This window comes from Pedobacter indicus, assembly GCF_003449035.1.
Classification (GTDB): domain Bacteria; phylum Bacteroidota; class Bacteroidia; order Sphingobacteriales; family Sphingobacteriaceae; genus Albibacterium; species Albibacterium indicum.
Genome location: NZ_QRGB01000001.1, coordinates 1,152,586 through 1,267,928, shown reverse-complemented (window position 1 = coordinate 1,267,928; position 115,343 = coordinate 1,152,586). Strand labels below are relative to the sequence as shown.

Annotated in this window: 94 protein-coding genes and 6 tRNA genes (2 of these 100 only partly in view); 45 read left to right on the top strand and 55 right to left on the bottom strand. The window is 40.4% G+C overall.

What is annotated here, in order from left to right; genetic code table 11:
• Positions 1–272, bottom strand: partial view of a type I glyceraldehyde-3-phosphate dehydrogenase gene (gap, locus tag D3P12_RS05760; protein WP_118194091.1) — the 5' portion only. Its footprint begins 727 nt before the window's first position; the window shows 272 of its 999 coding nt (coding positions 1–272); its start codon is at positions 270–272; its stop codon lies off the left edge, out of view.
• A gap of 9 nt (positions 273–281) precedes the next feature.
• Positions 282–1,103: an alpha/beta fold hydrolase gene (locus tag D3P12_RS05755; protein ID WP_118194090.1), complete on the bottom strand. Its 822-nt coding sequence runs from the start codon at positions 1,101–1,103 to the stop codon at positions 282–284.
• A 172-nt stretch (positions 1,104–1,275) separates the two neighbouring features.
• Between D3P12_RS05755 and D3P12_RS05750 the strand changes: the two genes are divergently transcribed.
• The 3 genes from D3P12_RS05750 to obgE all read left to right on the top strand — a co-directional run bounded on the left by D3P12_RS05750 (position 1,276) and on the right by obgE (position 3,031).
• A tRNA-Arg gene (locus D3P12_RS05750) sits at positions 1,276–1,349 on the top strand.
• A 61-nt stretch (positions 1,350–1,410) separates the two neighbouring features.
• Entirely contained in the window at positions 1,411–1,986 is a 576-nt protein-coding gene (locus D3P12_RS05745) for an adenylate kinase (protein WP_118194089.1), read from the top strand.
• A 28-nt stretch (positions 1,987–2,014) separates the two neighbouring features.
• Positions 2,015–3,031 carry a GTPase ObgE gene (gene obgE / locus D3P12_RS05740; RefSeq protein ID WP_118194088.1) on the top strand — a complete coding sequence of 339 codons (1,017 nt, stop codon included), beginning with the start codon at positions 2,015–2,017 and terminating at the stop codon, positions 3,029–3,031.
• Here the strand turns inward: obgE and smpB are convergent.
• Entirely contained in the window at positions 3,028–3,483 is a 456-nt protein-coding gene (smpB, locus tag D3P12_RS05735) for an SsrA-binding protein SmpB (protein ID WP_118194087.1), read from the bottom strand. The two genes, obgE and smpB, sit on opposite strands and share 4 nt — an antisense overlap.
• Positions 3,484–3,486: 3 nt before the next feature.
• On the bottom strand, positions 3,487–4,143 hold the full coding sequence (locus D3P12_RS05730) for a metal-dependent transcriptional regulator (RefSeq protein WP_118194086.1): 657 nt from the start codon (positions 4,141–4,143) through the stop codon (positions 3,487–3,489).
• 46 nt (positions 4,144–4,189) lie between these two features.
• Between D3P12_RS05730 and panB the strand changes: the two genes are divergently transcribed.
• Positions 4,190–5,005 (top strand): 3-methyl-2-oxobutanoate hydroxymethyltransferase, encoded by an 816-nt coding sequence (gene panB, locus D3P12_RS05725; RefSeq protein WP_118194085.1) that lies wholly within the window; start codon positions 4,190–4,192, stop codon positions 5,003–5,005.
• 4 nt (positions 5,006–5,009) lie between these two features.
• On the opposite strand, the gene D3P12_RS05720 is transcribed toward panB, so the two are convergent.
• The 3 genes from D3P12_RS05720 to D3P12_RS05710 all read right to left on the bottom strand — a co-directional run bounded on the left by D3P12_RS05720 (position 5,010) and on the right by D3P12_RS05710 (position 8,568).
• Positions 5,010–5,666, bottom strand: coding sequence for a protein-L-isoaspartate(D-aspartate) O-methyltransferase (locus D3P12_RS05720; protein WP_118194084.1), 657 nt, complete (start codon positions 5,664–5,666; stop codon positions 5,010–5,012).
• A gap of 67 nt (positions 5,667–5,733) precedes the next feature.
• On the bottom strand, positions 5,734–8,184 hold the full coding sequence (priA, locus tag D3P12_RS05715; RefSeq protein ID WP_245977398.1) for a replication restart helicase PriA: 2,451 nt from the start codon (positions 8,182–8,184) through the stop codon (positions 5,734–5,736).
• Positions 8,185–8,568, bottom strand: coding sequence for a DUF423 domain-containing protein (locus D3P12_RS05710; protein WP_118194083.1), 384 nt, complete (start codon positions 8,566–8,568; stop codon positions 8,185–8,187).
• A 132-nt stretch (positions 8,569–8,700) separates the two neighbouring features.
• Between D3P12_RS05710 and D3P12_RS05705 the strand changes: the two genes are divergently transcribed.
• Both D3P12_RS05705 and D3P12_RS05700 read left to right on the top strand, forming a co-directional pair.
• On the top strand, positions 8,701–10,266 hold the full coding sequence (locus D3P12_RS05705) for a hypothetical protein (protein ID WP_118194082.1): 1,566 nt from the start codon (positions 8,701–8,703) through the stop codon (positions 10,264–10,266).
• 265 nt (positions 10,267–10,531) lie between these two features.
• Positions 10,532–13,087: an adenosylcobalamin-dependent ribonucleoside-diphosphate reductase gene (locus D3P12_RS05700; RefSeq protein WP_118196985.1), complete on the top strand. Its 2,556-nt coding sequence runs from the start codon at positions 10,532–10,534 to the stop codon at positions 13,085–13,087.
• Between the two features lie 88 nt (positions 13,088–13,175).
• On the opposite strand, the gene D3P12_RS05695 is transcribed toward D3P12_RS05700, so the two are convergent.
• From D3P12_RS05695 to D3P12_RS05685, 3 genes are all read right to left on the bottom strand, one after another.
• Entirely contained in the window at positions 13,176–13,874 is a 699-nt protein-coding gene (locus D3P12_RS05695; RefSeq protein ID WP_118194081.1) for a 3-keto-disaccharide hydrolase, read from the bottom strand.
• Positions 13,875–13,909: 35 nt separating this feature from the next.
• Positions 13,910–15,382, bottom strand: a complete 1,473-nt coding sequence (locus D3P12_RS05690) for a Gfo/Idh/MocA family protein (RefSeq protein WP_118194080.1) — start codon at positions 15,380–15,382, stop codon at positions 13,910–13,912.
• 170 nt (positions 15,383–15,552) lie between these two features.
• Positions 15,553–17,676 carry a M3 family metallopeptidase gene (locus D3P12_RS05685; RefSeq protein ID WP_118194079.1) on the bottom strand — a complete coding sequence of 708 codons (2,124 nt, stop codon included), beginning with the start codon at positions 17,674–17,676 and terminating at the stop codon, positions 15,553–15,555.
• 190 nt (positions 17,677–17,866) lie between these two features.
• On the opposite strand from D3P12_RS05685, the gene D3P12_RS05680 reads away from it, so the two are divergent.
• Positions 17,867–18,844, top strand: coding sequence for a sterol desaturase family protein (locus tag D3P12_RS05680; RefSeq protein ID WP_118194078.1), 978 nt, complete (start codon positions 17,867–17,869; stop codon positions 18,842–18,844).
• A 23-nt stretch (positions 18,845–18,867) separates the two neighbouring features.
• On the opposite strand, the gene D3P12_RS05675 is transcribed toward D3P12_RS05680, so the two are convergent.
• From D3P12_RS05675 to D3P12_RS05655, 5 genes are all read right to left on the bottom strand, one after another.
• Entirely contained in the window at positions 18,868–19,053 is a 186-nt protein-coding gene (locus D3P12_RS05675; protein ID WP_118194077.1) for a hypothetical protein, read from the bottom strand.
• Positions 19,054–19,181: 128 nt separating this feature from the next.
• Positions 19,182–19,255: transfer RNA gene (locus tag D3P12_RS05670), tRNA-Ala, on the bottom strand.
• 44 nt (positions 19,256–19,299) lie between these two features.
• Positions 19,300–20,826 (bottom strand): malate:quinone oxidoreductase, encoded by a 1,527-nt coding sequence (locus tag D3P12_RS05665; RefSeq protein ID WP_118194076.1) that lies wholly within the window; start codon positions 20,824–20,826, stop codon positions 19,300–19,302.
• Between the two features lie 78 nt (positions 20,827–20,904).
• Positions 20,905–21,711 carry a TerC family protein gene (locus tag D3P12_RS05660; protein WP_118194075.1) on the bottom strand — a complete coding sequence of 269 codons (807 nt, stop codon included), beginning with the start codon at positions 21,709–21,711 and terminating at the stop codon, positions 20,905–20,907.
• Between the two features lie 104 nt (positions 21,712–21,815).
• Positions 21,816–22,970 (bottom strand): acyl-CoA dehydrogenase family protein, encoded by a 1,155-nt coding sequence (locus D3P12_RS05655; RefSeq protein WP_157970261.1) that lies wholly within the window; start codon positions 22,968–22,970, stop codon positions 21,816–21,818.
• Positions 22,971–23,046: 76 nt separating this feature from the next.
• Here D3P12_RS05655 and D3P12_RS05650 point away from each other — a divergent pair, with 76 nt between their 5' ends.
• Entirely contained in the window at positions 23,047–23,940 is an 894-nt protein-coding gene (locus tag D3P12_RS05650) for a DUF6263 family protein (RefSeq protein ID WP_118194074.1), read from the top strand.
• Positions 23,941–23,959: 19 nt separating this feature from the next.
• Here D3P12_RS05650 and D3P12_RS05645 read toward each other — a convergent pair whose 3' ends face one another.
• From D3P12_RS05645 to D3P12_RS05630, 4 genes are all read right to left on the bottom strand, one after another.
• Positions 23,960–24,493, bottom strand: a complete 534-nt coding sequence (locus D3P12_RS05645; RefSeq protein ID WP_394341514.1) for an adenine phosphoribosyltransferase — start codon at positions 24,491–24,493, stop codon at positions 23,960–23,962.
• On the bottom strand, positions 24,453–25,433 hold the full coding sequence (locus tag D3P12_RS05640) for a helix-hairpin-helix domain-containing protein (protein WP_118194073.1): 981 nt from the start codon (positions 25,431–25,433) through the stop codon (positions 24,453–24,455). The genes D3P12_RS05645 and D3P12_RS05640 overlap by 41 nt, the downstream gene beginning before the upstream one ends.
• Before the next feature lie 123 nt (positions 25,434–25,556).
• A complete protein-coding gene (locus D3P12_RS05635; protein ID WP_118194072.1) occupies positions 25,557–28,364 on the bottom strand; it encodes a TonB-dependent receptor in 2,808 nt (935 codons plus the stop codon).
• A gap of 84 nt (positions 28,365–28,448) precedes the next feature.
• Entirely contained in the window at positions 28,449–29,669 is a 1,221-nt protein-coding gene (locus D3P12_RS05630; protein ID WP_118196982.1) for a hypothetical protein, read from the bottom strand.
• Positions 29,670–30,066: 397 nt separating this feature from the next.
• Here D3P12_RS05630 and D3P12_RS05625 point away from each other — a divergent pair, with 397 nt between their 5' ends.
• The 3 genes from D3P12_RS05625 to D3P12_RS05615 all read left to right on the top strand — a co-directional run bounded on the left by D3P12_RS05625 (position 30,067) and on the right by D3P12_RS05615 (position 33,147).
• Complete coding sequence (locus D3P12_RS05625; RefSeq protein WP_118196981.1) at positions 30,067–32,331, top strand: aconitate hydratase; 2,265 nt, start codon at positions 30,067–30,069, stop codon at positions 32,329–32,331.
• Between the two features lie 145 nt (positions 32,332–32,476).
• Entirely contained in the window at positions 32,477–32,689 is a 213-nt protein-coding gene (locus D3P12_RS05620) for a hypothetical protein (protein WP_157970260.1), read from the top strand.
• Positions 32,690–32,817: 128 nt separating this feature from the next.
• The gene (locus tag D3P12_RS05615; RefSeq protein WP_118194070.1) at positions 32,818–33,147 is read left to right on the top strand and encodes a DUF3276 family protein; all 330 of its coding nucleotides are present in this window, start codon (positions 32,818–32,820) and stop codon (positions 33,145–33,147) included.
• A 64-nt stretch (positions 33,148–33,211) separates the two neighbouring features.
• On the opposite strand, the gene D3P12_RS15725 is transcribed toward D3P12_RS05615, so the two are convergent.
• Positions 33,212–33,376 (bottom strand): DUF5670 family protein, encoded by a 165-nt coding sequence (locus D3P12_RS15725; RefSeq protein ID WP_394341513.1) that lies wholly within the window; start codon positions 33,374–33,376, stop codon positions 33,212–33,214.
• 45 nt (positions 33,377–33,421) lie between these two features.
• Positions 33,422–35,077 carry a dipeptidyl-peptidase 3 family protein gene (locus tag D3P12_RS05610; protein ID WP_245977397.1) on the bottom strand — a complete coding sequence of 552 codons (1,656 nt, stop codon included), beginning with the start codon at positions 35,075–35,077 and terminating at the stop codon, positions 33,422–33,424.
• Between the two features lie 100 nt (positions 35,078–35,177).
• Here D3P12_RS05610 and pyrR point away from each other — a divergent pair, with 100 nt between their 5' ends.
• From pyrR to D3P12_RS05565, 9 genes are all read left to right on the top strand, one after another.
• The gene (gene pyrR / locus D3P12_RS05605) at positions 35,178–35,729 is read left to right on the top strand and encodes a bifunctional pyr operon transcriptional regulator/uracil phosphoribosyltransferase PyrR (RefSeq protein WP_118194068.1); all 552 of its coding nucleotides are present in this window, start codon (positions 35,178–35,180) and stop codon (positions 35,727–35,729) included.
• 21 nt (positions 35,730–35,750) lie between these two features.
• Positions 35,751–36,692, top strand: coding sequence for an aspartate carbamoyltransferase catalytic subunit (locus D3P12_RS05600; protein WP_118194067.1), 942 nt, complete (start codon positions 35,751–35,753; stop codon positions 36,690–36,692).
• A 161-nt stretch (positions 36,693–36,853) separates the two neighbouring features.
• The gene (locus D3P12_RS05595) at positions 36,854–39,883 is read left to right on the top strand and encodes a tetratricopeptide repeat protein (protein WP_118194066.1); all 3,030 of its coding nucleotides are present in this window, start codon (positions 36,854–36,856) and stop codon (positions 39,881–39,883) included.
• A gap of 3 nt (positions 39,884–39,886) precedes the next feature.
• The gene (locus D3P12_RS05590; protein ID WP_118194065.1) at positions 39,887–41,599 is read left to right on the top strand and encodes a TonB-dependent receptor; all 1,713 of its coding nucleotides are present in this window, start codon (positions 39,887–39,889) and stop codon (positions 41,597–41,599) included.
• Between the two features lie 23 nt (positions 41,600–41,622).
• Positions 41,623–42,708, top strand: a complete 1,086-nt coding sequence (locus D3P12_RS05585; protein WP_118194064.1) for an SPOR domain-containing protein — start codon at positions 41,623–41,625, stop codon at positions 42,706–42,708.
• 15 nt (positions 42,709–42,723) lie between these two features.
• Entirely contained in the window at positions 42,724–43,419 is a 696-nt protein-coding gene (locus D3P12_RS05580) for a MotA/TolQ/ExbB proton channel family protein (RefSeq protein ID WP_118194063.1), read from the top strand.
• A gap of 52 nt (positions 43,420–43,471) precedes the next feature.
• Positions 43,472–43,879: an ExbD/TolR family protein gene (locus D3P12_RS05575; RefSeq protein ID WP_118194062.1), complete on the top strand. Its 408-nt coding sequence runs from the start codon at positions 43,472–43,474 to the stop codon at positions 43,877–43,879.
• 12 nt (positions 43,880–43,891) lie between these two features.
• Positions 43,892–44,710 carry an energy transducer TonB gene (locus D3P12_RS05570; protein WP_118194061.1) on the top strand — a complete coding sequence of 273 codons (819 nt, stop codon included), beginning with the start codon at positions 43,892–43,894 and terminating at the stop codon, positions 44,708–44,710.
• 18 nt (positions 44,711–44,728) lie between these two features.
• A complete protein-coding gene (locus D3P12_RS05565; RefSeq protein ID WP_118194060.1) occupies positions 44,729–46,057 on the top strand; it encodes a bifunctional folylpolyglutamate synthase/dihydrofolate synthase in 1,329 nt (442 codons plus the stop codon).
• Here D3P12_RS05565 and D3P12_RS05560 read toward each other — a convergent pair.
• The 7 genes from D3P12_RS05560 to D3P12_RS05530 all read right to left on the bottom strand — a co-directional run bounded on the left by D3P12_RS05560 (position 46,041) and on the right by D3P12_RS05530 (position 51,486).
• Complete coding sequence (locus D3P12_RS05560) at positions 46,041–46,754, bottom strand: hypothetical protein (RefSeq protein WP_157970259.1); 714 nt, start codon at positions 46,752–46,754, stop codon at positions 46,041–46,043. The two genes, D3P12_RS05565 and D3P12_RS05560, sit on opposite strands and share 17 nt — an antisense overlap.
• Before the next feature lie 57 nt (positions 46,755–46,811).
• On the bottom strand, positions 46,812–48,749 hold the full coding sequence (locus tag D3P12_RS05555) for a M1 family metallopeptidase (protein ID WP_118194058.1): 1,938 nt from the start codon (positions 48,747–48,749) through the stop codon (positions 46,812–46,814).
• Between the two features lie 19 nt (positions 48,750–48,768).
• Positions 48,769–49,116 (bottom strand): ArsC family reductase, encoded by a 348-nt coding sequence (locus tag D3P12_RS05550; protein WP_118194057.1) that lies wholly within the window; start codon positions 49,114–49,116, stop codon positions 48,769–48,771.
• A 12-nt stretch (positions 49,117–49,128) separates the two neighbouring features.
• Positions 49,129–49,689 carry an aminoacyl-tRNA hydrolase gene (pth, locus tag D3P12_RS05545; protein WP_118194056.1) on the bottom strand — a complete coding sequence of 187 codons (561 nt, stop codon included), beginning with the start codon at positions 49,687–49,689 and terminating at the stop codon, positions 49,129–49,131.
• Between the two features lie 108 nt (positions 49,690–49,797).
• Positions 49,798–50,382, bottom strand: coding sequence for a 50S ribosomal protein L25/general stress protein Ctc (locus D3P12_RS05540; RefSeq protein ID WP_118194055.1), 585 nt, complete (start codon positions 50,380–50,382; stop codon positions 49,798–49,800).
• 23 nt (positions 50,383–50,405) lie between these two features.
• On the bottom strand, positions 50,406–51,350 hold the full coding sequence (locus D3P12_RS05535; RefSeq protein ID WP_118194054.1) for a ribose-phosphate pyrophosphokinase: 945 nt from the start codon (positions 51,348–51,350) through the stop codon (positions 50,406–50,408).
• A gap of 65 nt (positions 51,351–51,415) precedes the next feature.
• Positions 51,416–51,486: transfer RNA gene (locus tag D3P12_RS05530), tRNA-Gln, on the bottom strand.
• Between the two features lie 180 nt (positions 51,487–51,666).
• Between D3P12_RS05530 and D3P12_RS05525 the strand changes: the two genes are divergently transcribed.
• Positions 51,667–54,690, top strand: a complete 3,024-nt coding sequence (locus tag D3P12_RS05525) for a protein O-mannosyl-transferase family (RefSeq protein ID WP_118194053.1) — start codon at positions 51,667–51,669, stop codon at positions 54,688–54,690.
• An 86-nt stretch (positions 54,691–54,776) separates the two neighbouring features.
• Here the strand turns inward: D3P12_RS05525 and D3P12_RS05520 are convergent, their stop codons facing one another.
• Complete coding sequence (locus tag D3P12_RS05520; RefSeq protein WP_118194052.1) at positions 54,777–55,733, bottom strand: acetyl-CoA carboxylase carboxyltransferase subunit alpha; 957 nt, start codon at positions 55,731–55,733, stop codon at positions 54,777–54,779.
• Positions 55,734–56,168: 435 nt separating this feature from the next.
• Between D3P12_RS05520 and D3P12_RS05510 the strand changes: the two genes are divergently transcribed.
• The 12 genes from D3P12_RS05510 (at position 56,169) to D3P12_RS05455 (ending at position 66,693) form a co-directional block, all read left to right on the top strand.
• Positions 56,169–56,242: transfer RNA gene (locus D3P12_RS05510), tRNA-Asn, on the top strand.
• An 80-nt stretch (positions 56,243–56,322) separates the two neighbouring features.
• Positions 56,323–56,396: transfer RNA gene (locus D3P12_RS05505), tRNA-Asn, on the top strand.
• An 80-nt stretch (positions 56,397–56,476) separates the two neighbouring features.
• A tRNA-Asn gene (locus D3P12_RS05500) sits at positions 56,477–56,550 on the top strand.
• A 187-nt stretch (positions 56,551–56,737) separates the two neighbouring features.
• A complete protein-coding gene (locus D3P12_RS05495; RefSeq protein WP_165438719.1) occupies positions 56,738–58,018 on the top strand; it encodes a phage integrase SAM-like domain-containing protein in 1,281 nt (426 codons plus the stop codon).
• 234 nt (positions 58,019–58,252) lie between these two features.
• Positions 58,253–58,705 carry a MarR family winged helix-turn-helix transcriptional regulator gene (locus tag D3P12_RS05490; protein ID WP_099371737.1) on the top strand — a complete coding sequence of 151 codons (453 nt, stop codon included), beginning with the start codon at positions 58,253–58,255 and terminating at the stop codon, positions 58,703–58,705.
• A gap of 52 nt (positions 58,706–58,757) precedes the next feature.
• The gene (locus D3P12_RS05485) at positions 58,758–60,065 is read left to right on the top strand and encodes a TolC family protein (RefSeq protein WP_214649548.1); all 1,308 of its coding nucleotides are present in this window, start codon (positions 58,758–58,760) and stop codon (positions 60,063–60,065) included.
• A 78-nt stretch (positions 60,066–60,143) separates the two neighbouring features.
• A complete protein-coding gene (locus tag D3P12_RS05480; protein WP_099371736.1) occupies positions 60,144–61,301 on the top strand; it encodes an HlyD family secretion protein in 1,158 nt (385 codons plus the stop codon).
• 59 nt (positions 61,302–61,360) lie between these two features.
• Positions 61,361–62,902, top strand: coding sequence for an MFS transporter (locus D3P12_RS05475; protein WP_099371735.1), 1,542 nt, complete (start codon positions 61,361–61,363; stop codon positions 62,900–62,902).
• Positions 62,903–62,922: 20 nt separating this feature from the next.
• Positions 62,923–63,777: a universal stress protein gene (locus D3P12_RS05470; RefSeq protein WP_118194050.1), complete on the top strand. Its 855-nt coding sequence runs from the start codon at positions 62,923–62,925 to the stop codon at positions 63,775–63,777.
• Between the two features lie 64 nt (positions 63,778–63,841).
• Complete coding sequence (locus tag D3P12_RS05465) at positions 63,842–64,486, top strand: HdeD family acid-resistance protein (RefSeq protein ID WP_099371733.1); 645 nt, start codon at positions 63,842–63,844, stop codon at positions 64,484–64,486.
• A gap of 63 nt (positions 64,487–64,549) precedes the next feature.
• Entirely contained in the window at positions 64,550–64,762 is a 213-nt protein-coding gene (locus D3P12_RS05460; protein WP_118194049.1) for a hypothetical protein, read from the top strand.
• A 1,010-nt stretch (positions 64,763–65,772) separates the two neighbouring features.
• Complete coding sequence (locus tag D3P12_RS05455) at positions 65,773–66,693, top strand: PfkB family carbohydrate kinase (protein WP_118194048.1); 921 nt, start codon at positions 65,773–65,775, stop codon at positions 66,691–66,693.
• 237 nt (positions 66,694–66,930) lie between these two features.
• Here the strand turns inward: D3P12_RS05455 and D3P12_RS05450 are convergent, their stop codons facing one another.
• Positions 66,931–67,473 carry an RNA polymerase sigma factor gene (locus D3P12_RS05450; protein ID WP_118194047.1) on the bottom strand — a complete coding sequence of 181 codons (543 nt, stop codon included), beginning with the start codon at positions 67,471–67,473 and terminating at the stop codon, positions 66,931–66,933.
• A 159-nt stretch (positions 67,474–67,632) separates the two neighbouring features.
• On the bottom strand, positions 67,633–68,652 hold the full coding sequence (gene murB / locus D3P12_RS05445; protein ID WP_118194046.1) for a UDP-N-acetylmuramate dehydrogenase: 1,020 nt from the start codon (positions 68,650–68,652) through the stop codon (positions 67,633–67,635).
• A 271-nt stretch (positions 68,653–68,923) separates the two neighbouring features.
• Between murB and D3P12_RS05440 the strand changes: the two genes are divergently transcribed.
• The 5 genes from D3P12_RS05440 to D3P12_RS05420 all read left to right on the top strand — a co-directional run bounded on the left by D3P12_RS05440 (position 68,924) and on the right by D3P12_RS05420 (position 75,524).
• On the top strand, positions 68,924–69,280 hold the full coding sequence (locus D3P12_RS05440; RefSeq protein ID WP_245977396.1) for a RagB/SusD family nutrient uptake outer membrane protein: 357 nt from the start codon (positions 68,924–68,926) through the stop codon (positions 69,278–69,280).
• Between the two features lie 185 nt (positions 69,281–69,465).
• Complete coding sequence (locus tag D3P12_RS05435) at positions 69,466–70,824, top strand: TolC family protein (RefSeq protein ID WP_118194045.1); 1,359 nt, start codon at positions 69,466–69,468, stop codon at positions 70,822–70,824.
• A complete protein-coding gene (locus D3P12_RS05430; RefSeq protein WP_118194044.1) occupies positions 70,824–71,885 on the top strand; it encodes an efflux RND transporter periplasmic adaptor subunit in 1,062 nt (353 codons plus the stop codon). Before D3P12_RS05435 ends, D3P12_RS05430 begins: the two co-directional genes overlap by 1 nt.
• Before the next feature lie 40 nt (positions 71,886–71,925).
• Positions 71,926–75,087 (top strand): efflux RND transporter permease subunit, encoded by a 3,162-nt coding sequence (locus D3P12_RS05425; protein ID WP_118194043.1) that lies wholly within the window; start codon positions 71,926–71,928, stop codon positions 75,085–75,087.
• Positions 75,088–75,191: 104 nt separating this feature from the next.
• The gene (locus D3P12_RS05420) at positions 75,192–75,524 is read left to right on the top strand and encodes a DUF3817 domain-containing protein (protein WP_118194042.1); all 333 of its coding nucleotides are present in this window, start codon (positions 75,192–75,194) and stop codon (positions 75,522–75,524) included.
• Here D3P12_RS05420 and D3P12_RS05415 read toward each other — a convergent pair.
• The 9 genes from D3P12_RS05415 to D3P12_RS05375 all read right to left on the bottom strand — a co-directional run bounded on the left by D3P12_RS05415 (position 75,510) and on the right by D3P12_RS05375 (position 87,697).
• Positions 75,510–77,438, bottom strand: coding sequence for an LTA synthase family protein (locus tag D3P12_RS05415; protein ID WP_118194041.1), 1,929 nt, complete (start codon positions 77,436–77,438; stop codon positions 75,510–75,512). The two genes, D3P12_RS05420 and D3P12_RS05415, sit on opposite strands and share 15 nt — an antisense overlap.
• Positions 77,439–77,528: 90 nt before the next feature.
• The gene (locus D3P12_RS05410) at positions 77,529–77,906 is read right to left on the bottom strand and encodes an acyl-CoA thioesterase (protein WP_118194040.1); all 378 of its coding nucleotides are present in this window, start codon (positions 77,904–77,906) and stop codon (positions 77,529–77,531) included.
• 43 nt (positions 77,907–77,949) lie between these two features.
• Positions 77,950–79,353, bottom strand: a complete 1,404-nt coding sequence (gene lpdA, locus D3P12_RS05405; RefSeq protein ID WP_118194039.1) for a dihydrolipoyl dehydrogenase — start codon at positions 79,351–79,353, stop codon at positions 77,950–77,952.
• Between the two features lie 109 nt (positions 79,354–79,462).
• Entirely contained in the window at positions 79,463–79,984 is a 522-nt protein-coding gene (locus D3P12_RS05400; protein WP_118194038.1) for a plastocyanin/azurin family copper-binding protein, read from the bottom strand.
• A 112-nt stretch (positions 79,985–80,096) separates the two neighbouring features.
• Positions 80,097–81,260 carry a hypothetical protein gene (locus D3P12_RS05395; protein ID WP_118194037.1) on the bottom strand — a complete coding sequence of 388 codons (1,164 nt, stop codon included), beginning with the start codon at positions 81,258–81,260 and terminating at the stop codon, positions 80,097–80,099.
• A gap of 9 nt (positions 81,261–81,269) precedes the next feature.
• Positions 81,270–82,283 (bottom strand): hypothetical protein, encoded by a 1,014-nt coding sequence (locus tag D3P12_RS05390; protein ID WP_157970258.1) that lies wholly within the window; start codon positions 82,281–82,283, stop codon positions 81,270–81,272.
• Positions 82,284–82,353: 70 nt separating this feature from the next.
• The gene (odhB, locus tag D3P12_RS05385; RefSeq protein ID WP_118194035.1) at positions 82,354–83,619 is read right to left on the bottom strand and encodes a 2-oxoglutarate dehydrogenase complex dihydrolipoyllysine-residue succinyltransferase; all 1,266 of its coding nucleotides are present in this window, start codon (positions 83,617–83,619) and stop codon (positions 82,354–82,356) included.
• 15 nt (positions 83,620–83,634) lie between these two features.
• Positions 83,635–86,430, bottom strand: a complete 2,796-nt coding sequence (locus D3P12_RS05380; protein ID WP_118194034.1) for a 2-oxoglutarate dehydrogenase E1 component — start codon at positions 86,428–86,430, stop codon at positions 83,635–83,637.
• 70 nt (positions 86,431–86,500) lie between these two features.
• On the bottom strand, positions 86,501–87,697 hold the full coding sequence (locus tag D3P12_RS05375; RefSeq protein ID WP_118194033.1) for a deoxyribodipyrimidine photo-lyase: 1,197 nt from the start codon (positions 87,695–87,697) through the stop codon (positions 86,501–86,503).
• Between the two features lie 177 nt (positions 87,698–87,874).
• Between D3P12_RS05375 and D3P12_RS05370 the strand changes: the two genes are divergently transcribed.
• Positions 87,875–88,741, top strand: coding sequence for a Rossmann-fold NAD(P)-binding domain-containing protein (locus D3P12_RS05370; protein WP_118194032.1), 867 nt, complete (start codon positions 87,875–87,877; stop codon positions 88,739–88,741).
• Positions 88,742–88,759: 18 nt separating this feature from the next.
• Here D3P12_RS05370 and D3P12_RS05365 read toward each other — a convergent pair whose 3' ends face one another.
• The 6 genes from D3P12_RS05365 to D3P12_RS05340 form a co-directional block, all read right to left on the bottom strand.
• A complete protein-coding gene (locus D3P12_RS05365; protein ID WP_157970257.1) occupies positions 88,760–89,668 on the bottom strand; it encodes an FKBP-type peptidyl-prolyl cis-trans isomerase in 909 nt (302 codons plus the stop codon).
• Positions 89,669–89,741: 73 nt separating this feature from the next.
• On the bottom strand, positions 89,742–90,362 hold the full coding sequence (locus D3P12_RS05360; protein WP_157970256.1) for an FKBP-type peptidyl-prolyl cis-trans isomerase: 621 nt from the start codon (positions 90,360–90,362) through the stop codon (positions 89,742–89,744).
• A 161-nt stretch (positions 90,363–90,523) separates the two neighbouring features.
• Positions 90,524–92,302 carry an acyl-CoA dehydrogenase family protein gene (locus D3P12_RS05355; RefSeq protein WP_118196980.1) on the bottom strand — a complete coding sequence of 593 codons (1,779 nt, stop codon included), beginning with the start codon at positions 92,300–92,302 and terminating at the stop codon, positions 90,524–90,526.
• 40 nt (positions 92,303–92,342) lie between these two features.
• Positions 92,343–93,518, bottom strand: a complete 1,176-nt coding sequence (locus tag D3P12_RS05350; protein WP_118194029.1) for an acetyl-CoA C-acyltransferase — start codon at positions 93,516–93,518, stop codon at positions 92,343–92,345.
• Position 93,519: 1 nt separating this feature from the next.
• Positions 93,520–95,943, bottom strand: coding sequence for a 3-hydroxyacyl-CoA dehydrogenase/enoyl-CoA hydratase family protein (locus D3P12_RS05345; RefSeq protein WP_118194028.1), 2,424 nt, complete (start codon positions 95,941–95,943; stop codon positions 93,520–93,522).
• Between the two features lie 2 nt (positions 95,944–95,945).
• Positions 95,946–96,392, bottom strand: a complete 447-nt coding sequence (locus D3P12_RS05340) for a MarR family winged helix-turn-helix transcriptional regulator (RefSeq protein ID WP_118194027.1) — start codon at positions 96,390–96,392, stop codon at positions 95,946–95,948.
• Positions 96,393–96,535: 143 nt separating this feature from the next.
• On the opposite strand from D3P12_RS05340, the gene D3P12_RS05335 reads away from it, so the two are divergent.
• From D3P12_RS05335 to D3P12_RS05325, 3 genes are all read left to right on the top strand, one after another.
• The gene (locus D3P12_RS05335) at positions 96,536–97,408 is read left to right on the top strand and encodes a cupin-like domain-containing protein (RefSeq protein WP_118194026.1); all 873 of its coding nucleotides are present in this window, start codon (positions 96,536–96,538) and stop codon (positions 97,406–97,408) included.
• Between the two features lie 111 nt (positions 97,409–97,519).
• On the top strand, positions 97,520–99,301 hold the full coding sequence (locus tag D3P12_RS05330) for a TrkH family potassium uptake protein (RefSeq protein ID WP_118194025.1): 1,782 nt from the start codon (positions 97,520–97,522) through the stop codon (positions 99,299–99,301).
• Positions 99,302–99,320: 19 nt separating this feature from the next.
• Entirely contained in the window at positions 99,321–100,001 is a 681-nt protein-coding gene (locus D3P12_RS05325; RefSeq protein WP_118194024.1) for a potassium channel family protein, read from the top strand.
• Between the two features lie 13 nt (positions 100,002–100,014).
• On the opposite strand, the gene D3P12_RS05320 is transcribed toward D3P12_RS05325, so the two are convergent.
• Positions 100,015–101,778, bottom strand: coding sequence for an AMP-dependent synthetase/ligase (locus tag D3P12_RS05320; RefSeq protein WP_118194023.1), 1,764 nt, complete (start codon positions 101,776–101,778; stop codon positions 100,015–100,017).
• Positions 101,779–101,943: 165 nt separating this feature from the next.
• Here D3P12_RS05320 and D3P12_RS05315 point away from each other — a divergent pair, with 165 nt between their 5' ends.
• Positions 101,944–102,438, top strand: a complete 495-nt coding sequence (locus D3P12_RS05315) for a hypothetical protein (protein WP_118194022.1) — start codon at positions 101,944–101,946, stop codon at positions 102,436–102,438.
• Positions 102,439–102,519: 81 nt separating this feature from the next.
• On the opposite strand, the gene D3P12_RS05310 is transcribed toward D3P12_RS05315, so the two are convergent.
• Positions 102,520–104,307, bottom strand: a complete 1,788-nt coding sequence (locus D3P12_RS05310; protein ID WP_118194021.1) for a M61 family metallopeptidase — start codon at positions 104,305–104,307, stop codon at positions 102,520–102,522.
• Between the two features lie 105 nt (positions 104,308–104,412).
• On the opposite strand from D3P12_RS05310, the gene D3P12_RS05305 reads away from it, so the two are divergent.
• A complete protein-coding gene (locus D3P12_RS05305) occupies positions 104,413–105,285 on the top strand; it encodes an N-acetylglucosamine kinase (RefSeq protein WP_118194020.1) in 873 nt (290 codons plus the stop codon).
• An 18-nt stretch (positions 105,286–105,303) separates the two neighbouring features.
• Positions 105,304–105,816, top strand: a complete 513-nt coding sequence (locus D3P12_RS05300; RefSeq protein ID WP_118194019.1) for a glutathione peroxidase — start codon at positions 105,304–105,306, stop codon at positions 105,814–105,816.
• Between the two features lie 181 nt (positions 105,817–105,997).
• On the opposite strand, the gene D3P12_RS05295 is transcribed toward D3P12_RS05300, so the two are convergent.
• The 7 genes in view from D3P12_RS05295 to D3P12_RS05265 are tightly spaced (at most 41 nt apart) and all read right to left on the bottom strand, a layout consistent with a single transcriptional unit that may run on beyond the window.
• The gene (locus tag D3P12_RS05295; protein WP_118194018.1) at positions 105,998–107,251 is read right to left on the bottom strand and encodes an MFS transporter; all 1,254 of its coding nucleotides are present in this window, start codon (positions 107,249–107,251) and stop codon (positions 105,998–106,000) included.
• Positions 107,252–107,286: 35 nt separating this feature from the next.
• Positions 107,287–108,288 (bottom strand): galactose oxidase, encoded by a 1,002-nt coding sequence (locus tag D3P12_RS05290; protein WP_245977395.1) that lies wholly within the window; start codon positions 108,286–108,288, stop codon positions 107,287–107,289.
• Positions 108,289–108,327: 39 nt separating this feature from the next.
• The gene (locus tag D3P12_RS05285) at positions 108,328–109,260 is read right to left on the bottom strand and encodes a dihydrodipicolinate synthase family protein (RefSeq protein WP_118194016.1); all 933 of its coding nucleotides are present in this window, start codon (positions 109,258–109,260) and stop codon (positions 108,328–108,330) included.
• 30 nt (positions 109,261–109,290) lie between these two features.
• Positions 109,291–110,937, bottom strand: a complete 1,647-nt coding sequence (locus D3P12_RS05280) for a sialidase family protein (RefSeq protein WP_245977394.1) — start codon at positions 110,935–110,937, stop codon at positions 109,291–109,293.
• A 41-nt stretch (positions 110,938–110,978) separates the two neighbouring features.
• The gene (locus D3P12_RS05275) at positions 110,979–112,166 is read right to left on the bottom strand and encodes a sialidase family protein (RefSeq protein WP_118194015.1); all 1,188 of its coding nucleotides are present in this window, start codon (positions 112,164–112,166) and stop codon (positions 110,979–110,981) included.
• A gap of 13 nt (positions 112,167–112,179) precedes the next feature.
• Entirely contained in the window at positions 112,180–113,616 is a 1,437-nt protein-coding gene (locus D3P12_RS05270) for a RagB/SusD family nutrient uptake outer membrane protein (RefSeq protein ID WP_118194014.1), read from the bottom strand.
• An 18-nt stretch (positions 113,617–113,634) separates the two neighbouring features.
• Positions 113,635–115,343 carry the 3' portion of a SusC/RagA family TonB-linked outer membrane protein gene (locus D3P12_RS05265; protein ID WP_118194013.1) on the bottom strand. 1,522 nt of this gene lie beyond the right edge of the window, so only the last 1,709 of its 3,231 coding nucleotides appear in the window; its start codon lies beyond the right edge, outside the window; the stop codon is at positions 113,635–113,637.

The following is a 115,343-nucleotide window of genomic DNA, read 5'->3' as shown; positions in this document are numbered from 1 at the left end:
TCGACATCCAGATCCCTCCAAGGCAAATTCGATGGCTCTCGTTCATTTAAAATCAGGATTTCCTTTGTGTTGATCGTAATTTTGTTGTTTCCACTAGTAACTTCACCCTGAAAAGGGCCATGAACGGAGTCATATTTAAATAGATGTGCTAAGGTAGCACTGTCGGTTAAGTCGTTAATGGCTACAACCTGAATATCCTCATTTCGATAAATGAGCGTTCGCAAGGTATTTCTACCAATGCGCCCAAAACCATTGATGGCAACTCGAAGCATAAAGCGTTATTACATTATTTTACTGATAAAAAAGTTACGGATTTCTCCGTTGAAACGGGTGTCATTCTCGAGATTGGGAAGGTGGCCACAACCCGGAAACTCCAGATATCGGACATCAGGAATCATCTTTTCCATTTTATTCATCTGCTCTTTCGAAACAATCTGATCCTCTTCACCCCGCAAAAGCAAGACCGGCACACGGATATGACTTAGCGTATGCGTTGTATCTGTCCGAGAGGCAAGAGCCAAAAGCGTTGCGCAGATGTTGCGCTCATTGTTTCGTCGAATCGAGCTTTTTATCAAATCGACAACTTCTTTTTTATTTGTCCGGGTTTTCTCGGACAACACATTTTTTGCGAAGCCAATTGCAAATGTTCTTTTACCATTTTTCAAAACCGATTCGATCGTCGCAAAACGCTTGATCCTCCCCTCGTTTGGATCATCAAAAGAATGGGTGTCACAGAGGATGAGGCCCCTAAACTTTTCCGGATCCATTTCATGAGCACGCAAAGCGATATAACCACCCATCGACACGCCGCAAACGACAACAGGGCCAGCATCTAGCCATTCGATAAACGCCAGCAGGTCTTTAGCAAATACATCCAAATTAAAATAGCCGTGGCCGGTTGTGCTGTTTCCATGCCCCCTAACATCATAAGCTATCCCTCGCACCTGATCTGGCAGATCCTGTAATTGGGGCACCCAAGTGTTTTTATTGAAAGGAAAACCATGGATAAATATGATGGTAGCTTCCGCTTCGTCAGAATCGCTCAGCAAATATGATATGCTAATATCCCTTAGTCTCACTTTTTTACGCTTAATCTCGCTCATGTTCCTTCGTGTTTTTTTGTTCTGACTACCCTTTATGATAGAACGATAAAATTAACAAAAAAGCATCAGGATCATCCAATTATATAGCGAGAATAAAAAATAATACGATATTTTATGAAAAAAATTTCTTCATATAGAAATTGAATTATATCTTTGCGTTCCGATTCAGGACGCACTTGTAGCTTAACTGGATAGAGCACCTGACTACGGATCAGGAGGTTAGGGGTTCGACTCCCTTCAAGTGCACATAATTACATTTCAAAAGCCTAATCTAACAACTGATTAGGCTTTTTAACTTTAAACCACTATGCTAAATTTAGTCTTATTTGGCCCTCCAGGTGCCGGCAAGGGTACCCAATCACAAAAACTGATCGACAAGTACAACTTAGTGCACTTATCAACAGGAGATTTGCTACGCAACGAGATTACCAACGGTACAGCATTGGGCCTGGAAGCGAAAAAATTAATGGACGATGGGAAGCTGGTACCTGATGAGGTGGTCATCGGAATGATCCATAATAAATTAAAAGAAAACCCAGAAGCGAAAGGTTTTATCTTTGATGGCTTTCCGAGAACGGTGGCTCAGGCAGAAGCATTGGACAAACTTTTAACATCTGTTGATTCTCAAATTTCCGGGATGATTGCCTTGGAAGTGGAAGAGGTGGAATTAGAGAAGCGACTATTGCTGAGAGGGAAAGATTCAGGACGCCCGGATGATGCTAATCCAGAAGTGATCCGCAAACGAATCAATGAATACAAGTCCAAAACTGCGCCAGTCGCCAACTATTATAATGGTCAAGGTAAATTGACCGCCATTAACGGTATCGGCTCGATCGAAGATATTTTTCAGAAAATTTCCGAGCAGGTTGATCGTTTAAAATAAACTGATTCACTTTCCTCATTGCTACAAAATGTCTCAAGGCTCAAACTTTGTTGATTATGTTAAGATCTGCTGTCGTTCGGGACGCGGGGGTGCAGGTTCTGCGCATTTGCATCGGGACAAAAAAACTGCGAAGGGCGGCCCGGATGGTGGTGACGGAGGACGCGGCGGCCATATTATACTCAAAGGCAATGCTCAGCTGTGGACACTCCTGCATCTAAAATTCCGAAAACATGTCATCGCTAAAAATGGCGAGCCTGGTGGGCTGTCTCTTCGTACGGGAAAGGATGGAGATGACGAGATATTGGAAGTACCGTTAGGCACGGTGGCCAAGGATGCCGAAACAGGTGAGATTCTTTTTGAAATCACAGAAGATGGAGAAACCAAGATTTTGACCCCTGGTGGGCGCGGAGGTTTAGGAAACTGGCATTTTAAGAGTGCTACCCGACAAACACCACGATTTGCTCAACCCGGAGAAGCAGGTCAGGAGCGCTGGATGGTTTTGGAGCTGAAAATATTAGCTGACGTTGGACTGGTAGGCTTCCCTAATGCAGGAAAGTCAACCCTTCTATCGGTTGTTTCAGCAGCCAAACCTGAGATAGCTGATTACCCCTTTACAACATTGGTTCCAAACCTCGGAATTGTACAATACCGCGATAATAAATCGTTTATCATGGCCGATATTCCAGGGATTATTGAAGGTGCCTCGAAAGGTAAAGGTTTAGGTTATCGTTTTCTGCGCCACATTGAGAGAAACTCCGTTCTGTTGTTCACAATTCCTGCTGATACTACGCGAAGCGTTTCTGAGGAATATGATATATTGCTAAAAGAGCTAACGGAATACAATCCAGAATTAATTGATAAACCACGTGTTTTGGCGATAACAAAATCTGACTTACTTGATGATGAGCTGCAAGCAGAAATGAGAGCTGGCCTCCCAGCACAAATCCCTTCTATTTTCATTTCGTCTGTTGCTCAAAAGAATATTACGGAATTAAAAGATCTTATTTGGTCATCAATTCATGACGGAGACAACAGCTACGATTAACGTTTCATAGCGCGATTGAGCTCCCTCTTCGTTTCCCTTTCTTTAATTGAATCACGCTTATCAAAATCCTTTTTCCCCTGTGCTAATGCAATTTCAACCTTCGCGAACCCTCGGTCACTGATAAACATTCTAAGCGGAACAATCGTATATCCGCGTTCTTCCCCTTTTACGCGAAGTTTTTTCAATTCCTTCTTTGTCAACAGCAGTTTGCGGTCGCGCTTAGCTTCATGATTATAGAAAGACCCATGCGAATACTCAGATATGTGCATATTACGGATGTAGAGCCCATCTTTCAGGAATGAGCAGAAAGAATCATTAATATTGGCTTTTCCGGCGCGGATCGATTTAATTTCGGTTCCCAACAGCGAGATTCCGGCCACGTAACGATCCAAAATATGATATTCGAACGTAGCTTTCTTGTTCTTAATATTGATTTCTGAAGACAGCTTCATGTTTTAACTGATGTAAATATTTTCCGCCACTTTCCGTGATACGTTTACGTTTCCATCGTTTACTTTCAATGAAAGAGTACCATCAAAAGCAAAACGACTGATTATTTCCACCTTGCTATTGATACCAATACCTAGTGCATCAACGTGTTGCAAAAAATCCGTGTCGTTATCTCTGACAGAAATAACTTCACAGGTAGTACCTGGTAAGCAATCGGCCAGTGTTTTTTTTTCCTTTATCTGGTAAGAGCCATTTTTTGAAGGAATTTCGTCACCATGCGGATCAAAGCGAGGGTAGTCGAGAAACTTGTCTAATTTCTCGATCAGCTTTTCCGACTGGATATGTTCAAGCTGCTCAGCAACCTCATGAACCTCGTCCCAAGAAAAATCAAGTTTCGTAAATAAAAAGGTCTCCCAAAGGCGGTGTTTTCTGATAATCTGAACGGCGAGGTTTCTACCTTGCTCAGTCAGGTTAATCTTCCCGTAACGCTCATAGTCAACTAGTTGTTTATCTCTCAATTTTTTCACCATGTTATTAACAGTAGCAGGGCGCACACTCAAACGATCGGCCAATTGGTTGATCCCTACGCCGACATAATCCTTTTCGTGGGAGGACAGATGCAATAGAGCCTTTAAATAATTCTCTTCTGTTATTGTTAACATATTAAGCAAAGGTAAAAAAACGAAATGATTTATTTACATTTGTGATATGTCAGTACACAAGGAAACGAAACGCATTACGACTGCTGTCATCGCGGAGATGAAGCTGTCAGGTGAAAAAATAACCATGTTAACGGGCTATGATTATTCTACTGCCCGGATCTTGGACCAAGCCGGTATTGAAATGATCTTGGTTGGTGATTCAGCAGCTAATGTTTTTGCAGGTTATGAAACCACGCTTCCCATTACACTCGATCAAATGATCTACCATGCGTCAGCGGTAGTCCGCGCAGTGAAAAGAGCGATGGTAATTGTCGACCTGCCTTTTGGTAGCTACCAAGGCGATGCCAACAAGGCATTGGACTCAGCAGTTCGGGTAATGAAAGAATCGGGAGCCCACGGAATTAAATTAGAAGGTGGTGTGGAAATCAAAGAGGCTGTCGAAAAAATCACTCAAGCTGGCATTCCAGTCGTAGGGCACCTGGGGTTGACACCACAGTCGATCAATCAGTTTGGCAATTTCGGCCTTCGGGCAAGCGATGAAGGTGAAGCACATGTATTGCATCACAATTATGCAGCCCTAATTGAAGCAGGTTGCTTCGCTGTCGTTCTTGAAAAAATACCGGCTAAACTGGCACAAGAACTCACGAACCATTCCAGAATTCCAACGATCGGCATTGGTGCTGGCGCTGGTTGTGATGGACAGGTATTGGTTGTGAACGACATGCTTGGATTAACTGAAAATTTTAAGCCCAAGTTTTTACGTCAATACCTAAATTTGCACAACGAAATTACCAACGCGGTGCGCCAGTACATTATGGACGTTAAGGACAATAGCTTTCCGAGCGAGAACGAACAATACTAGGGTTTCACCAAGCTTCATCACCCAGTAGCGGTACAAATCGGAAGGTATCTAGCTCTATCCGCTCGTAATCATCTTCTGCGACGCGGAGAATGGTCATCATTTTTTGTTCTTTCTCAGTGCCTACAGGAATGACAAGGATCCCCCCTATCTTCAACTGTTTTAGCATTATTTCAGGAACCATGGGCGCCCCTGCTGTGACAATGATTTTGTCATAAGGTGCATATTTTTCAATCCCTTTAGAACCGTCCCCAAAGAAAAAGTGTGGACGGTAGCCCATATAAGGAAGAACCTGGATGGTTCTTTCGTATAGGTTTCTTTGTCGCTCAATCGTATAGACTTCGGCGCCTAACTCCATTAGAATACAAGTCTGATAACCCGATCCGGTGCCAATTTCAAGCACCTTATCCCCTCGCTTTATATGCAACAACTCCGTTTGATAAGCGACGGTATAAGGTTGCGATATGGTTTGACCGTCCCCAATGGGGAAAGCAATATCTTCATAGGCTTTCCCCCAGAATGTTTCGTCAAAAAAATAATGCCGGGGAACCTTCCCAATCGCATTGAGCACATTTTTATCTTCAATACCCCGCTTTTCGAGTAACTTAACAAGCCTTTTTCGTGCCCCCTTTTCACGGTAATTATCAATGAACTTGTACGCCATACCTTCAAAATTACTCAAAAAAAGGCTTAACTATTAAAGAAAATACAGAACATTGATTATAAAAGCGTTAATAAGGGTCTACATCAACAGTCAGTCGTGAACCCTTGTTGAGTTTATCCAGTTGATAGCTTTGAATCGTCTGTTTTAAAACTTCCTTCACCTTTGCTATACTAACATTTGCCCTGCTGAACTTCAGAAGAATGCTGTTAATATAATAGGTTCGGATTCGCCCGACCAATGGGGGTTCTGGACCCAAAACCTGCTCACCAAAATGAGCTCGCAACATGGTCGCTAAACGTTGGGCGCAGTCGACCGCTAAATGCTGATCCTTATGCTTCACATCAACCCGAATCAGTCTGAAAAAAGGTGGATATAAAAACTTTTTCCGTTCCACTATTTCCGTTTGAAACATTTCTTCATAATCATGTTTAACCACTTGGTCGAGGATTCTGTGGGTAGTTGCATAAGCCTGGATAATTACCTTCCCTTGCGCATCTCTTCGCCCTGCCCTTCCCGCAACCTGAGCCAACATGGAAAAGCTTCTTTCAAAAGCCCGAAAATCTGGGTAGTTAATGATGCTATCGGCGTTTACAATACCAATCAAACTTACCTTTCCAAAATCCAGTCCCTTCGTGACCATTTGGGTACCTATCAGGATATCAAACCGATGTTCATCAAAATCATCTAAAATTCGCTCAAAGCTATTTTTGGCACGCGTGGTATCCAGATCTAGCCGCCCGATTTTCGCTTCAGGAAGAAGCACTGATAATTCCTCCTCTACACGCTGTGTACCAAAGCCTTTGCTTTCAATATGTGTCGAACCGCAAGCCGGACAAAACTCAATTAGGTTTTCCTTAAATCCACAATAATGACAATGGAGCTGACCGCTACTTTTATGGTAAGTCAGGCTCACATCGCAATGAATACAACGAGGTGAGTAGCCACATGTCGCACAAAGCAATAAAGGAGTATGCCCTCTGCGGTTCTGGAATAAGATCACCTGTCCTTTTTTGTCCAGAGCTGCCTGTATGCCCTTTAATAAAGCAGGGGTAAAATACGGACTTGGACTATGCTGTCCCTGAATGTCCTTGAGGCTGACAATCTCAATATCAGGCAATTGGGCATTACCGTAACGCTGATCCAGCTTAATCAGAGCATATTTACCGGCCTTTGCATTGTAATAACTTTCTAAAGACGGAGTTGCCGATCCTAACAAGACATCAGCTCCATATAAACTTGCCAAATAAACGGCCGTGTCCCGGGCTTGATAACGCGGTGCCGGATCAAATTGTTTATAAGAAATTTCATGCTCCTCGTCGACTACCACCAGTCCGAGGTCCTGAAACGGCAAAAACACGGATGAACGTGCCCCTAAGATAACGCGAACCTCACCGTCAAGTACTTTCTTCCACATTTCAGCCCGTTCATTTTCATTTAAACGGGAGTGATAGGTGCCTATTACCGGCCCGAAATGAAGCCGGAGACGTTCAACAATCTGCGTAGTTAGAGCAATCTCCGGTAAAAGGTAAAGTGCCGTCTGGTTACGCTTGAGTACCTCCTGAATCAGCTTGATATAGATTTCTGTTTTTCCTGAAGCGGTTACTCCATTCAGCAAACAGATGCCTTGTTCGGCGAAACCAGTCTTGATCTCTCCAAAAGCCTGCTGCTGATTGGCATTCAAATTTACTTCGGATGAAAAACCTTCACTTGAAACCGAAAACCTGCTAATAACTTTCTCTTCGATCACGAAGATTTCCTTTTTTACTAAGGCAGCAAAAGCCGATGCGCCACAACCCGAGCGCTCAAGAAGTTCTGCTTTCGATACCTCCTTTTGTGTTTTAACAAGCTGCAAATAAGCTAATACTGCATCAGATTGTTTTGGAGCTCGCTCTAAACCATCCAGCAGTTCTTTTTTTGCGCTCTGCGAGTCGAAAATAGTATTTAGCTGTACAAAAGCTTTTTTCTTTGGTTTGTAGCGATCGACAACCTCTTCAGATATCCGAATAAAATTCTTTTCCAAAAGTGACTTTAGGATAGGGAGGACGGTCTTTTGTCCCAAAACCTTCATCACATCGCTAACGCGCAATTCAGGAACCATATCCAATGCATCCATGACAAGGAACTCCCGATCTGTTAACTGCGAACGGTCTCGATCTTGCTGATTATTAGCGATAATTTTGGTCTCACTGGCCAATTTCAGTACAGAAGGTAAAGCTGCTTGCATGACCTCGCCTACCTGACACAGATAATATGTCGAGATCCAGCCCCACAGGGCTAACTGTTTTTCGGTAGCTACCGGACGGTCATCCAATATATCGAGTAAATATTTTGCTTCGTACTTTTCAGGTGGAACTTCGTGAATTTGGGAAATAATGGCTGAGTACACCCTCGTCTTGCCAAACTGGACAACAACTCGCTTCCCAATAGCCAGTTCACTGTTCATTTCCTGCGGGGCACGGTAGGTATAGGTTCCTGCTATCGCTAAAGGGAGTATGACGTCTACAAAATAGGTTCTCAATTACTTATGCCTTATCGTTGCAATGAATAAACTTATCCACCCCAATATAAACATGAGCCCTCCAATTGGGGTTATCGGACCAAGAAATGACGCTTTTAGACTGGTTATTTCGCGTGTGGACAGTAAATAAAGTGATCCTGAAAATAACAGAATACCAAGAGTGAAGGTCAAGAAAGCGAAATTAATAAGTCCATTTTTTGCTCTAGAAAATGTCGCCAGGTATAGGATAGCAAACGTATGATAAAACTGATAACTTACGGCAGTTTTCCAATTATCCAAACTATCTTCGCTAATCTTATTCTCTAACCCATGAGCACCAAATGCACCTAAAATGACCGCAATCAATCCAAAAAGTGCACCGGTAAGTATGATTCGTTTGTTCATGTTTCTAATTTCCGTTAAATTTAATAAACCTTTTAGATTTTCGTTCTCTCATTGTTAAATTTTTAACTTTGTGAGAAAGTTATGGGTTAACTTATCGAGAGTCAGCACTCGTTTTCACAACAAAAGATCCTGATGAAAAGAACAATCATTCTCACCGTCTTCCTGTTCATAGTGATGATCATCGTGTCCATCCTCTATTTTTCTCAGCTGAAACAAACACAGAATATCAATAGCCGGTCAATTTCATCTATTCCGGCAGACGCTGCGTTGTTGATAACATTGAATAACGACTCAAGCTTTTTCGATCTCTTTAAAGACTATGAAGGTTTTCGTTTGGTGATGGGATCTGATGAAATGGATGATTTAAAAACCCTACAGCAATTCGTACTTCAAAACACGATGCTGAAAATGGCAAGCATGAACCAACCACTCTATTTTTCCTTTCATCCGGAAAACGAGCAAATTGAATGGCTGTTAAGTATCCCTTTAAAGGAGAACATGGATATAGAAGCTGTCAAAAATGGCTTAGATTCTACCTTAAACCTAACGGTTAATGGTGTTGGTGATACAAGTTTTATTGAACTGGAAATACCTGATATTGAGCGAAAAATATACACATCAATTTTACCAGACCGAGCGATCTTGAGTTTTTCGAAACCATTAATGGAGCGAGCTTTAAATAACTCGGAGGATCATTTGTCAGAGCTTTTTCTGGAGAAATTCAAAACAAACTTTTCAGCTAACGCACCTCTACAAGCATATGTAAATCATGAAAAACTACCCGAGCTGCTTTCGCTGATCGCATCGAAAACAACCAGCCCGCTAGCTTTATTTGAAAACTTAAACGGAATCTCTGCATTTGATCTGAATTATAAATCAGATGTGCTTATGTTCAGTGGAACGATGTCAATCGTACCGACCGACTCATCCTATCTAAGTTTATTTATGAACCAGGAGCCTGTTTCATACCAGTTAAAAAATTGGATTCCTGATCATACCGCTTTGGTGGAGATTTTCGGAGTATCCGATTATGAACAATTTCATGACGGGATTAGAACTTTATTGGAAAACAGAGCGGAAATCGACCAGCTCCAGGAGCAATTCAGGTATATCAAATCAAAGGAAAATGTGGTGATTGATGATGAACTGCTCCGGATTTGGGGAAATGAGTTTGCCAAGCTGACCCTGCGCTCTGGCGAAGAAATCGGCATCATCGCCATCCGGGACTCACTGGAATATGCACAAATCGCCGAAAAGATCAGCACACCAAATGCCGATAGTACCGTCTGGCATTTCGACAACTCAAATTTACTCTATTACTCCCTGGGCGATCCTTTCAAAAATTTTAAAAGACCTTACTTTACCTATACACATGGCTATATGATACTGGCTAACCGTCCGAGTAATATAAGTAACTATTTGGATGACATCGAAGCTGGCAATTTATTAATTGAAGAGGAAGAATATCAGGCCTACGAAAATCTGCAATCCACTACGGCTAACTATTCGCTTTTCATCCATCGTGAAAATGCGGATCGAACTATCAGGAATAATCTGAATAGACAGATGCGGCAAAACTACCAAGACTCTGACAATTACGGTTTTGAAGATTTTTATGCATTTTCTTTTCAACTCTCTGGTAATGATGACCGATTTATTACTAACTTGTACGGTCAGTTCAAACTCTCAGAAAAATAATATTTCTTGACGTTTTGTTACAACAAGTTATTAAAAAAAGATAACTATAAAAAACTTTCCACAATTCAAATTGCTGCAAAACAACTAGTTACACATAAATGTTTGTAAACTTTTAAGATTTATTTTTATTCTAAGTTTCAAAAAGTTTTATTCTAAGTTTTTAAAAAAGTATCTTTGTGTATACTTTTCGATACCCTATTTAAGAACTATCACGTTCGTTCAACTGGAATTCAAATTATTAGTATACATAACGTAAAAAATGGATATGGAATTAACTAAACCTACAGAAAAGCCAAAGACGTATTCATTAGATGAAGCTTATGAAGCTTCTCTGAAATACTTCAAAGGCGATGAACTCGCCGCCCGTGTTTGGGTGAACAAATATGCGCTGAAAGATTCTTTCGGAACCTTGTTTGAAAAAACCCCCGATGATATGCATCGAAGAATTGCAAAGGAAATAGCAAGAATCGAAGCTACCTACCCCAACCCGTTAAGTGAAGATGAGGTGTTTGATTTAATCAAAGGTTTCAAATACATCATTCCACAAGGGAGCCCCATGACGGGTATTGGAAACCCTTTTCAAATTGCATCTTTATCAAATTGTTTTGTAATTGGCTCAGATGGTCCTTCTGATTCTTACGGAGGAATTATGAAGACCGATCAGGAACAAGTTCAGTTAATGAAAAGAAGAGGTGGCGTAGGCCATGACCTTTCTCATATCCGACCGAAAAGCTCTCCTGTTAAAAACTCGGCTTTAACCTCTACAGGTCTGGTTCCTTTTATGGAGCGGTATTCCAACTCTACTCGTGAAGTTGCTCAAGACGGTAGGCGTGGTGCTTTAATGCTTTCAGTTGCCATCAAACACCCGGATGCTGAGAGTTTTATCGACGCAAAAATGACACAAGGGAAGGTTACAGGAGCGAATGTTTCGGTAAGGATCGACGATGCTTTTATGAAAGCGGTTGAAAACAATACCCCTTATGTACAGCAATATCCGATTGATAGCAAAAAGCCGATGGTTAAAAAAGAAGCAGACGCCCAGGCTATCTGGAAAAAAATTGTTCATAATGCATGGAAGTCCGCTGAACCAGGTATCCTATTCTGGGATACGATTATCGGAGAATCGCTGCCAGACTGCTATGCTGATTTAGGATACAAAACCATTTCAACGAACCCTTGTGGTGAAATTCCTCTTTGCCCTTATGACTCATGTCGTCTTTTGGCGATCAATTTATTTTCTTATGTAGAAAAACCTTTCACTAAAGAAGCTTCCTTTAATTGGGATTTATTCAAAAAGCATGTGCAACACGCACAAAGAATCATGGATGACATCATTGATCTCGAACTTGAAAAGATCGATGCTATCCTACAAAAAATTGAGCAAGACCCTGAAGACATGTCGATTAAAGGGATTGAACATAATCTATGGCTTGCTATCAGAAAAAAGGCTGAAGAAGGAAGAAGAACGGGAATTGGAATTACAGCGGAAGGAGATATGCTTGCTGCCTTGGGCTTGCGTTATGGTAGTGATGAAGGCGTTGATTTTTCTGTAAAAATTCATAAAACACTGGCGTTGGAAGCATATCGTGGTTCAGTATTAACAGCAAAAGAACGAGGTGCATTCGCTATTTATGATGCTGAGCGCGAGAAAGACAACCCATTTATGCTACGCATAAAAGATGCAGACCCAGAGCTCTACTATCAAATGACTGAATACGGTCGCAGAAACATTGCTTTATTAACAATTGCACCTACAGGGACGACAAGTTTGATGTCGCAAACCTCTTCAGGAATTGAACCAGTATTTCTTCCTGTTTATAAAAGAAGAAGAAAAGTAAACCCGAATGACAAGGATGTGCGTGTTGATTTCGTCGATGAAGTGGGTGACTCGTGGGAAGAATACGTCGTATTCCATCACCGGTTTAAAGAATGGATGGAAATAAACGGATACGACACAACAAAGAATTATTCACAAGAAGAGCTTGACAAGTTCATTGAGCTTTCACCTTACTACAAAGCGACTTCGAATGATGTTGACTATCTAAAAAAGGTGCAGATGCAGGGTGCTATCCAAAAATGGGTAGATCACTCAATCAGTGTGACCATTAATATGCCTAACAATGTTTCTGAAGAACTAGTTGGCGAACTTTATATGGAGGCCTGGAAAGCAGGGTGTAAAGGAGTTACCGTTTATCGTGATGGATCACGTGCGGGTGTCCTGATCTCAAACGATGAGAAAAAAAAGGAAGAAACCACAGCCCCGGCAGCTTCAACCTTCCCTACAACGCGCCCAACTATACTCGATGCTGACATTGTTCGGTTCCAGAATAATAAAGAGAAATGGATTGCATTTATTGGTCTGATTGATGAGCGACCTTACGAGATCTTTACCGGTTTGGCAGATGATGAAGATGGTATCACGCTTCCTCGTTGGCTAAACAAAGGACTAATCATAAAAAGCAGGAACGCTGAAGGCGTTTCCCGCTATGACTTCCAATATGAGAATAAAAGGGGTTATAAGACCACGATTGAGGGTCTGTCACACAAATTCAACCCGGAATACTGGAATTATGCGAAACTGATCTCAAGCACGCTCCGCCATGGGATGCCTATTGAAAAGGTCGTTGACTTAATTAGCAGTCTACAACTAGACGAGGCTATCAATACCTGGAAGAATGGTGTTGCCAGAGCTCTGAAGCACTATGTTCCGGACGGAACTGAAGCTACTAAGCAGAAGTGTCAAAATTGCAACTCGACGAACCTGCATTATCAGGAAGGTTGTCTGACTTGTAAAGATTGTGGATCATCCAAATGTGGTTAATAGTTTAAGGTTAAATAAATGGAAAAGCCCCGATGCTCTTTATGAACATCGGGGCTTTCCTTTTATTTATGTTGAGTTATAAAAAACTTTATAACTCTTTAATCTTGATATTTCTATACCAAACCGGATCATTGTGATCTTGCAAAGCAATTTTACCTTTACGGTAGGTACCGAAGCCTGGCCAGTCAGCAAACTTGCTTCCTGCGATCAACTCTTTCCAGCTATCATCCCACATCGTAGTTTTCACAACGGAAACGCCATTTAAAATAAACTCCAACTCGCCTTGGTTGCTGATGATCTCAGCCTGATTCCATTCACCTACTGGCTTCATCGGCTCTGAGCTTGAAGCAATCAGGTCATATAGATCACCTGTGCGGTGTTTATGTATCTTCCCGTCAGCATGCTTATCATTATCAAGCACCTGCATTTCCGGTCCAGTACTATAAGTAGCTCCGTATTTATCTTTGTCTTCATGTACATTGAAGATAATACCGCTGTTACCACCTTCAGATATTTTCCATTCCAGCTTCAAGTGGTAATTCTCATATTCTTTATCCGTTACCAGGTCACCACGGTCTTCTTTGCTCTTGCCTTCTACATTCAGATACAGACTGCCGTCTACCACTTCCCAAGCAGCGCCAGCTTCTTCCTTTCCGTAAGTATGCCAGCCATTGGTAGTCTCTCCATCAAAAAGATCTACCCACCCATCATCACCAGAGATCTTATTAGCAGAACTACAAGACACCAAAGCAATCATGGATACAATTGATAATATTTTAAATTTCATTTTTTCTGTTTGTTATATTATGATTCGTTATTAATTTATACACTTAGTGTCCAACCTTTGCGGTATTCTCTCTTCACAAACTGATTGACTGCATCGAAGTTAGTTATGCGCATCTGGCTGTCGTCCCAAACTAATTTCTTGTAACGACCTGGGTAATTATAACCTTTACCATCAGCTCTTTCCTCACGGATATCAAATCCACGAATTGCCAAGTTTGCCATCAGTAAGCTCTCGGTTAGTGGACACGACACTTCAAATGGTGCACTTACCTCTTTGTTCCCCAATCCGGCAATACAAGCCTCTACCCATTGTGCATAGTGGCCATTTTCTTGATCAGGAACACGTTCGTATTTAGGTTTCACCTTGTTTAAAGCACGTTCAGTTCTGGAAGTTGGAAGCAACTGAGGATTTTTACCATAGGTGCCACACATCACTTTTCCTTTTGTGCCGATCATCAATACGCCGTTTCCTCCATCACCAAATACCTCGTCCGGCCCAAGTTCTTCGGGACGTGTCGGTTGAATACCACCATCCATCCAATGCAAGGTTACTTCCCCTTTGGTTTTCTTAGTTTTTGGATAGGTTAGCGTTACGTGACTTGACGGCGGACAGCTCTCAGGGAAATATCCACGTTGGAATTCATCAACATAAACACTACCTACGCTACATTGAACGTCTTTCGGTGCACCTAATTCAAGTGCTCTAAAAGGAACTTCAACTAAGTGGCAGCCCATATCGCCTAATGCACCGGTTCCATATTCCCACCATCCACGCCAGTTGAATGGAACCAATTTATCGATATAATCTGTATACGGAGCAGTTCCTAGCCAAAGATCCCAGTCCAACTCTTTCGGCACGTCCGCTTTGCCTTTTGGCCATGGAATCCCTTGCGGCCAAACGGGCCGATCTGTCCAGCAGTAAACCGTATGAACATCACCGATTTCACCAGCCTCGTACCACTCGCTGATCAGACGGGTACCGTCATTGGAAGCACCTTGATTACCCATCTGTGTTACTACTTTATAGCGCTTTGCAGCTTCATGTAACATCCGGGATTCATATAAATCGTGCGTCAACGGTTTTTGAACATACACATGTTTTCCTAATTGCATAGCTGCTAAGGTCGTGATCGCATGATTATGATCTGGTGTGGATACTGAAACGGCATCAAAATTCTTAGACTCCTTATCCAGTAACTCTCTCCAATCTTTATAATATTTTGCTTTCGGAAATTTCTTACGTGTGCCTGCTGCTCGTCTATCATCTACGTCGCAAAGGAATGCAATTTCAGCCTTCCCACTTGCATGAAAACTAGCAATATCAGAAGCACCCTTTCCTCCTGCTCCGACACCGGCGATCAATAGCTTATCACTTGGCGCAAGGAAGCCCTTACCTCCCAATACGTGGCGGGGCACAATCATAAAGCTTGCAGCAGCCAAAGCACTGTTTCGAATAAATCCTCTTCTGGATGAATTGAAGACTGATTTCTTCTCTGTTTTTTGAGTCATCTTATTTTAAGTTGGTTAAAAATTTCAGTTAATTATTTTCTTGGTCATCTTTCATTGTACATCATAGTAATCGATTTCTGAGTAAAAGAAAGGATTACAAAAAACGACATGTCAATATAGTGATTTTAAAAATACTTTATCAACACAATTCCTTCTTATTTGCCAAAAAACTACTGCAAGCCTCTATTTTTTAATAAATACTTTACTTCTGGTTCCCTTCCTCTGAAATTTTTATAAAGCTCCATTGGTTCAGCTGTACCACCTTTTTCGAGAACTGTCTTTCTAAATTTAGTTGCTATATCCCGATCAAAAATATCTCCGCTTTCCTTGTAAGTGGCAAAAGCGTCACTATCGAGAACTTCAGACCAGATATAGCTATAGTAACCAGCAGAATAGCCACCAGCGAAAATATGTTGAAAATACGTACTTCTGTAGCGTGGCGCGATCTGGTTGATCAAACCTATTTTATCCATCGCTTGCTTTTCAAATTCCGGCACATTCACTTTTGAGCCAGCTGGCAAGGTATGGTACGCCATATCTAACAACGAAGCTGCAAGATATTCGACGGTCTGAAAACCCTGGTTAAATTTTGAAGCTTCGTCCAACTTCGTTACAAGCTCGGTCGGGATAACTTCACCCGTTTCATAATGTTTAGCATAAAGCGCTAACATCTCTGGCTCAAACGCCCAATGCTCCATAATTTGCGAAGGAAGCTCCACAAAATCTCGTGGAACAGATGTTCCTGAGAGTGTCCTATATTGAACATCGGACAACAATCCATGAAGAGCGTGACCAAATTCATGGAAAAAGGTTGTTACTTCGTCAGGAGTCAGCAACACAGGATCGTTACCAACGGGAGCTGGAAAGTTACAAACGATCGACACGATGGGTGCTATTCTTTTACCCTCTTTAATCGATTGCTTGCGATATGAGGTCATCCACGCTCCACCGCGCTTCGACTCACGCGAGAAAAAATCCATATACATAACGCCAACCAGTCTCCCGTCCGCCTCTTTAACTTCAAAGGCTTTGGCATCTCGATGATACGTAGGAACATCCGGCACCTCCGTAAATGATAGACCATAAAGTTTGTCAACCAATGTAAAAATTCCTTCCCGAACATTTTCTAACTGGAAATACGGCTTGACATCTTCGGCCATAAAGTTGTACTTTTCCATTTTGACTTTATTGGCATAATAGAACCAATCCCAAGCCTCTAATTTTTCGCCGTTCCCTTCCTTGTCCATTAGTTTCTGCATCTCATCTGCCTCTGACTTAGCCACAGGTAAAGCGGCTGCCCAAAGTTGATCCAACAGTTCGTAGACGCGGTCGGGGTTTTTCGCCATACTTTCTTCTAGTACGTAGTGAGCATGACTCTCATAACCTAAGAGACCGGCTTTCTCTGCCCTCAAAACAGCTATTTTAGCTGCGAGTTCTTTATTATCAAATTCATTGTCATGATTAGCTCGATTAATGTAGCCTTTATACATTTTCTCGCGAAGTGAACGATTATGGGCATACTGTAGAAAAGGCATTACACTTGCATTATGCAGAGTGAAGCGCCAAGCATTTTCTTTTCCAGAATTTTCTGCTGATTGCTTCGCCGCGGTTTTTAAAGACTCTGGCAAACCTGAAAGTTCCACATCATCAGTCACAATCAGCTCAAAGCTATTTGTCTCTGAAAGGAGGTTCTGACCAAATGCTAGGGTAGATAATGAAAGTTCACTATTGATTTTCCTCATCCGTTGCTGATCCTGCTCACTTAGGTTAGCCCCACTTCTCAAAAAAGCCTTATAAGTTTTTTCCAATAAACGCTCTTGCTCGCCATTTAAGTTAGCCTGACTACGCTGATCATATACTTGTTTTACACGTTGGAACAACAGTTTATTTAAATAAATATCATCAGAATGCTGTGATAGTTTCGGTGCTATGCTCTTTGCAATTTCTTTAATCTCGTCATTAGTATTTGCTGAATTTAAATTAAAGAAGACCGTACTTACCTTATTCAAGATTTTACCACTATTTTCCATCGCTTCTATTGTATTCTGAAAAGTGGGGGTTGACCGTTGCCGATAAATCGCTGATATTTCCGCTGCTTGCTCCTTCATACCCACTTCAAAAGCTGGCATAAAATGCTCATTTTTGATCTGGTCAAAAGGAGGAACCTCAAAAGAGCTATTGTATTCTGCCAGAAAGGGGTTTTCTAAACTTGTTTGTGCTTTTACCTTACTTTCGTCGGTACTTAGAATCGAAAAAATCAACAAAGTTGATGTTACAGTATGTTTTAGTTCCATATAAAAAATAATATCTCTAGTATGTGCTTAAAAAGTGCACTGAAGCAAACTTAGCGAAAAATAATTAGCGGCTTTGTCAAATTTAAATGACAAATAATAGGATTTTCTTTGCCAACAATAGTGGATTAACGTTGTTTATCCTTAAATTACCCGTTAACATATACACGAAACATAAAAATCTACATCATTTATGACTTTACTCCAATCTTTTTTCGGAGCACCGAAAATTCCCTATGAAGATCTGACTAATATAACGAAGGACGCTCCAGAGGTTATTGTTTATGCAATACCGGCCATGGCATTTTTTACACTTCTTGAAATAGGCTATAATTGGTATCATAAACACGGGAATTACCGAACGAAAGAAAGCATCGGATCTACACTGGTGGGCTTAGGAAATGTATTAATCAATTTCTTGCTCAAAGTAGCACTTTTATATGGAGTTGTTTTCGTCTACAACTTAGTGCCTTGGAGAATGCAAATGAGCTGGTGGACCTTCTTGCCTTGTTATATCATCTTTGATTTCTGCAGTTATTGGGCTCACAGAATCTCACATCAGAAGCGTTTTTTCTGGACTACCCATTGCGTACATCATTCAGCAGAAAATTATAACCTCACAGTTTCTTTTCGCTTAAGCTGGATTCAAAATTTCAAGATCATATTTTTCTTACCCGCGGCCTTATGTGGCTTCCACCCAATTGTATTCTTCGTCGTTAGCCAAGTAGCTGTGCTTTTTCAATTTTGGGTTCATACAGAATATATTGGTCGTCTTCATCCATGGATTGAGTATATCTTTGCAACGCCATCCAATCATCGTGTACATCATGGAAGTCAAGACAAATATTTGGATAAAAACTACGCCGCTACCTTCATTATATGGGATAGAATGTTTGGTACTTATCAACCCGAGGAAGAACGTCCAATTTACGGACTCACCACTAAAATCGGCGACCGAATGGATCCGATCTTTTTGAACTTTCATGAATTCGGAGATATGGTAAACGATGTAAAGAAAGCCAAAGGCTTGAAAAAAAAGCTATTCTATATTTTCGGTAGTCCAACCGCCGTATATAATGAGAAATTGAAGGAAATGGACTTAAAGAAAGCGAATATGAAGAATGGAGAAATAGAGGCAGGTCTGGTTACTGAAAAAGAGGTCGGATCCTAACCTCTTTTTCAACTCTTTTTAACTTAATCGCGTCGTCTTCGTCCTATTCGACTTAGCAGCCAAATAATCAAAGCTACGACAACAACTACGAGAATTATACCGAAGTACATACCTCCTTTAAAAATACCGACGATCAGATCGCACGAACTGAGCATAGTTACAAGGGAAATTGCTACTATGGAATAGATTAATTGTAGTTTATTATTCATCGTTTTATTTTTTATTAAATAACCAAACAATAAAAGAAAAGTTTGGTAAAACGAAATATATAAGGGTAATAGGTTGTACAATAAAAAAGCACCTACCGGAAATGCCCTGCAAGTGCTTGATTATGAAGTGGAGATTACCGGAGTCGAACCGGTGACCTCTTGCCTGCCAGGCAAGCGCTCTAGCCAGCTGAGCTAAACCCCCAAAAGCGACCGCAAATCTAATTAAAGATTTAATATCTACAAAACCTATTTCACCTTGACCATTGGCTCTGATTCATTCAGTCCTAATATCTTTGCGCTACGCACTCTCATTTCGTTGGTCAGTTCCTCGTTTTCCGCCAAAGAATAACCAAACGATGGAATCATTTCCTGAAGTCGCTTTTTCCATGAAACTTCTTTCATTTGATTAGGGAAACACCGTGCTAGTACATCTAGCATAATGGATACGGCTGTTGACGCGCCTGGAGAAGCACCTAGCAAAGCAGAAAGAGAACCATCGGCGCTGGTGACGATTTCCGTACCAAATTCCAATTTACCACCATGTTCAGCATCTTTTTTGATTACCTGGACGCGTTGTCCTGCAATTTCTAACTCCCAATCCTCTTGTTTGGCTTCGGGCATGTATTGACGCAATGCTTTAATACGATCTTCAGGAGATTGCATTACTTCACTGATCAGATATTTAGTAAGAGGTATGTTATCCCATCCCGCTGCTAATAAAGGGCGAATATTACCTATCTTTATTGATGTTGCTAGGTCAAAATAGGACCCGTTTTTCAGAAACTTTGTAGAAAACCCTGCATATGGGCCAAATAATAAAGCTTTCTTACCATCGATGAAACGTGTGTCCAAATGAGGAACAGACATGGGCGGAGCACCGACCGCAGCCTTACCATATACTTTTGCATGATGTCTTTCGATAATTTCAGAATTGACACACTTAAGCCATTGGCCGCTAACCGGGAAACCTCCGAACCCTTTCGCTTCAGGTATACCAGATTTCTCTAATAATAGTAGTGAACCGCCTCCTGCACCGATAAATACAAATTTGGCAGAAATAACTGCTTTGCGTTTCGTAGTGAGATTTTTCACTTCGACATTCCATCGGTTATCGTTACCTCTTTCGATGTCCTGCACTTCATGAGCAAGTTTTAGCTTTACGCCTTTTTGTCGCCACAGGTATTGTAGCATCGCATGCGTGAGTGCCCCAAAGTTTACATCCGTTCCAATTTCCATGCGAGTGGCTGCAACCGAGTCCTTTGGATCACGCCCCTCCATCACCAGTGGAATCCATTCCTTCAACATTTCCTTGTCTTCACTATAAACCATCCCCTTAAAGAGATGACTTTGCTGCATAGCCTCGTAACGCGCCTTTAAAAAAGCAACATTCTTTTCACCAATAACAAAGCTCATATGTGGAATCGAGCGAATAAACTGATCTGGCATGGAAACCAAATCCTCTTCCACCAACGTCGACCAAAATTGCTTTGATACTTCAAACGATTCAGCAATTTTAGTAGCTTTATCAATCTTGATGGAGCCATCAGGTTGTTCCGGCGTATAGTTTAATTCACATAGAGCAGAATGGCCGGTTCCAGCATTATTCCAAGCATCGGAGCTCTCTGCTGCTACCTCATCGAGACGTTCTAAAATCTGTATGGTAGCGTCTGGCATCAGTTGTTTTAGGAGCATGCCCAGAGTGGCACTCATGATACCAGCACCGATTAAAACGATATCCGCTTCAACAGCGTTTTTTTTATGTTTTTTAGTCATTTTTCAAAGAAATCGTTACAAAAGTACAACGATTTATGGAAAATTAAAAAAGTGAAGAGAGTCTCGGTTAAAAGATTTCTAGCTTTTTTCTTCCTTACCTCCAGCCTTTGGAAGATTTTCCATTGCCTGTTTTGGTGCAATCGTGCGTGTTTTCTTCGCTTTTAGATTGAGTACTTCAACAAGAACGGAGAATGCCATCGCAAAGTAAATATATCCTTTTGGTATGTGTTGCTCAAAAGCTTCAGCAGTGAGTGACACGCCGATCAAAAGCAAAAAGGCTAAAGCAAGCATTTTTACAGATGGATGTTTATTCACAAAACCACTGATGGATTCTGCAGACACCATCATCACTCCGACAGCGATAACGACAGCTGCAATCATAACACCAATTTCATTAGCCATCCCGACAGCCGTAATAACGGAATCTAGCGAAAATACGATATCGAGCACTAGGATTTGAGCAATAACACTACCGAACGTAATCTTTTTTGTGGATACGATTTCCTCATGTTCCTCACCCTCCATGCGACCATGAATCTCAACCGTACTTTTATAAATTAGAAACAAGCCACCCAGTAAGAGGATGATATCCCGACCAGAGAAATCAAGTTTTTCAAATAAATACCCTTCTGTTTGACCAAAAAATTCAGCCAGATTAATGATAGGCTTGGTCAGTGACATGATCCAGCTGATTGAAAGAAGTAGGAGTACACGAGTGATCATCGCCAGAGCCAACCCAATTCGCCTAGCCCTTTTCTGTTGACTTTCAGGAAGTTTATTACTTAATATTGAAATAAAAACAATATTGTCGATTCCTAATACTATTTCCAGTACTGTTAGGGTGGTAAGAGAAATCCAGATTTCTGGATTAGTAATCCATTCCATAGGTTATTTTCTTGCAAAACTATGTAAAAATAACTTTTCTTGACAGGAATTGTTTCTAAATTATATTAGATTTTATGATTTTTTACAGATTAAGTTAGCTACCGCTAAGTACTTTTAAGTACTTCCCTAGAGATAACAAGTTTTTGAATTTCCGAGGTACCCTCTCCAATAGTGCATAGCTTGGCATCCCGATAGAATTTTTCGACAGGAAAATCTTTCATATAACCATATCCACCAAAAATCTGTACAGCTTCTGTAGCACAACGCACTGCAACTTCAGATGCAAAATACTTTGCCATCGCTGAATGCTTTGTCACAGGCTCCCCTGCATCTTTCAAATCGGCCGCCTTACGGATTAAAAGCTCTGCAGCCTCTACCTCTGTTGCCATATCTGCTAACTTAAATGAGATACCTTGAAAACTAGCAATCGGCTTCCCAAACTGATGCCGTTCTTTCGAATAAGCAACCGCTGCTTTCAGCGCACCTTTGGCAATCCCCAGTCCTAACGCGGCGATGGATATACGACCTCCATCTAAAACCTTCATTGCTTGCTTAAACCCTTCTCCTTCTTGCCCAAGCAGATTTTCTTTTGGAACACGACATTGATCAAAAATCAACTCTGTTGTCTCTGAGGCGCGCATTCCTAGCTTATTTTCTTTCTTGCCATGAGTGAAGCCAGAAGTACCTTTTTCTACTACGAGAGCTGAAATACCATTAGATGCATTTTTTTCACCAGTTCGAACCATTACAACTGCAATATCACCGCTCTTACCATGAGTGATCCAGTTCTTAGATCCGTTGACAATATATTCGCTACCATCCAAAACAGCGGTCGTATTCATTCTCATCGAGTCAGAACCTGTATTGGCTTCCGTCAGTGCCCAAGCACCGATCCATTCTGCTGATGCTAATTTAGGCAACCAACGCTTTTTCTGTTCTTCGGTGCCAAAGGTCATAATATGCCCTGTGCACAAGGAATTGTGTGCAGCTAATGACAGTCCAACCGCTCCACAAACACTCGCAATTTCTGATATTACAGTTACATATTCCTGATAACCAAATCCGGATCCACCATACTCTTCCGGCACCAAAATACCCATTAAGCCTAGCCCTCCCATCTTCTTAAAAATATCTATTGGAAATGTTTGACTTTCATCCCATTCCATTACGTGCGGCCGAATATATTTATCTGCGAAGTTTTTCGCCATTTCTTTAACCATGGCATTATTTTCGCTATCGTTGTGCGTTGACTGTGACATAATAACTGGTTTTCGTTAAGTTAGGAAACTTAATTATATACAAATATACTTAGATAGCACTCAAAATACATTATATATGCGACTATTTATTACTTTTTCACTCCTTTTCTTTGGTTTTCATGTAAATATCTGGGCACAGACTGAACAAGACTCGGTGAATATTACCGGAAATTTGTCGCAATCAGATGCTAAAATTGATCTGCATCTCAACCTGTCTACTGGCGATCAGTATCGCTACACAACAGATTACAATCAAAATATTGTGCAGGAGATTATGGGTTCTTCTGTTGAGGTTCGACAAGAAATGACCATCGATTACCACTACGAGGTAGAAAGTAATACCGGAGACGAAATTAAAATAAAAGCAAAGTACGAGCGGTTGCATATAAATTTTGAAGCACCTCAAGGGAGCTTTCTTTTTGATTCAGAAGAGTCTACACAAGATGAAAAGTTAGCAAAGCTCAACAGCATCATCGGCAAACCTTTTTATATCTATATGAACAACGAGGGAAAAGTGACCCGCGTAGAAGATTATGAGAAACTATGGGATGGATTAGAGATGGACAATACAATCAAAAATATTTTTTCTGACTCGATGCTTATGAATTCGGTTGATATGAACTTTTATGCTCCGGATCCCGTAGGGATGGGCGATAGTTGGAATAAAAGCCGATCATACAACATGGGGAACCTACAGTTGAAAAGTGACCTGATTTACACACTAGAGGGGATTAGCGAAGATTTGACATGGCTGAATGTTGACGGAAACATCTCTGCGTTAGGTAGCGAGGAAGCTTATGACATGGAGTTTACTGGTAAACAAACTGGTACGTTGGAAACCGATATCAATACAGGCATGGTTTCTTCGGGTGATATTCAAATGGAAATCGACGCTGTCATTAAATCTCATGGATTTGAAGTACCTATGAAAATGAATGCAACTATCAGCATGTCGGGCACGAAACTATAGTCTTAAATCAAAAAGCTATTCAATAGTCTACTAATGTAAAAATGCGGTCACAGTAAGGTCGTATGCTATCTTTACCTTGTAAAAAATCAAGGCTAACAACAAATGCAAAAGCCATGATTTGACCGCCCATTTTTTCTATCAACTTACTAGCTGCAGCAATTGTTCCGCCAGTGGCCAACAAATCGTCGTGCATCAAAATCTTTGCACCAGGCTCAAAGGCGTCTTGATGGATCTCAATGGTAGCCTGTCCGTATTCCAGATCATAGGATTGCTTATAGGTCTCAGCCGGTAATTTTCCCTCTTTTCTTATAGGAATAAACGGAATACTTAAACGATTGGCCAATAGAAAACCGAATAGGAGACCGCGACTCTCTATCCCTACAATCGCGTCTAAATCAAGATCCTTAAATTTCTGCTCGAACGCGTCAATAATCTGTTCACAAAGTTTCGCATCCTTGAAAATTGGTGTAATATCTTTGAAAATTATACCTTTTTTGGGGAAATCATAGACATCACGGATCACTGTGCGTAGGGTCTTCTCTATTATCTGCATATGTTGATTCTTCTATCTCAAAACTTAGATACGGTACAATTTTACGCAAAAAATCTTCGTCAACTATCTCTATTTTTAATAAATCACGCGGCTCTTGATAAATACCGTGTTGATTCCTATACTGAACGATGGTATTGGCTTGTCGCGGTGTAATATAAGGGTGCTTTAGCAACTCCCGATACTCAATCTGATTGATTTGGATCATCTGTACTTCCTGAGGCTTAACAAATACATTCTTTTGAAAACCTTCAAAACGCTCCCTATCCATCCCGTAGACTTCCAAAAGTTGATCTTTATGATGATAACCGCCTAAGAGGTTGCGATATTTGATGATACGCGAAGCAAAAGCTGGCCCAATACCATAGAGATCGAGTAGCTCGATAGAATCGGTCCGGTTCAAGTTAATCATTATCTCTTGCCGTCTTGCCGATTCGATTGCTTTACTTGCGAGAACCTTGTTACGCGGAGCTTTTACACTATCGCTAACAACGGAAACAGACTGAATATTAATATAAGGAGCTAGGCGACTGTAATCGTCTTCACTGATCGAATAAATCTTTGCAAGATCTTCCTTTTTGTAAAAGCTCCCGCCGCTTTTTCGATAATTATGAATCATGCGAACCTGTACATCAGACAGTCCGAGACGCCTACCATCATCAGTCGAAAGATCATTTGGGTCAAAAATAAAATATTCCGGTTTCGTTGGGTATGTAGTCAGCGACTCGGTACTTGATTCTTGAGCTTCACTCTTACGGTTTAACGCTACAAAGCTTATAATCTCCTGCTTTCGTGATTCGAAGTCTTGGTCGACCTTCTTTGCGATGATTAATGGATAGGCGAAAGGTGCCAACCAAACCACAATCACAATACAAGTTAAAAAAGCAATACCTTGAATTTCTTTTCTCGAAAAAGAAAAGTTTGTTAAAAACCAGCTCTTCATAAATCAACCAATTCTTCAGACAAAAATACAAAGAAAGCTATGCTTTCCAAGAAATGAGAAACGGCTGTCGAAGATCAACAGCCGTTCTCTATGAATTTTGATTGCGTTTAATAATTCTTGAGTCTAAAAAGTCCAGCTATAACCCAGACCGAAACTACGACCAGGATTCCTGTATTCGAAAGCTTGAGAGGCAGCGTTGTAGGATTCATATAGACTCTGTCTTTCATCACCTAGGATATTATCGACTTTCACGGTAATTGTTGAAGCTTTTTTCTCACCTAATTTTTTTGAAAACTTAAAGTTTAAGCTATTAAATGGTTGTACATATACGTCTGGATTCACATTTGCCCCTACGATATCCAGTGTTTTACCTTGGACGTTATAAAACAACCCTGCCTCAACCCCCTGATCTACAACATTATAGGAAATTCCTGTGTTAATGAGATACGGAGACTGACCTTGTAGTTTTCTGGTATCTTCAACTTCTTCGCCTTCTCTTGCTGCGGTAAGGCGTGACTGATACTCACTATCACTCATCTTGATTTTTGACTCAATAAGAGAGAGGTTTACATTAAGGCTCAACTTTTCAAGATCATCCGAAATAAAGCCGAAATTTTTTCGAGCTTCGAATTCAACTCCGAATACATCAGCTTCCGGAGCATTTTTCGGCGTGAATTGATTTGGTGTAATATCAGAATAAACCACCAACTCGATCGGATTCTTAAATTTCTTATAGAAACCACTTACCGCGAACATTTGAGCTTGATCACCAAAAAGTTCATAACGTAAATCAAAATTGTTGATATACGTCGGAACTAAATCCAGATTTCCCAAAAACATGACACCGGTCAAAAGATCCTGAATCTGAACTACGGATAATTCTTTAAACGTTGGACGAGCCGTCGTTCTCGAATATGAAAGACGTAGATTATTATTATCTTTCAGTGCATAAATCAAATTAGCAGAAGGAAAGAAATCCAACCTATCAATGGTTTTTTCATTATCATAGACCTGACTACCACTAGCATTTTGTCCGGTAAAGAAGGTCATAAATTTTTCTGCACGTACACCTAGAATTGTTCTTAATTTCTCACCTACTTTAAATTCGTTTGAAACATAGACAGCCGCAGTATGCTGCGCGGCATCAAAAGTATTTGATGGCTGGTAGCTACCTTCAATATAATAACCTCTGTCACTCCCTGTTGTCCAGATATTGTCATCAGCTAAAATAGCATTCGGATCACCATCCAAATCAGATGTATTCACATTTCGATTAGCAATATTGTATTTATAGATACCAAAATCACGTTGCTTATAGCTATACAGACCACCGAATTTCAAAGTGGCATTTTGATCCATTAATTGATATTTCTTCGCTAGATCAATCTTTCCCACCAAATTTATTTCTTCGAGATCCCTCCATATACGTGTAGGAAAACCAGCATCTGACCCGATTGTTAGGCTACCGTTATTGTTCTTAATAAATGTTGTTAACCTCACATCTTTATCATGCACCTTTGACAAGGTCGGTGAAATCTTCCACTCGGTTGTAAAAGATGCATCTTCGTTCGTATGCTTACCGCTTAACAGCAAATTAGAAATCGATCGTTGAGTATACTCCAGATTATCTTTGACAACATCGATGGTGTTCGAAATTTCAGTACGCTGATCGAATATAGCGGCACGAGTTTCACCATTTTGGATTCGCAAAAGATTAAGTACATATTTAGAGCGATCGGTTTTATAGGCCAGACCTGTCAATATGGATGCAAGAACATTATTTTCTCCCAGATTTCCTCGTTGTCTTCTGTCAAACCTGAGCTCATAGTCACTCTTTGAAACCGGTCTTTGGTAGATACCATTTTCGAAACCTTCATAAAATGAGGTACTATTTTTATAGTCAATGGAAGCGATGAAGCCTAGTCTATGATCGCCCACATCAAACTGATTTCCATAATTAAGACCCACTGAAAAATCGGGCATGCTGTTTTTTGTCAAAGCAGCCATTGTCGGATTAAAGGAGCGAGTGATTCCTTCCAATTGGTCACGATTCGAACCGTATGGGGAGGGAATGTCCAATTCTTTTGAAACTGGCAATTTCCTCGTTCCATCATCAAAACCCAGAAAATCCGTTCCACCGCCTTGATACGACAGAAAATTATCTTTAAAATGCATATCGGGGTTAAAATCCCCTGAAATAGAAACACCAAACTGTTTTTGTGTCGGAAAGTCTTTCGTTACTATATCAACAACTCCTCCAGTAAAATCAGCTGGCAACTCGGCTGAAGCCGATTTAACCACCACGATATTCTCTAAAATATTGGTTGGGAAAATATCCATTTGGATGGTATTTTTATCTGGATCTAATCCCGGAATATCCATACCATTCAGGATAGACTTGGTATAGCGATCACCTAACCCTCTGACGTAAACGTATTTCCCTCCCTGAACTGACACGCCTGGAACAGATTTTACCGCAGACGCGATATCGCTCGCTCCTGCTCTTTTAATACTTTGCATGGATAGCCCATCCATCAAAATACCGGCGTTTTTTTGCATGGTGAGTAATGAGACATCCGTATTTTTCCTCGCTGTTGTTGTAATCACTACAGCATCCAGCATATCATTCAAGGGGTTGAGCGTAAGATCGATCTCTGTCACTTTCCCGTTTTCAACGACCACATCAGCGACTTCCTTGGTTTCATATCCAACAAATGTATAAACCAATGTATATACCCCTTCTTTCAGTTCCAAAGAATAATCACCCTCAAAATCAGTATTTACCGCTGTTTGAGTCCCCTTCACAAGCACGCTAGCATAGGCCAACGGTTCATTGTTTCCACCATCGATCACCGTTCCTACTACACGATCTGCATAGAGCGATAGTGAAAAACCCAGTGTAACGAATAAAAGAAAAAATTTCTTTATCATTATCAATAAATTATTGTTCTTAATCAAAAATGTCCATCCTCCCTGACGGTGATGATGGACATTTAATGTTTTACATTGCTCTAATTAAAAAGCACCTTTCTCGGCTGCATAAGTCCAAGAGAAGTCTGCTAAGTTAGCACCTACTGTAGCTGCATCTTCACTAGCAATTTTAACTGCGTTGTCAGTAAATTTACTTTCTGAACCAGGCGTAGCGCCAGTAAAGAAATCAGCAACCGTTAATGCGCCTGGCAAAAGAAGTTCCCATTTAGCAAATTTAATTCTTCCATCAACTAACTCTTTTTGCGAATCTGCACCGTTAATCTTTACTGCTGATCCAGCACCCGGGTTCAATACAAGAATATTTTCAAACTCAACGACAACACCATCTCTTAAATCAGCAACCAAAGCATCTTTTCCGTTTCCGAAAACTGTGATATCTTTCATGATAAATGGTGTACCATTTGTAGTACCTTCCGGACCATCTAATTCAAATGCGCTTCCTGGCTCATCACCTTGGATAACAACTGCATTAGAGATCGTTCCAGTGTACTGTTGATCTACGTCTAAACCATCATCTCCATGAGCCCAGGTAAGAAGGTTTGAAGAATTTACAGTACCACCAAACCACTCGATACCATCATCCTGATTAGCAACGATTTCGATATTCTGGATAACTGTACCTGATCCAACACCACCTAGGGTTAACCCATTAATTTCATTATCCTGTCCGATTGTGATACCACCATGACGAATGGAAACAAACTTTAACGATCCTGAGTTATCATTGGGTTGATCACCTCCATATTGGCCGTATGATTCAGTAGCAGGAATACCTTCAATTTGTGCTACACCCGCATCATTACCAACAGAAATCGGTGCTTTTCCTAAAATAATAACACCACCCCAAAGTCCATTTGCATTTTCGTCAAGGCTAGTACCTGCTTTTTCACCAGGCTGGATATTATCATCAACCGAAGTAAAGATTATCGGAGATTCTGCAGTTCCATTAGCAATCAACTTACCTCCTTGATCCACAACTAAGGCAGATGCTGCCGCCTCTTGGCCTTTCGCGCCTTTTATGATGGTGCCTGGCTCAATTGTTAAGGTTGTTCCATCGCCAACTACTACTTTACCTTCTAAGATATAAATGTTGTTTGCTGTCCAAGTTTCGTTCTCAGCTAAAATTCCACTTTTAGTAAGCTCTTCTCCTGGTTCTACAGGCGTTGGCCCTTCAGGATCATCGCTACATCCAGCTGCAAACCCCAATACTGCTACAGCACATAGGGATAAGAAGAAATTTTTCATGTTTTTCATTTTGATTTTTCAGTTATTTATGGTCTTTATTAAATTAAATCGTGTTTTTAGTTTGTCGACCCTTAAATTTTGCTACAAAGAACGCCTATTGATGTAATGTTAATATTACGCTAACATTACATTTAGGTTATTTAAATATTACGTATATGTTAGCAGGAAAACCAATCTGCTATAGATCAGTATCTTAGGTCAAGAAAACACACTAAACTCCAAGACTTGTCTTTAATAATGCAACTTCGATAGAAAATGACTTTCGATCTACATCCGTCATTACTTTTTTATTTTATTTTTTTGTAAATTCGCACCAATTTTCAGATAATTTTGCATTTAAATGCAGATTCAGCTGTTAACCCTGATATTTTCATATAAACAAAACAAAAACATAATTATGGCATTTGATATCGAAATGATAAAAGATGTTTATCAACGATTTGAGACTCGCATTAATGCAGCTCGTGAATCAGTTGGTAAACCACTTACACTTACCGAAAAAATACTTTATGCCCATCTCTGGGATGGTGAAACCAAAACTGCTTACAAAAGAGGACAGGACTATGTAGATTTTGCTCCAGATCGCGTTGCGATGCAGGATGCAACTGCACAAATGGCATTATTGCAATTTATGCAGGCTGGTCGTCCACAAGTAGCGGTACCGTCAACGGTGCACTGTGACCACTTAATCCAAGCTAAAATTGGAGCCGATGCTGACCTGGAAATTGCAAATGAACAGAATCGCGAAGTTTATGACTTTCTCTCTTCTGTATCTAACAAATATGGTATCGGGTTCTGGAAGCCAGGTGCTGGCATTATTCACCAAGTAGTATTGGAAAACTATGCCTTCCCAGGTGGTATGATGATTGGAACGGATTCACATACACCAAATGCGGGAGGACTGGGAATGGTTGCAATCGGTGTTGGTGGTGCAGATGCCTGTGATGTAATGGCAGGGCTGCCTTGGGAGCTTAAATTCCCTAAATTAATTGGCGTGAAGTTGACAGGAAAGCTTTCTGGCTGGACATCTGCGAAAGACGTAATCTTGAAGGTTGCGGGAATATTAACGGTAAAAGGTGGTACAGGGGCAATCGTTGAATATTTTGGTGAGGGTGCTCGTACTCTTTCTGCAACTGGAAAAGGAACTATTTGTAATATGGGTGCTGAAATCGGTGCCACCACTTCTATTTTTGGATACGACGAAAAGTCTGAGGCTTACTTAAGAGGAACGGACCGATCGGATGTTGCAGATCTCGCGAACCAGATCAAAGAACACTTAACAGGTGATGCGGAGGTTTACGCTAACCCTGAAAACTATTTTGATCAGGTTATTGAAATCAACCTTTCGGAACTAGAACCTCACGTAAACGGACCTTTTACGCCTGACTTAGCTTGGCCAATTTCAAAATTCGCCGAAGCGGTAAAAGAAAACAATTGGCCCGACAAATTAGAAGTTGGCTTGATCGGGTCATGTACAAACTCTTCTTATGAGGATATCAGCCGCGCCGCCTCTTTAGCACAGCAAGCTGTAGATAAAGACCTTCAGGTACAATCCGAATATACAGTTACTCCTGGTTCCGAACTTGTTCGCTATACTATTGAACGCGATGGATTCCTGAACACATTTGAACAAATTGGTGGTACCGTATTGGCGAATGCATGCGGACCTTGTATAGGACAATGGGCTCGTCATGGTGCAGATAAAAAAGAAAAGAACTCTATCGTAACATCGTTTAACAGAAACTTTGCCAAGCGTAATGACGGTAACCCGAATACCCATGCCTTTGTTGCTTCTCCGGAAATTACCACTGCTCTCGCCATTGCAGGAAAGTTATCTTTCAACCCGATGGTAGATACATTAACAAACTCAAAAGGAGAACAGGTTAAATTGGATGAGCCAACTGGTTTAGAATTGCCTACAAAAGGTTTCGCTGTGGAAGATGCGGGATATCAGGCTCCAGCCAAAGATGGCGCGGGAGTGCAAGTAGTAGTTAATCCAGAATCCGATCGTTTGCAGTTACTTGAACCTTTCAAACCTTGGAATGGCCAAGATCTGACAAACATGGTTTTATTGATTAAAGCAAAAGGAAAATGTACAACAGACCATATCTCTATGGCCGGCCCTTGGCTAAAGTACCGCGGTCATTTAGACAATATTTCCAATAACATGTTAATTGGAGCTATTAACTTTGTAAACGACAAAGCTGATACTGTTAAAAATCAATTAACCGGAGAATATGGCGCTGTTCCTGCGACGCAACGTGCATACAAAGCTGCAGGCATTGACACCATTGTAGTGGGTGATGAAAACTATGGTGAAGGTTCTTCACGTGAGCATGCAGCAATGGAGCCGAGACATTTAGGGGTTCGCGCGATCTTAGTTAAATCTTTTGCCCGGATTCACGAAACCAACCTTAAAAAACAGGGAATGCTGGCTATCACATTCGACAATCCTAACGACTATGATTTGATTCAGGAAGATGATCGAATAGACGTAATAGGTTTAACAGAATTCGCAGTTGGCAAACCGTTGACAGTTGTTTTAAATCATGCTGATGGCACAAAAGATTCTTTCCAAGTGAACCATACTTACAATGAACAGCAAATTGAATGGTTTAAAGCAGGTGGTGCTCTTAACATTATAAGACAAAGCCAAAGCTAAATTTCATTTCTATAGATTCTAAAAAGAGAGACGCTTTCATATGCATGAAGCGTCTCTCTTTTTTTATTTATTATAAAGATAATTTCTATTTAACATTCTGTTAATCTGCATGTTCTACCTTACAGTCCAATTAAATTCATATATCATGAGCAGATTAAACTTAGAGATCTCTGACAAGGAATTTGTAATCAAACTAGACCGCAGCACCTATACGATCGGAATGATTGAAAATGTAATAAAAAGAATTCAGTACGATTACGCTCCTTTTACACTAATAGACCATGAAACAGATGGTGATGTGCGCAGCAGAACTGCCGATCATTTTGTCGATTCATTCGATCACTTGTCTGAAAAATAATTGCTAAGAGGCTAATGGATAAGGACTTTTTATGAATTTTTTCTCCATTTAATAAAGGTTTATTTGCATATTTTAAATATATTCATTTATATTTATGCCGTAAATAAAACTTAAACTAATATTTGGAAATGGGAGATTTTGACAAAAGAGAACGTGAAGAAGTCTTTTCAAGAAAAGTGAGAGCAGGAAAACGCACCTATTTTTTTGATGTAAAAGCTACTCGTGCAAACGATTATTACCTAACGATCACAGAAAGCAAAAAGAGACTTGAAGATGGTGTATTTATCAAACATAAAATCTTTTTATACAAAGAAGATTTTGAAAAGTTTGCAGAAGGGCTAGCCGAAACGGTTAACTACATCAAGGAAAACCAAGAGGTCGTTGAAAAACGCTATGAGTTCTCTGAGAATGGTTTTTCTAATTCTGAACCTAATAAGGCTGACGACTTGAGCTTTTAGACTTGAGCTTTTAATTATTTATAAAGATTTTAATAAAAGAAAAAGCCCGGCATGCCGGGCTTTTTTAATTTCCTCCCTCTCTTCGTTTTCCCCTGATCAAACTCGCTATAATTAAGAATAAACCAACGATTAGTAACGAGTGAATAGCAAGGCCGATAACTTTAAAGATTAAACCAACCACCCAGCATACCAGCAATATTGATCCAATGATTATTAGTGTGTTTCTCATTTTTTTCTGATGAATAACAACATAGTAGGAAAAAAGTTTTCTATACTATAAACCTAAAACTTCGACACCTTGCTCAAAAACGATATCCACCGGAATATTATTCTTTGTCAACCGATTCAAATCGCCTTGAAGATCACGCTGAATAATACCATATTCCCTCTGGTAAGACTCAACCTTAGCTTTATCCCCATCACCTTGAGCCACCAAAATCATTTCACCAAGCTCATCCATTGCCTGTCTAAACACATTATAGTCAACTTGATAATAACCTTTATCATTCTTCTTAAAAGCACCCTTCTCTTGAAAAAAGTTAAAACTCATCATATTCGCTTTTCCATGTGCACTTGAAGCTCCAAATCGAACAGACCGAAGGATTCCCGCCATAAATGTTGTATAGTAGTCTTCGATTGACCCATCCAGCTCTCCTTCTTCCAAAAGCTTCGTAACCATGTAAAGCCCAAGGACATCCGCTTTACATTCCTCTAGCCACGAATACTGTTCTTGCAGAGCCTCCCTAACAAAGCCTTTCCCATTGATTGTCTGTTTAACACCAAGACCATGAGCCACTTCGTGAAACATAACATTCGAGAAGAATGCATCAAAGTTAATATACTCTCTTTGCTCTGGGTCAATCAGAACATTAGAAATCGGCAATAAAATTTTGTCGAATTTAGCTCTCATCGCATTTTTAAGCTGTGATCTTCTCGTGCCCTTTTCTTGCTGAATAACTTCACTATTAGGGAGATTTACAGCTATTGTCTTAGATCCGGAGTTACAGTCACCGGCATAATAAACGACATCGTAGGCATTTAATTCAGAATCTGTCCCCGGATTTTCCTTTTTATATAGAGGGTCAACCGGCAACCCTTTTTGTAAACCTGGCAACATACTCACGTATTTTGCCAGCCGAGCACTCCATTCTTTGTCTTTCACCAGTACATAAGATTCAAAAGCGGCCTTGGAGTTAAACAATTTATCTTCATAATTTTCAATGGGTCCAATAATAATATCCAAACCATTGGTCTTCATATCTAACCACGCTCGATCACTCAAATCATAATCATCGCTTACCAAAGCCGCGGCACGTAATACCAAGTACTTGCGTAGCTGCTCGTTGTTTGTTTTCTCTGCCGCCTGACGTAGATAATCTGCGGCTGTATTCAACTGCAAATTAAAAGCCTCAGAATAAGGAATAGCAATTAAATTCCCTTCCGGATTTCTTCGAATCACTGAATACATATCATGCTCCAGACCCGAATTCTCAAATTCTTCTTTTGTCATGTCAGGAGGATAAAAAAAAGCTCCAAGCGGCTTAGTCCCTACCCCTTCGATGAAAGGTTTATCCCCGTTGAGCCGATCCCACGGTCCATAATTAATATCAATAAATGCTTTGGTATGCTCATCAGTGATTGTTGCTAACAAACTATCACGCTGAGGGTATGCCTGTAACCAAAATAGATCGTCCATCACCTGTGCTGCTTTAATCAGCAATGGTAATACCTCTTTGTCATTATCGGAGAGAGCAGTTAAATCTGTAGTCAGCTCAACGACTTCATATATCTGAATTCTATCATCAACATATTGCTGCAATGAGTCTGCAGACGCAGTATCATTTGTGGCAGTTTGATTACAAAAACTCATGCTGCAGGCAATCCCTGCCAGAAGAACCATAAAGCATGATCTATAATGATTGATTCTCATAAAGATTCCAATTTTGAGGTAAACATAAAGGTACAAATCGAAAATAGCAATTTTATGTAGGTTCTAAAAAAAATGCTATTTTTGACCAAATAATACCTCGATGCAAAATTCAATTCTGTTAAGCGGAGCCAAATTCACAATAACAATCCAACGCCTTTGTCATCAATTAATTGAAAATCATCAGGATTTCTCAAATTCGGTTATTATAGGCATACAACCTCGTGGTGTCTACCTTGCCAACCGAATCGTTCAAGAATTGAAAAAGATTCTTAAAGTTGAAAATGTACCATCTGGCGATTTGGATATTACTTTTTTTCGCGATGACTTTAGAATGAAGGGGAGCCTTCCTCTTTCCCCGAGCAGCACGAACATGAACTTTATCGTAGAAAACAAAAAAGTGATTCTTGTGGACGACGTGTTATGGACAGGCAGAACCATCCGTTCTGCGTTAGATGCTATCCAATCTTTCGGACGTCCTGAAAAAGTCGAGTTGCTTGTTTTAGTAGACAGAAGATTTGCAAGGCACTTGCCGATTGAACCTGACTATGTTGGATTACCGATAGATTCCATCAATTCACAGAAAGTAATTGTAAGTTGGGCGGAAACAGATAAAAAGGATCAGGTCTTATTAGTAAATGAAGAGAAAAATTAAAGTCGTCTAAGTAAAAAGAGCATGAAAGAGGCAGCTGCAGAACAACTCAGTACCAGACACATATTAGGGATAAAAGATCTGACTCAGGGAGATATCAACTTAATCCTGGACACTGCACAGACGTTTAAAGATGTTTTGAACAGACCGATCAAGAAGGTCCCATCACTAAGAGATATCACAATTGCGAATATTTTCTTTGAAAACTCGACCCGAACCCGTCTTTCTTTTGAACTAGCGGAAAAGCGATTATCGGCTGATATTGTGAATTTCTCTGCGTCTTCTTCATCCGTTAGCAAAGGTGAAACGTTGATTGACACAGTCAACAATATCTTGGCGATGAAAGTTGATATGATTGTCATGCGCCACCCCTATCCCGGTGCCGGCGTGTTTTTAAAGAACCATGTTGATGCTCAAATTGTTAATGCTGGAGATGGAGCTCATGAACACCCTACACAAGCATTACTTGATTCATTCTCGATTCGTGAGCACCTGGGTGATGTTGCTGGGAAAAAGATAGCGATTATCGGCGATATCCTTCATTCCCGTGTAGCGCTGTCAAATATTCTTTGTTTAAAGAAGCTAGGTGCAGAAGTAATGGTTTGCGGACCAACTACACTTATCCCAAAGCATATCCAGTCACTGGGCGTAAAAGTAGAGCATAATCTTATGGCGGCACTCAATTGGTGCGATGTGGCTAATATGCTCCGAATTCAATTAGAACGACAAGACATCTCTTATTTCCCTTCTTTACGTGAATATTCTATGTTGTATGGTTTGAATAAAAAAATAGTGGATTCCTTAGATCGGGAAATTACCATTATGCACCCCGGGCCCATCAACCGAGGTGTGGAAATTACCAGCGATGTAGCCGACAGTAAACACTCGATCATTCTAGAGCAGGTTGAAAATGGAGTAGCAGTCCGAATGGCTGTATTGTATTTACTAGCTGCCAAAAGGGGGTAAAACACAGATCGATTTATGTCTATCGGCAATTATGCATTAACAATTGTATTTTTTAACAATTATTAACGTTATTTTAATGTCGGCCTGTTTATATTCAAGGCATAAATTGTTTAAAAAATTAATAATCATCTTATCTTAGCACAAAAAGAATATTAGACAATATGTTTAAAAAATTCACTCAAATCAGTCTTGCTCTTAGCTTACTTGCTGGCGGAGCTTATGCACAGCAAGGAGCCTGGCAAGAGATAGACGAAGCTTATAAAAGTGGAATGGAACTGTACGAGCGTGGAAAATATGTTGCTGCCTCAAAACAGTTCGACAAAGTTGAGAACACACGGATAAGATCTGTTATTCAAGAAGATGAACAGGCTCAGGCAAGCTTATTGAAAGAAAAAGCCCGTTTTTACCAAGCGGTATGCGCCTTAGAAATGGGCAATATAGATGCAGAAAACCTGTTCCTTAAATTCATCAAAGATTATCCGACAAGTTCTAGTACCAAAGCAGCATATTACCAGGTGGGAAGATCTTATTTTGGTCAAAAGAATTACGATAAAGCTATTGAATGGTTTGAGAAGTTAGATGCAGGTGCTTTGAGTGGCCTAGAAAGTTCTGAGTACCGTTTCAAACTCGCCTATTCGTATTTCAAAAAGGATCGGCTTCAAGAGGCCAAACCTATGCTTGAACGTCTTAAAAACGAACGCTCTCCTTATAATGAGTCTGCTATTTACTACTATGCTTATTTAGCATACTTAGATGGCGAATACAAAACAGCTTTATCAGAATTTGAAAGATTAAAAGGATCAAAACAATTTGAAAGCAGCTACCCCTACTACATCGCATCTCTCTATTACTTGGACAAACGCTATGATGATGTACTAGCTTATGCAATTCCAATATTAGAAACAACGAAACAAGAAAGTGAAACCGACCTGCTCCGTATTGTCGGTGCGACATATTTCTCAAAAGGGGATTTAGAAAACTCCAAGATCTACTATGATAGGTATCAGGCGGCAGATCAGGGTGCGACACAAAGCAATCAGGACACCTACAACATCGGTTATATAGCCTATACTGAAGGAGATCTCGACAAAGCGATTGCTGAACTTGAGAAAATGGACCAACCTGAAGCATACTATCAGGCTGGTATGATTACCCTAGGTGATGCTTTCTTGCAAAAAGGCAATAAACAAAGCGCCCGTAATGCCTTCTTTAGAGCTTCTAAACTTGATTTCGATCCCGAGCTTCAAGAAGAAGGTGCACTGAATTATGCAAAACTATCATACGAACTCGAGTTCCATCAAGTGGCGTTAGAGGCGACGCAAAGTTTCCTAAAAACCTATCCGAATTCAGAAAATACAGATGAGGCGAAGACTTTGCTTGCAGAGATTCTATTAACGACCAAAAATTACAGTGAGGCTGTCAATATATTAGAAACAATCCCTAACCGGGGTAGGGAGGCCAACGCCGCCTACCAAAAAGTTACATATTTCAGAGGCTTAGAACATTACAACGAGCGTGCATTTGAAAATGCAATTTCATTATTTATGCGTTCGGAAAGTGTGCCTGCTGACCCCAATATACAAGCATTAGCGACTTACTGGAAAGCTGAAGCTATGTACGAGGTGCGTAAATACGGTGAAGCTGTCGTTAATTTTGATAAATTCCTTCGTTATCCAGTTGCAAAAAGCACATCAGTTTACAGCTATGCTAATTATGCCCTTGCCTATGCAGCTTACCGAAATTCATCATTTTCAACAGCAGCAAACTACTTCGAACGTTTCTTAGCAAGTAGTGATTCTGATCAAAATACCCGTAACGATGCGATTGCCCGTTTGGGAGATTCTTACTTCTCGCTGAGAAGCTACGACCGGGCAATGACACAGTACAATAAATTGATCAGTGCAAAAGTGAAGGGTGAAGATTATGCGCTCTATCAAAGAGGTATTATACAAGGCTTACAAGGTGATATCGAGACTAAGATCGCGACACTGATCGAGCTTCAAGAACAATTCCCTAATTCCAACTACTCAGATGACGCTGCATTTGAGATCCCATATTCGCGCTTTTTGCAGGGGGATTATGAAACTTCGATTACCGGACTTCAAGAAATGATTGAAGAATATCCTCGCAGTAGCTATGTACCAAGAGCTTTGATTACGATTGGACTCGTTCAATATAATAAACAGGAGAATGACGAAGCAATAAAAACATTTCAACGTGTTGTTGAAGACTATTCTACAACCGATGAAGCGAAGTTAGCTCTGAAAACCATACAGAACATTTACATAGACCAAGGTGATGCGCAAGGCTATCTAAGCTATGCGCAAACGACAAATATTGGTAACCTTTCAACTGCAGAGCAAGATAATATTACATTCCAAGCGGCAAACGGACTATTTGCTCGTGGCGAATACGAAGCTGCAGTTGAAGCAATCAACGCATATTTCGATAAGTTTCCAAAACCAATCCAAGAGAAATATGCTCGCTTTATCCGAGCTGAAAGCCTTTGGAAAACAGGAAAACCGAAAGAAGCTTTACATGATTATAACATTATTCTGAATGACTGGACGAGCCCTTATACGGAACGTACCTTAATCAGCGTATCTCAATTACACTTAGATCTGGAGCAATACAACGAAGCAATCGCTCCGCTGAAAAAACTTGAATTAACTTCTGACTATGTAGCCAATTACGGTTTTGCTGTAAACAACCTTATGAAATCATACTACATGATGGGTGAAATGGATGAGACGTTAAAATATGCAGGCTTCGTAAAAGGCTATGAAAAATCTTCTGAAGAGGATATCGCGCGAGCACATTTGTATTCTGGAAAAGCATATTTAGCTCAAGAAAACAAGGCCGCTGCTAAAAAAGAATTCGAGGCTGCAGCCAACGGTAGTCAAACTGTCGTAGGCGCTGAAGCTAAATATAATTTTGGACGTCTGCAGTTTGAAGAAAAAGGGATTAAGGCTGCTCAGGCTACCGCTTTTGATCTGATTAAAAACATGCCATCGCATGATTACTGGGTAGCCAAAAGCTTTATACTCTTAGCCGACACGTACGTTGCTCTGAAAGATGAGTTCCAGGCAAAAAGTACATTGGAGAGCATCTTAGAAAATTATGAAAACAAAGAGGATGACATCATCCCCGAAGCTACCGAACGTTTAGACAAACTTAATAACAAAGAATAAGTCATGATATTGAAGATTTCAATGCTTAAATATACATTTATGATCGGATTGGGTGTTTTGTCGCTGAACACCTTTGCGCAGGTAGATACAACGAAGACACCTGAAAGCAATACGCAACAATCGACCACAATCGAAGAAGTTGAAGTTATACGCGACTATCGACCGATTCTGGCGGACGCGGTTAAAATCCGGCGCAGTCCCAACCTCAGTGACACACGCACATTTCAACCGTCGCTGAACTATAACATCATGGATAAGCGACTTAACCTGCCTTCGGGTATGGGACAGTTGAATATTCAGGAGGTACAATCGACACGCCCTGACATCATGACAAATAACTATGCGAAATTGGGTATAGGCAATTTTAATACGATTCTCGGTGAGGTGTACGTGAATACTGGCACAGCAGATATCTACCAAGCCGGCTTTTACGCTAAGCATCTTGGTCAGAAAGGCGATTTGGAAGGCCAAAAGTTTTCTGAACAGAAGATAGGCGTATTTGGAAAACGTTTTATGGATGCTTTTACCTTAAAAGGCGAAGTGGGTTATAATCGTTATGGAACTGCGTTTTATGGTTATATACCTGAGCTTTACGCCGCTGCACTTACTCCAGAAAATCAAACCTTCAATGATTTCTACCTTTCAGGTGAGTTGCTAAAAAATTATGATCCAAACGCAGATGATGTGAGTTATTCATTGAAGGCAGATGCCTATCTATTCAGTGATGCGTTCAATGCAAAAGAAAATTCATTTGCGATCAGTGGGTATTTCAATAAAACTATTCAAGCGTTTAACCTCGGAGCAAACGTATCGGCCGACTTGACGACAGTGAAAGGAACCGATTACAGCACACCGAATAATATAGTGCGATTAAATCCCTATATCCGTTTCCAAGGAGAAAACTACAAATTGACTTTGGGAGCCAATTTCGTCGCCGAAAGTAATGATACCAGCCGGACCAACCTCTTCCCTTCAGCCGATTTCGAATTAGATATTGTCCCACAATTTGCGACGATATTCGGGGGCGTTAATGGAGATGTTACAAAAACGTCATTACGTACGCTGGCGCAAGACAATCCTTATTTGAACGAAAACATCAATATAAATAATATGGTTGATCGTTTGAATATTTTCGCAGGGGTAAAAGGTAATTTAGGAGCTACTTTTGGTTACAAAGCTAATTTCTTCTACCGTAAAATCGAAGATATGCCGTTATTTGTTAACAACATCGATGACCCAACACGCTTTGACGTCATTTACGATCCAGGCACCGAAGATGCCACCACAATTTCAGGCTTTGAAGGCGAGATCAACGTGCGTGTATCTCAGACTGTAAATATTGGAGGAAAGTTAAATATCAGCGATTACAAACTATCTACAGAAGATGAGCCTTGGTTTATGCCAACGGTTCGCATATCGTCTGACGCCAGAATTAATATTAGCGAAAAGTTATTTTTAACAGGAGAGGTTTTCTTTAACGGAGAAACTTCCGCCAGGTACCTCGATCCACTGATAGATTTCGGCGGTGAACCTCCATTCTCAGTACGGAAGATCCCAGCATTCGTTAACCTGAATGCCGGCGCGGAATATCGAATCACCAATCAGTTTGGCATTTTCGTTCAAGCTAACAACTTAGTGAACGATGCGTATGAGAAATACCTCTACTATCCTCATCTAGGTTTCAATATTATCGGCGGATTAAATTATTCATTTTAAATAAATAACTTTGCGTCGCAAAGATGGTCAATATAGGTTCAATTATAAGAAGAGAACTAGCAAATAAAGAAACATTTTATCTGCCTGGCGTTGGCATGTTCAAAAAAGAATATAGGCCAGCTTATTTTGATGAAGACAAACAGCTTTTCATTCCGCCCTCACACGCACTTCTTATTAGCAATCAGAAGATTGACCGTAATGCTCTTACAGAGTTTATAACGGGGAATCACAATTTATCTCTGAGCGAAAGTAAAAAGGTTTCATCGTCAATAGTCGATAAATTAGAAGATTGTATTTCCAGCAAACAGAAAGCGTATATCGAGGGATTAGGCGACTGCTTCGTAAATCCTCAAGACGAGCTAGTCATCATTCCCGAGGAAGAAACATCAGAGTTTAGCTTATACGACCCTATCGAGGAAGCCGAAATACTACCCATAAGAAAACAGGAAAAAAGCTTAGAAGCTTTAGTAGCAGAAACTTCTTCTGAAATTGAAACAACCAACAATACAGATAATTCAGAGACCGAAACAGTTGATGAAGATACATTCGAACCGATTGTGTTAGACAATGAGCTGGATGATTCAGCATTAGAAAGAGACTCCAAAAGATGGCTTTGGCCTGTTATTGGCATTGCCGCATGCATCATAATTGCGGGAATATGGTTTCTGATGCCAAGAGGAAAGGAACAGCCGGCAATAAACCAACCGGTTGCTACGGCTCAGACAGAGAACGATCAAGACTCTCTTTCAACGCTACAAGGAGAAGGTGCCACCGCACTGACCGTATCGGACACATCAACCGTCACCGACGCCGTTGCGAACAACAATCCCGAAGAAATCATCAGAAAACCTAGCGGAAGATATGAAATCATTATCGCTGCATTCGAAACCATGACAGAAGCAAAAGATTTTGTTAACAAAACAAATGCAAAAGGCTATAATGTTTATATATTGCAAAATAATAGACCCGGTAATATGAATAAGATAAGTTATGCTACGTTCAATACCTCGGCAGAAGCATCTGAATCACTTTCACGGGTAAGAGAAGAATTAGCCAAAGAAGCTTGGCTATGGGAAAATAAGAACTATAATATCAATAATCAAAACTAAAGAATAATAACACCTATGCTATTACAAATTGACACCACCCTACCATTGGATACGATGATGACGGCGGCAGAACAAGTAGTTCAAGAACCAGAAAAACTGCGTTTTATTGATCTCCTAATTAAAGGAGGGTGGGTAATGCTACCCTTGGCACTTTTGCTCTTAATAGGCTTAGTTATCTTCATTGAAAGATACCTCACCATCCGCAAAGCAAACCGCTTTGAAAAGAATCTGATGGTTCAGGTGAAACAAAGCATCCTCTCCGGAAAACTGGAATCAGCATTAGCAATTTGCAGAAACAACAACGGCCCTCTCGGGCGTATGCTCCAGAAAGGACTTCTAAGAATCGGTCGCCCAATTAAAGAAATTGAAGGTGCTATTGAAAATGTGGGTAAACTTGAAGTTGCTAAACTTGAAAAGAACATCAATATTTTAGGAATTATTGCCGGGATCGCTCCGATGATGGGGTTTGTTGGTACGATTATCGGTGTAATTGCAATTTTCCATGAAGTGGAGCTCGCTGGTGTGATTGATATTGGTACCGTATCTGGCGGACTCTATGTAAAAATGGTATCGTCAGCAACCGGATTAATTATCGGTATCATCGCCTATATTGGTTATCATATCCTAAATGAAATGGTTGAACGTATCATCCTTCGTATGGAAACAGATGCAATTGAGTTTATCGACCTCCTTGATGAGCCTGTATCTTAGCGGTCAATTTGTTTTATTTAGAATTTAGTAACTTTGTTATAATAGCAAGTAAATGAAAATTAGACGAAGAAGGGAAAAGCCGAAAGCAGAGGTGCACACCGCAGCATTGAACGATATCATGTTCTTTTTGATGCTGTTCTTCCTCTTAGCTTCGGCTGTGGCCAATCCACAGGTAGTAAAACTCTTATTGCCAAGATCCAGCTCGGGCGAGCAGTCGTTGGCAAAGAAGACGATTACAGTGTCAATCACTGAAAACCTGGAATATTTCATAGAGAAGGAACCTGTACCCGTAGAGAATTTATTACCTGCTTTACAGGCATACGTTCAACCGGGAGAAGAACTGACAATTATGCTATATGTCGATCGGAGTGTTTCTATCAGAGATGTGATCGAAGTAATGGATGCGGCTAATCAATTACGGATAAAATTGGTATTGGCAACCGAACCAAAACCACAATAAGGATTTAATAAGATGAGTTTTCACCAACAAGAGGACAATTATTACCCAAAAGCAATTGGGATTTCGGCGGGAATCATGGTAGTTCTTTTTATTATTAGCTACTTTATTATCCTTGGGAATCCGATGCCTCAATTTGGAACTGGAGGCATCATTGTAAACTATGGAACCTCACCAGTTGGTATGGGTGATGATTATATGAGTATTGACGAGCCTTCGATGGATCCGAATGCTAATGAAACGAGGCCAGACCGTGTCGTTCCCGATGCATCTCCTGAGCCCGTAGCCTCGCAACAAACAAGCGACAAAGCCATCGTTACTCAAGATATGGAAGATGCACCCGCAGTTGTCACGAAGGAAAACAGCCCAAACCCAACGCCGGTAGCAACACCAGAAAAAAAAGAAAGTAAACCTACCGTAAACCCCAATGCCTTATATACCGGCAAGAAAAATAATGCATCGGGAACAGGTGATGGAACAGGCACTACAGCTGGAAATCAAGGGAGCAGGCAAGGAGACCCTCTTGCTGCCGATTATGGCGAAGGAGGATCAGGCTTTGGTGATGCGGCTCTTAGTTTGGAAAACAGGCGCTTTGTTGTTGCTCCTCAAATTGAAGACAACGGCCAACAGTCAGGAAAAATAGCTGTTGAAGTCCGCGTAGACCGTGATGGAAAAATTATATCTGCCAGAGCAGGTGTCCGCGGTACTACAATTTCGAATAATGCCCTATATGAAAAATGCGAACGGGCAGCACTTGGCGCACAATTAAACCGTCTCGAAAAAGCACCTCCTGTACAAACGGGTGTCATTGTCTTTAACTTCAAGTTGAAATAGCTTAATCAAGCTTAATCCATGCAATACCAAGAGACTCTGGATTATCTCTATAACAGACTTCCTCTGTTTAGTCGGATAGGCGATGCCGCTATAAAAAAGGATTTATCGAATACCTTAAAGATCTGCGAAGCCTTAGGCAATCCACAAAAGAACTTCAGGTCAATTCACATCGCTGGAACGAATGGAAAGGGTTCTGTTTCCAATATGCTAGCCGCAGTACTTCAGCAGGCTGGCTACAAAACAGGAATCTATACCTCGCCTCACCTCTTAGATTTTAGAGAACGGATACGGATTGACGGAGAAATGATATCCCAACAAGAGGTTGTGGACTTCGTTGAAAAACAGCAAGATTTTATCGAAACTCTTCAACCATCCTTTTTTGAGGTTACGGTTGCTATGGCGTTTCATCACTTTTCCGAACACAATGTAGATATCGCGATTATCGAAACAGGCTTAGGTGGGCGGTTAGATTCTACCAACGTTATCCATCCTACACTATCGGTTATTACCAATATCAGCCTCGATCATACCCATATGTTGGGCAATACATTACCGCTGATAGCGCGCGAAAAAGCGGGGATCATCAAACCTGGAACCCCTGTTATTATCGGCGAGAAACACCAAGATACAACCAGTATTTTTCTTGACACCGCCGCAAACACCGGCAGCGAAGTTATTTTTGCGCAAGATGAATGGACAGTCACAGTTGAGAATAAAAATGATGAATATCTAAGCTTACAGGCAGAAAATCTTAAACATAAAACTGCAGAAGCAGCTTCAACTTCACTCCCAACAACCTTCAACATTAAGCTGGATCTGCCCGGTAGCTATCAAGAAAAGAACATCTTGTCTGTCCTATCAGCTGTTAACGAGTTAAATCATCAAGGTTATCAAATCTCAAAAACCAATATAGTTGACGCGCTTGCTCATGTTAAGGATTTAACCGGACTCATGGGACGCTGGCAAACACTCAGGAAAGAACCACGCGTTATATGTGATACAGGGCATAATGAAGCCGGTTGGAAGGCAGTTATAAGCAACTTACACGACGCAAAATACCAACACCTCCATATGGTGATAGGGATTATGAAAGATAAAGATATAACAGCACTCCTTTCACTTTTACCGACAAATGCCACCTATTACTTCTGCAATGCGGCTTTCGATCGCGCCCTTCCTGCATGCGAACTAGCCCGGTTAAGCCAGGCTTCTGAACTTCAGGGCCAAGCTTACGCGTCGGTTACTGATGCGGTTCAATCTGCCCTGCAAAATGCAGGTAAAAAAGATTTGATTTTTATCGGTGGCAGTACTTTTATTGTCGCAGAGGCACTCACTCTGTTTGTTTAATTAACTTAATTTTATCCTTTTCGGCCTGACTCATATTCTTGAATTCTTTGTAGGAATCCATGATATACAAACGGATCTGTTCATCGTCCGACTGCTCAACAAATTCATAAGACGGTCGAAATTTCACCATAAACAAGTCCAAATCACGCCCTTTTAGAGGTATAATCGGTGTGATAATACCTTCATTAAACCTAGCATTAATTACCCGGTTCTCTTTTTCTTCAATCAACAATTCATAACGCCTTCGGGCTTCCTTCGCCTCCCTCCCAAATAACCGGGACGGAGAAATCGCAATCCCTCCACCTTGAGCCGTGTGAACCGATTTGCCACGCTCCCGCGCAAGCCGAATCTCTTCTTCCAGCTGTACATCAGACAAATCGGTTATTTCAACATCTTCCAGGATGTTAAAGTCTTTCAACGGTGTCATATAGACCCGCTTCAGCTCGTGGTCAACTACAACCAGGGTATCTAAGCGATATCCGGGATAACCAAATGTCAATAGATCGTTCACATTGGCATCTATCGAAAACTCTCCTGATGCTGTCGTTTCAACAAGCACATCGGTACGCACATTTTTTACTTCAACTTGCTGAATAGGTTTCGAACTATCCAACTCCATAACAATCCCTTTCAGTGTCTGCGCTTGCGCTCCAGACACGAGTAGGATGAACAAGAAAAATACGACTACCCTCTTCATTCCAAACATTTAAAAAGCCTGCTATCGTATTAACAGATTAGCAGGCTTTTCGTTTTATTATTTCTTCCAGGTATTATTACTCGGATTTGAGTCCGGTAATACTTTGTCCGGATCGAGTTCTACCTTCACAACATCTTCAGACGTTTCAAATAGAAAATCCCATGTAATATTTCTCTCCCAGACCTCAACCGGTAGTGTTACGCGAGTCGTCTTGCCACTCGCAGTCGTCACATCAGCTATTACCGGCATCGGCAGCTTTTCCAAATTAATAATGCTAATTACGGCACCCTCAGACTTCTGTGCTACATTGGTTACCGCCTGATCAAATTGCCAATTATTTTCAAACCAGCCCCTCCAGAACCAAGATAACTTTTGACCCGACACATTCTCCATTGTTCTAAAGAAATCATCTGGTGTTGGGTGTTTATACGCCCACTCATTGATATAAGCACGCAAAGCTTTATCGAATCGCTCCGGTCCTAAAATCACATCCCGAAGTAACTTCATTCCAAACCCAGGCTTATAGTATGCCAGAATCCCCATGTGACGCTCGTTCATAACACTCGGCGCAGTCATAACAGGTTCAAGCGCAGGATTTGTTAACAAAGCCGCCATCTTATTTGCATCTTGTTTGCCGCGATAATATTCGCCGTTATTAAATTCTTCAGTAGAAATTCCGTTTAGAAAGGTGTTAAAACCTTCATCCATCCATGCATGAAGGCGCTCGTTACTGCCCACAATCATCGGAAACCAAATATGACCAAACTCATGATCGGTAACCCCCCATAAGCTTGCTCCTTTCGCCTTATATCCACAGAATACAATCGCCGGATATTCCATACCTCCCACATTTGAAGCTACATTGACCGCAACCGGATAAGGATAGTTGAACCATTTTTCAGAATAATGTTCTACAGATGCCTTAACATATTCAGTCGACCGCTCCCATGCATTACCCCCATTACTTTCTTCTGGATAAGCAGATAATGCAAAAGAAGTCTTCCCGTCTTTGAGATTAATTTTAGCCCCATCGATGATAAACGCAGCGGATGACGCCCACGCAACATCCCTTGTATTCTCTAACCGGTACTTCCATGTAAGCGTCTTTGATTTCGATTGACTTGCACCCTGACGCACTTCTTCCTGAGAACGAATAATAACGGTTTCATCACTGCTTTGTGCCTTGTTCCATCTCTTTAATTGTTCTGCTGTTAATACCTCATCCGGGTTTAGTAGCTCACCGCCCAAAACAACAAAATGATTACTAGGTGCCGTAATTTCCACATCGATATTACCATAGTTCAAATAAAACTCTCCAGGTCCTAAATAAGGATCTGTATTCCAGCCAAGCACATCGTCAAATACCGCCATCCGAGGGTACCACTGCGCTATCGAATAGATATCACCATTCTTAGTCTCCAAGATACCCGTACGGTCAGATCCGTACTTTGGAACAACATAGCTGTAGTCTATTGTCAATTGCGCTTTCCCTCCGTTCTCCTTTAAAGCTTCAGGAAGGTCAACCTGCATTCGCGTATCGCTGATGGTATATTCAACATCACTACTGCCCAACCTCACAGACTTTATATTGTAACCTCCGTCAAACTCTTCCCCTTTCGCACCGTAGCGGCTATCTGTTAGCGGGATTATCTTATTTCCAATCGCATCTTCTTTGAACATATTCTGATCCAGCTGGATCCACAAAAAATCAAGCGCTTCCGGACTGTTATTTGTATAATCTATTGTTACTGAAGCAGTAACTGTTCTATTTTCGTCATTCAATGTAGCTCTCAGCTTATAGTCAGCGGCATTTTGCCAATACTTTGGTCCCGGTTTACCCGACGCCGAACGGTATTCGTTCCCGTTTGTCTGATAAAAGCCTGGTCTAAATGCCTCCACATAGTCATAATTGCTTTCTGTTTGAGCGAAAGCCACGCCCGAAAGACATAGCATACCCACCAAAGCCTTCAATGGTAAAGTGTTTGATAATCTCATATTCTCAAGATTGCTTAGTTTATAATAATTTATCTGTGTATTCTTCGTTATCGAACCCTAAAATAATAGGCCCCTTCCCTTCGATGATTGGTCTCTTAATCAGGGAGGTATGATTCTGCATTAATTGACTTGCAGTTTCAGGTCCGTTGACCCCTTCCTGTACCTCTTTGTCCAGTTTACGCCAAGTTGTCCCTCTTTTATTTATTAACGGCTCCCATCCCACTTCATCTTGCCACTCAGTAATTTTATCTCCTGCAATCCCAGACTTTTTATAATCATGAAATTCATATTCCTTTCCATTTTCCTCTAGCCAATCGAGAGCCTTTTTAACCGTATTGCAGTTTTTTATACCATAAACTTTTAACATATCCTTGTTTAATTATTTATTAAAGCGAGTCATTGTCAGTTCCAGACCGACAGATACAAAACTTTGTGTCATCTCTACGGCATGTTCAATAAGCGACGGCAGTTCCGGCAACTCCTCTTCGTCAAACCCACTCAGTACATAATCTACCTGACGCCCTCGTGGAAAATTGTCCCCTACTCCAAAACGCAGCCGGGGGTAGTTCTGCCCCCCGCATAACGCTTCTATATTCTTCAATCCGTTATGCCCCGCGCTACTGCCTTTCGGTTTCAAACGTACCTTACCAAACGGAATTGCAATATCATCGACAATCACCAGAACATTTTCCATCGGAATTTTCAATTCCTTCATCCAGTAGTTTACAGCCTTACCGCTCAGGTTCATGTATGTCGTCGGTTTAATAACGTGGACAACCCTGCTTCTAAATTTAAATTCTGAGTAATACGCATATTTCAACGTTGAATAGGAAGCACCTGCCTTCTTCACCAGCTCATCGGCAATCATAAAACCAATATTATGTCGCGTATCTGCATATTCCTGGCCAATATTACCAAGACCAACAATTAGGTATTTCATCTACTGGGTTTAATTAGATTCAAAAATAACAAATAATAATAAAGCACATAAAAAAAGGGCAGTGATTGTGGATCACTACCCTCTTTTTTAAAGTTTATTGCAAAAATATTACTTCGCTGCAGCTTTTGCTTCTTGCTCTGCCTGACGAAGCGCACGAGACATCACTACCGATACAATGGTATCGTCACTGTTGTTCAATACTTTCGCATCATCAAGTTTCACTTCTCTAACGCGCACAGACTTACCAACTTCTAAGCTATTTAAGCTAACTTCAATAACTTGAGGCATATTAGCCGGCAATGATTTAACACGAAGCGTACGAAGCTTCTGTATTAATTTACCACCAGCACGTACACCTGGCGATGTTCCGGTCAACTTAACCGGAATAAGCATAGTCACTTCTTTCTTATCATTTAATTCTAAGAAATCGATATGACGAATTTGATCGTTCAATGGGTGAAACTGTATTTCCTGAACAATAGCTTGGAACTTTTTACCATCCAAGTCTAAATCTACGAAATGAACATCGGGTGTATACACCAACGATTTCAAATCAGCTGCGGACACTGCAAAGTGGTACTGTTCCTTCCCACCGTAAAGAACTGCAGGCACTTTGCCTTCATAACGCAATTCCTTAGCGTCTCTTTTCCCTACGTTCCCTCTTAGGGAACCGCTAATAGCAATTGATTTCATATTTATTATTATTTATTAATTTACTACTGAATATTAAAAAGATTACTGATCGACCCGTGCTCATTTACATTTTTTATTGCCTCGGCAAACAATTCTGCAGTCGATAATACTTTAATCTTTTCACTCTCGTGTTTCAACTGGATGGTATCCGTTACGATCAACTCTGTCAAAGCAGATTTTTCGATCGTTTCATAAGCATTGCCTGATAAAACCGGATGTGTACACACCGCGCGAACACTATTTGCCCCTTTCTCCATAATCAATGACGCAGCTTTAGATAAGGTACCGGCCGTGTCACAAATATCGTCGATCAATACAATGTCTTGTCCAGTTACATCCCCGATAATTGACATCGATTCGATCTCATTGGCACGCTTCCTTTGTTTGTCACAAATCACCACCTCCGCATTAAAATACTTTGCAAACGTACGTGCTCTGTGTGACCCACCCATATCCGGCGATGCAATCGTCAAGTTCGGTAGGTTCAACGCCTTTATATGAGGAACAAAAATTACAGAAGCATCCAAATGGTCAACCGGGATATCAAAAAAACCCTGAATCTGCGCCGCATGCAAATCCATCGTCATAATACGGTGTGCACCTGCTGCAGTTATTAGATTAGCGATCATCTTTGCGCCGATAGCTACCCTTGGTTTGTCTTTCCGATCTTGGCGAGCGTAACCGAAATAAGGAACCACCGCAGTAATATAATGCGCTGAAGCACGCTTTGCCGCATCAATCATCAGCAAGAGCTCCATAATATTATCTGCCGGCGTATTCGTCGACTGAATAACAAAAACATCGCTACCGCGAACAGATTCATTATAAAAGGGCTGCATTTCACCATCGCTGAAGCGCGAGAGGGTTTTTTCTCCTAGCTTTTTCCCGTAGGACTCAGCAATCTTTTCAGCCAGTTCAACATTACTTGACCCGGAAAAAAGTTTTACTGTGTTAAATTGTAAAGGCATGGCGCTATACTCATTTTAAAAAAACAAACTCGGGCTGTTAGCAACAACCCGAGTTCTTATTTCAGTTGCCCGACCAGGATTCGAACCTAGACAATCTGAACCAAAATCAGATGTACTACCTTTATACTATCGGGCAAAATACCTCTTATTTAAGGCATCTCCGTTATCGGACTGCAAATATAGAGCGATATTTTATATGTTGCAAACATATTTTATTTTTTTTCTCCAAACAGCTCTAAATCCGCTCGATATTTAAAGAAAATATAGGTAATTCAATTCAAATACTTATTTTCGATTTTTATTTGAGACATATATGATGACTTATAGCAAAGTGAACAACCTGTTGGGTTGGTTAAGTTTCTTAATAGCGACAACAACTTACATATTAACGTTAGAACCAACAGCAAGTTTTTGGGATTGTGGTGAATTTATCGCTGCAGCCTATAAAATGCAGATTGTTCACCAACCCGGAGCCCCGCTTTTCCTCATGCTCCAAAACCTCTTTTCTAACTTTGCTATGGGAAATCCGGCGCTCATCGCCTATTGGATGAACGTAGGCTCGGCGGTTTCCAGCGGTCTAACGATCTTATTTCTTTTTTGGACAATTACAGCACTCGCCCGTAAAGTCATCGCACCCCGGGATGCTGAACTAACCCAAACACAACTGATCCAGATCATGGGTGCGGGACTGGTTGGCGCATTGGCCTATACCTTTTCCGATACATTTTGGTTCTCAGCGGTTGAGTCTGAAGTATACGCCATGGCGTCTCTGTGTACCGCAGTTGTATTCTGGGCGATACTCAAATGGGACTACCATGCAGATGAGCCTTATTCAGAAAGATGGCTGATCTTAATAGCCTATGTAATGGGCCTGTCAATCGGTGTCCATTTATTGAACTTACTGACTATTCCTGCACTTGCACTTGTTGTTTATTTCCGGAAGTCGACGAAACCAACCAACAGTGGCACCATCAAGGCGCTGCTATTAGGCTGCGTTATCCTAGCCCTTATTTTATGGGGCATCATCCAATACTCAATTAAAGCAGCTGCCTATATCGACCTTTTCTTTGTCAACTCACTTGGACTTGGATTCGGGTCAGGCATCATTCTTTTTGCCGTTTTGGTGATCGGGGGACTGACGTACGGTATTATCTATTCGATAAAACACCACAAACCAATGCTGAATATTATGTTGCTGTGTGTTTCTTTTATCCTGATCGGTTACAGCTCTTTCGCTATGGTAGTCGTTCGTGCCAATGCTGACCCAACCTTAAACAACAGCGACCCAGACGACACATTTTCCATTTTAGGTTATTTAAATCGTGAACAATATGGTGATGATCCGCTATTCAAAGGTCCGTACTTCGATTCACAACCCATTGAATATGTCGAAGGTTCCGCTATTTACAGAAAAGGCGAAGACAATTACATTAAAGTAGGCAATAAACCCAAATACAAATATGACCGTGAAACCTTTTTGCCGCGGATTTATAGTTCCGAACATGCACAGGTCTATCGTAACTGGTTAAACCTTGGCGAAGGTGAACAACCCAGCTTTGGAGATAACCTTAGCTTCTTGTTTTCTTACCAGATCGGACATATGTACGCCCGGTATTTTATGTGGAATTTTGCTGGTAGACAAAACGACCAGCAGGGCCATGGCAATTTTACAGACGGAAATTGGATCAGTGGTATCTCATTTATTGATCAGATGCGATTGGGTGGACAGAACGCTCTCCCTGATTCACAGAAAAATAATCCATCAAGAAATACCTATTTCTTTTTACCATTGATCCTGGGCTTGCTTGGCGCTTTCTGGCATTTTAAATACAATCAAAAAGATGCAGGGATCGTAGGTCTGCTCTTCTTTTTCACAGGTATAGCTATTGTACTGTATCTCAACCAAAACCCGATGCAGCCAAGAGAACGTGATTACGCCTTCGCGGGATCATTCTACGCCTTTGCTATCTGGATCGGGTTTGGAGTTTTGGCAATTAGCGATTTTATCAAGAAGAAAGCCAATCCAAAAAATGCTGCTATTGCTGCTACTGTAATCGGTTTACTGGCCGCACCAGTACTCATGGCCTCCCAAAACTGGGATGATCATAACCGGTCTGGGAAAACTACCGCACGTGATTTAGCTATTAACTACCTAGAGAGCTGTGCACCAAATGCCATCCTGTTCACCTATGGAGACAATGATACTTACCCATTATGGTATGCTCAGGAAGTGGAGAACATCCGACCAGATATACGCGTTGTAAACCTGAGTCTATTGAGTGCCGACTGGTACTTAAGACAAATGAAAGAAAAGGTTAACGAGGCCGATGCACTACCAATCAGCATGAAGAACGAGCAATTCGTTCAAGGTGTACGAGATATTATCCGCTATACCGATTACGGTATCCAAGGTCATATTGAGCTACAAAATATACTCAACATCTTACTATCCGATAACCCACAGGATAAACAGCCAATGCAAGATGGCAGTCGTGAAAACTTCCTGCCTACCAAAAATTTCAAATTAACGGTAAATTCCGATGATGTAATAAAAAATAATGTTGTTCCCAGCACCTGGCAAAACCAAATTGCAGATTCGTTGGTGTGGACTTACCCTAGAAACTATGTCAGCCGTACTGAGTTGGCTATTATGGATATACTTGTCCACAACAATTGGGAAAGACCTATTTATTTCGCGCGGACGGTACCAAGTGACAATTACCTGGGTCTTGACAACTATCTTGTATCTGAAGGTTTTACCTATCGTTTGATGCCTTTAACCCCAGACACAACTCAGAGTCCTGATCAAATGGTAGAAAAGATTAATACGGAAGCTATGTACACCAACACAGTGGACAAGTTTGTATGGGGTAATCTAAAGAATGCGAAATATCTTGATCCGGAATCCTATGGAATGTTGAATCTGATTATGAACAACTTCAACACGTTGAGCAATGAGCTTGTAAAAGAAGGCCAAATGGATAAAGCAAAGAAAGTAATGGCACGTAGCCTGGAAGTAGTTCCTGACAAGATCTATGCGATGCGCGAGACGATTCAGAAGCAATCCATGGCCGAAAGTCTTTACATGGTAGGCGACATCGAAAATGCAAATCGGATCGTGACCAATACAACGGACTACATTGAAGATAACCTCAATTATTTCTTCACCATTGCTGAAACCAAACCCAACCTGGAGATGAATAACATGCAATTAGGCATGTATGTACTTCACGCCTTGGATCAGCTTACAGCAGAATACAAGCAAACCGAAGAAAACACACGCCTCAAAGAACTCTTCAAAAGTTTTGAGACACGCTATCAGATGTCGGGGCTGAATTAAAATTTATTTAAACCTCTATAAACATGAACAGCATCGAGAATCTCGATGCTGTTCATGTTTATAGAGGAATGTACCTATCGTTTATCCTACTGCTCCACCACGACACCCATCTTGCAGAACTTATCAATACGTTCTGCCACCATTTCATCCGTATTCTTAGCTATTAGCAACTCCAGGTCGGTCAATATTTGCTGTTTAACTGTCTGCCCTATCAATGCAGGGTCTTGATGAGCACCACCAAACGGTTCAGGGATAATCCCATCAATCAAACCATTAGCCAGCATATTCTCTGACGTCAATTTTAGAGATTCAGCAGCGCGCTCTTTATAATCCCAACTCCTCCATAAAATAGAAGAGCACGATTCTGGTGAAATTACAGAATACCAGGTATGTTCTAACATATAAACACGATCGCCAATACCGATACCCAAGGCACCGCCAGATGCACCCTCACCAATGATTATGCAGATAATCGGAACCTTCAGAACGGACATTTCCAACAAATTCCTGGCTATTGCCTCGCCTTGCCCCCGCTCCTCTGCTTCCAGACCAGGATACGCACCCATGGTGTCAATCAAGGTAACAATCGGCTTATTGAATTTTTCCGCCATTTTCATCAGGCGCAAAGCCTTCCGATATCCTTCAGGGTTAGCCATACCAAAATTGCGAAACTGACGTTCTTTTGTGTTTTTGCCTTTTTGGTGACCGATAACCATAACCGACTGATCATCAATATTTGCCCACCCGCCAACAATCGCCTTATCATCTTTCACCGTCCGATCGCCGTGAAGTTCCAAAAAGTTATCACACATCATCGAGATATAATCCAAGGTCTGCGGCCGATCTGGGTGCCTTGACATTTGCACCTTTTGCCAACCCGTAAGATTGCCATAAATATGCTCACGCGTCCTTTGCAATTCAGCTTCAAGCTCACTGATGGTAGCTGACATGTCAACCTTTGTCTTCTCAGCAACTTGTTTTACCTTATCAAGCTGACCAAGTAAATCATCTATGGGTTTCTCAAAATCGAACGATGTTTTCATTTTTTCGTATTTAACCTATTTACAAACAGGGCTGCTAAATTAGGTATTTTTTATGAATTCCTAACAAACGCTGTCAATAGCTTGTATTGCTATTTTCCTTAAAGCTATGCCGGTTGAACCCAAATCTACTCGGTGGAATAGCCGTTTGACCGAGTCCACATCGGGAGCATTGGGGTACCACCAAGGAGACACCCATAACAAGTCCTATACAAGTCTCAATGAAAACAACTCTCAAAAGATTTCCGTTTACCTAAGTACGCTCCTCGCGGTTACATACTTCAGGCACCCCAGCTTTTATATCATTTATACGCATCGCTATATGCATCACAAAAAATATTACAATTTTTTTGCTTATTCAGAACAAAATTCCGAATATTGCAGTCCTTTAAAAAGAGGAATTAATGCGGATAACCGCCTTAACCAGATAAAAAACACTCCTGAATAGCTCAGCTGGTTAGAGCATCTGACTGTTAATCAGAGGGTCGCTGGTTCGAGCCCAGCTTCAGGAGCAAAATTTTTACCCGTACAACGTGTTATAAAAAGACCACTGCGTACGATTTGACATAACGAATAACCAGTATAAAGAAATTCCTGAATAGCTCAGCTGGTTAGAGCATCTGACTGTTAATCAGAGGGTCGCTGGTTCGAGCCCAGCTTCAGGAGCAAAATTTTTACCCGTACAACGTGTTATAAAAAGACCACTGCGTACGATTTGACATAACGAATAACCAGTATAAAGAAATTCCTGAATAGCTCAGCTGGTTAGAGCATCTGACTGTTAATCAGAGGGTCGCTGGTTCGAGCCCAGCTTCAGGAGCAAACAAAAAAAGCTGTTTTTCGATAAGAAAAACAGCTTTTTTGCTTTTTAAACGAGGATTAGAGACATCTTCGCTTGGCCGATCGGGTTCTCCGGTTCGGTGTGATTTACATAGTTTTTTGTTGAACTTCACGTCATTTTGTTACAAATATGTAACAGAAATTCTGGCGTGCTTAAGGAAAAAATTATGGCAACCGTAAGCGCAAAAATTTATGAACATCACAAGAAAGCTGATGGCACTTACAATGTGAAAATCTGTGTCTATCACAAAGGTAAAAGAAAGTACATTGACACGACCCATTACGTGGTCAGAAAGCAACTGACCAAAGATTTCAAGATCAAAGATCCGTTTGTTGCGGATGTCGTCGAGCGACAGTTGCGGGACTGCCGAAAAACGATCAGCGATCTGGAGACAAAGCTCGACCATTTCTCTGCGGAAACCCTGCGGGATTTTCTAAGGGATATGGACGAAGATGTTGATTTCGTTAAATTCTGTGACGAGCATATCAAGGGACTAAAAGAGGTTGGAAGAATCAAGAGCGCAGAAAATTTCAATGTTGTGCGTAACAGTCTCGTGGACTACTTCAAGACGGACTCCTTTTCTATAAATCAAATTCATTACACGATGCTCCTGTCGTATGAACGCTACTTGAAATCCGAACGTACCATGACCCGAATAAATCAATTTGGCAATCCTGTCACGACAACGGTAAAAGGTGTGAGCAGTTCGGCGGTACATAACTATATGCGAGACCTCCGCACCTTGTTCAACGGTGCAAGAAACCGTTACAACGAAGAGGATATTGGTATATTCCGCATCAAGCATTATCCGTTCAAAAAATACAAGGTCGGTTCGCCACCGCCACGGACGAAAGAGAAGCACAACACCCTTGCAGAAGTTGTGGCTATCAAGAATTGTGTTACAAAATCCGGTAGCCGTGCAGAACTTGCCAAAGAACTGTATATGCTTTCGTTTTATCTCTGTGGTACAAATGCTGTAGATTTTTATCAGATAGGCCAACAGAACATCAGAAACGGACGGCTTGAATACAACCGTTCAAAAACTACGGAACGGAGAAAGGACAATGCCTTTATCAGTATCAAAATCACGGATGAAGCGAAACCCTTATTGGAAAAGTATATCGGCAAGCTGGCAGCACGTTATTCCACTATCGGATGCCTGAACAAAGCTTTGAGCAAAGGAATGGAGCAGGTATGCCGTATGACGGGGCTGGCGGGCGTAACATTCTATTGGGCAAGGCACACCTTTGCCAATACCGCAAGGAATGATTGCCGTATGTCCAAAGATGATGTAGCCCTTGCACTGAACCACGTTGATGAGGGCAACCGTACAACTGATATTTATATCGCCAAGGATTGGAAGATTGTGGATGATGTGCAAGGGAAAGTCATTGCACGGCTAAGAAAAGCTGAAGCAAAGCTGATGGGAATCCTTTTTTTGTTGTAAAAATTGTGTAAAACGTTACGATTAAGGAACTAAAAATACTAGAGGTCAATGATAAATGTGTTAAAATAGGATTATTTTGCAGATAGAGTTTATCCCAAATAATCGTTTTCTAATCTTTGTCTTCTGTTCACTAAATCAAGTTTACAATTACTACGACTGATAGAAAACAGTTCGATATAAAACTTTTTTTTAGAAAATAGTTTGAATTCAAATTATTTGTTTTACATTTGCACAATGAAAATTAAAGAAGCTACAGAAATAGCTAAAATAGCAGAATTGATGGAAGTTATGCGGGATATCCGGAAAGCTTTGTATTTACATTTTTCACAGAAAGTGAAGGAATACAAACTCGATGTTACTATGGAAATGCTTGAGGTACTGTATGTTCTGTGGAATAAAGACAATGTCAATCAACAGGAAATCGTTGATAAGACAAACCGAAATAAGGCAAGTCTTACTTCGTTGATTGATAATTTGACAAATCGTGGTTTGGTTGAAAGAAAACCTGACCCGACCGATAGACGTAATAATTTGATTGTATTGACCGAACAAGGTAGAAGCTATCAAGAAAAATTAATTCCGATTCTCGATGAAGTATATCAATCTTTTCAAGTGGATATTTCTGCTGAAGAAATGAGTAATACAGTTGATATACTCAATAAGATGCGTAATAGAATTAATGACTAAGTCTATTTTTTTGAATAAATAGTTTGAATTGAAACAGTTTAATATAAAATTAATGAAGATTAGAAAATTAGGTCCGATGCTGATAGCAGGTATATTGTCGATAAGCACAATGTACGGACAGGAACGCAAGATTTCTGTGGATGAATTGTTTGAGCTTGCTAAAGAAAACCACCCAAATCTGGCAGTGTCAAAAGCAGATATTGATATTGCAAGGCAAGGTGTTGAAGTTGCTAAAAACGCACAACTTCCTTCATTCAGTGCCGGATTGCAAGCATATTATTTGGGCGATGCACATATCATCGACAAAGATTTTTCCAACTCTACACGAGTAGATATGCCGCACTTCGGGAATACGTTTTCCGTGGAGGCAAGCCAATTGATTTGGAAAGGTGGTTTGGTCAAAAATGGTATCAAAGCGCAAACTTTGCAAGAGGAATTGATGGAGCTCAATTATCAATCGAACGAGCAGAATATCAAACTTTTGGTCTTGGGTTATTACTTGGATTTGTACAAGTTGCTCAATCAAAAAGATGTCTATCAACAGAATATCCAGTTGGCAGAGCAACGTATCGACAACATCAATAAGTTTTTTAACGAAGGAATGGTCACTCGGAATGATGTTATCCGTGGCGAATTGCAATTGTCTAACCTCAACTTGGCATTGCAAGTAGTAGAAAATAACCGTCAAATACTCAATAAACAGCTTACCACGGCGTTGGGATTGCCAGAAAGTACACAAATTGTGCCTGACGAAACCTTGCTGAACGACGTTCCAAAAGCATTGTTGATGGACGATTACAGAACGTTTGCTCAGAATCATCCAACGGTATTGATGACCAAAAAGGCGGTGGATATTTACGAAACTTCCGAAAAAATTGCACGTGCAGATATGATGCCTTCACTTTCGGCATTTGCAGGGAATCAATTGGCTCGCCCGATTACGACATCTTCGCCTGTGTTAGATATGTACAACCACGGTTGGAGTGCCGGACTTTCGCTGAATTTCAACATCGATGCCCTATACAAAGCACCGAAGAAAATGAAGCAGGCACGTTTTGAAAAAGACAAAGCTGTTGCTCAGGCAATTGAAACTGAACAAATGATTGATGTTGCTGTGAATGCCGCTTATGTCAAATACAACGAGGCATTGACGCAAAACAACACATTGGGTACAAACAAAAATTTGGCAGATGAAAATTACAGGATTATGAACAGTAAATACAACAATCAGTTAGCGATTTTGCTGGATTTGATTGATGCAAGTAATCAGAAATTAGATGCGGAATTGCAGTTTGCCAATTCGGAAATCAGTATTGTATATGCATACTACAAATTGTTGAAAGAAAGCGGGAATTTGTAAAAAGAAACAAAGAGTAAGGAATTAAGATAAAATAACAAGGATAATATTTCCCATTTGGGGATTTAAATAAATACTAAAATGTCAGAAAATACAAATAACAACCAAGAAAACACACCGCAAGATGTTCAACAATCTGCGGAAACGAGAAAGGAAAACAAGCAAAAGTCTAAGCAGAAAAAGACCAAAATCCTCAATATTTTTATACTTATTTTGGTTTTGGGTGGGCTTTATTTTGTAGTAAAAACTTATTTCAATGTTGGGAATGATAAATATACCAATGCTGCACAGGTAGAGTCGTTCATCAACCCGATTAACACACGGGTTTCAGCGTATATCAAAGAAATTCATTTTGTAGAACATCAATACGTGAAAAAAGGCGATACCTTAATGATTTTGGATGACCGTGAAATCATCACACAATTAGGACAAGCAGAGGCAGCTTATATGGCGGCTGTAGCATCTAAAAATGCGACGTCAACTTCGGTCAAGACAGCAGCCAACAATGTCAATACGGTCGGTGCAAATGTGGAAGCAGCTAAAGCAAATATCGAAGCGACCAAAGCACGGTTGTGGAATGCCGAGCAAAACTTCAACCGTTACCAAAACTTATTGGAAGACGAAGCTGTAACTCGCCAACAATTCGACCAGATAAAATCGGATTTCGAGGCACAAAAAGCACAACTGGAAGCTCAGATTTCACAATATCAATCTGTGATTAACTCCAAAACGACGAGCGAATTGTCGGTAAACGAAGTGCAGGCAAGATTAAGTATGAACGATGCCGAAATCAAACGTGCCGAAAATGCGTTGGAAATGGCAAAGCTAAATCTTTCGTACACCGTGATTACCGCTCCACACGACGGAATAATGGGTAGGAGAACTGTTAATGTCGGACAATTGTTGAATCCAAGTCAACAGGTCGCTACGATTGTAGATACAGAAAACATTTGGATTACGGCAAATTACCGTGAAAAACAAATGGGTAATGTAGAAATCGGCGGTTTGGCTACTATCAAAGTAGATGCCTTGGGCGGAAAAGCCTTTGAAGGAAAAATTACCGCAGTTTCGGGAGCTACTGGAGCAAGATATGCAGCTGTTCCGGTAGATAATTCAACGGGTAATTTCGTGAAAGTACAGCAACGTATTCCTGTTCGTATCGAATTTACTGAAAACAATAAACCCGAAGAAATCAAGCAACTTCGCACCGGTATGAACGTGGAAGTAACATTGAAATAGTTAACTCATCACTCCTCCCTCTCCTTTGGAGAGGGTTGGGGTGAGGAAAAACAAAATTTATGTACAATAAAGCACCTTTTGCAAGTTGGGTTCCTAAACCTGTGATGTTGTTATTGATTTTGGGAATATTATTCCCAGTGATGACCGTTTCGGGCGTATATACGAGCAACATCACGGATATTTCGGGAGCTTTAGCAACTTATACAGAATATATCTCGATGGCTAATAACGCTGGAGCCATCGGGATGGGCTGTGCCATTATGATACTGATGCGCATCAAGATGCGTTTCCGTACCAAAGAAATCATTGCCGGTTCAGCAATTATCCTCGCCATATTATCCTATATGTGCGGAACAACGGACAGCCCTGTTGTGTTGATAGTATGTAGCTTACTTATAGGCTTTTTCAAGATGTTTCCGTTGATTGAAATGGTTTTGCCAGTGATGTTCATTCTTTCTCCAACAGGTGACCGAGGGAAATTCTATGCGATATTCTATCCGTTGTCTATTGGGTTTGCACAACTTTCGGCGTATTATTTTGCTCAGATGGTATTCGACGGCAGTTGGCAGACACCGTATTTGTTTATGTCCGCAATAATGTTGGTGATTGCAGCACTATCACTTATTTTTCAGCACAATCAACGTTTTGGTTTTAAGATGCCACTGTATCAAATTGACTGGTTTTCACTGGTTGTATTCGCAGCTTCGATGATGTCGCTGAATTATTTCTTTGTGTTTATGAAACAGCAAAACTGGTTTCATTCACCCAATATTGTTGGTTCGCTGATGATTGGCGTGGGACTATTTATTGCCTTAATATACAGACAAAATTCCCTCAAGCGGAAGATGCTTGATTTTTCGGTTTTCAAAAAGAGAAATGTCAGTCATTCGTTAATATTGTTGCTGTTTTTGGGCTTATATCTGGCAAGTTCCTCGGTTTATACACAGTATGCGATTGGTGTCTTGGGATACAACAATCTAGTTAATGCACACACCAATCTTTGGATGATACCTGGTATCGTCATCGCAGGAATACTGGCGTTTTACGGCTTCAAAAATAAATGGTATCTCAAGTATTACATTGCTTTAGGATTTGTATTTTTTGCACTGCATACGCTTTGTCTTTATCTGATTATTCAACCTCAAATGGACATACGTTACCTTGAATATGCGTCCATATTAAAAGGTCTGGGAATGGGTATTCTGTTTATTGGGATATGGTTTTATGCCTCGCTCAACCTGGGAATGAATGAGATGATGGGAATGATTGCTGTATTGATTGTCGTTAGGTCTTTTCTGGCTACAGCTCTTGGTGGTGCCATTATCGGGTGGGCAAGTTATCAATCACAATGGCAAAGCTTGAACGATATTTCGATGTATCTCGATGCAGGAGCTATTCCGAACGGTATGGCAATTTACCAAAACATTAGTCTGAACGCGTTAATGGCTTCAGGAAAAATCGTATTGGGAACATTGACTTGGTTGGTTGTGCCGATATTGATTTTCATAGCAACACATTCTTACGGTAGTTTCCATTACAAACGAGTGGTGTTATTACGTAAAAAGATTAGAGGAGACTCCATTAAAGGATATAGGTTTTAGAAATTTTGAAAACTAATAAAATGAAAAAAATATTGTTTTTAACGGATTTTTCTAAAGTAGCCGAAAATGCTTTTATCTATGCATTGTCCGCTGCGGAGAAAATAAAGGCAGAAGTTCACATTCTTCACGTTACACACATTATAGAGACGAAAGATGAAGAGGAACAGAGTCGCATACATCCTTTTGCTGCCTTCTATAACGAACAACTGGAATCCGACGAACGGTCTGATTTCAAAGTCGAGGCTGAGAAATTGGAAAAGATTGCAGAGGACAATAACAAACTGGGAATTCCTGTAGAATTTCATTTTGAGAAAGGCTATTTTCAAGAGGTTGTAGATGATTATATTGATGAATTGGGTATTGATGTCGTCGTGATGGGGACTTCCGGAGCGAATACGGTCGATAAAAAACTGTTTGGTTCTAATACCGAAAAATTGATGAATCATTTGGAAATCCCTTTGCTTGCCATTCCAGCGGATATAGCTTTTTCCGAAGTACGGAATTTTACCCTCGCTGTAATGCTGAACGACGACGAATATAAAATCGTAAATCGTTTGAACGAAAGTTTGCAGACTTTTGGAGGAAATCAGCTAAAATGTGTGTATGTGGCAGGAAGTGAACAGGAAATAGAGAAAGTCGAGACGAAGATAGAACAATGGAAATCGAATATCAGTAACCCTGAATTTTCGTTGGAAATCGTCATAAATCCCGATGTAATCGACGGATTAAACGATTTTATGAACAGCAACCCAACTGATGTGTTGTGTGTGATTCATCGGCACAAGAGTTTTATGCAATGGCTGTTCAGAGCCAATTACAGCAAGCGTTTGCTACAATATTCAAACACCGCTTTACTGATTTATAACAGTAACTGATTTCGATTTAGTACCAAATTTTATAGTTATTTTTAACAAAATTTTTAATTCAAAATAGATTATTATGGCAACATTTCTCAAAACCATTCGCAACACCGTAAAACACTGGTATATTCCGGCAATCATTGGTGCGTTATTCATTCTCCTTGGAGGCTATTTATTCACAGTTCCAGCAGCGACTTATTTAACACTGACTATATTTTTCAGTTTGACTTTCTTGTTTTCTGGGATTTTAGAAATCGTGTTTTCTGTTCAGAACAAAGACGAACTCGAAGGTTGGGGCTGGTACCTGACGAGTGGAATTTTTGGTTTACTGATTGGTCTTGTTTTAGTTGCAAAACCCGAAGTTGCTGCAACTACACTGCCGTTTTTCGTAGGATTTAGTTTGCTGTTCCGTTCTTTCCAAGGATTAGGATTTGCCTTTGAACTGAAAAATTACGGTGTCATCAAATGGGGTAATCTGGCAATTTTGAGCGTATTGGGGATAATATTCTCGTTTCTACTAATCGCTAATCCGATTTTTACAGGAATGTCATTGGTCGTATTAACAGCTTTATCGTTTATTTTTGCTGGAATATCTGCTATTGTATTGGCTTTCCAATTGAAAAAACTGAAAACACTTCCCGGCAAATTAAGAAAAGAGCTAAAAGACAAAATCGAAGATTTGAAAGAGGAGTATTACGAAGTAATTAATGGCGATAAAAATTAATTTTTTCGTTAATAGAGGACAACAAATAGATTAATATACAGACTTATATTTTAAAATAATATTATGGTATCAGTATTTAAGACCAACGTGACTAATAATCAAGAATCGAGACTTGTTATCAATCATTTAGAATGTATGTATCCTAAAATCAATATCGAATTTGACCTCGAAGATGTTGATAATATGCTGATAATCGAAGGGGATAATTATAAGGAAGATGAGATTGCTTCTCTTTTATTCAATCTTGGTTTCGGGTGTGAATTGCTGCCTTTTTAAAGTATTTAAATGAAATAGAACGTTTGGGTGATTGTTTCCGTATGCTAAAAATACAATAATAATTTGTGAAACCACCTTTATAAGATCATAAGTAAAGGTAGGGTAAAAAAATCAAACACAGTATAAATATTAGCTATTATAAAATAGCTAAAAACTAAGGAGCGCATCCAGTAATTTACTGATCGAATCAGGTACCTAGGTCATTAGAAAAGCAAGGAGAAATAATTTATGTGCTTAATATAAATATATAAATGCAACACGGAAAATACCCTTTAGGATGGTTAGATTTATTATTTAGCTAAATAGTTTTTTATTTCGATTTTTTTATTATCTTGAATTTAAGATTAGTTGCTAATCTTATGGTTGTAATTTTGATTAAACCAGACCGTTCTTTGATAGCTGAACACAGCATTATAGAAATAAATCTACCCACTTGCCTTTATCTATTTTTTGGGAGGTATCTGGGTGCATAGATGCCTAGGCATATAGGTGTATAAATATGCGTATATCTAGATGTGTAGATATCTAGGTGTATGGAGATATAGATGTCTGGGTGTTCAGATGCTTCAAAATAGAATGCCTGTTTTTTGTGTCGTTAAGGCATATTTCCGTATAACCCCTCTCTGTTGTTTCGCAATCTGCAAGTTGTGTTTTTGTACGTACAACCCTCGTACCTCGTGCTGCCCACAAAAACCTCACTTGCCATTGAACAACCACACCCCGATGGGGATTGGTAGTTCAGTGGTAGGAAAAAGGTCGCAACTCCCTTTTTCTTTATTGATACAAAACAAGAAAATGCTACAAATATGTAACAGCCCAAAATTTTACAGTTCCAAAAAATCTTCATATATTGCTTCTGTAAGTCGGAAAGGCATATTTTTGACTCCTTTATAAAGGATAGGCCCTATAACTGTTAATCAGAGGGTCGCTGGTTCGAGCCCAGCTTCAGGAGCGTAAAGCCGGCCAATAGCCGGCTTTTTTGTTTATATTCATTTTTTTAATCTATCATTATGAGTTTAGTTATAATCGGGACGGTAGCCTTTGACGCCATCGAAACACCCTTTGGTAAAACAGATAAAATAGTGGGTGGCGCTGCTACTTTTGCATCTATTGCTGCATCCTATCTTTATGACCAGATTAAAATAGTCAGCGTTATCGGTGATGACTTCGGCGACGAGAATATCAATAAAATTACCTCGAAAGGGATCGATGTAGAAGGACTACAAATCAAAGAAGGGAAAAAGTCCTTCTTCTGGTCTGGTAAGTATCACAATGATATGAACAGTCGTGATACACTGACCACTGAGCTGAACGTCTTGGAGAATTTTGACCCCATTATACCGCCTTCTTATCAGGATTGTGAATACTTACTACTAGGCAACTTAACTCCAGCAATCCAATTAAAAACGCTGGAGCGACTAGAAAAGAAACCTAAACTCGTTGTCCTCGATACGATGAATTTCTGGATGAATATAGCGCTTGATGATCTTTTGAAAGTACTGAAACATGTCGACGTATTGACCATCAACGATGAAGAGGCACGCCAACTCTCTGGTGAATACTCACTAGTTAAGGCAGCAAGAAAAATACTGGAAATGGGGCCACGTTACCTGATTATTAAAAAAGGAGAACACGGGGCGCTGCTTTTTGATAAGGACCAGATATTCTCTGCACCGGCCTTGCCCCTCGCTGAAGTATTCGATCCTACCGGTGCCGGAGACAGCTTTGCCGGCGGCTTTATAGGCTACCTCGCCAAGGTCGGCACCATCAACTTTAACAATATGAAGAATGCGGTGATTTTCGGCTCGGCCCTCGCGTCCTTTTGTGTCGAAAAATTTGGTGCTGAGAAATTAGAAAATTTGAGTCAAAAAGAAATTTCAGACCGGATCAAGCAATTCACTGCCCTTAGCCAATTTACGCTGGACGCGTAAACGACAATAGCCAACGACAACAACCGAAACTGACAATGGTTAAACCACCTTGAAGAACTGTTTTGCATCAGGGTGGATTCAAAAACAAATATTCCCGCACTATATCCGCTTTTTTGAGTTAAAATGCGGATGTAATGCGGGATCATTGCACTATAAATCCATCTGGGAGTAAACCAAGTTTTTCTCTGTGTTTACCACATGTTTTATAGATATTTGGAACTTTTATTTCCGAAAAAATCAGAAGTTAACTCCAGGAAATACGGAAGATTGTATGCCATATGCATACGGCTTGAGTGATTTTTTCAGTGATTTACGAGCTACGTGTATTCTGGTTTTCACTGTGCCGATAGGAATATCCAAATGATCGGCAATCTCGTGATACTTATATCCTTCGAAATACATCGTAAAAGGAACATAGTATTCTTCAGATAACTCGTTTAATGCAGCTTTGATATCATCCATCACGAATTGATTCTCACCACGGTTATTCGTTGAGCTATAGACTAAATTGGAAGACGAAATTTCGTCTGATTTAGTCACCATGCTACTGATTTTTACAAGTCTACGATAGTTGTTGATAAAGGTGTTTTTCATGATGGTGTATAACCACCCTTTCAGGTTCGTACCTTCTTTAAATTTATCGTGGTACGTGATTGCCTTTAAAACTGTGTCCTGAACTAAGTCATTTGCATCTTCATCATCGTGAGTAAAATGAAAAGCATACATTTTTAACGACTCGGCGTGGCTTGAAACCATTGATTTGAATTCGTACTTAGTCATTTGCGTAGGGTTTAGGGAGCATTCGGTTACCGTATTGGATCCCTGCTGCTCAGGTTTAGAAAATCATATTACTTAAATGCATTTTCCCTAAACTTTGCAAACACCGTGCTAAAGTTCCAATTTTTCTTAAATTAACATAAAATAAAGAATTAGTTAACTTTAAATCGTGTTCACTTCTCGTTCTAAAAGCACTCCAAACTTCGCATACACACTTTCAATGATTTTTTCAGAAAACTCATAAACTTCTGATCCAGAAGCATTTCCATAATTAACAAGAACCAAAGCCTGATTTTTCCATGTACCGGTATTGCCTACCTGCTTCCCCTTCCAACCACAATTTTCGATCAGCCAGCCTGCCGCCAATTTGATCCTATTAGATTGTACTGGGTAATATACGATGTCTGGAAAACTGGACTCTATTGTCCGGAATTCCTCGACCGAAATGATCGGGTTTTTAAAGAAACTACCTGAATTACCGATAGTTCTCGGATCGGGAAGTTTACTCACCCGGATTTCCGAGACAACATCAGCAACATCTCGCAGCGAAGGCTCACTGATGCCTCTCCGATCCAATTCGCTCTGGATAGCCCCATAACTTAGATTCAAATCTGGTTTTTTATTCAACCGAAGCGTTACCTGAGTAATGACATACCGACCCTTCCCTTCGTTTTTAAAAAAACTATCGCGATAAGAAAATTGACAGGCATCATGATCAAAAACTTTCATCGATTTTTCCTGGATATCGAAGGCCCGGCAATTAGCAAATACGTCCATTAGTTCTACACCATAGGCACCGATATTTTGAACGGGTGCTGCACCCACTGTGCCCGGAATTAAACTTAGGTTCTCTATTCCAGCATAGCCGTGGTCAACACAGTATTGTACCAAATCGTTCCATACAACCCCTCCCCCGGCGGTAACGTATATTTCATCTCCTTTTTCAAAGACCTCTATCCCTCCGATACACATGTGGATAACCAGACCCTGAAAATCTTGCGTAAAGAGTATGTTGCTGCCACCTCCGAGGATCAGTGTGGCCTGAGATCCAAAGCTTGGTAAAGCTACTAAACTTTTCAATGCCTCTTCATCCTCTATTTTGATATAATATTTTGCTTTAGCATCTACGCCGAAGGTATTTAATTTTACAAGGGACTTATCCGTCTGCCAGGTGTTTTCCATGTTTGAAAAGTAAGAAACCAAAGATAAAAAGATATCTGTCTATCTGGAAAAATTAACATTGCAATCGGTTGTAATCTAATATTAAGCTTCTACCTTTAATTCAAGCTAAACACCTAAAGTATGATTTTCATGTTCCGACGCTTGAGAGGCCTAGTCTTCTAATGGGGTATTTGGGACGATGAGAATGATTTGCGACATGCTGAAGGAAACTGGATTAATATGGAAGATTTGGTTTATAATGCTCCTGCCTTGAAGGGCAAAAACCCTTATTATGGGAAGCCACTCCAAATGTACAATGACAAAGGTCAGCTTATTGTTTCAGATACCATTCGGCTGGCCTCAATACAAACTCAACATACCCGACCTAGAAAACACACCACCGCAAGGTGGGCATACAGATTGGTATGTATTCAGACTGGCAGAAACTTATTTATTACGAGCCGAAGCTCATTATTGGAATGGAAATCTAGCAGCAGCTGCCCAAGACATCAACGCTGTTCGTATATACGATCAGTCCTTACCATGTGCTATGGCCGATGCCCCAAGATGCTATTCGAGCAAATGTAGAAGGGCATATCAATCAAAACAAAGGGTATTCAGGATACGAAAGCAATGTTCCACCACTTGAACAAATAGAAGAAACGGAAAAAAGCGAATAAAAGTCAAAAAAAATGTAACAAATTACTCCCCGTTCTCGTCTTAATACCCGAGAATGGAAGACCTTCTTGTATTCGGCAGTTTAATTGAAAAATGAACTGCTCATTAATTGTGTTGTGACACCGTTTATAGGTACAAGAAATAAGTAATTTATATATGACTTTTGGAAAGCAATTTATTTTTTTCGCAATTTTTATACTTTCTTTCACAAGCGCTAGTCAGGCACAAGAAACACTAAGCTTGCAGGATGCTCTTAACTATGCTTTAAACAACAGCGAAGCGGTCAGGAAAGCGAAGTTAGATATCTTAAAAGGTGATTATCAAATAAAAGAGGTTCGCGCAGGAGCCTTGCCTCAAATTGATGGTACCGCTACGTTGACGAATAATATATTAGCCCAGCAGTTTATCCTCCCAGCTGAATTCATGGGTGGCGAGCCGGGTGAATTTATCGCTGTAAAAGCAGGAACGACTTGGAGCTCATTGGCGCAGGTTCAACTAAACCAACAGCTATTTAACCAACAGGTATTTACAGGGTTAAAGGCCGCAAAAAGCTCAAAAGATTTTTACCTGATGGCGGCTAAGGTTGCTGAAGAAAACCTTTTGCAGCAGGTGGCTTCGAATTATTATCAGGTAATTATTACTCGGGAACAACTGGCGGTCATCGATGCCAATATCGAACGCAATAATACGTTGGAAAAGACAGTATCAAGCCAGTATGAAGTTGGCCTGGCCAGAAAAATTGATCTGGACCGCGTGAAAGTGAACAGCAGTAACCTAAAGGCACAAAAAGAGGAGCTGCTGAATGCTGTAGCCCAACAAGAAAACCTTTTGAAATATTATATGGGTATGCCGGTTACCCAAAGTATTGTTATCCCGGAGACAAGCCTTGAAGAACTGGAAGCGACAACCGCTAACCTGATTGCTGAAAACAACTTTGACCTTAATAAGCTTAGTTCATTTTTGGTATTAAAGGAACAGGAAGAACTTTTAGGTTTTCAGAAAAAAGCGATTGAAGCTGAATTTTACCCAAGCCTCTCACTGGGAGCTAACTATATGTATAATACACAAAGCAATGACTTCAATCTCTATACAAAACATGCATTGAATTATGATATGTCAGCGTTAACACTGACATTGAGAATCCCGATTTTTGACGGCGGTGCAAGAAGTTCGAGGTTGAAGCAGGCATCTTTAGATATACAAAAACTTCAGGAAGACATAAAAGAATCTTCCAATGGGCTGCAAATGGCTTATGAAAATGCAAAGATTCAAATCAACAACAGTCTAATCACCATAGAAACCCAGAATCAGAACAAGATTTTAGCAGAGGAAGTTTATCATAGCACAAAAAACAACTATAACAATGGTCTAGCCAGCTTAACCGATCTTTTGACGGCAGAAACAGAATTGGTGACGGCGCAAAACAGCTATAACCAGGCGCTGCTAAATTATAAAATTGCTGAAATAGAATTAATAAAATCTCAAGGAAACATCAAATCTTTAATAAACGAGTAATGAAAAGAGGAATATTAACCATAGGTATTATCGCAGTTGTGGTTGGATTAATTGCATGGATACTTATCAATAATAAAAAAGAAAACGAAGCTCGGACCGCGATTGTTGCCGACGAGAGTGGGGCGATCGTTGTAAAGACAGCGGTTGCAGAGAAGCAGAGCTTGCAACTTGATTTCTCTGTGAACGGTAATTTTGCGGCTAAGCAGGATTTAGACTTGCTAGCCGAAACGAACGGTCGTGTAACCCAACTGCTGGTTGATGAAGGTGACCAGGTTCGAAAAGGGCAAACCTTGATTAAAATTGACCCTGAATATGCAAACCTAGACTTACAACAAGCGGAGGCTGCATATCAAAAAGCAAAAACAGACATGGAGCGCTACCAAAGCTCGTATGAAACAGGCGGTGTAACGCGTGCACAACTGGATGAAGTGGCTCTGAACCTCCGAAACACGGAAACAATGGTTCAACAGGCGAAAAGAAGAGTTCAGGATACGTACATTAAATCACCCATATCGGGAGTGGTTAACAGGCGGAATGTCGAACAAGGGGCCTACGTAACGCCTACTACACTACTCTTTAACATTGTTGACATTTCCGCGTTAGAACTCAACGTTACAGTTAATGAAGCGCAAGTTGCCAATATCAAAACGGGTGATCAAGTAAAGATTACAACAACGACTTTTCCGGACAAGGAATTTTCAGGGGTGGTGACTTTCATCGCACCAAAGGCTGATGCAGCACTTAATTACCCTGTTAAAGTAGAGCTAGTTAACCCAGAAGCTAATACAGTGCGTGCGGGCATGTATGCTACAGCCAGTTTTGATTTTCCGGATCAAGCGCCACAGATAACTATTCCGCGCTCGTCCTTTGTCGGTGGAGTAAGCAGCAACCAAATCTATGTTCTCGGACAAGATACTACTGCGCAGCTTAAAGACGTTGTTGCCGGACGTATCATGGGTGAGCAGGTAGAAATTGTAAGTGGATTAAAGGAAGGTGAAACCGTTATTACAAGTGGACAAATTAACCTCGTGAACGGAACAAAAGTTAGTCCGCAGTCATAAACATTTGAAAAACTTGATTTTCAAGATAAACGTATAATTAATGAAAATATCAGAAGTCTCCATAAAAAGGCCGTCACTCGTTATCGTTGTATTCACTGCACTCAGTTTAATGGGTATTTTGAGTTACTTTTCATTGAATTATGAGATGTTACCGAAATTCACGCCCGAGGTAGTTTCTATATCGACTGTCTACCCGGGAGCCTCTCCTAACGAAGTAGAAAACACGGTTACCAAAGAAATTGAAGATGCTGTAGCATCGATGGAAAATGTAAAAAAGATTGACGCAACCTCATTTGAGAGTCTTTCTTTGGTAATTATCACATTGAACAGTGGAACGGATGTCGATCTGGCACTGAATGATGCGCAGAGAAAAATCAATGCGATACTCGCAGACTTGCCTGATGATGTGGATGCCCCTTCATTGGCTAAGTTTTCGTTTGATGACTTGCCAATCGTGACACTTTCGGCAACCTCTAATATGGCGGATGCTGAGTTCTATGATCTTATTGACAAAACCATACAACCGATATTATCGCAGGTACCGGGGGTGGCGCAGGTCAATCTAATCGGGGGGCAGGAAAGAGAAATACAGGTAAATTTAAATGCGAGCAAGTTAGAAGCTTATGGTATCTCGCCGTTGCAAATTCAACAGATTATCCTTTCTTCTAATCTTGACTTCCCAACGGGTAGTATCAAAACTACTGAACAGGATATTTTGGTGCGTTTGGCCGGGAAGTTTAAAGATGTAGATGAACTTCGCAACCTAGTTGTCACCACGACTGCAGACGGGGCTCAGATACGGGTTAAAGACCTTGCTGATGTTCAGGACACGCAAAAAGATGTTGAAAAATTATCTAGGGTTGATCGTCGTGCCTCAATTGCGATCCAAATTCTAAAAACTTCAGACGCTAACGCGGTAGCCGTGAGTCAGGAGGTACGTGCGATTCTGGGACAATTGGAAACCGAGCATGCATCTGCCGGATTATCGCTGGAAGTTGCGAATGACAGCTCGCTTTATACCTTGGAATCAGCTAATGCTGTGGTATTTGACCTGATTCTTGCGATCATTTTGGTAGCAATAATCATGCTCCTCTTTTTGCATAGCTTTAGGAATGCAGTCATTGTTATGGTTGCTATACCGGTTTCTTTGATCTCTACCTTTATCGGTATGTTGCTTTTCGGCTTTACGCTGAACCTGATGTCCCTTTTGGGCTTATCGCTTGTCGTGGGTATTCTGGTCGATGATGCCATTGTGGTAATCGAGAATATTTACCGACATATGGAAATGGGAAAGAATAAAGTCAGAGCTTCTATAGACGGTGCTAAAGAGATCGGCTTCACGGTGGTTTCGATTACATTAGTAATTGTCGTGGTGTTTCTGCCAATTTCCTTGAGTACAGGTATGGTGTCCAGTATTCTACGTGAATTCTGTGTGGTGGTTATTATTTCAACGCTACTAAGTTTACTGGTCTCGTTTACAATCGTTCCGCTATTAACATCGCGCTTCGGTAAACTGGAAAAAATTACATCCGAGAAAATTAGTGGTCGTTTTATCCTGGGTTTTGAAAGGCTATTGAAGCGATTTACCAATTGGATCACCAATATTTTGGAATGGTGTTTAGGCCATAAGGCGATTACTTTAGTCGTTGTTACTTTACTGCTTTTCGGCTCTTTTGGATTGGTAATCGCCGGCTTTATTGGAGGGGAGTTCTTTGCACAAAGTGATCGTGGGGAGTTCTTAGTTCAATTGGAATTGCCAAAAGATGCGTCTATCGAGCAAACAAACCAAGTGGCTCTGAAAACAGAAGAGTTTTTGTCAACGAAACCGGAAATCACATCGATGATCACGATGGTCGGTCAATCGAGCGATGGGATGATGGGAACACTTGCTACTCCTTATAAAGCAGAGATTACGGTCAAATTGATTGATAAGAGTGAACGTGACCCTTCCGATGTTTATGCTGCTAAAATCAAGAAAGAGCTTGCCGATATTTTGGTTGGCGTAAAAATTAAAACCGTGCCTGTCAGTATTATGGGAACTGCAGAACAGGCGCCAATTGAACTTATTGTAACGGGTTCCAACTTAGATAGTATCATGGATTATGCAGAAAAGGCGCGTGATATTTTGGCAGACATACCTGGGTCGACGGGAACGAAACTTTCCGTTGAAGGAGGAAACCCAGAAGTTGAGGTAGTCGTGAACCGTGACAAGATGTCGTCATTAGGTTTGGATCTCCAAACGGTAGGTGCAACGATGCAAACGGCGTTTAATGGAAACACTGACGGTAAATTCCGTCAGGGTGAATATGAATACGATATCAATATTCGATTTGATGACTATGATCGGCGAAATGTAAATGATGTAAGTAATTTACTGTTTGCTAATAATCAGGGGCAGTTGATTAAACTATCCCAATTTGCAGATGTAAAAGAAGGTTCGGGACCTACGCAATTGGAACGACGGGATAAGAGCACTTCGGTGAAAGTACAAGGACAAACGGTAGGCCGACCAGCCGGAAGTATAGCGGCTGACTTTGAAACAGAGCTAGAGAAGATACATAAACCTTTAGGTGTAAATTATATCTGGAGTGGTGATATGGAAAATCAATCTGAGGGCTTCGGAACATTGGGTATTGCTTTACTGATTGCAGTCGTTATGGTTTACTTTATTATGGTAGCCTTGTACGACAGTTTTGTATACCCTTTTGTGGTGATGTTCTCGATTCCTTTATCGATTATTGGGGCGTTATTGGCGTTGGCATTGACCAACAACAGCTTGAATATCTTTACTATTCTTGGACTCATTATGTTGATTGGGTTGGTGGCTAAAAACGCTATTCTATTGGTTGACTTTACGAATCACATGAAAGCGGAAGGACAAACTACCAAACAGGCTCTTATCAATGCGAACCACGCACGTCTCCGCCCGATTCTAATGACCACGATCGCCATGGTCTTTGGTATGTTGCCGATCGCCTTAGCATCTGGCGCCGGAGCCGAATGGAAAAACGGCTTGGCATGGGTAATTATTGGGGGCTTGGTTAGTTCCTTATTCTTGACTTTGGTGGTTGTGCCGGTGGTGTATATGTTATTTGACACCATCCTACATAAGCTGGGACTGGACAAAGAAGGCTTACCGATAGATGAGCTGATGGTGGAAGAGTATGAGCATAAAGAGCTGAAGCCTGAATACGAACACTAGTCAGCGCAGATAGTCAAGCTTTTGTCAAGCTTACAAAGAAAGTTCTGAAGCTGGATACAAAAGCCGTATTTTCGGGGCTTAATGGATTCTTATAGCTTATACATATGAAAGATTCAACGCTTTTCCGCTTTATGCAGGTAGCCTTTATTGAAGGTATATCGACAGTTATTTTATTTTTTATCGCAATGCCTCTCAAGTATTTAGCAGATTGGCCTTTGGGGGTAAAGTATGTGGGTTGGGCTCACGGGCTGCTGTTTATAGCATATTTAGTTTTATTGATTAGCTGTTGGTATATTTATAAATGGAGCTTTAAAAGACTTGCTGTATTCTTTTTAGCATCTTTAATTCCTTTAGCACCATTTTGGGTTGAACGGAAATTAAAACTAGAATTGAAAGAAGAGGGATCACTTAAACCCTCAACCTCAGTGAACAGTTAGATTATTATTAATCATGCGGTTATTGTACTGTTGAATAAAGGCTTGCAGATGTCTTTGAAGTGAGTCTTGTGTCCCTTTATGTTTCCTAATCAGATTGTTTTTCAATAAAGGATCCTGCTTAATGTTGAACAAGCCGGTGCTGTGATCTATATCACCGATTAAAAGATAGTCCCCCTGAATAAAGCTAAAAGCACTACCGTTGTTATTGACAACGAAGTTGGTTGTGTCACTTGAAAAAGCATCAAAACCGAATGCGAAGTATGGCTTCTCGTAGTTTAAAAAGTTCAATACAGTAGGCATTATATCGATCTGCTGAACTAACTTATCTGACATTCCTTTCAGCTCACCACCCGGATAGTAAAATACAATAGGTATCGAATATGCCCCAAGCGGTGTTTGGTATTCGGGATAATAGGATACCGTTGCATGATCGGCACAAAGAACAAATAATGTACGATCATACCAAGATTGCTCTTTTGCTGTTTCGAAGAACTTCCGGAGCGCTAAATCAGTATAACCGATGACTTCTTGAACAGGAAGGTTCCCCTTTGGGAATTTCCCTGCATATTGATCTGGCACTTGAAACGGATGATGGGAAGACAATGAGAAAAATGCAGACAAAAACGGTTCTTTCAATGTCCCAGTTTCATTGGCAACGTATTGGAGGAAAGGTTCATCCCATATTCCCCAAATACCATCGAAGTCCTTGTTATTATTATATTCATTTTTTCCAAAATAATGATCAAATCCAGCTAACTTGGCATAAGCTGAAAAGCCCATTGATCCGTTCGGAGCTCCATGGAAAAATGCAGTCTCATACCCTTTTCCTTTCAATATACTGGGCAAACTATTTATCTTATTACCCGAATAAATAGACAAAACATAAGGTTCTTTGATACTCGGAACCCCTGAAATAATAGCCGGTAGGGCGTCTATTGATTTACGACCATTAGCGAACGTTCTGGTAAATGTATAGCTCTCGGTAATCAGTGAATCCAGAAATGGCGTGTAACCCTTGTATTTGCCATTATCTAAATCTTTATTCAAGGTACCAATATGTTCCTTCCCTAAGCTTTCTATAATCAATAACACAATATTTAGGGGCTTAAACTCCTCTGTATTGCTTGGTTGATGGATAGGATTGTATATTTCTGAAAGCTCGGACTCAGTGAAATATTCAACCGGCTTGAGGTCTACCGAGCCCAAAGTCCTGATGATAGAAAATGGTGTGTTAAGAACGATATACATTTGTTCCGGTCTTTCAACAAAATCACCTGCATTATTCAGGGTAATTGGCCGCGTGCTGTGTCGCCACCCGCCTCTGACACCTACTATGCTTAAAAGAACGATGACAACAAAAAGAGCGCTGTGAACAAGGTACTGAGCAGTTCGGAACCTGACTGGCTTCACGATCTCTATATGATTGTACAGCCAGTGGAGCAAAACGACGAGTAATACTAGAGCAATTAGCAAATACCAATAATCAACGAGAAAATCAATTGATAGCTTGAGCATATTCTCTTCATTTGAAAACTGCTGAAATATGGTTCCTGTCGTTCTTTTTAACGTGAATTTATAATAACCAAAGTCGATCAGGTTCAATATAATACCGACCGTATTTGTAATGATGAATATCCATTTACTTACGTTCTGGTACAATTGTTTGTAGCGAAATGTAAATGGAATACTCTGCGTTAAAATATAGAGCGAATTAATATAGATCAGTGCTGCAATATCGAATTTGACGCCGCCAAGCATCATCGTTAGCAAGCTGGATGTGTCTACACCCGGAAATAACGACCGATTTGACCAATAAAACCCTAATCGCAAGAGTGCATATACCAAAAGGAGAATAATAAAAAGGTACAGAACCTTACCGTAAATATTCGTTTTAAAAGTTTTGTTTGCCGACATTGCTGCGTTAAAGGGTAGCAGCAAAAATATCTATTTTTACATTATATTCATATTGATTTAACAATATGTTTAAGTTCGACTACCAAGAGGCTATCGGTAGGCGTAAGTAATTTCGGTTTTACCATGGGGAACGGGAGTTCCATTTTCATCTACATTTACAAAAACGAGCTGGTCGATTGTAAGGATGCTCTTTTTAGTTATTTTGTTCCGTACTTCACAAGTCAAGGTAATTGATGTCCGCCCGAAATGTGTTGCAGTTATCCCCAGTTCAACAATATCGCCTTGCCGGGCTGAACTTACGAAATTGATTTCCGATATATATTTGGTAACAACCCTTGGATTACCAAGTTGAATTATAGCGTAAATTACCGCTTCTTCATCTATCCATCGTAATAATGTTCCACCAAACAAGGTGCCGTTAGGATTCAGATCTTCGGGTTTAACCCACTTACGTGTGTAAAAATTCATAGAAAGTCAAAAAAAGAGCGGAAATAAATTCCGCTCGTAAATCTTACATATGTATCGCTCGGTTTGCAGTAGCTGCTAGCGCTGCTTCTTTAAAGGATTCTGTATAGGTTGGGTGAGCATGACAAATACGTGCAATATCCTCAGCGGAAGCTCTGTACTCCATTGCTACGACCGCCTCGGCGATCATGTCAGCTACACGGGGTCCAATCATATGAACACCTAATATCTCATCGGTATCTGGATCAGCGAGGACTTTAACAAAGCCCTCAGTATCCATGCTGGCGCGCGCACGTCCACTCGCTTTGAACGGGAAGGAACCTGCTTTATACTTCTGACCATCCTTCTTTAATTCCTCCTCTGTTTTACCTACACTCGCTACTTCTGGCCATGTGTAAACTACTCCTGGAATAAGGTTGTAGTTGATATGGGGTTTTTGACCAGCAATATATTCAGCAACATAAACCCCTTCGTCTTCTGCTTTATGAGCCAACATGGCACCTTTTACGACATCACCGATTGCATATACCCCTTCTACGCTTGTTTGAAGGTGTTCATTAACTGGAACTTTCTTACCCTTTTCATCGACCGTTATGCCTATATTTTCTAGGCCTAACCCCTCAGTATATGCTATTCTACCGATCGCCACCAAGCAATAATCACCAGCTACTTTTACCTCTTTGCCTTGTTTATCTTCGGCGGTTACAGTGACCTTTTTACCTCGTACGCTAGCACCTGTTACCTTATGTCCTAGTAAAAATTCAAAGCCTAAAGCTTTAAGGGACTTTTGTAACTCTTTGCCCAGACCTTTATCCATCGTAGGGATGATCGAGTCTGCGTACTCCAAAACGGTGACTTTTGACCCTAAGCGTGCATATACCGAACCTAGTTCTAGGCCGATTACCCCACCGCCTATCAAGACAAGATGTTCTGGAACCTCCTTCAGATTGAGGGCCTCGGTGGAAGTGATAATTCTTTTCTTATCAATTTTAATGGAGGGTAATGAGAAAGGCTTGGAGCCTGTAGCTATAATTACGTTTTTTGCTTTTATTGTTTCCTCTTTACCGCCTTCATTGGTAATCTTGATCGTGTTCTTATCGACGAAAGAACCTACACCCTGATAGGATGTCACCTTATTCTTCTTGAATAAAAACGAGATTCCAGCGGTGGTTTGTTGTACAACTTCGTCTTTTCTTTTTATCATCTGTCCAACATCAACAGATAGGTCTTTTAATCCGATTCCATGTTCTTTAAAGCGATGCTTTGCATTGTGAAAATGTTCACTCGAATCTAGAAGTGCTTTTGATGGGATGCAGCCAACATTTAGACAGGTTCCTCCAAAGGTACTGTATTTTTCAATAATTGCGGTCTTAAGACCGAGCTGACCACAGCGAATTGCGCTAACATATCCACCAGGTCCGCTCCCAATTATAACTACGTCATATTCCATATTTTTTGTTTCTTATTGTATAACAAAGGTAATGATCAAAAATAGCACAAAAAAGAAGGCAGCCAAAATTGACTGCCTTCTTTTTTATATTAAAATAACCGTGATTGTATTATTCAACAACAATTTTACCACGCATCGTACCCCAGTGACCAGGGAAGCTACAAACAAACTCGTATTCACCCGGTTCGTCAATAGTAAAAGTAATAGTATCACTTTCTCCAGGTCCTAATAATTTTGTATGTGCGATGATTGATGATGCAAAAGTAGCAGGAATGTACTCAGCGTCTTTCGCTTTGAAAGCCTCACCACCGAATGCAGCTACGTCTGTTCCTGGCGCTAATACGACGAAGTTATGCCCCATTGATTCTTTTGGCAACTCTCCAACGTTTTTTAATGTAATTTGAACTTCCTGACCGGCTTTGACAGTGAAAAGATCTTTGTCAAATTTCATTTGGTCATTAGCTTCAATTTCAAATACAGCAGTTTCTAAGGCTTCGCCAGAAGCAACGGTTTCAGTTGCTGGAGCTGACTCATCAGTTGTTGCAGTTTCAGTGGTATTTGAGTTACTACCTCCACATGATGCCAAAAATAAAGCAACCGCAGCCGCTGGCACTAAAAATAGTTTTTTCATTTTGTTTTTTATTTTAGATTAAATCAAGTTTAACAATACAAACATACACATTTAGCGAATGTTTCGAAGATTTTAAAGAAGATGTTTTTGTATTTTTTTACAAAGAAGTGATTTAGATTATCGGGTATCTTTCAAAAACCAAGCTCTGATCAAATAAAAAACGATAGGTATGATGCGTTTTATATATTTTTGCACCAATTTGTTCAGCTACTCTCATCATTTTCGGATTAAAATCGCCTATCCAATTCATTTGCAAGTTTTTGTAAGGCATAGATTCGGATTGCACCAAAAGAGCAGATTCTACAATTAAAGCGATCTCGACACCTTTTTTTTGATGCTCAGGCACAACTCCAAAAATTACACCAAACATCGTCTTACATTGATTGGTAAGTTTACGCCAAAGGAATAGTAATTTACCCCATAATGTTAATTTCCCATTCAACTTCTGTACAATCAGCTCATTGACATCAGGAAGCGAAATCCAGAAAGCAATAGGCTCTTCTTCGTAATAAGCAAACCAAATAAGTCTGGGGTCTAATATCGGCTTCATATCTTTTAACAGATCATTTGCCTGTTTTTCAGATATTTCACTAACACCTGCATGTTTTACCCAAGCTTTATTATAAACAGTTCTGAAGTCTGTCGCAGCTTTTTCGAGATTGGCCCTATCGACATGTGAAAAGGTATAACCTTTATGTTGTAAGATCTTTTTGGCACGCTCGGCATAACGCGTATCGAGTTTTTCTTGAACATCACGCCAATAGGTATATTGCTTATAATAAACCTGAAAGCCATAATTTTCAAATAATGTTTGGTAATAAGCGGGGTTATAGTTACACATATAACAAGGCTTGTAAAAACCATCCACCAGCAGCCCCCACCAGTTATTTCTTTCACCAAAATTGATAGGACCATCCATGGCTTCCAAACCTTTTGATTGGAGCCATTCTTTCGCAGCGTCAAACAGGATATCAGCGGCTTTTTGGTCGTTTATACATTCAAAAAAACCACATCCACCTGCGGGACGGTCGGCGCCCCTAGGCTCTTGCTTGGTATAAAATGCGGCTATTCTGCCGATATACCTTCCAGAGGCACCTTTAAGCAACCAGCGTATGCATTCGCCGTCATTAAAAAAATTGTTCTGTGATGGTTGAAATACTTTCTCTACGTCCGAATCGAGTGGTCTGATGTAATTGGAATCTCCCTTATAGAATTGAGGTGCCATCTCGATAAAATCCCGGCTCAGCTCAACACTATTTACTTCAATTAAATTCATACCGTAAAACTACTTAAACCTTGTGTTTTTTAAAAGATGTGCTGACCCGATATTATAGCGGAGTAATAGGGTCTGTTGATTATCTATCGCACCCGCTGTAAAATGAAAACTCGCGATCAATTTTGCCGAAAACCGCTTATTTCTCAACGGTGACCAACCTAAATCTAAGCGATTGTATAGCTTTTCTGAATAAAAATCGTCACCAAGTGCAAGAGCTTGTCGGTCGCCGACATAAAATGTATTGTGAACGAAAAATGAACGATAAGCTCCATGAACTTCAATCAAAGCACCCCGCGCCCCTTTCCAATCGTAAACACCGCGTAAACGGTCGGCTGATAAAATACCCCCAACTCCGAAAGTTAAAGAGTCTAAATCAGAAATCTTCGTCATGTCTATGCCCACTTGTGCTGTAATAGCGACATTATCTTGAAGATGCATGTCCTCTGGGGGATTATCAGGAAGTGCATTGTGCCAAAGCAACGCATCATGAGCAACAAAGAACATTCCTAGCTGAACCTTACCGGAAGCCCCGACCATAAACTGTTCACGTTGATCAACTGATTGTTTACTAACCCAGTCAATCCATATATTTTGATTAAGCAGGGGCTTTTCAACTTTAAAGAGTAGTCCAGTATGATTCGGACGAAAATAGATAAGCGTGTCACTCAGTAGCGCCCTTGAAAAGTCATCTGTTAAGCCTCTACGAGGAAAGGCCCCCATATAGAAGCTGATGTGATCTTTTTGATAATTATAATAAACTGTGGGGCTAATCTTATTACTAAATTGCTTGGTTCCGAACTCGTGTAAAAGATTCATCCCAAAACGGATTCGATGTGTACTATCTACCAGCAAGCCAACTTCCGGACTCAATTGGGTGCCTAGAAAGGTAGCTGACTCCCTACCCGAAGCAGCGTACTCCCTATTATCAACAAACCCGAAGAAGCCTACATCCCACTCCAGCATCTGTGCCTTTATCTGGATAAGGCATAACATAAGGATGACCGTGAGATAAAATCTTTTCAAGGAATAATTTTCTAGAGAGGACCTATAATTGAAGAGGGATTAACGTCGTAATCCCTCTTTATTTGTAAAATTAAACATCCAATAGGAGTCTCGTTGGATCTTCGAGTAGTTCTTTAACCCGAACCAGGAAACTCACAGACTCTCGTCCGTCGATAATTCTGTGATCATAAGACAATGCAACATACATCATCGGTCGGATCACTACCTCGCCATTTATGGCTACCGGTCTTTGGATAATGTTATGCATTCCTAAGATTGCCGATTGAGGTGCATTAATAATTGGAGTTGACATCATTGAACCGAACACACCGCCATTGGTAATCGTAAAGGTTCCACCCGTCATCTCTTCGATTGTCAGTTTATTATCTCGAGCTTTACCTGCCAGTTCAGCAACACTCTTCTCAATATCTTGAAGAGACTTTGATTCTGCATTCCGAATAATCGGAACAACAAGCCCTTTAGGTGCAGAAACAGCAATTGAGATGTCAACGAAGTTACTGAATACAATTTCATTTTCCTCAATTCTTGCGTTGACAGATGGCCACTCTTTTAGTGCCATACAAACTGCTTTGGCAAAAAATGACATGAACCCAAGTCCAATACCATGTTTTTCCTTAAACTTATCCTTATACTTCGATCTAATATCCATGATAGGTTTCATGTCAACTTCATTAAATGTTGTTAACATCGCCGTTTCGTTCTTCACCGTAACCAATCGCTTCGCTATTGTTTTACGCAAAGAGGACATTTTTTCTCTCTTTTCTTCTCTAGCTCCGCTTGACGCCGCGGTCGAAGTTGCCGGACTTGCAGAAGCAGATGCTTGTTGATTATCGGCTTTTGCTTCCGATTTAGCAGGTGAAGCATTTAAAGCATCTTCTTTCGTGATTCGACCGTCCTTGCCTGTACCTTTAACAGATTGCGGGTCAATACCTTTTTCTTTCAATATCTTAGCAGCAGCGGGAGAAGCAGTTCCTGATGCATAAGTATCTTGAGTCTCTGTTTGTGTACTTGCACTGGCTTGGGAATCACTTTTCGGTTCATCCTTAGCCTCTTCAGCCGGTTTTTCATTATCTGTTTTTTCCGCAGATCCTTCGGATTTACCGCCTTCTTCAATCTTACAGATAATAGCACCGATTTCCAGTGTATCTCCCTCACTGGCTACATGCCGTAAAATACCCGCCTTTTCTGCTGGTAACTCAAAAGTTGCTTTGTCTGACTCAAGCTCGGCAATAACCTCATCCATCTCAACATAATCACCGTCATTCTTTAGCCACTCGGCCACGGTTACCTCTGTAATTGACTCGCCTACGGTAGGCACTTTCATTTCTAAACTCATAAATGCTTCGTTTTGTTAATCTACTTTTGCTGCCTCTTTGGTTGTTTTCTTGATAGTCTCCTTGACCTCTGTGCCAACCTTGGTTTCGAAAGCTTTTTCGACGATAACCAGCTGTTGGGCAATGTGCTGTTTTTGATAACCTGTTGCCGGACTACTTCCTTCTTTACGGCAAATTACTTCCAAGCTAATTCTTGATTTACGTAACTTCCGACATATGTACGGCCAAGCCCCCATGTTCTCTGGCTCTTCCTGTACCCAGAGAAACTCTTCAGCGTTCTTATATTTTGTTTTTATAGCGCGGAGCTTATCCATAGGAATCGGATATAACTGCTCAACTCTAACGATTGCCACATCTTTACGTTTGGCCGTTTGCTGTTTATCCAATAAATCATAATAAACTTTACCGGTACAAAACAGAACTCGTTTGACATTAGCAGAGCGTACATAATTATCATCGATAACTTCTCGGAACTTTCCTTTTGTAAACTCTTCTAATTTTGACATCACCAATGGATGGCGCAATAAGCTTTTCGGTGTAAATACAATTAGAGGTTTTCTAAAATCTCGGTGCAGTTGTCTTCTTAAAATATGGAAAAAGCTGGCGGGAGTCGTACAATTTGCTACCTGCATATTATTCTCCGCGCATAACTCCAGAAAACGCTCTAGACGAGCGGAAGAATGTTCAGGCCCTTGTCCCTCGTAGCCATGAGGAAGCAACATTACCAATCCATTCGAACGCCGCCATTTTGCTTCGGCACTGGCTATGTATTGGTCGATAATGATTTGTGCGCCATTAACAAAGTCCCCGAACTGGGCCTCCCATATGGTTAGTGAGTGTGGATTTGCTAACGCATAACCATATTCAAAACCCAAAACTCCATATTCCGAAAGATGAGAATTATAAATATCAAACCTCGCGGTTCCGTCATTCAACTGTGCGAGGGGCACGTACTCTTCTTCAGAATCTTCCAAGGTCAATATGGCATGCCGATGAGAGAAGGTACCTCGCTCAACATCTTGACCTGAAATACGCACCCTTTTGCCCTCATTCAATAAGGTACCATAAGCCATCAATTCACCCATAGCCCAGTCAAACGTTTTGTTCTCAACCATTTTCCGTCGCTCAGCAAATAGACGTTCAATTTTTCTGAAGAACTTCTTATCCTCAGGTAACTGTGTAATTTCTTTGGCTATCTTTATAAAGTCCTTCTCGGAGACAGCAGTATCAGCGGGAACAAATATATCCTCGTATTTTGCTTTTCTTAAACCGTTCCATGCACCGGAATACATCGGATTAACATCCGGAATATTCTCGTCATCTTTAGACTCATCCAGCCGCTCTTGTAATAATGCTCTAAAGTTTTTCTCCATTTCTTTCGCAAGGCTAGCATCAACACTCCCTTGCTCAAGAAGTTTTTTGTTATATATTTCGCGTGGATTAAGATGTTTCTCTATTGCCTTGTATAGCAAAGGCTGCGTAAATTTCGGCTCATCTGCTTCATTGTGCCCATAGCGACGATAGCAAAGCATATCGATAAATACATCAGTATGATATTTTTGACGATACTCCACAGCCATATTAATCGCATAGACCAAAGCCTCCACATCATCTCCATTTACATGAAATACAGGTGAAAGGGTTACTTTGGCAATATCGGTACAGTATGTGGATGACCGAGCATCTTTATAATTTGTGGTAAATCCAACTTGGTTATTTATCACTACATGAATTGTACCTCCGGTTTTGTAGCCACTCAATTTCGACATTTGAATAACTTCATACATAATTCCCTGTCCTGCTACCGCTGCATCTCCATGGATGAGGATAGGAGCAATTTTAGAGCTTTGCCCATCATACTTCATATCAATCTTTGAACGGACAATTCCCTCAACCACCGGGTTGACAGTTTCCAAGTGAGATGGATTTGGGCACAAGCTTAAATGAACGCTTTTGTTACTTGCAGTAGTCACATCAGTCGAGAAACCCAAATGGTATTTAACATCGCCTCCAAATTCAGTATCTTCCGTGGTCTTACCCTCGAATTCACTAAATAAAGTTTCATATGTTTTACCCAATATGTTGGCTAATACGTTCAACCTTCCCCGATGCGCCATACCAATCACAAATTCTTCAATACCTAAGTCAGCTCCTTTCTGAATTACAGAATCCAAAGCAGGTATTAAACTTTCAGCACCCTCGAGTGAAAAACGCTTCTGACCCAAAAACTTCGTACCTAAAAAATTTTCGAACACAACGGCTTCATTCAGTTTCTGAAGTATCCGCTTTTTTGTCTCGATATCAAAGTTAGGCTCATTCCGCTCACCCTCCATTCTACTCTGAAGCCATGCTATTTTTTCCGGATGACGAATATATTTAAATTCTGCACCAATTGTATCGCAATAGGTATCTTCAATTAGTTGACGAATATCCCGGAGCTTAGCAGGGCCTAATCCCACTTCAACACCCGCATTAAATACGGTATCCATATCCGATTCCTCCAGACCAAATGTAGCAAGCTCTTTGCCTGGAAAATATTGTCGACGTTCACGGACTGGATTAGTCTTTGTAAATAAATGGCCTCTTTCTCGGTAGCCATTTATCATATTTAATACATTGATTTCCTTTAAAATATGTTCAGGAGTTTCAGCGGTGGTAGGTGTACCGGTTCCTTGAGATGATGAACCGAAATCAAACCCTTCAAAGAATTTTTGCCACCCAAAATCAACAGACTCTGGATCATTTTTATATGACTCATACATTGAATCAATATAACGTGAGTCAGCGTTACTCAAAAAAGAAAGCTTATTCATGTTTTTATACGTATAAAGCAAAGTTATAAATTAAATGATTGTGGCAGTAAGGAATCTAGGATTTTTTTAATTAACTAACAATATAATTCTGATTATGTTTAGAGCTACTACCAACACCCGCCACATGAGCCCAGCTCCCATAGTTATTTGCTGGACTATAATCGATTAATTTTTCCTCAAAATAAGCAGCTCCCAAAAGCCAATTCACATTTAGGTCATGCACGAGATACGATGCGGCAATTAGCTTTTTTTGACGATCTATATAGCCAGTTTCATTAAGGGATTTCATAATTTCATTTACTTCAACATTTTCTGTCGTCCCATTTTTCCATTTCTCAAAATCCTGGTCGGTGCCAGTATAGACGGGAGCCTGAGACGCAAACCCTTCAAGTTTAAAAAATTGATTTTTATGCTTCTTGAACATGAATCGGTAATAATCATGCCACCACAGCTCATCCATTAACCTGTTAAGGGTTGCTTTCGAGAAATTAGTCTGCTTTACAAGAGCATGGTAGAAGGTATGGACGGAAAGGCAGCCTAAGTTCAACCACGGAGACAAACCTGATTCAGGCCAGTCACTATCCATGCTTTTAATCAAATTATTTAGACGTAAAACTGCTTCTCCTTCTCCACCTTTAATCGGAGATGCTAAAGCCTGTGCAATTTCATGCTTATCAAAACCCAATACTGTCAGATCGGGCACATCACTACTTTCAGCAACTTCGACAAAATTCATATTCGAGCCGACTTCAATACTAGGCCTAATAACCCCTTCTTTTATTGTCTTTCGTTTAAAAACATTGAAATCATTGGGAATATCTCTAATGGGAAAAGGCAAATCCTCCTTATGGTACAAAGTGTGTCCAATAAAGTGACGTAGATTTAATTGAAGTTTCCACAAAGCCTCTTCTACAAGACCCGACACCTTGGTTTCTTCCTGAGCTACCTCACGATGATGATAAACTTCATCGACATTATATTTTTTGGCAAGGACAGGCAGTATCTCTTCTGGCAAACCATGCTCTATAATCAGATTCCCACCCATCGCACGAAAAGATTGTTGTAAATCGCGAACGCTATCGTTGATAAACTTTGCACGCATGACACCAGTTTTTTTAAACTGTTGATTTGTTACGGTAAACAAACGAGTGTCATAAATATAGACAGGCAAGATTAAACTGGCTTTTTCCGTTGCCAGACTAATCATTTCATTATCACAAATTCGTAAGTCGTTTCTAAACCAAAGTAATATGGTCCTTTTATCCATTCTTAGAAGTAATTCGTGTAAAACAAATATACTTCATATTTGAACGTTCTTTTCAACAATTCGACTATAATGGAGATATTTACATTCTATTTACAATACCCTATATTAAATACATGCAAAAGAAACTTTTGACGCTATTAATTTGTAGTAGTATAAAGGAATACGAATTTTTCTAAAATGAACATATTATTAACCGGCGTCAACAACTATTTAGGACAGGAATTAGTATCGTATTTTCTTAAGAAAGATTATTGGGTTACGTGTTTGATACGGAGTGAAACACTTTTTTATGCCAACAAGAAAACTGAGAAAAATTTATCAACGATACAAGGAGATCTAATTCGCGAAAAATATTCTAAAAACTTCCCTGAAGATCTTGATGTCGCATTTTACTTTAGCTATTATATAGCAGAACGAGGTGATATTTATCAAGAACTCGAACTGTTATCCTTACAAAATTACATAAAGAAAGCAAGACGCGTCAATTGTTCGCATTTAATTTACGTGCTACCTCTGCGCTCTCCAGTAATCGATGAGGTGAAGGACTTACTCGAGGAAAGCTATATTCCTTATACAATTATTAGAACCAGTAATATTGTAGGGAAAGATTCACTCTTAATGCAGATTTTTAAAAAGATGACTAAAAATCTGACAATAGTTTCAAATACAAAATTGGCTAAAAGCCGATGCCAGCCCATAGCACTATCTGATGCCATTGCTTATCTGGACTTTATCTCATTTAATCCGGCAGTATTCAATCAAAGTTTCGATATCGGAGGCCCAGAAATATTAAGTTATAAAGAGATGTTGTTGGAGTTCATGAAACTTTCAAAAGTAAAACGAACAGTCATAACTCTACCGTTTGTTCATACATTCTTTTCCACCTTTTGGCTAAGTACAAGTGGCGGTTTACCTAAAAAAATTGCCGGAGCTTTTAGTAAAAATATTCAAGGTGATCTGCTATGCGAGGACAATAAGATTCATGACCTTTTTCCCCACACATGCTTAACGTTTAAAGAAGCTGTTTTAGAAGCTATTTCCTAGCAACCAAATTCTCTACGATTAATCGTTGACCGATTTAATTTTCACTTCAAAGTCTAAAGGTGAAAAGGGAGGTATACCTCCACCACCGCTACTACTACCTGAATTACCTGCTGTCCCATAGGCTTGGCTCGAAGGCACAATCATACGAACCTTACCTCCTGCTTTCAGTTTTGGGAGTACTTCCTTCCAGCCATCAATTGTATTGGATAATGTTAATGAGGTCGAGTCTGTTGAAGATTCTTCTAAGATATTACCATTCAATAATCTCAACGCATATCCCAATTTAACCGTTGAGGTCTCAGACACGACATCCCCAGTTCCTGGCTCCAAAATATTATAATATACTCCTGTCTCACTTTTTTCGAAATCAGCTACCTGCATGCCGTTGATCGTGGGAATATATTTTTCGATGACGTACGATTCATATTCTGGCAAAGTCTCGGGATCGATCGCATGGATTGTATAATCTAAGCTCATGTTTGAACCGACCAACTTAGAACCATTGCGTCCATATGCTAAACGAGAAGGGACGAGCACACGTATCTTTCCGCCCGCATTCTTCAAAGCATCGTGCAATACCAACTTTAAACCCTCTTCTTTATCTAGCGGCGAGCCCGAATTACCATTTGCCACAGAGGATCCATAGGGAAAATAACCTAAAAAATCAGCATATCGGTTGGCCATGCTAAAAGTATCTATAGCCTGGTAACTACCATCGTGGGTGATAAATGAATATACTAATGGAATCTTGCTATCATAATTTAGCGGGGCACCGGTGCCCTCTTCAAGAACCTGATAGTACATTCCCGTATTTCCGAACGGAACAACGTTCGTCAAATTATTCTTCCTGATGTAAGCCTGTATATTTTCCTCATCAAGTTCAACAATCGTTTGATACTCTTTTTTATCGCAGGAGCTAAATATCATTACTCCCAATAGACACAAAATCAAGAATCGACTATACCGTATATTCATTAAAGAGCTGTAATTAAAATTTTTATTAGTATGGTGAAGGCGGTTGTACTTCCAAAACTTCGATGTAAAAATCCAGTGGAGAGTTCGCAGGAACGTCTCCTTGAGCCTGTGATTGATATCCGTATGGGGACGGTAATACAATGCGAATAATTGCTCCTTTTTGCAAACCAAGTTCAGTTAAGCCATATTTTGCTGGGTCTCCATTCTGGTCAAGAACAATATCGCCATTGCGATCTTTCATGTTTTCAGGTAAAAAGGCAACTAACCACCCTCCCAATAATGTTCCGAGAGAAAATGTTGCTTCTTCACCATCATCAAATACTAAACTGTTTGAAACCAGTCTACCTTCGTAATTGACTGTAATTCGTGGTGATTCTAATTGATTATTGCTATTAAAATTATATTCATAGAAATCGTCATCTTCAGGATCTACCAAACCGGGTTCAACGATTTTATACCATATTCCTGTTTCATCAAGAATTGCACCTTCAAGTCCTTCAGCTGTGTCAACATAGTTTCTTAGTATCGGAGCTTCTAATGTGAAATACTTATCAGGATCATAAGGCTCTATATCATTATCCTTCATACAGCTTGTAAAGCCCAAACCAATGATCAAAGCAATAAAAAGAAAGTTAATTTTTTTCATGGAATTTTTCATACTATCAGTGCAAAGTTATTTATTTAATTGATTTTATTTAGGAATTAACATTTTTTAACAGCACAAACCTGAAAGGTTAAACCTAAATAAAAAAACGAAACCCGCAGAACAATTGCTACAGCGACTTTCATTATTAGATAAAACTTTTACTAATAGCAATATTTATTCTCCTCAATCATCTGTTTAGCAATAAGTTGTCGAGCATTTTTCGAATTAAACGGCTCTACTTTAGTAAATCTGCGAAGACCCATCAACATCATTTTTAAGTCATCTCCTTCAGCAAATGAATACAAAGCAGCTTTCGCAGCGATGTAAACTTCGTCTACAACAGAGTGCAGGTATACCTTCGCAATATTGATTTGACCTTCTATCGCTCCCGCTCCTTTTATTAAAGCCAACCTCTCTACTCTTAGTAAAGTCGATTCAGCAACATACACGGATCCAATAATATCTGCAATATTCATTAATATTTCCTGTTCTTTTGACAAAGACATCATAAATTTTTGAACGGCTGCACCGGCAACCAGTAATCCCGCTTTCTTTAAATTTCTTAATATCTTTTTTTCCGCGGCGAACAAAGAATCAGTCGCTTCTTCAAAATCAGGTATAGACATCAATTCACTTGCTACCTCCTGGGCAGGCCCCATCAAATCCAACTCTCCCTTCATTGCTCTTTTCAATAACATATCAACTATAAGCAGCCTGTTAACCTCATTAGTACCTTCGAATATTCGGTTAATTCGTGAATCTCGATAAGCACGCTCCATCGGGGCATCGGCTGAAAAACCCATTCCCCCATAAACCTGTACCCCTTCATCGACAACAAAATCGAGCATCTCAGAGCCCCACACTTTCAGTATCGCGCACTCAATCGCAAACTGTTCAGTCGATTTTAAGCGTGCCTGCCCACTTTCCATTCCATCTGCAACCAATTTATCATAGGCATCGTCTATGTTCTGGCCAGCTCGATAGGCGGCGCTTTCAACAGCAAAATTACGGATGGCCATTTCGGCTAATTTATGTCGAATTGCTCCAAATTTTGAAATATGTAGCCCAAATTGCATCCGCTCATTTGCATAATTTATAGACTGGTTAATTGCCATTCTTGATGATCCGATTGCTGCTGCCGCCAATTTTATTCTACCAATATTGAGAATATTAACTGCAATCTTAAAACCGTTTCCTCGATGTGAAAGCAAATTCTCTATTGGCACATGACAATCATTGAAAAATATCTGTCTTGTTGAAGACCCCTTAATTCCCATTTTTTGTTCTTCGGGATTCATTGTTATTCCCCCAAACTCTCTTTCGATGATAAATGCGGACAGGTTTTTGTCGTCGTCGATCTTTGCGAATACGATAAAAATATCAGCAAAACCACCGTTCGTTATCCACATTTTTTGACCATTGACAATGTAATGAGTCTCTTCTTTATTTAATACGGCAGATGTCTTTCCCGAATTAGCATCAGAACCGGCGTTGGGCTCTGTAAGACAATACGCAGCCTTGAATTCTCCAGTTCCTAACCTAGGAATGTATTTCGCTTTTTGTTCATCATTCCCATAATACAATATGGGTAAAGTCCCAATCCCCGTATGTGCCGACAAAGCTACTGCGAACGAATGTCCCGCGCCAACGGCATCAGCAACGAGCATAGACGTATTAAAGTTTTTCCCAAAACCACCATACTCTTCGGGAATCGAAACGCCTAATAAACCAAGTGCTCCAGCTTTATCCAGAAGCGTCTGCATCAGACCTTCTTCTTGTTCATCGATCGCATCTAGATTTGGGAGAATTTCAGTTTCTATGAAATCACGACAAGTCTGCCGGATCATAGACTGCTCTTCATCAAATTCCTCTGGTATAAAAATATCTTCACACAATGTTTCGCGGATAACAAATTCACCCCCTTTTATTACATTTTTCATAGCATTTCCCATTGCTTTTAGATTAAAGGTTCCCCGATATTTATAACATTTCAAATATACCCGCAGCTCCCTGCCCCGTTCCTACACACATCGTCACCATCCCATATTTCTTGTTTCGTCTTTTCAATTCATTAAAGATCTGAACAGATAATTTTGCACCTGTACAACCCAAAGGATGTCCAAGCGCAATCGCACCTCCATTTACATTAACAATGTCGGAATTCAAACCAACTTTCCTGATCACAGCCAAAGATTGTGAAGCAAATGCCTCATTTAACTCAATGAGATCAATATCATTCAACGACATATTAGCTTGCTTCAAAGCCTTTGGGATAGCCTCGATAGGGCCTATACCCATAATACGTGGTGGAACACCAGCAACAGAATAACTAACCAGACGAGCAATTGGCTCAATGTTTAATTCCTTTAATTTTGTTTCTGAAACAACCAACACAAAGGCAGCTCCGTCTGATGTTTGTGAGGAATTACCTGCAGTAATTGAACCTCCTGCAGCAAATACTGGTTTCAAAGCAGCTAATCGTTCAAGACTCGTATCGGCACGCGGTCCCTCGTCCTGATCTACGATATACTCTCTCGTTGCGATCTTGTTGTTAGCACCTAAATAGTTTTCCTTAACAGTTATTGGCACAATATCATCTTTAAAGAGCCCCTTGTCTTGAGCCGCTAATGCTTTTTGATGTGAAGCTAATGCAAATGCATCCTGATCTTCTCTGCTTACTTCAAACTCTCGAGCAACGGCTTCAGCAGTTAGTCCCATTCCCCAGTACCAGTCGGGATGCTTCTTAGCAACGTTAGCATTGGGAACTAATTTCCATCCCCCGAATGGCATCCCTGACATCACTTCAACACCACCTGCAATGATCATGTCAGCCATTCCTGTTTTTATTTTAGCAACTGCTGTCGCGATAGTCTCCAATCCGGAGGAACAATAACGGTTAATCGTCACACCGGGAACCTTTTCCGTATCCAAACCCATTAGCGAAATCACTCGACCAATATTTAATCCTTGTTCTGCCTCTGGCGTTGCATTCCCGACAATAACATCATCGATCTCTTCTTTATTAAGATTCGGCACAGAGTCAACCAGATATTTAATTACATCAGCAGCGAGATCATCTGCCCTAGTAAATCGAAATCCTCCTCTTGGCGCTTTGCCTACTGCGGTTCTATACCCTGCTACTATATACGCTTCCATATTAATTCCTTAAAGGTTTTCCCTTAGTTAACATAAACTGTATCCGTTCCAATGTTTTCTTTGTACCTACCAATGACAGAAACTCTCGCCTTTCCAAATCCAATAAATACTGTTCGGAAACCTCAGTTGGTTCAGACAGATCGCCTCCGCACATCACCCATCCAAGCTTTTCAGAAATCAGCTGATCATGTGCAGAAATATAGTTCCCCTCCTTCATCGAATTCGCGCCTGCATAAACAATCCCTAAGCCTTGCTGACCTAGCACTTTAATATCCGTGCGTCTTACAGGCTGCGTATATCCCGCTTCGTCAAGCTCTATAACTTTCGCCTTTGCGTCTGCTAAAAGGCGACTCCTGTTCATTGTTATAGCATATTTACCGGCCTGCAAATAACCTAGCTCTACCGCCTCAACAGCAGAAGTCGATACCTTTGCCTGCCCTACTGTTAAAAACTTATCTTTCAATATATTCTGGACAATCTGATCTTCTTTATATTCATCTGATGCTCTAATAGCCATCTCCTTTGAACCACCCCCACCTGGGATAACTCCTACACCAAATTCAACAAGTCCCATATAAGTCTCCGCATGAAGCTGTACAAAGTCGGCGTGCATTGCAAACTCACAACCACCTCCCAGGGTTAAGTTAAAGGGCGCGACAACAATCGGTATCGATGAATAGCGTATTCTCATGGAAGTATCTTGAAACATTTTAACAGCCATTCCCAGCTCATCATAGTCTTGTTCTACTGCCAACATAAAAATCATCCCGATATTCGCTCCAGCAGAAAAATTCGCTCCATCATTCCCGATAACTAAGCCTTTATAGTCTTTTTCCGCCAGGTCAATTGCTTTATTAATACCTTGTATCACATCTCCGCCAATCGTGTTCATTTTTGTATGGATCTCGGCATTCAGCACCCCGTCCCCTAAATCAATAATACTCACACCACTATTTTTCCAAACTGTATGATTTTTTCGCAAATCGTTTAAAACAATTAGCCCCTCTGAGCCCGGAATAACTTTATAGGTTCCGGTTTCAGGGTCATAATATTTTCTGCCATCTTCTTCAATCTTGTAAAAATGGTCGTTCCCAGCCTCCAGCATTTCATAAACCCACGGTGCCACTTTGCCCGATTGCCCCGGCAGCAATAACTCTGCGCTTTCTATTCTATCAACAACACCTTGCACTCCCAATGCATCCCAAATTTCAAATGGCCCTAATTCCCAACCAAAACCCGCACGCATCGCATCGTCTATTCGATAAAGTTCGTCAGATATCTCAGGAATTCTATTCGATACATATTCAAAAAGTGGATAGTGGGCAGCCCGAAATAGTTTGCCTGCCATGTCATCTCCTTCTTCGAAAACTTTCATCCGTTGACGAATGTCATCAACAGCTTTCGCCCGCTCCAACGTCTCAGATTTTACTTTTTTTTGCGGACCGTATTTTAATGTCTCTAGATCTAGCGATAATATTTCTGTTTTCCCTTTTTCTTTAATCTTCTTATAAAAGCCTTGCTCTGTCTTCTCACCTAACCATTTATTATCTACCATCTGCTGCAAATAGCCAGGTAGCTTAAACATCTCCCTAGCTTCGTCATCATTTGCGTTATCATATAAGCCTTTGGCGACGTTCACTAAAGTATCCAGACCAACAACATCGGCAGTCCTAAAGGTCGCCGATTTCGGCCTACCCAAAATTGGTCCCGTATATTTATCGGTTTCTTCCACGCTCAGGCCAAAGCGTTCTACTAAGTGCGTCATTCCCAACATCGCGTATACACCAATCCGGTTACCAATAAAGGCAGGTGTATCTTTGCAGAGCACTGTCGTTTTACCCAAGAACTTATCACCGTAATCCATTAAAAAGGAAACAACGTCTTGCTCGGTTTCTGTCGTTGGGATAATTTCGAGGAGCCTAAGGTAACGAGGAGGGTTGAAAAAATGAGTTCCACAAAAATGCTTTTTAAAATCATCCGAACGCCCCTCGGACATTAAATGGATCGGAATACCGGAAGTATTGGAAGTAATCAACGTTCCTTTTGTTCGGAACTGCTCTACTTGGTCGAAAATTTTGTTCTTGATCTCCAACTTCTCGACAACTACTTCGATAATCCAGTCCGCCGATTCGATACTCTTCATATCATCTTCGAAATTTCCTGTTCTGATCAACTTGAGAACAGACTTACTAAAAACAGGAGAGGGGTTCGATTTCACTGTATTATTCAGATGTGAATCAACAATACGATTTCTCACTACCCGATCTTGAAGCTTCAGCCCTTTTTTTTCCTCTTGTGGCAATAATTCTGACGGAGCTATATCCAGCAACAACACTTCGACACCTACGTTAGCAAAATGGCATGCAATCCGCGACCCCATAACACCGGATCCGAGAACCGCAACTTTTCTAATCTTTCTTTTCATAACTAATCACCTTTATTGTTTTCCTGGATATACCTCTGTGCTAATTGGTTAACTTTAATTAGAGAGCTTTCTAGTCGTACACGTTCATTCTCCGTCATGTTATCAACTAAGTAATTATTGAATTCACGAACAATATTTTTCGCTTCCGCACGTTTTTGAATACCAAACTCAGTAAGAAACACTTTAACAGATCGCTTATCTTGAGAACTAGCCTCCCTAAAAATCAGTCCCTGCTCCTCCATTCCGTTTAACATCCTCGAAAGACTTGTAGACCGAACACCCAAAAGATTTGCTATTTGTGACACCGCGGTACCTTCTTTATGAATATTTATTAACACATAACCCGAAGCCTGCGTCAATCCTACTTTCGACGCTACTTGATTATATGAGTTAGCAACAGATTGCCAAGCTGTTTTCAGGTAGTAATCAATGGTATTAATTTTCGACATACAAAAATTATTATGCTTGCATATCAAATTTAACTCTTAAAGTTTTAGAAAACAAGTATTTTTAAATTTTTATTCGTCTCTGCTAGAGATATAGTTTATTTGTATTTTTGCAGTGCTTACTTCGTATTAATTATTAATTTACTGTGCAACTAGAGAAAATAGAACGCGTATCAGGTATAAGCAGTGAAGACTTCATTGCCAATTACCTTAAACCTGGGAATCCTGTTATTTTAACAGACTTCATTGATTCAGACAGCCCGGCATTCGCAAAATGGACATATGATTATTTCAAAGAAATTGCAGGCGACCAAACCATCTCTCTCTATGGCAAAGAGGAGACCTCGCGAGATCGAGTTGCCAGCGCCCCTGTAACACAAATGAAGTTTGCCGACTATCTTGACCTAATAGAGCGGGAACCGACGGATCTGCGAATTTTTCTGTTCAATTTACTGAAACTGAAGCCGGAGTTAAACCAGGATATTATATACAATGACCCCACCGGGGGTAAGATTTTAAAATGGCTCCCTTATCTATTTTTCGGTGGTGAGGGATCCAGTACAAGAAATCATTATGACATCGATATGTCCCACGTATTCATATCACAATATAGAGGAATTAAAAAGATCTGGCTTTTTCCACTTGAGCAGTCTACGGAGCTATATAAATTGCCATACAACTTTCATAGTATTGCCAATCTAAAGGAGCCTGATTACGATAAGTTTCCAGCCTTGCAATTTATCAATGGCCTGGAAGCGGAAATAAAAACAGGCGAAACGCTTTTTATGCCTTCAGGATACTGGCACTTCATACAATATATAACTGAAGGGTTTTCCATCAGTGTGCGTGCCCTGCCAACCAAACCCATTGATAGGTTGCGTGGCTTTAGAAACCTAGTTATCACGAGACATTTTGACAACACGATGCGCAAACTATTTAAACAACATTGGTTTGATTACAAAATCAACGTTGCTTTGAAAAGAGGAGAAAAATCTTACCGTCAACATCAGCAAGTTTGACCAAATATATTTTTACTAATTTTAAATTTCAAAAATAAAAATACAGATATCTATTCGTTGTGGGAAAGAATGTAATGTGCGAGAAAGAATACGATCATTAACTATAATTAAATGGGGACAAGCCTAGCGAAAAAAATAACACAATTACTTAAGCTTGGCGACAGAGGACTGTTATATTTTAGCATCGCTTGCACAGTTACCATTTTATTCAACCTAGGTTATAATAAAAATATCGAAACGGTATTATTTGTTGACCATATTCTGCGCTATCTTTTTTATTTATTTGGCGCCCTGCACCTTGCCAGACTGATTTTAATTACGCTTTTATACAAAAAACGACGACTGATACACTATGGGGAAATCATCATATCTATTTATTTCTTCTTTGTCATTATCCTAAGTATTTTCGGTTTTAAAAACCTAGGTATCAACTTTTTTCAGTCCGAATGGTTATATCTGGGTTTCTTCGCAACCCTTCTCATTGAAGTATCTAAAGTTAGCCTTTTCTTTGACGATTTTTACTTTAACCCAACCCTCTTATTTGTCATTAGCTTCCTTCTTTTGATCCTGGTCGGCACACTGCTGCTCATACTGCCTAATTCAACAACAGATAATCAGATTAGTTTCGTGGACGCTCTGTTTACATCAACAAGTGCAGTATGTGTAACCGGATTGACAGTTTTCGACGTATCAGCGAAATTCACCCAGTTTGGGCAAACAATCATCTTAATTCTCTTTCAATTAGGAGGCCTGGGTATTATGACCTTTACCGGGTTCTTTGGCTTTTTCTTTACAGGCGGATTTTCCTATAAAAACCGATTAATGTACACCGAATTAATTAACGAAAACAAGATTGGTTCAGTCATTAACACACTTTCCAGAATCGTATATATAACCTTGTTATTTGAAATTATTGGCGCCGCATTTATCTTCTTCAACATACCCGATAACACGTTCATATCTACAGGTGAGGCAGTTTATTTTTCTATTTTCCATGCCGTTTCCGCTTTTTGTAACGCTGGCTTTTCAACCATTCATGATGGCCTGTACAATCCTTTATTTAAGACCAATTACAATATTCATTTGGTAATATCTGTGCTTATTATCTTCGGTGGTCTAGGATTCAATATCCTTATGAATACGTACTCTTATTTAAAAAGATGGACTGTCAATATTTACCGAAAGCTACGTTACGACGAAAGATTTATTTATCAAGCTCAGGAACTCCAGTTTAGCTCTAAAATCATCCTTTATACAACATTTATTCTTCTCACCTCGGGAACGATCCTTTTTTTTATACTCGAATACAACAACAGCTTACAGGAACATGACAGCTTATGGGGGAAAATGGTTTCTTCTTTCTTCCTTAGCGTAACACCACGTTCAGCCGGATTCACGACAGTCAGTATGGAAAATATCACATTTCCCTCTATTATGCTTCTGTTTTTCTTTATGTGGATTGGCGCCTCACCAGGATCAAATGGTGGAGGGATTAAGACTACCACCTTTGCCATTTCTTTTTTAAATATATTCAGTATTGCCAGAGGAAAAGAAAACCTTGAATTATTCAAAAGGAGAGTAACCAAGGAAACGAGCATACGCGCCTTAGCAGTTATTATTTTATCGGTATTAGTCTACGGTATTATTCTTTTTTTACTCTCCCTGACCGATGGGAACCATGACTATAAGGCATTGGCATTTGAGAGCATGTCCGCATTTGCCATAAGCGGTCTAAGCTTGGGGATTACACCGACCCTTTCGGAGGGAGGAAAGATCATCCTGGTATTTGCTATGTTTATCGGCAGAATCGGCGCACTGACTTTATTAATCGCTTTTATTAAAGACACGAAAATCAAAGCATACAAATATCCTTCGGACACAGTACAGTTGTAAGATTATAATATAAATAAATATGAAATTTATCGTTTTTGGGTTAGGACACTTCGGAAAATCACTCGCATTTAAACTTACTGAACTCGGACATGAGGTTATCGGTGCTGATAACGATATGAAAAAAGTCGAACAGTTCAAAGACGAGATCACCCACACAGTATGCCTAGATGCTACCGACAAGAACGCAGTAGCATCTCTGCCTTTAAAAGATGCACACGCTGTTATCGTAGCCATTGGTGAAGACGAAGCATCCTCGTTGTTGACGACCGCAGTATTGAAGCAATTCGAAATAAAACGCATCATTGCACGAGTCGTCTCAGATCTTCAACAAACAGTGCTTGAGGCCATGAAGATCGAAGAGTTCATTATGCCAGAAGAGGAATCAGCAGAACGCTTGGCCGTTAAACTGGTCAACCTCAACATTGTTGACTCGTTCAAAATTTCGGAAAAATACAGTATCGTTGAAACAAAAGTCCCTAAACGTTATGTCGGCAAAACACTCATTGAAGCCGATCTTACAAATCAATATCAAGTCATTATTCTTACAACAATTAAAGTAAAGGAAGAAATTGTCAAAGGAGTGGCAAAAGTCACAAAAGAGGCTTCGGGCATAGCAACTTCACACACAAGACTGGAAGAAGGAGATATTTTGGTAATTTTTGGTGAGATGGAAAACATCAACAAGTTAATCGACGCTTAGTTCTTTCCCTCTACTACTTCTCTCCCTTATAAATTTCATCTAACTCGTCTGTGTGATTACTTAGAATCACTTTTCGCCGAAGACTGAGCTTAGGAGTCAGTTCTCCTGCGTCAATACTCCACTCTTTAGGTAAAAGAATAAACTTCTTAATTTGCTCCCAGTGCCCAAACCCTTTGTTCATTAAATCAACTTCCCGCTGAAATTTATCGATAACCTGCGGATCCTTAACGATTTCATCGTTAGACCTCCATTCGATCCCCTTGACCTTACACCAACTTTTCAGCTTGTCAAACGCAGGTACTATCAGAGCCGACGGAAATCTACGACCCTCACCCACAATCATTACCTGAGCTATAAACAGCGATTCCATAAGTTTATTTTCTAGAACTTGAGGAGCGACATATTTTCCGCCAGAGGTCTTAAACATCTCCTTTTTTCGATCAGTTATTTTAAGGAACCCCTCTTCGCTGAGCTCACCAATATCCCCGGTGTGGAGAAAGCCATTCTCGTCAACAACTTCAGCCGTCGCCTCCTCATTTTTATAATAGCCCAAAAAAATACTTGGTCCCTTGCAAAGAACCTCTCCGTCGTCGGCAATTTTTACCTCTAAATTAGAAAGAACCTTACCCACTGTACCAAATTTAATTTGATCAGGCTTTAATCCGTTTACCGAAATAACCGGCGAAGTCTCGGTCAGTCCATAGCCCTCCAATACAGGTATGTCCGCTGCCCAAAACACCCGTGCAAGCCTTTCTTGCAATGCCGCACCCCCAGAAATAAGAGCAACGATATTTCCACCCAGAGCAGCCTGCCACTGTTTAAACACTAATTTTCTTGCTATCTTCAATTGAAGGTTATAAAAAGCACTGTTCTTTCCGGGTTCTTTATAGTTCAAACCTAAATTCAAAGCCCAGAAGAAAATCGAACGCTTCAAACCAGTTAAGGCTTTTCCTTTAGCGTAAATCGCGTCATAAACCTTTTCCAATACTCGCGGAACCGTGGTAAAGCCATCAGGCTTTACCTCTTTAACATCATCAATTATCGTGTCCATACTCTCAGCATAATGCACTTCAATGCCCAAAGAAAAGTACATATACACGACCATTCGCTCAAAAACATGAGAAAGTGGCAAAAAGCTAATCGCTTTTTTATACTCAGTCGGAAATAAATGACTCGAGGCTAAAATATTGCTAATAATATTGCGGTGGCTCAAACATACACCTTTCGGTTTACCCGTTGTACCCGATGTGTATATCAATGTAAGCAAATCATCCTCGTCTATCTGCTCTCTATATTCATTAAGATCAACATTGGGGTCGCCGGTCTTTAGAAAATCCTCCCAGGCAGTTGTGTCCGGAACATTATCGAATGAAATTACTTCCACAGATGCAGACAACTCATCCACACTTTCTTTCAATTTTTCATACAATTCCGTGGTAGAAACAAAAATCACCTTCACATCAGCATCTGTTAATATATGCTTCAGATCTTGTTTTGACAATGTAGGGTAAAGCGGAACAATGGCAGCTCCTAATTGCATAACTCCGAAGTCGCAAAAATTCCACTCTGGACGGTTAGCTGACATTAAGGCAACCTTATCACCTTTCTTAATCCCAAACTCCAGCAAAGCGCGCGTTAGTGTATCCACATTTTCAATAAATTCGGCTGTGCTATAAATTCTCCGTTGGCCGTCAAATTTCCCAGACACCATCTCCTCATTTGAAAAATTTTTTCGATAATTTTCCAAAATGTCAAACATTCGTTTTATTTCCGCCATGATTCCCGTTTTAGAGAGTTGCAACTGACCTAAAATACGAAAATAATTCCAATCTTTTCTCCTAGGATATTGAAACTATTTTATGATTTCGAGTTCTAAAAAGAAAAAAACGTTATTTGGCACCAAATTTGGTTTACGCGTTGCGTATTAACAAAACGAAAAGAAATGAAAAAATTACTTTTACTATTATTCACTGTTGGTGTTCTCAGCATTGCGGGCCAAGAGGCAAAAGCTCAAGCTTTGGGACACGATTACAGAAATGCTATCGGGGGACGTTTTGGTGTTGCTAACGGTATCACGTTCAAACACTTCGTTAACAGCAATGATGCGTTGGATTTCATCGTAAATTTTCGTAGTAAGAAAAACGAATATTCGACGTTTCGTTTAATAGGTTTGTATGAAAGACATCTTCCCATCAACAATGCACCTGGACTAAGATGGTATTATGGTGGTGGTGCCGGAATTGGTGTATGGGATTACAAACATGATCATCATGATTCTGACATTGCGTTGAGTATTGACGGAGTTTTAGGGTTAGATTACAAATTCAATGGGGCACCTATTAATGTTTCATTGGACTGGAAACCTGCCTTAGAGATTACGCCTGATACAGGTTTCGACGCAGAAGGCATCGGACTATCGATTCGTTTCGCATTTTAACTAAACCCAATCACAAATCAACAATTAAAAGTAACGGCAGCTATTTGAATAGTCGCCGTTTCTTTTTCCCCACAAACTCAATCAATTTACTGACAACCAGACATTCCTGATAGCAATCTGTTCTTTCGTTGCATCAGCTACCGGTTCAATTACATAATCAGCACGTTTATTTTCAGGCAGCGTAAAACGAAACTCTTTCATTATGCCATCTCGCGCAACCAAGACAGTTACCTCATCTCCAACCGCCGTCTGACTAAGAATGCGATCCATCTCTCTGCCGTCTTCATCAATCCGGTATCCGTTAATAGAGATTAATTCATCGTGAACGTTCAAACCTCCGTTCCACGCTCCGCTATTTCTGCTAACCGAAACGATTCTATTCTTCACTAAACGAACACCAAAATCCGGCAAACTGATCCCTTCTAATTGATTCACGAGCTTCATGCCCGCATAGCCCAGATATTTATTATAATCAACAGCTTTCGCATTATTCACGTAATCGTAAATATCGTCTATTGAGGTGCCAGCCACCTTTTCTGCCATTTCCTTAAATTCGGCATCAGTAAACCCTCTATCCTGCTTCTCATAATACTCCTGATACATAGCTTGCATAATATCATCTAAGCGCTTCTCCCCTTTGGTCGCATGTAATGTCTTCAAGTCAAGCAGCATCCCCATCAACGCACCTTTATTGTAATATGAGACCGTGGTATTGACGGAATTCTCATCCGGACGATAATATTTGATCCAAGCATCAAAACTAGCCAAATCAAGTGGTTGCACGAGGTTACCCGGTCTATTTTCAACAGCTTCAATGTCATTTGTCAACATTTTCAGATAACTATTCTCATCATAAAAGCCGCTTCTGCGAACTAGCAAGTTATCATAATAAGCAGTGAACCCTTCTGATATCCACAGGTTTGTAGTGTAGTTTTCAGCACTATAATTAAACGGGCCTAAGTTCTCGGGCCTCAATCTTTTAATATTCCATACGTGGAAGTATTCGTGTGCAACAAGTCCTAAAAACCCGTTATAACGATCGGGATTACTATAAGCGAAACGAGACGCACCCAAGACAGTAGAATTCAAATGTTCCAAACCTCCGCCACCAGATGCATAATTATGAACAATGAAAACATAACGTTTATTTGGGTTTACACCAAAAACATTGGTTGCCTCCTCCACAATGCTGGCCATATCTCTCTTCAAACGCGCTGCATCATAATTTCCGCCACCGACCATCGCCACTTCATGTTCTACGCCTGCCGCATTAAACGTAAAAACATCCTGATTGCCGACTTCAATGGGTGAGTCAAACAAAATATCAAAATTCTCAGCATAAAAAGTATTCTTTTTACCCTTAACAGGCTCTAAACCCGTTGATATTTTTGACCATCCTTTATAGGGAGTAACCTCAACTTCGGATGGAAGATCGATCATACCGTCGATAAACATAAAAACACCGGTAGGGGATAAAAATGCATGGCTCTCATCAACGTAGCTTGTCCTTACAGAAACCTCGTAAGCGTATATCCGATAATCTACTACAATTTTTTTTTCAGCACCATTTTCAACCCTCCATGTATTTTTATCAATTTTTTTAACAGGCAGATCTTTTGAGCCGGCAGCTTTCGCAAACACGTGCTCTACATTTTTCGGGAACTCTCGTATAAGATAAGACCCGGGTGCCCAAACAGGCATTTTCAAATCGACTGAGCCTTCTTCCAAGTTATCTATCTCCATCCGAACCTCTATATAATGAGCCTGAGGTTCTTTAAATGAAACATCAAAACTAATTCTAGGTTGGGCAATACTCGTCAAAGTTGTCATCATTAAAGTCATAAACAAATAAATAAAATGTCTTCTCATAGTGATATTATTAAAAATCAGGAAATCGGACCTTTGCTAATTCCAACAAGATTAACTAAAATTATTGTAAATTTGAATCTATGCTTTTTGAAATTTTAATTAGTTATGATACTTGTAGTTGATAGTGGTTCTTTTAAGTCCGACTGGATGTTCACTCCGAATGGCAAAAAACCTGAACGCTATCGCACGCAGGGAATCAATCCATTCTTCACTCAGGAAAAGGAAATAGTTAAAATTATCCAGTCTTTTAAGGAGATCAGCCCTTATGTTAACGACATTTCCGAAATTTATTTTTTTGGTTCCGGCTGTACATCTCCTGACCGACGAGAGATTGTTTCGAATGCAGTTTCTCATGTTTTTAAAAACGCTTTTGTTTCTGTTGACACGGACTTAATCGGCTCCGCTTATGCCACATGTGGCGACCGTCCGGGTTTTATCAGCACAATGGGCACCGGATCTAATATTTCTTTCTTTGATGGTGAAAATGCACTACCAAGCAGGTTCGGCACTGGCTTTATCCTTGGTGACATAGGCTCTGGCGCATGGTTCGGAAAGAAACTGGTCACCGATTTTCTATATGATCAAATGCCTTCAGATATCAGCATAGAATTTGCTGGAACCTATGAGGTCAACAAAGAGATCGTCATGAAAAATGTCTATCAAGAGCCTCATCCTAATGCTTATCTTGCTTCATTCGCACCCTTCCTTGCGGACCACACTAGCCATGATTACATCACAGATATGCTCTGTAATGGTTTCGAAGATTTCGTGAAAACGAATATATTCAGTTATGCTGACTATGAAGATTACGAATGTCATTTTGTCGGGTCGATTGCCTATTTTTATAGTGAACAATTAAAAGTCGTATGTAAAAACAATCATGTTCGAATCGGAAAAATCATTCAGCAACCCATACAGGATTTATATGCTTTTGTTGTGGAGAAAGAAACACAAAAAAGTAACTATTTAAATTTATAAAATTTAGAATTATTTATCATGAAAACACTGCTTATACTATTTAGCGTTCTATTCGCAACGCCCCCAGACAATGTATACCAATTCAAATTACAAGGCATTGATGGCAAATCCATTGACCTTTCCAATTTTAAAGGGAAAAAGATACTATTAGTCAATACAGCATCAAAATGTGGTTTCACTCCTCAATACGCCGAATTGGAGGAATTGTCAAAAAAGTACAAAGATCAATTAGTTGTAATCGGTGTGCCGGCAAATAACTTTGGCAATCAGGAACCTGGAGCTAACGAGGACATACAGTCGTTCTGTGAAAAGAATTATGGAGTCACTTTCTTGCTCACCGAGAAGACAAGCGTGAAAGGGGAAGACATTAGTCCTCTGTTCGACTACCTAACTTCTGCGGACAACCCTGATTTCACAGGAGAGATTAAATGGAATTTTGAAAAATTTCTTATCGATGAAAACGGGAAATTAATTCATCGTTACCGGTCAGCAGTTAAACCTCTATCATCCGAAATTACCGAAAACTTATAAATAACAAAACCCCTGATGGGCAGGGGTTTTGAACTAACCAATTATAAACCTAAATTATGAAAAGACATTTAACCAATTACCAAAATTTGATTGCTCTGATTTTGATAGTGTAAAAGTAACACTAAGTATTGTATTTTCCAAACTAATCCAACTTTTTTTTCACGCAATCGATTGATCAATTTCAATCATCTGTAAAATCATTGACTTTAGGACGCAAAAAGTATAACTGCACGACCAAAGCGATGGCGACGATAGCCGCTAATTTGGCAAAATCACTCCCAAGGTTACCCGCATCTGTTGATCTACCTAGGTAATCGGTAATAAAGGCTCCTGAGAAGACACCAACCATATTCATCAAGCCATAAGCAGTTGCCCTGTACTTTGCTGATACAAATTGACAAAGAATCGGCATATTATTCGCATCAAACATACCAAATCCCAAACCGAAACATAAAGCAGCACCAACTACATGAAACAATGAGTTACCAAAACCTAATAATAATAAAGATGGAATTGTTAATGCAATTCCAATAGCACTTGTATAAACCCTGCCGCGGACATTTTTCTGTACCCATCGATCCGAAAGAATACCCCCGAAAATCACACCGATAAACGAGGAAGCGGCGATTGTGATCGTCGACAAAGGCCCCGCCGAAGACATTGGTATATTAAGATTCTCCGCAAACAATGTCGGCAGCCAATTTTTTGTTGCCCAGCCTGGTAAGCTCGGAACAGCGAAATAAAATAAGATAACCCAAAACGCAATATTCGACAAAAGCACACTTAACCCCTTAAATATGGTAACTTTTTTAATAGAAGTACCGTCCGGCACCGGATCCAGTACAACTTTCTCCTTCGATGAAGTCTTAACTTCATGCAAGAAAAACAAAAGAATTAAAGCATAGACTATCCCTACAAGTCCAAACGACCTGAACGCCGTATGCCATGTAAAGGCCTCTGCCAATGTAGCGCCAAAACCGCCAAGAGCCTGCCCCATATACAATCCGGTCATATGAATACCTATTGCCAAGGATCGGGTTTTATCCTTATGATAATCAGCAATAAGTGATAAGCCGGCTGGTATATACAGAGCTTCACTAACGCCCATAATACCTCGCAGCCACATCAACTGATTAAAAGTCGTAGCATAGCCCATCGCGAAAGTCACAGCCGACCACACAAACAAACTACCTACTATCAACCATTTTCTACTAAATTTATCCGCGATCGTGCCAGCTACCGGACTCATAAACCCATAAATCCATAAGAAAATAGCCATCAAATGTCCGAAGTTTGCAGCCGATTGCAGCTCTTGGATATCAGCTTCCATACTAGGCCGCATAGTCGACAGCATCTGTCTATCCATATAATTTAGGAGGGCGACAACCCACAGCAAGCCGACAACCAGCCATGGATAATATTTTGCATTTTTCATAGATTAGGTTTATTTCAATATTTCACAGAGAATAACTACTTCTCAATAACGGTACGAACCTGTGTAGTTCGAACGGCAGGTCTTATTTCCCCTCCAGGAATAACAACTTCCTCATTCCATACAACGAGCGAAGTTGTCACTGCCGCATGTCCCGGTTGTTCCGCAATCGTATTCCATTCATTTCTATCAGGATCAAAACTCAACACTCCCTTTGAAAAGCCAGGATGTTCTTCTTTTTGCGGATCTATCCCCGCCAAGCTACCGTCGTCTCCACCAAATACAAGTAGATTTGAATTCCCGTCAGTAAACGCCGGCGTAGGTGCCGCCACAACCGCTCTCGGAAGCTCAGCCAGTTTCTCCCATCCATTTTCCTCAGAAAATCGGTAACCGTCCGAAAGGTACTCGCGAATACCTTCCTTTAAATGAGCACCACTGAAAAGATAAACAGCGTGGTCATCTGCACCAGCAACTGCCAACATTCTTGAAGGACCCGGCCAAGACTCTCTTATTGCCCAGCCAGCATCTAAATTGTTTAGATCCAGAGACCAAAAACTCCCTTCCGCGTCTTTAGAAGCAGGATCAGTAGTTCCTCCCATTACATACACGGTGTTGTTTAATAATACGCCTGCCGAATTCGCTAAGGGTTCAGGTAAACTCGGAAGATCAGTATAAGACACACTGTCGCCTACGTATTTCAGTTGATATACATCACTATAATGTCCTTCTTCATTACTTCCACCAATGATAAGCAAACCGTCGTCCGTGCTGATCGAGACCCCGTACCCCAATGGTCTGGGTAATTTTCCCACTATTTTCCATTCTTGACTACCCTTTTCAAGTGCAAACACCTGATCATCCCAAACCTTCTTTGATCCTGTCCAAGGCGCCCCCCCATCTGGGAAGTTTGCCCCACCAGCAACAATTAATGTATTATTCGAGACGCCAGCAAACGATCCGGCGAAACCCACCGTATCAGGAATACTAGGTAAATTACCCCATTTTAATGGCTCTTGTGTACATGCAGAGGTTATAATCATAAGAAATAGAATCAAATAAGAAAGGAGTTTCATAATTCATTACGCTTTTACTCGAGCATCACGGCATTGATTTACAGCCTCAAAAAATCCTTTTTTATTCAGATCATTTTTCAGCGCTTCAATTTCATCATCAGTTAGATCAACTAAGGGCAAACGACACGGGCCAAGCTCAATGCCTTCCATACCCACAATCGCACGCTGCGCCGGAATAGGCGCAAATTTGACTAACGACTGAACCATCTTGATAGAATCCATCTGCAGCTGACGAGCGTCTTCAATACGGTGATTCTCAAAATTATCTATAATTTTTCTATACAGCGGCGCAGCAAAAGTATACGTGCTACCGACGGCACCTTTCGCTCCTACAGCCAATGCACCTAATAGCATTTCATCGAGGCCATACAAAATATCATATTTCCCGTTTTTATAGTTCAAGCAGGCTTCGTATTCATGTAAAGTGGTCGCAGTATATTTTAATCCCCTAAAATTAGGAATAATCTCTTCTGCTAATTGCATAAAGTCCAACATATTCATCGCAACACCAGTAAGATGAGGAATATTATAATAATAAAACGGAATATCTGGTGCTGCAGAAGCAATCTCCGCCATACTCGATATCAATGCTTTTACAGAAGCTGGTTTAAAATAGAAAGCGGAAACTGAGGAAAACGCGTCCGCTCCTACATCTTGCGCATGAGCGGCTAATTTACGAGCCTCTCTAACAGAGCTATGTCCCACGTGAACCATAACTTTTATTCGTTTGTTCACAGCTTTGACATATGCCTCAACAATAGCCATGCGTTCTTCAATAGTTAGGTTAGGACCCTCTCCATTGGTTCCACATACAAAAACACCCGAGACCCCATCTTTAATCAATTTCTCAACAATATCGGGTATAACGTCGCGGTTAATTTCTCCGTTGCCCTTGTAAGCTGCGAATGTTGCGGCTACCAATCCTGTTATTTTTTCCATCTTTCTGTTTGATTATACGTATTATAAATATTACTTTTTATTTGTTAATTCGTCTATAGTCAGCGTCTGAAATACCATATCAGCCTGACTACTTTCATATAAAATTCCAATTGTTTCATTATCAACCGAGGTTAGGCAGGAATAGCCACGGCTGTTGAACTCGTCTAACATCAACGCAGGATACTGATCCCAGTTCTCCCCATCATTGTCGCTCACCTTTACAGAAAGTCTGTTACGCTGCGTTTTTGAGTCTGGATTCGAAAAAAGTAGGTAATTTTTCTCCTCACTGCCAGATTGATAGTCATGCCGAATAATGCTCGCCATACACACCGGCTCAATCAAAGCATTGTGCGAGGTCGGATGCATTGTCCATGTCTCACCCAGATCACGTGTAACCGCAATTGCCCTCCCGTTTGTTGACGTCGTATCCCCACGATTGCTGTTGGCTCGCATATTCAACATGATCGAACCATCAGTTAACTCAACCGCCATACATTCTGTCGTACCCTCACTTACAGCCGGATTGGTCGAAACCCAAGTTTTGCCCCCGTCTTTGCTATAAGTTATGTTTGAAAACGGATGCCCATTTTTATTCCTTCCCTGAGTTGGGAAAACGAGCGTACCATCTTTTAACGTAATTCCCTGTCCCGGCGCCGGCGCCCAAAGCCACCATTCCTCTTTCTTCCCCATTTTGGTAACATTCACCGGTTTGCTCCAAGTCTTGCCATCATCTGTACTCTTCACAATCAAGAATTGCGATGTCTGTTTAACATCAAAACCAGGCTGTGAAGCTTTGTTTCTCCATTGATGATCCCACTCCTCACTTTCTTCATTCAAACCTTCTATCCAATTACCTTCTTTATCCAGAAGGCCATGCATCCACAATCCAGCAATGTAGATATCACCCGTATTCCGATCTACCAAGATTCCAGCGTCAGAAACACCATTAAATTTCTGCGGCAAATCACCCCACTCACCCATGTCCATCACAATTTGTATAGGTTCCCATGTTTGTCCACCATCTTCACTGCGATGAATACCAATATCCATATGCCCCTGTAGATCACGACCACTTTCGTAGCGAGCGTCAAAAATAGCAATCAAGGTTCCTTCGTTCGTAGTTGCCAGTCCCGGAATACGTGAGGTATGAACATCATCTTGCTTATGTTTACGAACAGCCACGCCAATCCGCTGAACAAGTTGTTCATTCTGCGCTTTAGCTCTAACTTTTTTCCCATTTATTTTTGCAGAAACAAGCTGAGCATCAACAAAATTAGACAAGGATGCGCCTTCTTTTAACTCAAATGACAACCAGAAGAAATTGTCACCTTTTTTCAATTCCTGATTACCGGAAAAAACCATCTTTTTTCCAACCCCGGTCACCGAAGCAAATAAGCGCGACTCAATATCCTCCATTTTACCCGGTAGCGAATCTTGTCCATAATAATAGAGTCTTGCCGATTTTATATCACCTAAATCAGTTGTACCCAATGTACTGAACCTCACATCAGTTAAAGTTTGTCCCTCTTTATCAGCTGTAATTTTCACTCTTAAAATAGGGTTGTTCTCTTTATTCTTCAGAACCGGTAGTTGATACTGGTGTTCTGAAATCTCCGTATCGGCTTTGAACCCTAAAAAAACAAGAATCAAACTAGAAAGCAAAAAAATGCGCATCATAGAATTAAATTTAGTGTATCGTATTGTTATCCAAGTATATGCTATTTAAATTCACTGACATCAATCAGCTTCAGGGCGATACCCTCGTACGGTCTACCTACGCCGCCTTCATACAATAAAGCAACTTTACCATCTTCGGTCACAACAAGATCAGAATAAGCTGATGGCCCTTCATGAACAACCAGCTCGGCAGACCATGTCTTTCCATTGTCCAAACTCTTCTTAACCGCCATATTTTTTCTCTCGGCACTTGCAGCATTGGCAAAATATAGCGGCAATGCATTATCTCCATGGTCAGTAAAAAGACTTCCCTGACATGAAGGATCAATCAAGTTATAATCCGTTTGCATTGGCCCCCAAGTTTCACCGCCATCATCACTAATACAGAACTTTCTTGCAGTTCCGCTGCCTGCCCTCAGGTTCAACATCAATTTTCCATCAGATAGCTCAGTAACGGTGCATTCGCCAACGCCTCCCTCAACGGTCTGACTACCAGACTTCCAGGTATTTCCATGATCATCGGAATAAATAACATGAGAATAATCTTTTCTACTTCCATCTTCTCGCACTGTAAAATAATTGGGAGAAATCAATCTCCCTTTGTGTTCACCTTTAGAAATCTGTATTCCATGAACAGGGCCAGTGCCATACCAATCCCATTCTTTATTTTTCACACTTTCAGTAATTTCTCTAGGTTCTTCCCATGTCTGCCCTTCATCATCAGACCAAGTATAAAATGCCCGTCTTGTGTCCTTTCCTGTTCCATTTGTTAAATCGCCCCAACGATCGTCGCCATGGTTCCATGTAAGTAGTAAATGAATTCTTCCCGTTTCTTGGTCAACGATAGGCACTGGGTTGCCGCAAGTGTTTAACCCGTCATCCCAAATGGTTATCATATCCCCCCATGTTTTCCCATTATCTTCTGAAACCTTAACAACCATATCAATATCCCCCGAGTCGCCATTACTCCTTAATTTTCGGGCCTCCGCAAAAGCAAGCAATTTGCCATCAGTTGACTTTACAATCGCCGGTATTCTGAAAACCTGGTAACCATTAGACTCTTCTTTAAAAACATAGTTAAAACCATTATTCGGATCGTCATCAGGCTCTTCTACCGGATCATCTATAGGGTCTACCGTTCCTTCACTTCCACAGGAAGTAAAGGAGTAAAACCCAATGAAAAACATCAACAAAATAGATACTTTTCGTCTGATACTTTCTTTACACATTTCTCTCGTTTTTTTAATAGCCGTCAGTTTGACTTAGGCTTGGGTTTTTATCAATTTCTGTTTGTGGAATTGGTGAAAACAAAGGAACCGACTTACCACTCAAATTCGGAACTTCATCATATATATCAATTGAACCTGCAGTGTGAAAACGAACTAGGTCAGGCCACCTTTTTAATTCAAGATAAAACTCCCTAAAGCGTTCCTGAAGAATCGCTTGTTCAACAGCGGCTTTCGACGTCGATCCGGTGTAATCACCTATTTGAGCCCGATTGCGAATTTTATTAAGTTCCACGATCGCCTCATCCGTCCGGTTAAGCGCAGCCAAAGCCTCTGCTTTAAATAGAATCATCTCCGCTAGACGATAAATCACAATATCTGAATCATAATAACGATTCCCTGCATTTACGCTTCCTCGCATCTTATTATCGAAAACACCAATCACCGAATTACCCTCTGTAAGCGCTACAATGTATGACTGATCGGTCCTCACATCAGTTGGGTTCTCGGCGAATGCCTCTTGTAATTTTGATGATGGTGCATACTGGCTTCTTGCGCCACTACGAGCAAATGCTATTTCGTCACGGTTCACAGCATCCTGTACAAAAATATCCCTTGGTTTCAAGCGGCTGCTATAGTGCCCGTCTTTTTCGTCGCGATGAAAATATAACGAAAATATAACTTCTTTACCTTTCTTGTTTTCGTTAGAGAATATATTTCCGAAATTTTCTTCCAAACTATGCCCTTGACTCGCCTTATCTGCCAGCGATATCACCTCTTCCAGTTCAGATGATGAACCTTTAAGAACCTTCGCCTTCCACAACAATACGTCCGCCTTAAGTGCATAGGCCGCAGCTTTACTAGCTCTGCTTTTTTCGGTTGCTCCTTCTGGGAAGAACTCAATTGCCTGTGAAACATCGGCTAGCACCTGGTTCATAACGTCATCCGCAGAAGAACGCGGCAACATCTCCTTCGTATCATTTTCAGTTGGCTCTATTTCTAAGGGAACCTCGCCCCATATCCTAAGCAAACTAAAATAAGTATGGGCACGGATAAAATAGGCTTCAGCGAGAAGCTTATTCTTATCAGCTTCGCTACTAAATGTAATCCCTCCAGAATATTTGATCAATAAATTACAATGCTGAATAACTTCGTAAAAGTCAATCCAATTAGTAGCATTCTGCGGTGTAAGGTTCTGATTCCATGCGTTTGAAGGGCCTCCCTCCATACCTGGCACAAACGAATCCCCTCGATCTTCAAAGTATGTAAGCGTATTATTCAAATTTCTATACTCGCTGTAGATACCCAAAAGATAACTTTCTACGTCACCCTGCGATTCCCAATAATCAGCATTGGTTATATCAGACACATTATCCAAATCCAGCAACTTCTCACAACTCGAAAACAATAAAATTGCGAAAGCCAAAGTGTAAATTTTTATTAAGTATTTCATTTTCTTCGATTTTAAACGTTAAAATGTAGCTTTTAATCCAAAGTTGATATGACGTGGACGCGGATAGGTTCCATAATCTACACCGTCAAAAATTTCAGGCATCATCCCTTTATAAGCGGTAATATACCCAAGGTTGTAAACGCCGCCGAAGATCTCCAGCCCTGTTATTCTAGCTTTTTTCAAAAACTCAGATCTCAACTGATAACTTATAGAAACTTCTCTAAAAGCTATATAGTCCCCTTTTCCATAATACAAACTATTGTTACTCCCATTGCTACCAATTGCATTATCCCATCTCATATGGTTACGGAAATTGTAATCAAAATCACTTTGAACGGTGTATTTTGGATAAGTGGCCTGATGTCCTTCTCCTTGCCAACTCTCAGTCGTCGCCTCTCTGAATGCATTATTATTGTTCCGGCTACTTCCCATCACATTTCCCATAAAACTATTATCGATAACATGACCAACAGCCCAGTCGACAACAAAGCGTGCTGATAGATTTTTATAACGGAAGCTATTGACCATTCCACCAGTTTTATCCGGGCGTATGTAACCCATAAAGACCATATCATTATTATCTAAAACTCCGTCATTATTTAAGTCCGCAAATATCGCGTCACCAGCGGTTTTAGTTCTTCCTGATGCATTCTTATCTTCCGGAGCATTTGCAGCTTCCTCATCGGTCTGATAAACTCCTTGATAGCTATAGGCCCACCTTCCACCGTAACGTTCACCTTCGGCAATCCCACCCACTTTTACATAATCTCCCAAAGCTGGATCGTATACGTAATTACCTCCGACGCGATTCTTATCTTCTTCATTTTCCGGTAATTCTACGGCTATTGACCGATTGTACGCAAAAGTCATGTCCAAGTTCCACTGAAAGTTCTCATTTCGTACGGGTGTAGTTTGTAGTTCAACTTCAAAACCTCGACTACGAATTGATCCGAAATTACTGCGAATCGAGCTGTATCCAGTTTGCGACCAAAGCGGTTTATCGAAAAGCCTGCGATCGGTTAGTTTATTATAATAATCAACCAAAAGCATTACCCGATCGCCTAAGAAACCTAAATCCACACCCACATCAAACGAAGCAGTCTGCTCCCACATGAGCTTACTATTCATTAAAGCAGTATTTAAAATACCTACATTACCCATATAGGCGAAGCCTGTTGAATAACGGCCTTGCGAATCAAAAACACTAAGAGAATTATTACCCGTTTTTCCCCAGCTGCTCCTCAGTTTGAAATGGGAGACGGTTGAAGAAATTGGTTCGAAGAAATCTTCACGATGAAGATTCCAACCAGCTGATACTCCAGGGAAATACCCCCACCTATTATCCTCAGCAAAACGTGATGACCCATCAGCACGTAAGCTAGCGGTGAACATATACTTCTGGTTAAAATCATAATTCACCCGTGTGAAATAACTTAACATAGCATCGTATGACTTCGTTGCTGATACTCGTTGGGTAATATCAGAGGAAGCATTTAATGTTGGGATATGATCGGTCAAAGCTTCTCTTCCGCTTCCATTCATACGGTAAGCGTAGTCATTGTTATAACTTCCACCTAAAATTGCATTCACATTATGACCACTTCCGAACTGTTTAGTATAGGTTAACAAACCATCCACCTGAAAATGCCTGTCAAAGTTATGGTTTGCCGAGGCAGGCCTGTTGGTTACGGTTTGATTATAAGCTTCAAAATAGTTTTCAATACCCT

Bases quoted from the DNA above. Each gene is read 5' to 3' on its own strand.
- D3P12_RS05630 (WP_118196982.1), bottom strand. From the start codon at position 29,669: ATGAAAAATTTCTTCTTATCCCTATGTGCTGTAGCAGTATTGGGGTTT.
- D3P12_RS05310 (WP_118194021.1), bottom strand. From the start codon at position 104,307: ATGAGAAGACATTTTATTTATTTGTTTATGACTTTAATGATGACAACT.
- D3P12_RS05490 (WP_099371737.1), top strand. From the start codon at position 58,253: ATGAAAATTAAAGAAGCTACAGAAATAGCTAAAATAGCAGAATTGATG.
- D3P12_RS05380 (WP_118194034.1), bottom strand. From the start codon at position 86,430: ATGAATAAGCTTTCTTTTTTGAGTAACGCTGACTCACGTTATATTGAT.
- D3P12_RS05320 (WP_118194023.1), bottom strand. From the start codon at position 101,778: ATGGCGGAAATAAAACGAATGTTTGACATTTTGGAAAATTATCGAAAA.
- D3P12_RS05440 (WP_245977396.1), top strand. From the start codon at position 68,924: ATGGGAAGCCACTCCAAATGTACAATGACAAAGGTCAGCTTATTGTTT.
- D3P12_RS05285 (WP_118194016.1), bottom strand. From the start codon at position 109,260: ATGGAAAAAATAACAGGATTGGTAGCCGCAACATTCGCAGCTTACAAG.
- D3P12_RS05755 (WP_118194090.1), bottom strand. From the start codon at position 1,103: ATGAGCGAGATTAAGCGTAAAAAAGTGAGACTAAGGGATATTAGCATA.
- D3P12_RS05600 (WP_118194067.1), top strand. From the start codon at position 35,751: ATGAAAGAGGCAGCTGCAGAACAACTCAGTACCAGACACATATTAGGG.
- D3P12_RS05565 (WP_118194060.1), top strand. From the start codon at position 44,729: ATGCAATACCAAGAGACTCTGGATTATCTCTATAACAGACTTCCTCTG.
- murB (WP_118194046.1), bottom strand. From the start codon at position 68,652: ATGGAAAACACCTGGCAGACGGATAAGTCCCTTGTAAAATTAAATACC.
- D3P12_RS05425 (WP_118194043.1), top strand. From the start codon at position 71,926: ATGAAAATATCAGAAGTCTCCATAAAAAGGCCGTCACTCGTTATCGTT.
- D3P12_RS05700 (WP_118196985.1), top strand. From the start codon at position 10,532: ATGGAATTAACTAAACCTACAGAAAAGCCAAAGACGTATTCATTAGAT.
- D3P12_RS05435 (WP_118194045.1), top strand. From the start codon at position 69,466: ATGACTTTTGGAAAGCAATTTATTTTTTTCGCAATTTTTATACTTTCT.
- D3P12_RS05365 (WP_157970257.1), bottom strand. From the start codon at position 89,668: ATGATATTTAGCTCCTGCGATAAAAAAGAGTATCAAACGATTGTTGAA.
- D3P12_RS05300 (WP_118194019.1), top strand. From the start codon at position 105,304: ATGAAAACACTGCTTATACTATTTAGCGTTCTATTCGCAACGCCCCCA.
- D3P12_RS05660 (WP_118194075.1), bottom strand. From the start codon at position 21,711: ATGGAATGGATTACTAATCCAGAAATCTGGATTTCTCTTACCACCCTA.
- D3P12_RS05395 (WP_118194037.1), bottom strand. From the start codon at position 81,260: ATGAATTTAATTGAAGTAAATAGTGTTGAGCTGAGCCGGGATTTTATC.
- D3P12_RS05745 (WP_118194089.1), top strand. From the start codon at position 1,411: ATGCTAAATTTAGTCTTATTTGGCCCTCCAGGTGCCGGCAAGGGTACC.
- D3P12_RS05270 (WP_118194014.1), bottom strand. From the start codon at position 113,616: ATGAAATACTTAATAAAAATTTACACTTTGGCTTTCGCAATTTTATTG.
- D3P12_RS05480 (WP_099371736.1), top strand. From the start codon at position 60,144: ATGTCAGAAAATACAAATAACAACCAAGAAAACACACCGCAAGATGTT.
- D3P12_RS05420 (WP_118194042.1), top strand. From the start codon at position 75,192: ATGAAAGATTCAACGCTTTTCCGCTTTATGCAGGTAGCCTTTATTGAA.
- D3P12_RS05550 (WP_118194057.1), bottom strand. From the start codon at position 49,116: ATGTTAAAAGTTTATGGTATAAAAAACTGCAATACGGTTAAAAAGGCT.
- D3P12_RS05360 (WP_157970256.1), bottom strand. From the start codon at position 90,362: ATGAAAAAAATTAACTTTCTTTTTATTGCTTTGATCATTGGTTTGGGC.
- lpdA (WP_118194039.1), bottom strand. From the start codon at position 79,353: ATGGAATATGACGTAGTTATAATTGGGAGCGGACCTGGTGGATATGTT.
- D3P12_RS05690 (WP_118194080.1), bottom strand. From the start codon at position 15,382: ATGACTCAAAAAACAGAGAAGAAATCAGTCTTCAATTCATCCAGAAGA.
- D3P12_RS05675 (WP_118194077.1), bottom strand. From the start codon at position 19,053: ATGAATAATAAACTACAATTAATCTATTCCATAGTAGCAATTTCCCTT.
- D3P12_RS05655 (WP_157970261.1), bottom strand. From the start codon at position 22,970: ATGTCACAGTCAACGCACAACGATAGCGAAAATAATGCCATGGTTAAA.
- D3P12_RS05620 (WP_157970260.1), top strand. From the start codon at position 32,477: ATGAGCAGATTAAACTTAGAGATCTCTGACAAGGAATTTGTAATCAAA.
- D3P12_RS05295 (WP_118194018.1), bottom strand. From the start codon at position 107,251: ATGAAAAATGCAAAATATTATCCATGGCTGGTTGTCGGCTTGCTGTGG.
- D3P12_RS05470 (WP_118194050.1), top strand. From the start codon at position 62,923: ATGAAAAAAATATTGTTTTTAACGGATTTTTCTAAAGTAGCCGAAAAT.
- D3P12_RS05595 (WP_118194066.1), top strand. From the start codon at position 36,854: ATGTTTAAAAAATTCACTCAAATCAGTCTTGCTCTTAGCTTACTTGCT.
- smpB (WP_118194087.1), bottom strand. From the start codon at position 3,483: ATGAAGCTGTCTTCAGAAATCAATATTAAGAACAAGAAAGCTACGTTC.
- pyrR (WP_118194068.1), top strand. From the start codon at position 35,178: ATGCAAAATTCAATTCTGTTAAGCGGAGCCAAATTCACAATAACAATC.
- D3P12_RS05520 (WP_118194052.1), bottom strand. From the start codon at position 55,733: ATGAAAACATCGTTCGATTTTGAGAAACCCATAGATGATTTACTTGGT.
- D3P12_RS05280 (WP_245977394.1), bottom strand. From the start codon at position 110,937: ATGATGCGCATTTTTTTGCTTTCTAGTTTGATTCTTGTTTTTTTAGGG.
- D3P12_RS05400 (WP_118194038.1), bottom strand. From the start codon at position 79,984: ATGAAAAAACTATTTTTAGTGCCAGCGGCTGCGGTTGCTTTATTTTTG.
- D3P12_RS05495 (WP_165438719.1), top strand. From the start codon at position 56,738: ATGGCAACCGTAAGCGCAAAAATTTATGAACATCACAAGAAAGCTGAT.
- D3P12_RS15725 (WP_394341513.1), bottom strand. From the start codon at position 33,376: ATGAGAAACACACTAATAATCATTGGATCAATATTGCTGGTATGCTGG.
- D3P12_RS05465 (WP_099371733.1), top strand. From the start codon at position 63,842: ATGGCAACATTTCTCAAAACCATTCGCAACACCGTAAAACACTGGTAT.
- D3P12_RS05350 (WP_118194029.1), bottom strand. From the start codon at position 93,518: ATGGAAGCGTATATAGTAGCAGGGTATAGAACCGCAGTAGGCAAAGCG.
- D3P12_RS05430 (WP_118194044.1), top strand. From the start codon at position 70,824: ATGAAAAGAGGAATATTAACCATAGGTATTATCGCAGTTGTGGTTGGA.
- D3P12_RS05560 (WP_157970259.1), bottom strand. From the start codon at position 46,754: ATGAAGAGGGTAGTCGTATTTTTCTTGTTCATCCTACTCGTGTCTGGA.
- pth (WP_118194056.1), bottom strand. From the start codon at position 49,689: ATGAAATACCTAATTGTTGGTCTTGGTAATATTGGCCAGGAATATGCA.
- D3P12_RS05585 (WP_118194064.1), top strand. From the start codon at position 41,623: ATGGTCAATATAGGTTCAATTATAAGAAGAGAACTAGCAAATAAAGAA.
- D3P12_RS05590 (WP_118194065.1), top strand. From the start codon at position 39,887: ATGATATTGAAGATTTCAATGCTTAAATATACATTTATGATCGGATTG.
- D3P12_RS05290 (WP_245977395.1), bottom strand. From the start codon at position 108,288: ATGATTATAACCTCTGCATGTACACAAGAGCCATTAAAATGGGGTAAT.
- D3P12_RS05555 (WP_118194058.1), bottom strand. From the start codon at position 48,749: ATGAGATTATCAAACACTTTACCATTGAAGGCTTTGGTGGGTATGCTA.
- D3P12_RS05650 (WP_118194074.1), top strand. From the start codon at position 23,047: ATGCGACTATTTATTACTTTTTCACTCCTTTTCTTTGGTTTTCATGTA.
- D3P12_RS05485 (WP_214649548.1), top strand. From the start codon at position 58,758: ATGAAGATTAGAAAATTAGGTCCGATGCTGATAGCAGGTATATTGTCG.
- D3P12_RS05625 (WP_118196981.1), top strand. From the start codon at position 30,067: ATGGCATTTGATATCGAAATGATAAAAGATGTTTATCAACGATTTGAG.
- D3P12_RS05720 (WP_118194084.1), bottom strand. From the start codon at position 5,666: ATGGCGTACAAGTTCATTGATAATTACCGTGAAAAGGGGGCACGAAAA.
- D3P12_RS05695 (WP_118194081.1), bottom strand. From the start codon at position 13,874: ATGAAATTTAAAATATTATCAATTGTATCCATGATTGCTTTGGTGTCT.
- D3P12_RS05645 (WP_394341514.1), bottom strand. From the start codon at position 24,493: ATGCAGATAATAGAGAAGACCCTACGCACAGTGATCCGTGATGTCTAT.
- D3P12_RS05330 (WP_118194025.1), top strand. From the start codon at position 97,520: ATGGGGACAAGCCTAGCGAAAAAAATAACACAATTACTTAAGCTTGGC.
- panB (WP_118194085.1), top strand. From the start codon at position 4,190: ATGTCAGTACACAAGGAAACGAAACGCATTACGACTGCTGTCATCGCG.
- D3P12_RS05610 (WP_245977397.1), bottom strand. From the start codon at position 35,077: ATGAGAATCAATCATTATAGATCATGCTTTATGGTTCTTCTGGCAGGG.
- D3P12_RS05355 (WP_118196980.1), bottom strand. From the start codon at position 92,302: ATGAAAAATGTAATAAAAGGGGGTGAATTTGTTATCCGCGAAACATTG.
- D3P12_RS05525 (WP_118194053.1), top strand. From the start codon at position 51,667: ATGACTTATAGCAAAGTGAACAACCTGTTGGGTTGGTTAAGTTTCTTA.
- D3P12_RS05685 (WP_118194079.1), bottom strand. From the start codon at position 17,676: ATGGAACTAAAACATACTGTAACATCAACTTTGTTGATTTTTTCGATT.
- D3P12_RS05415 (WP_118194041.1), bottom strand. From the start codon at position 77,438: ATGTCGGCAAACAAAACTTTTAAAACGAATATTTACGGTAAGGTTCTG.
- odhB (WP_118194035.1), bottom strand. From the start codon at position 83,619: ATGAGTTTAGAAATGAAAGTGCCTACCGTAGGCGAGTCAATTACAGAG.
- D3P12_RS05615 (WP_118194070.1), top strand. From the start codon at position 32,818: ATGGGAGATTTTGACAAAAGAGAACGTGAAGAAGTCTTTTCAAGAAAA.
- D3P12_RS05370 (WP_118194032.1), top strand. From the start codon at position 87,875: ATGAACATATTATTAACCGGCGTCAACAACTATTTAGGACAGGAATTA.
- D3P12_RS05710 (WP_118194083.1), bottom strand. From the start codon at position 8,568: ATGAACAAACGAATCATACTTACCGGTGCACTTTTTGGATTGATTGCG.
- D3P12_RS05635 (WP_118194072.1), bottom strand. From the start codon at position 28,364: ATGATAAAGAAATTTTTTCTTTTATTCGTTACACTGGGTTTTTCACTA.
- D3P12_RS05315 (WP_118194022.1), top strand. From the start codon at position 101,944: ATGAAAAAATTACTTTTACTATTATTCACTGTTGGTGTTCTCAGCATT.
- D3P12_RS05375 (WP_118194033.1), bottom strand. From the start codon at position 87,697: ATGGATAAAAGGACCATATTACTTTGGTTTAGAAACGACTTACGAATT.
- D3P12_RS05730 (WP_118194086.1), bottom strand. From the start codon at position 4,143: ATGTTAACAATAACAGAAGAGAATTATTTAAAGGCTCTATTGCATCTG.
- D3P12_RS05665 (WP_118194076.1), bottom strand. From the start codon at position 20,826: ATGACTAAAAAACATAAAAAAAACGCTGTTGAAGCGGATATCGTTTTA.
- D3P12_RS05455 (WP_118194048.1), top strand. From the start codon at position 65,773: ATGAGTTTAGTTATAATCGGGACGGTAGCCTTTGACGCCATCGAAACA.
- D3P12_RS05305 (WP_118194020.1), top strand. From the start codon at position 104,413: ATGATACTTGTAGTTGATAGTGGTTCTTTTAAGTCCGACTGGATGTTC.
- D3P12_RS05345 (WP_118194028.1), bottom strand. From the start codon at position 95,943: ATGAAAAGAAAGATTAGAAAAGTTGCGGTTCTCGGATCCGGTGTTATG.
- D3P12_RS05535 (WP_118194054.1), bottom strand. From the start codon at position 51,350: ATGCCTTTACAATTTAACACAGTAAAACTTTTTTCCGGGTCAAGTAAT.
- D3P12_RS05680 (WP_118194078.1), top strand. From the start codon at position 17,867: ATGACTTTACTCCAATCTTTTTTCGGAGCACCGAAAATTCCCTATGAA.
- D3P12_RS05475 (WP_099371735.1), top strand. From the start codon at position 61,361: ATGTACAATAAAGCACCTTTTGCAAGTTGGGTTCCTAAACCTGTGATG.
- D3P12_RS05275 (WP_118194015.1), bottom strand. From the start codon at position 112,166: ATGTGTAAAGAAAGTATCAGACGAAAAGTATCTATTTTGTTGATGTTT.
- D3P12_RS05640 (WP_118194073.1), bottom strand. From the start codon at position 25,433: ATGAAGAGCTGGTTTTTAACAAACTTTTCTTTTTCGAGAAAAGAAATT.
- D3P12_RS05570 (WP_118194061.1), top strand. From the start codon at position 43,892: ATGAGTTTTCACCAACAAGAGGACAATTATTACCCAAAAGCAATTGGG.
- D3P12_RS05325 (WP_118194024.1), top strand. From the start codon at position 99,321: ATGAAATTTATCGTTTTTGGGTTAGGACACTTCGGAAAATCACTCGCA.
- obgE (WP_118194088.1), top strand. From the start codon at position 2,015: ATGTCTCAAGGCTCAAACTTTGTTGATTATGTTAAGATCTGCTGTCGT.
- D3P12_RS05450 (WP_118194047.1), bottom strand. From the start codon at position 67,473: ATGACTAAGTACGAATTCAAATCAATGGTTTCAAGCCACGCCGAGTCG.
- D3P12_RS05340 (WP_118194027.1), bottom strand. From the start codon at position 96,392: ATGTCGAAAATTAATACCATTGATTACTACCTGAAAACAGCTTGGCAA.
- D3P12_RS05410 (WP_118194040.1), bottom strand. From the start codon at position 77,906: ATGAATTTTTACACACGTAAGTGGGTTAAACCCGAAGATCTGAATCCT.
- D3P12_RS05705 (WP_118194082.1), top strand. From the start codon at position 8,701: ATGAAAAGAACAATCATTCTCACCGTCTTCCTGTTCATAGTGATGATC.
- D3P12_RS05580 (WP_118194063.1), top strand. From the start codon at position 42,724: ATGCTATTACAAATTGACACCACCCTACCATTGGATACGATGATGACG.
- D3P12_RS05460 (WP_118194049.1), top strand. From the start codon at position 64,550: ATGGTATCAGTATTTAAGACCAACGTGACTAATAATCAAGAATCGAGA.
- D3P12_RS05575 (WP_118194062.1), top strand. From the start codon at position 43,472: ATGAAAATTAGACGAAGAAGGGAAAAGCCGAAAGCAGAGGTGCACACC.
- D3P12_RS05540 (WP_118194055.1), bottom strand. From the start codon at position 50,382: ATGAAATCAATTGCTATTAGCGGTTCCCTAAGAGGGAACGTAGGGAAA.